This window comes from Cytobacillus sp. BC1816, assembly GCF_051353635.1.
GTDB lineage: Bacteria > Bacillota > Bacilli > Bacillales > Cytobacillaceae > Cytobacillus > Cytobacillus oceanisediminis_C.
In genome coordinates this window covers 590,309-705,651 of the sequence record NZ_CP195611.1, presented here as the reverse complement: position 1 = coordinate 705,651, position 115,343 = coordinate 590,309, and the positions used below count along the sequence as shown (strand labels likewise).

Here is a 115,343-nt window from a genome sequence, read left to right as displayed (position 1 = left end):
TTCTTGTGATTGTAAGCGTTCACCATCCTCCTTTGTTAGCTGGAAGGTTGGAACAAAGCCAGTGCTTTCTCCTAAGTAGGCTGCAATCTCGCCTTCTACGTTGTTATAGAGGATAACTGCTGCTGCCCCTGCTTTTTTAGCGTTTTGAATTTTTTCATCAAAAGCGATTTCACCACGCTGTATTAAAGCGAGCTTTCCTTTCAGGTCTTTCCCTTCAAAATCGCTGCTCTTTCCTAGTCCAACAAAAACAACCGGGAAAGATTGATCCTTTAACTCTTCTAATTTATCTGTAAAATTCTTACCTAATAATTTCATCTCTCCATATTTTTCATCACCAGCACTCGCAGTATAAGTGGCGATGGTTTGTGATACATCACTTGCACCTACCGTAATGGCGAAAGCAGATGTACCAGGAGAACCTACCGTTTTTTCATTTGGCCCAGCATTACCAGCTGCAACAACAGAAACAACTCCAGACAGCATGGCATTGTTAATGGCTACTGATGTTGGATAAAGTGCATCATTTATAGTTGCTCCCAATGATAGATTGATAACATCCATTTCATCCCCAACTGCCTTGTCAATCCCAGCAAGAACCGCATCTGTTCTCCCGCTACCATAGGGGCCTAGTACACGGTACGCATATAAGTCTGATTCAGGTGCAACCCCTTCAACTGCATGTTCAACAGCATTTTTCTTTTGTCCAGCTATCGTTCCAGAAACATGGGTACCGTGAGATGTATAAAAAGGGCTGCCATTATAGATTTCAGGATAACCTCCGGAATTTTGCCAGTCCTTGTATGTTGCTTCCATCGGATCCGAATCGTTGTCAACAAAATCATACCCACCTTTATAAGCGTCTTTTAAATCTGGGTGGTTATAATCAATCCCTGTATCAATAACTCCGACTTTTATCCCTTTTCCATTAATATTTTTTTCATGGAGCTTGTCCGCTCCAATTTGGCGATTACTATCGGCAGAACCTGTTTGTGCTGTAGATTTTAGTTCTTGTGGTTCTTTCGGGAGCTCTAATTGAATTTCTTTGTTATTCCAAACTCGTTTGACAACATCGGATTTCACTAACTCTTCAATCATATTGCCTGGAATGGAAACAGCTACACCGTTAAATGCATGTTTATATTCTCTAGTAATTTTCGAATCATCTAACTTTTGACTGCTTGCAACCTTTAACCCTGTCAGTTTATTAAATTCCTTTTTAAATTGTTGATGGGATGCCTCTACCTTATCTATTGCAGAAGACAGTGCCATCTTTTTTCCATTTGCTTCTTGTTTCATCAATTCAACTTTAGCCGGCGCTTGGGTAAATTCAATAATGACATTTACTAGTTCAGGGCTATTTACATTGATATCCGGAGAGATTACAAATCCCGGTCCCACCTCAAGCTCCTTAAGAGCTCTTCTTTGTTCATTACTTAAGTTATTCAGTATTTCATGGACATTTGCAATCTTTGATTGCCCCTGATCCTTTGCTAGTACATTCTGTGGAATTCCAGAAGATGCTACTAAACTTGCTGTTAATGCTGACCCTAACAATATACGCCCTAGCTTCTTGTTCTTCATACCCTTCCTCCTTAATTTTCTCTGTATAAGTGAAAATAATGTCTGTTATTTCTCAAGATGTCCATTCGATCATTTCAAATAGATGAAGGTGCTGAATATTCCCCATAAAATGAATTAATCGAAAATTCACTCTACAAATATCTTATAGTAAGTACTTTGTGGAGTATATTGGAGTAATTCTTTTCTCAATAATCAGGTCCTTAATACTAGTTATATGTAGTATGAATATCATGAAAATGATATTTTCAACGACTAGAATACATAGTTTCACCCAAATACCCAAGCCCTAATTACCCATTCACAATTGAATGTATTAAAAAAACACCCGAAATTACCCCAAATTAGCAAATTTATACAAATGTTAATTTGTGAATTCACGAGGAATTAGAAGAAATCGCTCTTTTTATTTAACAAAACAAAAGAAATTCGGCAAATATCATAGTTTTTAATTTAGTAGAAAAAGTTTACAATGACGGGAGAAAAAATTTAATTATAGGGAAGATTCTGAAATAATACGAAAGTTGGGGAATTGATGATGAAAATTTTATCTAAAAGCATTTCGTTTATTCTTTTTATCACTATCATCCTGGTTATAGCCTTTTTACTATATTCCACGATTCAATCAAAAAAGCACCCAGAAAAAGTACCAACTATTTATGGAATAAGCCCATTAACCGTATTAACCAATAGTATGAATCCTTTCATTAAAGCGGGTGATTTAGTTTTTATAAAAAAGGTTTCACCGACAGAAGTGAAAGTTAATGATGTGATTACATTTAAAGAGACTGAGACAAAGTTTATCACTCACCGTGTAATTGAAATTAAACAAAATCAAGGAACCGTTGGATTTGTCACAAAAGGAGACAACAACAACGTAAAAGATACTAATATGGTTACATCAAACCATTTAGTAGGCAGTCTAGCATTTAAGATTCCGAAGGCGGGATATATCGCAAAGTTTGTTAGTGGTCCTATTGGATTTATTCTATTAATTCTTATACCAGCTACTGGGTACATTTGTTTAGAAGTTTATGAAAGACTTTCGAAACCTAAGAAAAAATCATCACCTGACATCTTAAAGTAATCAAAGCTTTCCCGTTTGTTTCCCCCTTCCCTGGTACCAGAATAAAACTTCTAGGTATTCAGAATACAAATTCTCTGGAGTCAGGACTAGATTTACTTTGCCCTGGTGTAACAATGCTGGGACTGGGTATAAAAGCAATGTGAATATTTTATTTATCAAGTCAAGCAAGAATAGGGGAAATAAAAACCCCCCACATAAAATTATGATGGGGGTTAACACAACACTAGTCCAATTCATAACAGCTCTTCTCAGCCTGCAATATCTTTTTAGAGAGAGACCATGCCTTTTCGATTTGTCCTGTTTCCATATAGTACCGAAAAAGCTTGATTTCATAGTGTTGGATTAGAACCTTTTTTCCGGACTGAACTAAATATGGAAGCACTTTATTTTCAACATAGTCATAATAGGAATCTTCCTTCTCATTCAGTAATAATAGATGTAGATTAAAATATAAATATCTTTGGTCTTTCCTTTTTTTAGAAAGGCGTTGGCCTTTTTTTGCATCGGACAATAGGCTTTCTTTCGATTTTAAGTTTCCTTTATAACAAATGTTTATATATAAATCCAACATGGTTAGAAATAGGAAATCTTCTTCTTTCATTAAGGTCAATCCTTTTTCAAGATACTCTTTTGCTTCTTCATAATGTTTTCTTCTAAATAATTCTTCCCCAAGATTATAATAGAGCTTTATTAAACGATCTACAGATTGAATCTTTTTAGCAGATTGAACTAGCTTATAATAATAGTTGCGAGTCTCTTTTAGGCTATATTGTGATTGGGCGTTTAGTTGAAGGATAATAAGTGTTTCTGTATCAAGTATACGTGTGAAATTTAATGTTTCTTGAAAATAGCGCAAAGCCTTTTGAGCATAATAGTACGCTAAAGTACTGTCATACACTGCATGATAGGATATAGCCAGGTGATAGTAATATTCTTGGCTCGTGTAACTGGAATCAATTTTCTTTAGGACTTCAATAGAATCTTTGTAGCTTCCAATACTGAAGTAATAAATTCCTTGAACATGTTTATAAAGGTTACTCTCATAAGGGGATAGATTGATGGCTATTTTCTTGATCTTTTCCATCAATTTATGACACTTTTCCATTTCATAATTAACGAGATAATGACGGGCTAAAAGCAATGAGTAATGCACTTGAAAGTCAGGAATATCCTTTAATTGGTTTGAGTCAATTGCTGCTTTTTTTTCTTTCATTTTTTCGGTATCTAACATAACAATAGCATTTTTCCATTCTTCTAATGTCTCTTCAAAACCTTTGTAATTCCTTACTTCGTCTTGAATATTTATTTTCAATTGTTCAGAAAGAATAGCTGTAATTTCCCCTGAATATTCTGTTATGCCCCGCTCAATTTTACTTAAATGACTGACAGAACAAATCCCTTTTGAAAGTTGTTCTTGTGTGTATCCCTTTTTTTCTCTGTAGTATTTTAGAATCTTCCCCTCGATCATCTATGTCCCCTCCTACTGATAGTATAAATAACAAACTTGAAGTTTGGAATAGTCTGTAAGAAGATGTAGAGAATGTATAATAACGTGGACGGCTACCCCTTAAGAAATGCGGCAATCTTAAAAGATTTATTAATTAATTTTTTATTCGAACCAAGCAAATAAGCGTTAATCCTTCTTAATGCTAAATATGATCTAATTAAAAAATGTCTAATCCCTTATTACCAGGGGTTTGGACATTTTTTTAACCATGTTTATGGAAGCGTTAATTTGTATTCTACGAACATTTATTCCGTAATTTTACCTCGGTTGATCATACAGTTCTTTTCTTGCTTATTGATATAAACGAGTGTACATCTACGTTTTGTGTGGCCCGATATGTCTTAATATAACCTGGATACATGCTAACTGCATGCCCTTCGGTGCTATATGAGCAGCAAATGTAGGGCGAAATGTGAACACCTAGCTCTTACAAATGTTCTCTTCTTAAATAAAAGCACCCTATTGTTGAATAAGCAATGTTTACTTCATAATCATAAAAAGCATATCTGATAGGAATTCTTATTGTTTGTTATACCTTTCTTTCTGAGACCATATTCGACTATTAAAAGTAACTTGTAATATGCCAAGAATGTGCTCCAACAATAACTTTAAGAATCTTTGTTATAAAACATGCCGTTTTTCTTTATAGACATATTGACAGGAATTAATTTATATCATAAATTATACATATAAAAACTATGCATAGATTTACTATGCATTCGGAAGGTGGACTGTTTATGAAGATTAGCAAAGAATTGCTAAAGGGTAGTACCACTACTCTTATTTTGAGTTTGCTAAATTCTAAACCAATGTACGGCTATGAAATTATCAAAGAACTAGAATCGAAGTCTAATGGAATTTTTAGTTTTAAGGAAGGCACGATCTATCCCATCCTTCACAGCCTTGAGGAAAAAGAATTAATTGTATCTTACTGGGGCGAAGGGACCGGAAAGAGAAAAAGGAAATATTACAAGATTAATAACCAGGGCAAAGAATCTATTGTAGAAAAAAAAGAAGAATGGTCCGTTTTCAAGAATGCTGTTGACGAAGTTTTAAGTGGGGAGAAAATCGTATGGGATTAGATAATAAGTTTGAAATGTATATTAGAGATTTGTAAACGGATAAAAAATAAGGATGTACATGCCCATATAAAACTGGAAATTAACGATCACCTTCATACGCTCAAAGAGGAGGCCATGAGTACAGGACTTTCAGAAAAAGAGGCTATAGATCAAGCATTGGCACGTATGGGAGATGCAGTAGTTTTGGGAAAGCAGCTTAACAAAACACACAAAGCCCCTATGGATGTGAAAACCTTGTTGCCAGTGCTGACAGCTTCTCTATTTGGGCTACTGGTTATGTATTATTTGCAATTCCATTCGGCTTTTACAGAGCTTCAAGAACTGAAAGTTTTCAATAATAGTCTTAGCTTCTACTCGTTGGGTGTCGTGCTCATGCTAAGCCTATTTATGTTTGATTACAGAAGATTGATGAAATACTCCAAGCACTTCTATGCGGCAACAATCCTCATACTTTTATTGACAGTTCTCATTGGTGTTAGAGTCGATGATGTGCCATTTTTAAATGTAGGCTTTGCCACTATTAATTTCACCGAAATCACTCCATTCCTTTTGGTCATTGCCCTTGCTGGAATGTTTCATTCCTGGGATTGGGATGATAATCGAAAGTCTTGGTTTGGATTAGGTATTATGTCAATACCAATTTTACTAATGGCGACGACAGGAGCCTTCGCAGCTACTATTATTAGCATCATTGTATGCGCTGTAATCATGCATACGTCAAGGTCCAGCCTTAAGCAAACTATAACATTCGCAGTTGTTGCTTCTATATGGCCCATCTGGAATCTGCTGTCTCTTTCTCAAAGATACTCCATGGTAAACTCCTATACAGATCTTAAAATAGGTGAGGCTTATTTTATAGGAAGTGCCCTTCAGGTGACCCCAAGTTTCATTTCTGAGGTCCATACAGATTTTATCTTGGCGTACATCATCTATTCGTTTGGGTGGCTAGCCGCAATCACGGCTTTAGCTCTGGTTATATTTTTTATTTGTAGAATATCGATTACCGCCAAAAGTGTGAATCCCCCTTATGGAAAATTGCTAATTACAGGATTGGCAGCAGTCTTTTCAGCTCAGTTTATACTAAGCCTACTGATGAATCTCGGTTTATCTCCACTGAGTGGTGTACCCGTACCATTCATGAGTTATGGAGGTTCACATTTATTGCTGGAGATGATATCCGCAGGACTGATTCTAAGCGTATATAGAAGACGAAAAACCAAGGAGACAGTTTCCTTGACTCACGGTCCGCAAAGTAATTAAAAGCAACCCATAATGGATTCAATGCTGCAAGAAGCCATTACTAAAAATCTCAGACTATTTGCCAGTCTGAGATTTTTTAATGGATTACTTTATTAGTGATAAAAAAGTGCCAGATCCTTTATACTCAAACTGTTCTTACCGATGCGGTCTTTAATTACCTCTTCCACGAACTACTACATTTTTTAATAAATTCATTAAAAAATGCGTTTATCCTTCTTGAATTAACGCAACCGTTAGTTCAAGAAGAAATTGCTACTTTATTACTGAGTTTCTCTTCTATCCGCCGTGTAGACTAATACGAAATAAAGGATGTACATTGAAATAAAGTAAACCACCGCGGAATAGATTATATTCCATTCACCATAATGTAAAACTCTAATATAAACTGCATACAACTCAAGTAATAAAAGAATGCATGTCCATCCCAAGATATATATAAATTTCATAATCGCATTAGATTTCAAGGGAAAATAATTAAATATAATAACCAGTACAGCAATCTCACCAAGGGCTACAACTAGGTACAACCCCTCTATTTGTTCTTTATCAAAATACCAGTAAAGTTTGTACTTTAAATCAAGATACAAATCAGTTATAAAATTCATTAACAATGCAAACTGGATTGTAGCTAGTAACTCGTGCCTTGTTCTTTTTCTGGGCATTTTTAGGGCAATTAAAAGAACTAATATAACTGTCACTATAAATAGCTTCACCAAGGGGAACACCTCGTTTTTTAAAAAAACAACAATATCAACTATTATCATTTATTATTCGATGAATTATTCTTCTTAAACTAACCTGCCGCTTTTGTTAAATAAGAAAAAGCTGCCTGGTTTGGCAGCTGGTTTTTAATAATAGTACCTATTGTTATATATACTCTCCCGCTGATGTTAGTTTCAATTCCTCAAAAAGTTCCGGAATGATTAGCTGTTTGAATTTATAAAATATCCTGTATTCGCCTTAACCCACTCTTCGAAAGTAGACGGCTTATGTCCTGTAACTTCCTCAACGGTCGACAATACCTTATGAGCGGATGGAGGCGGGTTAAGGTGCCAGTTAATCACATAGTCAATGGCATCCTCCTCAACACCCATCTTCCTCATTTGCTCACGTTCTTCTTCTTCGGAACTTTCAACAAATCGGATTTCCCGTCCGATAACCTTGCTAATAATCCCAACTTTATCTTTAACTGACAAACTCTCAGGCCCTGTTAAGGTATATATTTTCCCTGCATGACTGTCCTCAGTCAGTGCGGCTGCTGCGACCCTTCCAATATCAGCTTCATGAACAGGAGCAATTGGTGATCCCCCAAACAGATCTCGAACCAGCCCCTCTGAGCGTATGGAGTTTGCCCATTTTCGTGCATTTGCCATAAATTCAAAGGCTTGAAGTTGAGTCCACTCCAGGGAACTTGCCTCAACTGCACTTTCAAATGGGCCCTTTTCGCCGTTCCATAAAACAGTAACCCTGCGTACTCCAGTTTTCTCAGCAAGCTTAATGATTTCTGGTCCCGTTTGTAACGGAGTATATTCGGCGCCAGTAGTAATCAAATGCATACCGCTTACGTCAACCAGAGCAGAACCGAGCGTACCTGGTTCACTTAAGTCCCCCGAAACAACCTCCACACCTGCAGGCAGATTGGCCTTTAGCGGATTACGTGTCAATGCCCTCACTTTTTCTCCCTTTCGAATAAGTTGATCTACGACATGCCGCCCTACGGTTCCCGTCGCTCCTGCCACTAATATGGTCATTCCTTTCCATCCTCCCATTCTTGTTTCATCCCATTAATTTTCTCAGCCAAATTTGACCTTGTTAAAGCAGCTATTTTTGTTGGTTTGGCCTTATTTATTTTCTTCTCAAATATTTTCGAGAATAAATCCCTTTAAACATTTATATAACCTTCTTTATTTATTTTTACATTAATACGAAATTATTACCTCCAGGTATAGTTTGAAATCCCCTACAACTATAGATGTAGAATTATAAGGAGCCTAACTTCCTTATTAAATAAACCTGCCCCGTTAGATAAGTAAGAAAAAAAGCCGCCATTAAGCAGCTGGATGTTAAAGTAATGCATCCTATAGTTTAAGTGCATTTCTTTACAAACTTGCTTTTTTCAACTATATTTATCCAGGAATATTTACAATAAAAAAGCGTTAAACCCGCTTGGATTAACGCTATTACTATACATTTAGTTCAAAATTTTTATTAAACCCATTCTTTCCCATATTCACGAATGAATTGAAGTTCCTTTTGATAATGTTCAAAATGTCCTTCATCGATCATTTTTTGAAACGCCATATCGCCATCTACTGCTTTCCTTTGCATGGTTTTACATAAACCTTCTACTCGGAGCAACACCATCTCTAAAAAACCATTTCCTATCCCCTTTATACCATAGGATTCGAAAAATAATTTAATCCTTTGTTTTATACTGTCGGCATCCTTTAATGGATCATAATAAACTGCCTCACCTGTTTCAGTATGATAAAGTCTACTTAAAGGAACGCAAGTGTATAGAGTATAGGCTATATCCCAAAGTCTTGGACCAGGAGCAGCAAGATCAAAATCAATAATCCCTACTGGCTTTTCATGATTAAAAATAATGTTATAGATGGCAAAATCATTGTGACATAGCACCTCTATTGGCTGAGGCGTGTTATCTATTGGCTGCCAATTCTCGTCGATTGGAAAATTACTCACTGCATCATGATAGAGACGAAGCATTTTCGCTATCTCTATTAAAGCATCATTAGACCACATATATTTCTTTAAAGGATAATTACCAGCTTCTCCTTCAATAAATGTTAATATCTCTCTATCTTTTTCATCAATACCTAAAAACTTCGGTGCATAGTCGAATCCTTCACTTTCTAAATGCTGATATAACTTATGGATTTTTACACTATTAGGTTTTAATTCTCGTCGAACAGTATCTCCCGAACGATATACTTTTGAGACATTTCCTCCTGTTAGCATTTTTTCGTTTTCGTACTGACTTTTCATTAGAATTCCCCCTATTTAGGGACGTTATGACTGTGTCAATTGAGATGTATTTTTACCCATAAATAAAAACAGATATATAAGGATATCTGCTTGGCAATGGGAATTTAATTGTCCACACCATGTATCCCTTGAATGATTTCAGATAGACAAATAAACGCATCCTTAACGATCAAGGACCGCACCCTGTCTCTATCCAATTAAATAATCATTTCAAGGTATTCCACATGTGTAATCTAGATTCCCCTTTCTTTTACATCTCTTTAAACTATACAATACCAAATATTAGTAATTCAATAAAGGTAATGTGATCTGCCCCGTTTGTTCAAAAGAAAGGCACCCTGTTGCATTAAGGAGCTACCAATTCAACTTTAATCCTATCAGGGTCTTCAAAATATACTGCGTAATGATTATATCCTCCAGCAAATGGATGTTTGTTTTTATAAAGGATATTTATCCCTTTTGATTCCAAAATTTTCGTAATTTTATTAACGTGAACGCGTGATTCAGCATAAAATGCTAAATGATTCATACCTACTCGGCATCTATGATATTGAATATCAAGGAAACGTTCCTCTGCCTGCACAAACACAATATAGGTTTCACCTAGTCTCCAGCTTTGCCCTCTATCCCATTTTTGAAAAGAACTATACCCTAATTCCTGAAGAAACCATCCCCAAAATTCTACCGATTTTTCCAAATTTGATACGTACAACTCGATATGGTGAAGCAATCCTTTTGACAAATTAATCCCTCCAATATCAATCAAAAAAATCTCACAAAAATAAGCTACCGTGTTGGCAGCTAATCAAAAAATTTAAATTAAGATACTTAACTTATATTTCAACTTCTTTTTCAAATATCCTTGTTCAACAAGCCCCTTAAATACAATAAGAGCTGCATAATAAAGGATAAGCCTTATAAGCTTATCCCTGTTACTTCCTTATCTATTAATGAAGGTAATTCTAAGATGGATTTTAAATTAGGACTTTCTTTATAAGGTAGCATATCAATGCTTCCTATTTTAGTAGCAACATCATACTCTCCAATAACAGTGTCTAATAATATAAAGGCAGCATTTTCCCATTCTTCAAAATCAGAGTCATAGCCTCTGAGAAATAGAACAATGTCTAAAGTATCACCATTTTTTCTGTAAGTGAAATAAACATCATCAGGCCCTAAACTTATATCCTCATATTCTATAGTGGATATATCATCAACAGCACTTTTTTGGCGAAAGGCAATTATTTTAAATCCTTCAATTCGGGGTGCATTTTCAACAAGGTCAATGACGTCTGGAAAGGCAGACAAGATGCCATCAGCACTTATTATAAACTCTCTCTTTCCTTCAATAAAATCTGCACTAAATTCAAATGCTAAATCTTCATTTATCTTAGATAACTGTTTGCTTAGTTTGTTGAACAATGAATTTAAATTTTCTTCTCTTAACCGATAATAGTCTTGTGAATTCTTTTCAAACCAAATCCAGAAGTCAGCAACTGTATAGTTTTTTCCAAAGAATTTTTTGAACATGGTGTCCATCCTTTATAAGTAATTTAAATAATTATACCCAAAGAAAAGTTAAATTAAAATAAAAATTTTGGAAACATAAGATAGATATTCCTTTAACTAAAAAAGACAGGATTTCTCCCGCCCACCCACTTTAAATAACCATACACTACCTTCAAACTCACAGTTTACTCATAAGAAATTTTCTGTTCCACTAAAAGAATTCCTTTTTTTCGAGACGTACCCTTTCACTAACCTCCCTCTATAAAAGAAGAAAAAGCCGCCATGTTAGGCAGTAACTAAGGAACCTGTACGCCCAGTTATGGATTTCATCTATAAAGGACAATATTGATTTACTATTTTTAAAAGACGCTCTGAGTTCTCAGACGGTACAATCTCCGACAACCTTGCCGCCGCAACAATTGGTGCCCATTGTAACACTTCATCTTTTACCAAACCACTTTTCTCACAGTAAAGCTGCAAATACATCTCAGCAAATTCATGTGAAAATTGAGAATATAAAAGATAGGTACGGTAAACGTCAGCACAAATATCCCCTGCACTGGAATCCACCCAATCAATTATAGCCACGTTGTTATCCGACATAATTAAATTAAACAAATGATAGTCTCCATGACAGAGCCTACTCTTAAATGTCATCCTATCTAACCTTTGTATTAAAGTTGACTTTTGCTTATTATCCAAAATATTAGCTGATACAATCTGACGGCTTAATTTTTCAGTCATGTTTTCAATCGAGTGAGCCTCAACCTTATGAATTTTTTGTTGAATGTCAACAGAAATATTCATGTAATATTCTGCTTGCTCCATGTTTTCGGAAAGAATATCACCTATTGATCTACCCTTGATATATTCCATTATTATAGCTTGTTTTCCATCTATTTTCGTAAGATCTATTATTTTGGGTACGGAAAGTCCACACGAATAAGCATATTTTTGCTTTTCGCATTCAATATGAGATTCCGTTTCGGACAAGTAGTCATTAAGTACTTTATAAATCCTGTTTTTATAGAGATAGATTTTTGCTGTATTTCCTTTTGCTATTGGAGTACCTAAATTCATTTGTATCTCTCCTTAAATCCCTAAATTACAACAACTGGAATATTACATTCCCTCCCCTATCTTTAGAATCCTTGTAAGCTTGGAGTTATACACAAGGGATTTTTGTGATAAATAGAGAATTACCCTTATTATAAAAGGCTATAAAGAGAAAGGTGTTTTATGGTAAAGACTTTATATATTATAATTCTTTTATTAGTTTCAATCGTTGGATGTAGTAATCAGGAAGGGGAACAAGTTAATATTGAGTTTGAAAATAAACTAATTGTCGAAAAACATACTGGAACAGAGTGTCAATATGTACAAATCAAGGAGATAACAGAAAGAGAAACAGTTGATATTGTTTATAAGATTTTCAAGAATGCAAGATGGGAAGGTGCTAGTGACAAGAGCACATATCCTGACTTTAGGATTAACGATAATTATGCAATTTGGATACTTTTACCTGATAATCGAATTAAAATGAGAATTGAAAGTTTAGATAAAAACACTTTTCTATCTGAAAAAGACTCAAAAACTTTATATAAAATTATGACAGACGAAAAGCTAGTTGATTATATTCACTGAGCTTTTTTTATATTTGATAAAATAACCTTAAAGAAAAGCTACTAATTTAGCAGCTGATCTTGAATATTAGCACCCGATAGTTTAAGATGCAATCTTTAAGTTGGAGGTCTAAATCATTTAAAGTCCCATTCAATATTTATCTGATTTTCTCGGCCAACTCTAAAATAATTCCCTCTGGACCACGAACGTAGCATAGCTTATAACTTTCTTCATATTGCTGTATCTCACTAAAGATTTCCGTGCCCTTCGTTTTCAATTTTGCAACAATAGCTTCAATATCTTCAACAGCAAAGCAAATATGTCGGATGCCCAGCGTATTTGCAAATGGCCGCTGAATACCTTTTTCATCTGACGGCGTATAAAATTTGACTAGCTCTATCCATGCCTGGCCACCTGGCATCCCCAATCCTACACAGGCTGTTTTAACATCATTAAGCCCAACTATTCTATCCAACTGTTTTCCATCCAATTCCCATTCCGCTTGCACTTCAAGTCCTAAATCAAGAAAAAACGCTTTAGCCTCTGAAAGATCATTTACGTTTATACTCACATGATCTATTCTATTGATCTTCATATCTCATACCTCCTATATTCCTGTTATTTTCAATACCTATATTCGTGTAAGGTTTGTTTCAAATTCTAATTCGCTTAAAACAGAAACCCTTCAAGCTTTTAATTTAAAGCATGTGTCAGATATAATATAATCACATTACTCAATAAGATCACTGCTACGGAAGCCACCCAAACAAATGCTGATGGCTGAGTCCAATATTTTGGATTTCATTGAAATCACATAAGCATATACTATGAAGCAACCACCAATAATAAGAACTACGTTTTTGGTTATTGTGGACTCTGGAAAGATTTTATCCATTATCGTTAGAAATACCATTCCGAGAATAAAAAAAAGGTTTATAAAAAAAAGGTTCCTTGTTTTCATACTATTTCCTCCTAATAATAATGCAAAAATAAACTGCCTTCTTTCTTCCATGGACCTAACCCTTTTTAATATTCTTCAAATTATTTCTAATTCCTTTTTTTTACTAAATTCCAGTTACTTTAAGTGGCAGTATCAGGAAAAAGGAAATACCAAAATTTAAAAGCCCAATTATTTCAAATCTAATCATTTGAAGAAATGAGATATTCCACAATCTGGCCCAATTGTTGAAAAAAGCTACTGACGATTGTTCAACTAAACTGCCCTATAGTTCAATAAAGAAAGCCACCTGGATGGCAGCTGGATCTAAAAGTAACGCACCCCTTAGTTGAAGAAGAAGTTTTATTTAATTCTCTTGTTGCATTTTCTTATAGGGGTAGCATCAGGAAAATGCGGATTTACAACGATAAGGAAATTCCAAATTAAAAGCCCAACTTCTCTGCAAAACAAAATAGAGAAAGTGAGCTTTTCAGTTACTTCATTATTTTTATTTGAACTAATATAAAACTGCTAAGTTGATTTTTTAGCTCAGCTATTTATTGAATTCATTAACTGGAAGAAGTATTCAGGTTTATGAGTCTTATTTAGGTTATACCATGAATGTAATGTGTCGGGTGCAAATACATCTAATTTTTTCAGTACTTCCATCGTAAATTCTAGAGGTGCTACTCCTGATGCTGTAATCAAATTCTCACCAGATACCGCCGGTCTCATCTCATAAAATTTTTCTCCTTTATAATTAGGACAGACCATTTTAATATACTCTAAGTCATTGCTTGTGTGTTTTCTAGAATCTAAGTATCCCACATTCGCAAGGGCCTCAGTTGCACCACAAATTGCAGCAACAATAGTGCCGAGCTTTAAGGCTTCGCCAATTTTCTTCATGATTGGTTGATGAATAACTTCTCGCCAAGTAGTTCCTCCAGGCAAAACTAAAAGATCTTCACTCTCAAGAGTACACTCATCAAGGGAAATATCTGGTTTTATGCTCAGTCCCCCCATCGTAGTAATCATTTCTTTATTAGCTCCTACTGTAACTACTTTTAAAGGTACTATATCTTTTTTGAAATATCTTCCTGTATTTAGTTCGGCAATTAAATATCCATATTCCCAGTCTGACATTGTGTTAAATACATATAGATAAACTTTTTTTGTTTGCATCCAATAACACTCCCAATCACAATTTATATAGCAATTATAAGATAACTTCCCTGACAGCTAACGTCAGGGAAGTTATCTTACTTGATGAAATTTTATTAATTCCGACAGAACTTCAATAAGTCTTTTCTTTAGACTTATTGGCTCGATAATTTGAATAGATTTACCGTACGGTAAAAGTAAATAAGGTATATATGTATGTACTATATCTTTTTCAAGAAGGAAAACTGCTTGATTTGAATTTCGTTCATGTAAATAATGTCCTAAAAACCAATGTTGGCAAACATCATTCAGCGTACTTTCATTTCCATTAATAACTAAAGAAGTAATCCCTTCCTTATCCTCTATAGTTGGAAGGAGGTTTTTCATAAAAAAGTCACGTGCTGAAAAATTTTCTGGCCGGTTAAACTTATTTTCGGTTAGCATTAGACTTTCAATTCGATCTACTCTAAAACTACGGATATCATTCCTAAGATGACAAAATCCAATCACATACCACTTATTATTCCAATAGATAATTCTGTACGGATCGACCAATCTATAATTCAATTGCTTTTCGCCACTTTTATGGTAAAGAATTTTTACTGAGTACCCGTCAGCAACGGCCTGCTCCAACTCCTTCAAAAAAGGTTCCATAGAGAGTGAACTTAATCGACTTATTACTTCAAGACTAGTTAAATGTTGATTTATCTTTGTTTCCTGCTCTTGATTTGAGTATTTACTTAGTTTTGAAATGGCCCTATTTAGTGCTTCACCTCCATAGTATCCGGCTTCTTCTGCAAAAACAGCAGCGTGAAATAGTGAAGTTTGCTCCTCAAAATCAAAAAAAAGAGGAGCCTCAATAAAGTTGTTCAATAAAGTGTATCCACCGTTATGTCCTGGTTCTGAAATTATAGGTACGCCACTTGTTGAAATTGTATCAATATAACGATACACAGTCCTTATATTCATCTCTAACTTTTCTGAAATTTGTTTTGCAGTAATTTTTTCACCTGAACGAAGCATCCATAGAATTGCTAACATATTGTCAATTTTAGGCATATAATTCCACCTCTATATGTAATTTATTTTCTAACAACTTATACAATTCCTTCATAAGGTCCTTCTACACAGTTTGCACCTATCCAGAAACGAAAAACTTCTTTAACTATCCTGCATCTTATGTTTAATAAGGATTTTCTACAAAAAGATCGTTTCCTCTTCCTGGGTCAACGAACCTTTGCTTCATGTGTATTCATTTGTTTTTTAGTTTTCTAAGAGCTTTATCCAGTATTAGACCTAATAGAAACCAAAATAATACAGTCAAAACATTAATTACACTCATTGGAATATCAGAAGGATGAGTAAAGTTTACTACAAACCAATGTGTTTCAATTAACCAAAACGGTGGGCTTGTTAAGAACATAAGCAAGTTTTTATCATCAAAGCCCAATAGGTTAAAAAGACAAATAGAAATAGACAATATCAAAAGCCAAAAACTAAAATATCTATATATCTTCATTATTCACTCCACCTTAACTTTATTAGTGTAAATTTACACTAATTATAACGCAATGGAAGAATATGAGAATAAAATTCTTACAGAAGTCTATTTTCTTATTAAACTATCCTGCATCGTTACTTGAAAAAGAAAAAGGCTTCACTCCAAAGTGAAGTAAAGCACCTCGTTACTTATAAGAAGGTAAATTATTTTATATCTCTCAATTGACCAGATGCGTAAAATGATCCGGCCATCTGCCGTCAGGTTTCTGCAAGAGAACGACTCACAAAAAATTACACTTCTCCCACTGTGTCCTTGCTCGAATTGTTCCTTCTTTACTTATTAGCGTAGTACTTGTTATACACTCTCATCTCACAATCATCGTTATCTATGCATAACCAAAGTTTTATCTTTTTTTCGTTTCCGTCACCTTCGTCAGTAGTTACCGTCTTATACTCAATCTCTTCCTCGTTTGTGTTCCCGCACTCATAACATTCTCTAGCCATTTCATTCATCCTCCTATTTTTTTACTTTAATAGTCTTTCTTTAAGAATTCGAAACTTTAACACTAATAGATAAAAGTACAACTGTTGAAACAATGTCTTTAGCAAAATACACATAATTTAGAACCCCTAAAATACCAAAATCAAAGGCAACATATTTATGAAAAACTTCATTTTATCCCCCAATATCTCTTTTTATAATAACATAATTATCCAATTCCCATTTAATCCTTCTTAAACTCCCTCAGTTTAATACGATTTACTCACGAATGCTCGCTTATTCGCAGGATTTCATCCTCCATGGATATATATTTCTAAATTGAAAAGAGTAGATTCTGGACAAATGGCTACGTGAAGACATAGTTAAATAGAGGAGTAGGATTATACTCCAAATTCTACCATATGATGTACTTCTCCACGCCAGCCCTTGGAGGCTTTCCCTCCCATGTCTCAACGGGTCAATTGCCCTCTCATTCCTTCGTCATGCCTATCCAAGGGGTGGAGGCCAGTTATGCTAACCTGATGGGTCAGTGCCCTTTTGTTGAACAAACCTGGTACTCCGTACATATTTGAAATCCTGCGAATAAGCCAACACTCGATCTTTAAAAATATAAGGGGTAAATGATTCACTTCGAGAAAAAGTGAATTGAACTACGCTGCCAACTCAGTTAACGGCTGGACCTTCTTGGCACAATAAGCTTCGTTTTTTCGCGCTATCCCTACAAAGATCCTAGCTAACTTCCCGATCAGCTTCATTATAGATTTCATTTTTTTCATTTTCTTGACCTTAACATTATTCGAGTGGAGGGCTTTAAATTCTGGGTTGTTCATTACCAGGCTCATAGTAGCTAAATAGAGGAAACGTCTTAACCTTGATCTTCCACGCTTTGAAATGATTATTTGCCCTTTCCACTTCCCTGAACTGGCTTCGGCTAGATGGAGTCCTGCATGGCGAAGTAAAGAGTTGCCGTGTGAAAAACCACTTAAATCTCCTGCTTCCCCTAAAATACCAGCTAACGAAATTTCACTAATTCCCTTAATCATAAGTAACTTATTCGCGAAAGGAATTTTAGGTAGTTCATCCTTGATTGCCAGCTCAACTCTTTCAAGTTGTTGAATCGCAAGGTCATACTCTTCGAGTAATTGTTCAAGATGAAATTTATAAGCTTCTAATGCTTGCCTTGTACCAACTGATTTCCTGGCTACATTGAGGAGTAAATAGGCTTTCTTTAATCCAGGCTGTCGCTTCATCAGTAACTTCCACCCGGCCACGATCTCTTCAGGCTTCATGGAACCCAGTTCCATCGGAGATGGGAAAAGCCGAAGTGTTGCGATGGCCCCTTTAGCAGTGATGTCTTTAAATACTTGTCTAAGCTCGGGGAAGACAATATCCACCCAGCGATTCAATTGATTAATCGAGCTTACAAGCCTCTTAACAATGACATCCCGATTCGACATGAGTACCCTGAGCTTTTCAAACGACTCAGAAGTATCCCTTACAAAGGCATAGTAACCGTTCTTCACCATATCGGCTATTACAAGAGCGTCTTTTTTATCACTCTTTGATTGGGTATTATCACGGTTTTCTTTATTTCTTTTCACCAAATGAGGGTTAACTGTCACTACCTCAATATCTTGTTTCATCAGCCATTTAGAAAGGTTAATCCAATAATGACCGGTAGGTTCCATACCAACTATGGCAGCCTCAAGTTTATGTAATCTTTTAATGCTATTAATCCAGATTAACAGGGACGAAAATCCCTCTTCGTTGTTTGGAAAAGTGATTGGATCTCCTACTACAATCCCACGGAAATTCACTGCTCTGGCTACGTGAAATTGTTGTGCAATATCCACACCAACCACAAGATGTTTATCAGTAATTCTTTCTATTAGTTGATTTTGTTTGTCCACATTTTAAACTTCATAATAAGGGTTCCTCCTAAGTTTGAGTTAGAGTCGTGTCTTACTCATATCTTACTGAGGAGCCCTATTTTTTTCAAAGCTCAAAAATAACGATCTACAGGAATGCTAACCTGCCCCGTTACTTCAATAAAAAAATAGATGCCTCAATGCTGCCTTTATTCTATACTCTTGCAAATACTACATGAAGAAATTTATTGTTCATGCAGAACAAACACTCAGCACATTTTATTCAAGTAATATTGCCTCATCCCCAACACTTACCTCACCACATTGTTCAACTTTTGCCCAAACACCAAACATCGCATCATGATTAGTTACCAAGGTTTTCAATATTCGAGCATCCTTCTGTAGTTCCTCCTGAGGATTGTTGACCATAATGCACCTTTGAAGTGGGGCAACAATTTTCAGGGTTACACTTTTTCCTACTTGAATTAGTCGATCCACCCATTCATCCTCAAGATAACCTGTTGCTTCTGTTTCGATTAACATGTTTGCTCGGAATCGGCGAGGGTCTACTATTTCTCCTAAATCCTTACTTAACATTTTTAACGCTGAGGTTGTGATGATACTTATTGGCCCTTCATCGAAATGTGATATTGACTCTTCCTTTGCCAATGTTACTGGAAACCCTAACAACTCACTTAATGCTTTGTTTACCCCTTCCTGATCACCTCTATATTCTGTTCCATCGGGCATAGTTAATAGAGGGGTGTTCCTCTCATATCTTGCTTTATAGTTAAATAAACTTTCCATCTGTTGAAAGCGTCGTGTAGTTTTACCACTGCCAAATTTTCCATTCTCATTTTTTATTGCCCACAAACGGTCTCCAAGTATGCCACGGCTATCAACTAGGGCAGAGGATAAAGACTCCCCCAAAATTGATTTCACAGGAAACCTATTGATTTCTTTGACTCTTCCTATACGATCCTTCTTTTGATTCAAAGTTTATCCCCCCGTATTTGTCCCAAACTGCAAGTTAGTACGATTTACTCTCCTGCTTTTTATTTTATATCTCTTTAAACTATTCCTTGTCCTTCACCAACTAACCTGCCCCTTTAGCGCAAAAAGAAAAAGCCGCCTTGTTTGGCAGCTGATTTTGAGCATAAGCACTTTTTTGCTTAAGTACAAGTATTCACAAAGTCGTTAAAAAGATAAAAAATGGTAGCTTCGCAGCATTACATTTTTCTATCTATATTCTCAAAAAACATTGCTGCCGTGGCCGTTCTTTCTTAATGGGTTTCCTTTGTCTTAGGAATTAGGAGAGGAGTTTTCCGCCGCTAAAGAATCTGAACTTCCACTTTTCAGAATTTCATTGATTTCGCCAGCATCGCCTTTGGCATTTATTATTTCAAATATCTGATTCAGCCCTTCGCTAGTTTCCTGCTCATTGTTTTTCATTCGAATCCCTCCTTATTGAATTCATTCATTATAGGTTTTCCAACTCTCTCTCCTATATCCAGAGCAAACACTACTTTTTAACTCACTTCACCATAAAAACCCATAATTGTTATGGAAGGTTTATATAAAGTTTTAATAACTTTATTGCTTCTTCACTGCATATATTGATTAGCTTAGTGATATCTTTTGTATCAATAATTTATGCCCATCCCCAAACAGTCTCCATTCCATTTAAAATTGCTTTTGTCCATTTACATTAATAATCCTGTGAAATATCACCCATAAACTTTGTACCACTAAACAAAAAGCAAAAGAAAAATAGATGGTATATCCATGTTGATAGTGCAAGATCCCTATGTAGTCAGAGAATCGCTCTATTCCAACACTTATTAACGCCCATATCAAAATGAATAACGGAGAAAAGTTTGGCTTTATATTAAAGAAGTCATATATATAAAAGAATAGATAGCTGAATGGTGCATACATCACATGAGATAAAAAATCCATCAATTGAAAGGAAGAATTATCATTTAAATCATAATAACTAACTGGCAGCACACTTAAAATGTGATCGAAAAAGAAACCAGTAAACACGCCACATAAGAGTATAGTAACATCCTTTAAAAGTTGGCAGATACATGTAGTATTCCCAGAACCCATAACAACATTTATAAATATAAAGAAACCGAGAAAGAAACAACTCTATTCCCTCCTTTACTAACCTGCCCCATTAGTTAGACAAGAAAAATAGCCGCCTGTTGGTAGCTTGATGTTAAAGTTAATTCCTTGTCTTGTAAGTTGTTATGATTTACGTTTGTGTTTCTCAAAAACTATTTTTTTGTTAAGTATTCTAACTTCTCCAACCATAAGCAATCTCATATCCTCTGCAATATACTTCGCTAACTCCTCATCAGTTATGTCGTCACCATCAATATCAAGACGAAAATCCTGTCCTTGTAATCCACCGCCATTAGTAAACTCGATTTCAAAGTCAAATATCACTCTTTTATCCATTTTTAATTCACCTCATATTAGTCTCGGGTCGATATTATATATATTCCTGTTTAATGAAACCATTCCCTTCTTGAACTGCCTGCTCCATTTGTACAATAAAAAAAGGCCGCCAAATGGCAGCTGAATCCCTATATATAATGGATAATATTTTTCATAGCCATATGCGCAAGCATTTTCCAGCAATCCTTTCTCTCCAAGATTCCCTATCCGCCTCGTACATATTAGGGGAACCTTTTTAACTAAACTGCATCATTTATTTTATACGAAGAAAGCCCTTCTCAGGCGAGAGTGGCATCAAAAATTGCAGTAATCAGGATGATTTCTCTCTATCAGCTGCTGTTGGAGCTTGTTCAAACCATCCTTTCTCAATCATAATTCTTGCTGCATTCTCAACAAAATATGAATTTTTCATAATTGCCTTCAAATAAACCATCCCTATATCGTGCCGGCCATTTACAGCCACAGAATTTCCGAAGGATCTAATTTTCATTGAAAACATATCCATCTTATGAAAGAGCATTAACTTATCAGAAAAAGGTGAAAAAGTGGAATTAGTTATTAAGTCATCCAGAAAAGATGGCGATGGCAAATTTTCATCATGCAGTTTTTGCATATAATCTTCAATATTATTTGTGGTCAGATCTTTTCCTCGTTCGAACAATTTGCGTATTTTTTCATCCTTTGCTACTTGTGCGAATGCCATAATGAGTGCTTTACTTGTTACATTATTTTCAATGTTATCGTAAAGATGTGTGATTTCCAGAGCATGCAATGGGCGTTTATTTCCAAGGTAGCCGTTTAAAAAATCCTTATGAACAAATTCCACTTTTTCTGGAACGGGAATTAATGGGGGTTTAATTATTAATCCTTTATACATCAATATTTTTTTAATTTGCTCCATCAAATCCATTGTGGAATCCATACAATGCCTAAAAAATTTTTTTACGTCCTCTCTATACACAAGAGGTATTGCAATACTATAAATACTCAATCCAGCTTTCGATGCATACTTCAAGTAGTGGACATAGAATTCATCCAGAAATAGTCTGGGAGCACCTAAATTTACGTCCTCTTCCGTAAAACCTTTAGGGATAGGATACCCCTCTTTCTCGAAAATACCTTTAATGGTTTTCATGAATTCTTCTGATAGTTGTAAAGCATTTTCCAATAAGGTTTTAATATATTTATCATCAACATGCTGCAGAAAGTATTTTAAAATACAGGATGCCATGCTGTTTCCCATATAAGTAGCCCAAAGCTTACCCATTTCTGCTGATGTTAGTTTCTCGGAGGCATTTGTTTTATAAGAACTTAATTTAATGGGTTTAATCTTTTTCATGTTAATACCTTCTTTTTTACTTAATATTTCCTTCCCTTAAATTCATATACTTAAAAATATCCTTCTCAAATGGCTAAAAAGGTGATTTGCAAATTCAATCAAAAATCCGGCAGCTGCACCTATCAGTCCCCAATAGGCAGGGTCTCACGCCAACTTAAACCCTATACTGGCACCGACCACTGAAAATGCAGTCGCTAGTGCTGCTCCAATATTGATCAGTGATGTCCCATCTGACCGATGGAGATTATAAAGGAGCAGTATGCTGAACAATCCATTATCCAAAACGAGCCTTATAAAAGATTAATTAAAAGAAACACAATCATAAAATTCAGGTACTATAAATACATTGCTGCTATCCTCATTCAACAATCTGGCCCTTTTCATGAAGAAAGACGCTTTCCATAAACCTGAAAAGCGCCCACCACCGAAGATCCTTGCCTTTCATTAATACCCCTTCAAAAAATCCACCCTATTAGGTAAAGCATCATTATTTTCGATTCTTTTTAATGTATCCCAAAAGCATGAGATCGCTTCTTTCAGCTCTGTCACAGCTGATATATGAGGAGTGATGATGATATCGTCTCTTCCCCATAGCTCGGAAGTCTCTCGCAGAGGTTCTGTTTCAAGAACATCTAACACAGCGTAACGGACTTTTTTGGAATTGAGCGCTTCAATAAGCGCTTCCTCGTCCACTGTATGGCCCCTGCCGACATTGATAAAGGCAGCTCCGTTTAAATGACTGAAAAATGCACGATTAAATAGCTTACTCGTTTCTTTTGTCAAAGGCAATGTGCTGATAATCCAATCTGCCTGTGCAGCCAGCGTGCTTGCAGAGCTGGTTTTCGCCACCTTTTCGAAATACTCCTTTGGTTTCCCGCTTTGCGAGATGCCATAGACGGTGGACCCAAAACTTGAAAATACTTTTGCAGCCTCCTGCCCAATCTCCCCTGTACCATAGATAACAATCGTTTGATCCTTCATCATTTGCGGAGTTTTTGGAGCCCATTTCTTCTCCCTTTGTTTTCCTTCAAAATAGTGGTGATCTTGAAGATCTCTTAATACATAGCTTAAACAATACTCACTTATTCTTTGTCCAAACGAGCAAATAGTTCTGGTTAGAAGAATCTCTTGTTCCTTCCATCCCTCAACTTCCAAATAATTGTTTACACCCGCATTAAAGGAATGTACCCATTTCAAATCGGCCAAGTGGAAGCCACGACACGGCTTGAAACCGACATAGGCATCTGCCCATGACAAATCCTCTTCTGTAATATCATCAGCCCGCTTAAAACGAAAGCTCTGAGGTGTTTTAGCTGGCAGCAGTTCCTGGAATTCCTTTTCATAGCTTCCTGCAACCAATATATTATGTATGTTCATTCGACTTCCCCCATCCTCAATGGTATGTGCTCCCTTGCAATTTTAAATCATTGACTAAAAGATATTGCAGTCAACAACATAGCGTTCGGATTATCTAAATACTCCTTTACTAGTTCTGTTGAAAGAAAAAAGAAGAAGCCTACAGGCCTAAAATGACAATCCAGTTGTACCCTTCTGTCACACCTAAAACATGGCTTGGCACTGCAGTGAACTGCTCTTGTTCTTCCGGAGCTCAAAAGAATTTTATATTTCCAAATTTTCATTCGGCTATTTTAACTCAATGTTATCAACTTTTTCATAAACATCTTGGGTTTTTTATTACATTTTAACATGTGAACTTGCCGTCGTATTTTATCTTTAGGCAAGAAATCTTAGACGACATTCCCCTGCCTAATTTAGTACTAATAGCCAGTTCTAATCATATTCTTATAAAAGAAAAAAATGAAGGGGTGCAAAGTCAGTTGATAAAAGTTAAGGTTGGTTTACGGCCCATTGCCAGTAAGATAAATTTACCTACTGTTTTGAAAACAGTTATACTTCCAGGTGATTCCAAGGAAAGACTATTTATTGCAACCCAGGTAGGAGAGATCTTTTACATAAGAAACTCAAGCTTAAGGACTTTTTTAGATATTCGCCACAGAATCCTAAAACTGGGTGCCTCTGGTGGCGGATATGATGAACGGGGATTGCTTGGACTAGCGTTTCATCCCGAATTTTATTATAACGGTCTGTTTTATCTTCATTATTCAGCTGCCGGGGCACAAGGACCAGGTGCACTTTCTGAATCGTATAATCCTGACCCGTGTGATCCTGGAACTTTAAACCTAAAATGGATGAATAGAGAAACACAATATGACCATATTGATACAATAGAAGAATGGATTTTACAATCGAGTGGCGGGCCCCAAAAACGAAGGACTTTACTTAACTTAAGAAGGCCATTTTCAAATCATAATGGGGTCAATAGTTTAAACTTTTCGCCAGAAACAGGAAAACTAGTTTTAACAACCGGAGATGGCGGATCAGGCTATGATCCATTTAATTTAAGCCAGGATGATCTGGAGATTGCCGGTAAAATAATTGAAATTGATGTAGATAAGAATACTTACATTATGAATCCCCCCATTGTCACACGGTTTAATGAACTCCCCGAAGCGATTCAGGAGACCCTCACGGTAATGGCTAAGGGGGTTCGCAATATTCCAGGCATTTCATTTCAACAGTTTTATAATCAGTATATTAAATATGCAGGGAATGTCGGCCAGGATTTGGTCGAGTCGATTTATTCATTTGTACATTATAAACCCATACCGGTTACTCAGCTTATTCAAGCATCTGTGATGAATTCTGAACCTGCCAAGGAAGGATTTATAAACTTTGGCTGGCGAGGCTGGGAAGGTGATTTTCCTGCTTCGATTATAAGAGACTGCACTAATAATCAGAATTTGGATGAGAAGACAATGGCTTATTACAATGAAGCAGCGGCACTTTCAGCGAGTCGTCTTCAGCCTTTAACTAATTATTTTCATAAAGATCACAGACCCGATAAGTTTGAAGGAACTGCACTTACAGGAGTGCAAGCCTATATGGGGAAAGGAATCCCTGCTTTAACAGGAAGCGTTGTGTTTACCGATCTTGCCCGGAAAGATTCGCAGCCTCAGGTTAGAGGGGCTTTAGCTTATACCATCATGAGACCTAATGGTAAACAAAATGATTTTAGTGTGATCCAAACCGATTATGATTTTGGGTCCCAGTCAGCCTATTATGTTAATTTGGGGACGAATCTGAAACAGACCAGATTATATTTAGGGGTTTATGGCTCTATGAAAGTGACTGATTTAAATCAAGGCACTGTCTTTGAAATAGTTCCATGAATCATAACGATAGAATTCTGCTTAATCCTGATAAATCTCTTATAAGGATTGAAAAGAAATGAAAACCATGTGATAGAGAATCACTAAATGTTCATCATTTTTAATCTTTTAATAATGATTAAAGCCATTTCAACCCATAGCCAGCTATAAAGGAAAACAAATAAAAAGATACCTCCCGCTGTAAGAAATGAAAAGGAAGCAGAGACGGCTGGACCTAAAACTGGAAAGTGAAAAATAAATAGTAACCCCATAATTCCTAGCATTAAAAGGATTGCACCAGCAGCAATGATACTTAATCTCTTCCTGAAAAAGGAAAAAGATGCCCCAATACCAAGCCCTAACAATCCTGTTGTAAAAGGAAATATAATTAGTTCAGATGGCTGCAGGATCAATAACAACATAATTGTCAGAGAGTAGGACATTACTCCAAATGGAATGGAAAAAACAGAACATAACAGAATAGGTGCAGTGGCAAGCGGACTTAACAAATATCCTATACCTGGTAAAAGGCCGCCAGCAGCCTGTAAAATAGCAGCAATACAGGTGAAAATAGACACCAAAATGAGCTTCATTGTTTTTTTATATTTACTAAATACTTTCTGAAATAGATAAACCTCTTCCGAGATAGTCTTAAAAAAATACACCTGTTCACCTCCTTCTATAATGGATATATGTTACCTTACATTATATTTACACTTTTTAGAGGCGGAACAATTTTTTATAATCCATTTGCAGAGGAAAGTTAGCTGTATGGCTCCAACTGGTAATAATAGGGGATTTTCCTTTAGCTATAAAAAACAAGGGCCTTATTGGCCCCTGTTATTATTTGACTATTACTTTTCCAACCATTCCTTCCTGGAAATGGTACCGGCATATCAGCTCATATGTACCTGGCTGTTTCGGTTTCACGGAAATATTCATTTCTTTTCCTGGCTGAATCTCAGCATCAATTCCGAGCTTTTCCACTGTAAAGGTGTGCTCTTTCTTGCCTTTATTTTTCAATATTAGCGTTGTGGATGTTCCATTCGGAATAGTGATAACCTTCGGATTAAAGTAATCATCGTTCAGCTCGACCTCAATCGATTTGACCTTAGTTGAAACACCGGATTCGGCAAATACGCCGAGTGAGCCCGGAGATGACAAAACCACAAGCATTGCAAGCACAAAGGCCAATCCAGTTACCCGCTTTTTCACAGACATTCGCAATCCCTCCTTTCCTAAACCTATTTTTATCTGATTCACAAAATTTTATCACCATAAATCATGATCCAAACTACTTTCTAAAACTTTGAATTGACAAAGATTGCTGCCCCTTGTCATTAACCGCAAGGGCTCTCTTTATGTGCTGGGTGAAGGCTGCTCAAGAATGTCCTGTGAATTTTCAATTTGAACGAACATGTTCGCGGCTGGCATTTGTACTTGATTCTTATAGAATAAAGACATTAGTTCAAATCTAACCTGCCTGGACGTTTCAAAATACTCTTCGGGCTTAACCAGGCCTACAATACAAAATTCGTACCCGACATGTTTAAGGTTTGGATTTAAGTCTGTAATCCCAATATATTGAAATGGTTCAACAGCCTCGCCCCCTAGCCTATACAGGCTATGAACTAATTTTTCATTGCAGATCACACTTGCTTTCTCTAACAATTCCTTAATTCTTGCTGGATCTTCCTGATAACTTACCGTAATCCGCTCAATAACCCGCATCCAGCCTTTATTAAAATTTTGTATCGCTCTAATCTCTCCATGCGGGATAGTAAGGAGTTTTCCCGACCATTCACGAATTTGCATAAAGCGAATACTTATCTCCTCAATGGTACCTGAACTTGTCCCGTTAAAAGTAACAAAATCACCGACACGAAACTCTTTATCCGTTAATCTTGCGAACCCCAAAATAACGTCTTTTAACATCTGCTGTGCAGCAAAACCGATGACAACACCGGCAATCCCTGCACCTGCAAGAATGCCTTTTATATCTACAAATTGACTAATTAGATAAATAACAAGGCTAATCGCAATTCCATACCTAAAAATGGATCGTGCTACACCTTGTATCGTCTTTTCTACCTCTTCATCAAAAAAATTAGACTTCCTAAAAAACCAATCAATCATACGGTTTATGACAAATGAAAAGGTGATGAGCACTAAAGCAAATAGTGTAAATCTTAAAAGTAAAAACTTCCTTATATAATCAAAAAACTCCTCAGTAAAAGTTAATAGGTCCATCCATCCACTCCTTAGAAAGGAAAATTTCAAGGATTATCTGTTACCTTCTCCTTAAATATCGTTTCCTTAACTATGTATTTTCATTATCATTCCCAGGTCATCTTCAACAAAATGGCCCAAATAAAAAAACACGTCCTGTGGAAACTTGACCGTAATGTCAATAAAACAATTAAGTAACTTACTGTTAGCACAATAGAAAATCCGCCTAAGATCCGCAGCCGGATCTGATTTTTATTGTCATTGTAAATAATGTATTAATTAATATCTGCATATAATACTGACAAAGAAAAAAGCTGCTGATCAGCAGCAGATCTTGAAATAAAAACCTGTCAGTGAAGTTTTTATTCATTAAATGATAGCCCTTCTTCTTTTAAGGAAGTTCTCATAATAGGTAAGGAAGCTGGACCAATGCCATGAATTTTTAATATTTCTTTTTCAGTGTACTTTGATAGTTTATTCAAAGTGTCTATTCCTTGGTGAACCAATGCATTCCTTGCAGGAGCACTGAGTTTCGAAAGGAAGCCACTTTCAGGCTTATTCTCTTTATCACAGGTAGGACAGCTTTTACACTCACTACTTTTGTAAAACTTATGTCCCTTTTCACAAACCCTTAAACTTTTATCTGCTGTCAAAATAATTCCTCCAAACAAATTCTGATCCAATATCATATATTATTAATTTCATATTAGTTTTATAAACTCGACAAAAACTATGTATTGTGCTTTTCAACAAACCTGCCCCTTTTGTTTAATAAGAAAAGACCACCAAAATTGGCAGCCCTATCTTAAATAAATGCACCCTTTACTTTAACTGCAATTCTTCACAAACTCAAATTTCTCCACAAAAGTGAATATGCAACAAAACCTGGAAAAGGCGATTTGTTATAAAAGTATTATACCCATTAAGTAGAAACCGTCTAAATTAATATCTCTTTAAATTATTAATTCAAATGAGAGGAAAGACCCCGACCTATAAGGTTTGCAGAAACTGGCTTTTTCCCTAATTCCCTTGCCCAAATTGATAATTGTCCTATATGATGAATTTCGTGAGCAATGGCATGTCTCATGATTTCGCCCCAAGTATCCGTCACAATTCTTCCATCTGGCAAAGTATCGTAAAATAATTGATTTTCCATGCTAGCATCCCATTTGTTCACAAAGTTTTCCACTTCTAAATGAAATTCATCGTCTAATTTTCGAACCTTGTTCAAGCTTTTATAACTATCGAAACTCTCCTGAAAGTCAGTTTTACCCTGTAAAACACGTATCCAGCTCCATTCGACATCAACAATATGGAAAAGTGTATGCAATATACTTCCCATTCCACCCGTTCGGTCCTGCAGAAGTTCTTCTTCACTTAACTCTTCACACCAACGATACCAGTCTTCTCTTACCATCCAGTTATATCTAAAAAAAGTTTGCAAAAGTGCCCCTCCCCATTTATAAAACAAATTAATATATTATAAAAGCAATACCAAACATTGTTAATATTACTATTTCTATAAACATAGGTTGAATTCCTTGTTCAACTCCCTCAGTTTAATACGATTTACTCACGAATGCTCGCTTATTCGCAGGATTTCATCCTCCATGGATATATATTTCTAAATTGAAAAGAGTAGATTCTGGACAAATGGCTACGTGAAGACATAGTTAAATAGAGGAGTAGGATTATACTCCAAATTCTACCATATGATGTACTTCTCCACGCCAGCCCTTGGAGGCTTTCCCTCCCATGTCTCAACGGGTCAATTGCCCTCTCATTCCTTCGTCATGCCTATCCAAGGGGTGGAGGCCAGTTATGCTAACCTGATGGGTCAGTGCCCTTTTGTTGAACAAACCTGGTACTCCGTACATATTTGAAATCCTGCGAATAAGCCAACACTCGATCTTTAAAAATATAAGGGGTAAATGATTCACTTCGAGAAAAAGTGAATTGAACTACGCTGCCAACTCAGTTAACGGCTGGACCTTCTTGGCACAATAAGCTTCGTTTTTTCGCGCTATCCCTACAAAGATCCTAGCTAACTTCCCGATCAGCTTCATTATAGATTTCATTTTTTTCATTTTCTTGACCTTAACATTATTCGAGTGGAGGGCTTTAAATTCTGGGTTGTTCATTACCAGGCTCATAGTAGCTAAATAGAGGAAACGTCTTAACCTTGATCTTCCACGCTTTGAAATGATTATTTGCCCTTTCCACTTCCCTGAACTGGCTTCGGCTAGATGGAGTCCTGCATGGCGAAGTAAAGAGTTGCCGTGTGAAAAACCACTTAAATCTCCTGCTTCCCCTAAAATACCAGCTAACGAAATTTCACTAATTCCCTTAATCATAAGTAACTTATTCGCGAAAGGAATTTTAGGTAGTTCATCCTTGATTGCCAGCTCAACTCTTTCAAGTTGTTGAATCGCAAGGTCATACTCTTCGAGTAATTGTTCAAGATGAAATTTATAAGCTTCTAATGCTTGCCTTGTACCAACTGATTTCCTGGCTACATTGAGGAGTAAATAGGCTTTCTTTAATCCAGGCTGTCGCTTCATCAGTAACTTCCACCCGGCCACGATCTCTTCAGGCTTCATGGAACCCAGTTCCATCGGAGATGGGAAAAGCCGAAGTGTTGCGATGGCCCCTTTAGCAGTGATGTCTTTAAATACTTGTCTAAGCTCGGGGAAGACAATATCCACCCAGCGATTCAATTGATTAATCGAGCTTACAAGCCTCTTAACAATGACATCCCGATTCGACATGAGTACCCTGAGCTTTTCAAACGACTCAGAAGTATCCCTTACAAAGGCATAGTAACCGTTCTTCACCATATCGGCTATTACAAGAGCGTCTTTTTTATCACTCTTTGATTGGGTATTATCACGGTTTTCTTTATTTCTTTTCACCAAATGAGGGTTAACTGTCACTACCTCAATATCTTGTTTCATCAGCCATTTAGAAAGGTTAATCCAATAATGACCGGTAGGTTCCATACCAACTATGGCAGCCTCAAGTTTATGTAATCTTTTAATGCTATTAATCCAGATTAACAGGGACGAAAATCCCTCTTCGTTGTTTGGAAAAGTGATTGGATCTCCTACTACAATCCCACGGAAATTCACTGCTCTGGCTACGTGAAATTGTTGTGCAATATCCACACCAACCACAAGATGTTTATCAGTAATTCTTTCTATTAGTTGATTTTGTTTGTCCTGCATTTTAAACTTCATAATAAGGGTTCCTCCTAAGTTTGAGTTAGAGTCGTGTCTTACTCATATCTTACTGAGGAGCCCTATTTTTTTCAAAGCTCAAAAATAACGATCTACAGGAATGCTATCCTGCCCCTTTTGTAGAATAAGAAAAAGCTACCTGATTCGGCAGCTGATCTTGAATATAAGCACCCTTAAGTTGAATAACCACCTTCTCCGGTAGTGCAAATTTTAATGTAAATTAAGTTATAGGTTTATGTTTTACCGGTGATGAAAGGTTAATTAATGAAGAGGGTTGTCCATAAACCATTGAATCGTCTATAAAGTCCTCAAGAGTGTGAACTGTTTCTGTTACAACCTTTACTAAATAACTAAATTGTCCAGCTAGCCTATGACACTCTATTACACTTGGATGGGCAATGCAAAAATCTCTAAACTCCCTACATTTCTTTGTGTCATATAGTATAAAAGCAGTAACATGCTTGTTTATTTTTTCCGGATTAATAATAGCTCGATACCCTTTAATAACTTCCTTTTCCTCTAATTTTTTTAACCTCTCATTTGTTGCCGGTGTTGATAGCCCAATTTTTTTCCCTAACTCTGTCACCGACATGCGCGCATTCTTTTGCAATTCAATCAAAATTCTTTTGTCAATTTCATCCATCCTAAAGCTCCCTTCATTTTTAAAGTGTAACTTTATAAAAAGATTAAATTATTAAATATATTAATAAAAATACAATAATAAATCTATGTAAAAAGTGAAAGTGAATTATTACAATTAAGTTATTAAATCTATGGGAGGTAATGACATTGATAAAGCTGCATAATAACGTCCCGTTAATTGTAATCGATGTCCAAAGCGCTTTTGATGATTCCAGTTGGGGAAAGAGAAACAATCCATGTGCTGAAAGAAATATCGAAAAGCTAATAGAGCATTGGAATTTAAATCAAAGATTAGTCATCTATGTTAAACACTTGTCAAAAAATAAAGACTCTCTTTTTTATTCTAAAAGCGAAACAAGTGAATTCAAGGAAATGATTAACCCGCTGCCAAAGGATATTATTATTACCAAAAGTGTTAATAGTGCGTTTATTGGTACTAACCTTGAAGAAATATTAAGGAAAAACAATTGCCCTAATATTGTTATAACAGGCTTGACTACTAACCACTGTGTGGAAACAACAACTCGTATGGCTGGGAATCTCGGCTTTAATCCTTTTTTAGTTTCAGATGCGACTGCAACTTTTGATAGGCAGAGTTTAAATGGGGAAACATTAAATGCCGAGAAAATACATGAGATGACTTTAGCAAATTTGCATGAAGAATTTGCGACTATTAAAAAAACAGAAGAAATATTAGCAATGTTATGAAATTAAATTGGAAAATCTTGTTGTATAGTAAGTAAAAAAGAACTTAAAAAGGAGAGATTAATAAGTGGCTTTAGAAATGAGAAAGTCTTGTGAAGCTTGTGAAAACAACATATCAATAGAAACCAATGCTTATATTTGTACTCACGAATGTACTTTTTGTGAACCTTGCACAGAAAAAATGAATTATATTTGTCCCAATTGCGGAGGGGAATTAGTTACACGCCCTAAACCTAGTGGTTCGTGTCCTATTACTACTTCAAGATAAAGCAGCTTAGGAAAATCAAATTAGCTTGTACAAATGAACACAAGCATGAATGTATTTTGGCTGCTCAGAGTTCATTAACATTATCAAAGCCTCTTGTAAGTAAAATAGTCCCAACCTGTTAATTTGGTCGGGACTATTTTTTTAAAATACTAACATAAAAGTATGTGTAATTTTTATAATTAACCCTGTCTCTTACTTCCAAACTAAATATCCTTCTTAAGTACTTGCCGTTAGCTTAAGTACATTCTTTAACAAAGTTATTTAAAAGTAATGATTCTTGTTACGCAGTAATGGTCTAATGTGATATTACAGCATAGACTCTTATTGAATAAACCTGCCCGTTTTGTTTAATAAGAAAAACAGCGATATTCTCAATTAAACGACCTTGCATCCTCACTTTTCTTTCAAGTCCCCTTATTTACTAACAGTTATTTACTTTTTAGCTTTATCCTGATTTCTATTTCCTTTTTCCTCACCTGGGTTGATTTGTCCTTGATCGACAATACTTTTATCACTCTGTTTTCCTTTGTTACTTATATTTTGCTCTTCATTTCTTCCTTTATTATCTGCTACTACAGTGAAAATAATACCATTCTCTGGAGGTGTTGAAAACGGAAGAGTGAAAATTATCACAAAAGAATAGGGGGATTATAAAGATTATTACCTAGTCCGTTTCCAGTATTCCCTGTTTAGGCTTATTAACCAAATATATACCCAATAAAATGAGACTTCCACCTAGCAAAGTCGATATATGCAGGGTTTCATTTAGTAAAAACCAGCCGAAAATCACACCAAAAAATGGTGCAAGAAATAAAAACGAGCTTACCTTCCCAGGGTCTTCCTTTTGTAAAAGAAAAAACCATATGGCAAATTGAACTATAGAAGCCATAATTGCTAACCAAAAAAGAATTACAATTGATAAAGTATTTAAACTCATTTTTACTTGCTCGAATACCAAACTAGTTAATAGTAGCAAAATGCCACCAAATAACATCTGATAAGCTGTTAAGACCCATGTATCAAAATTTGAGCCCCATTTTTTCAATAATAATGTAGCAATAGCCCAAGAGACTGAACTGAATAGCCCCAAAAAGGTTCCAAATTGTTGTACATCTAGTTTTGCGCCTAGTGTAATAAAGACACCTAAGAATCCAACGATGACTCCCATCCATTGGACAATACGATAATCTGTTCCCAAAAACAACGTACTAAAAATAACTACCAGCAAAGGATTAGTAAAAGTTAGAATGGAGGACTCGCCTGCTGTAATTGTTCTTAAACTCAAAAAGATAGCACCCATTACCCCAGTAGTTTGAAAGATTCCAACAACTATAATTTTAAGCCATTCCTTTGGTTTTTTAGGGTGGGTTCTTTTAAATAAAATTACAATTGCAGCCATCAATAAACCAGCAATCGTAAAACGCAATCCTACTAAAAATAAAGGTGAAAAATATTTTAAACCGATTTTACCAATTGCAAATGAAGATCCCATCAAACCTGTTGTAATAACCACTAAAAGAATAAACATTGCTTTATTCATAATAAATATCCCCACTCTGTACTTTTTAGTACAAATAATTTTAGCAACTTTCTTATTGTGACTTATAAACTTAAAATGTCCCACCTCATTGTGCGAAATGGGACATTTATTTTCATTAACAACGTATCTTATTCATTCTCCAATTAAAAAGGATAGTTAGTTTCTACACAAACGGAACATGCTCTATCTATAAATCTGACTTTTCTTCTTGTTTTTATATATTTTTTCTCTTTTCAAGTGCCTTCACTAATTCTTCTCCCATTAGTTCGGATGAAAACGGATCACGACTAGTAACAATTTGATCATTCGCCCAAACTGCCTGAGCTTTTTGTTTTAAATCGCCTTTATCTTATTGAGCAATTTTCGTCATTTCTTGTTCTAAACTAAACGGAAGAATATCTAATAAGCCATCAGGTTCAATTTTATCTGGGATGAACGATACTCGGGCCTACCCCAAGTCCTTTCATATTGGCTTCTCAAGAGAGTAATGAACGAGTAAACGAGATCAATCAACGATTGATGGATTTGATGTGAAACCGCCTAAAATGGGTCAATGTATTATTACTGCTTTTTATCATTTTCATAAAGTACTTCAACTTTAGTAGGTGTGTAACCTGCACTGTCCACCCATGAGACGTAGACCCGATAGTTATCGGTTTGTGCTTTATTAGTCACTGTAGCAATGACACTATTTGTACCATTGCCACCCACCCACCATAGGATCATATCATTTTTTGATAAGCCAGCCCCTTTTGAAATTGCTGCAGTCATTTCTTCCCAATCCTGTGATCCTCGATCAAAAGTCACTCTCGTATGGTTTACCTGGCTGGTAGGGACTGATGGCCAATTTTTAGTAATTACTTTATTAACATTTGACTTGTCTCTATTCTTGACGGTTTCTTCTTCTGAATCTTTATCCCCATTTTCTTTTGGTTTATCTGACTCTTCTTTTTCTTTAGTGGAATCTACTATGTTGTTAACCTCCGATTCCTTAGAGCTTTCTTCCTTTAATTCGTTTGTCTCCGTCTCTTTTAGTTTAACCGGCTCTTCTTTTTCTTTAGTGGAATCATCAGGTTTATTTTCACCCGATTCCTTGGAGCCTTTTTTCTCTAACTCGTTTGTCTCATTTCCTACTTTTAATGGCTCTTTATCAGGATTATTATTATTAAGCTCCATATGTTTTTTCAGTGTACTAGAAATTTCATGTAGTTTTTTCTTATCGGGCACATAATAGTAAGTACCCTTTATTGTTTTATCTGTTCCTTCAATTTTGTGCTGCACTATGTTTTCTCGAGCACCCTTATAATTTGATTGAATTTTTAACATCTCATTTAATTTCATGTTTGTTTTTACATTATTTTTAAGAACGTTGACGATTTCTCCAAATTTCGTGATAGAGGATAAACTTTCCCCTTTTTGCATTAAAACTTCAATTACTTGGCGTTGGCGTTTTTGCCGGCCGAAATCTCCTCTTGGATCTTCCTTTCTCATTCGGGCATATAATAAAGCTTCATTCCCATCCAATTTAAGCTGACCTTTTGGAAAGTGAACATTCCCATAGGTGAAATCTAAATCATTATATACCTCTACCCCTCCGGCTGCATCAACAATACCTTCAAAACCCTTCATATTAACTTTGACAAAGTAATCAACGGGGACATCTAAGAGGTTTTCAACAGAATTAAGGGTCATCTGTGCTCCTCCTACTTGATAAGAACTGTTGATTTTGTTTAGACCTCCTTTTATGTTTGTATATGTATCACGTGGAATACTAACCATATGCATTGATTCGGAATGAGGATTAATTGTTAATAGAACCATTGTATCGGCCCGGCCGCCTATTTCATCTGATCGAGAATCAATTCCCATTAACAGAATGGTTATTGGATCACCATCCTTAAAGTTGATACTTTCCTGACGTCCTTCAAATTTTTCATTTCTGTCGACCTCTTCGTGAATACTTGCTCGGGTAGATATAACAAACTGAAATGTAAAACTGACTACTCCTAAGATTAATACTGTAAAAGAGGTTAAAACTAATAGCAGAAATTTTTTACCCATTATCAAATCCTCCACAATAAAACCTAATCACCGTTTTTGCTGCAAATAGTTCTTAAAATTAGCCTGTTTCTATGCGGCAGGTCTAGAGCCCTCCTGGTGATAATTTCTTCCTGTCCGAGTGACTTTGTTCCATTTTTTGTTGAAAAAATAAGAAATACTTCCATACATGACAAAACAAATTGTTACAAATCGATAAATAAAAATATCAAAAAGGATGGCAGAAAATATTCGAAATCCATCTCTTTTACGAAATGTAAACCCGTAAAATTTTCCTTGGCGGATCGCTACCAAGTCGTACAATAACCCAACTAAAAAAACCCAAAACATATAGAAAAACATTAAATAGGTATTTTGAGGGTCTTTTATTATGTTTACAATCACTATCCCTGTCATTAAATATGACGCAATGGTACCTACTAGAAACGACTCAAAAATATAAAAAAAAGAAACAGGCCTAGTAAATAAAGTTTTTACAAAGAAGGACCAGAAATGAATGATGCAATCTATATATGCTTTTTGCCATCGCAAACGTTGTTTGGTTAAATCCTTCCATGTTTCAGGTAATTCTGTATAGCCCACTGCATCTGATATAAAACTAATTCTCAAATTTTTACTTTTTGCTATAAGTCTATGAATGCGCAAAGTGATATCAATATCTTCTCCTATTGTTTTGCGGTAACCGCCAACATCTAGAAGGGACTGCTTTCTGAAAATGCCAAATGCTCCTGATATGACAGCTAAAGCTTTAAAGCGTACAAGAGATAATTTTGAAATATAGAATGCTTTTAGAAAGTCCAAAACTTGAACTCGAATTAACATGTTTGTAAAACGCAGGGATAATCGATTTTTATGTTCATTTGTCCTTGTTTGCAAAACATGCACCATCCCGCCAGCAGCAACAACATTCCTATCTTTAAAGGTATCGTTAACAGCAATTAATGCATTATCTTCCAAAATAGTATCAGCATCCAGTGTGACAATAAGATCATGGTTTGAATAATCAATTCCTGCATTTAAGGCATCGGCTTTTCCGCCATTCATCTTATCTATGACATAGAAGTTAGGGTAGAGTTCAGATTGGTACAATCCCTTAACTTTTTCATAAGATAGCTTACAGTTCGGAGAGATGGAACATGCTTTCAATTGCAGCGATTTAGTCAAATAGTTCATTGTATCATCTGTAGAACCATCATTAATATAAATGACCTCTAATCTAGAATAAGGCAATAATCTCATACTCTTAATTGAAGTTTCCAGAATACCTGTTTCGTTGTAACATGGAATTATAATGCTTATTCCTTCTTCTTCATCCCTATTATCGAGTATCCTTTTTTTTAGCTTGGGATAACGATTGGACCTTTCTTCAGGTTCCCGGAACCATGGTAAACAATGGTATAAATGTAACACCGAGAACGTAACACTTAAATAGAAAAAAACTGTGATTAATATATTCAAAAAAAGACCACTCCTTTACTAAATAAAAAATCTAACCGCATTCTTTAGCACTAAAATAAATTGGCATAACGAAATTTTTAGAACGGATGCTTATAAGGAGAATATAGTGGAAAGTATGTAAGATACTAAAATATAAAACTTCTTAGGTACCAAGCTTTCGCACCTGAAAATGTTTATATTTGACCGTTGTAACACGCGGAGCTGGTGAAGTCACGAAGCCGCAAAGATAGATAATTACTTTTAACAAATTGCTTAATGTCAAGGTTGCTCCCCTCTTGTATCAGGTTAATTTTTATTCTAAGTTCGTCTTTAGCTAGAAGAGTTTAAACAGCAACAAACTCATAATCCTCTCTAAGTAAGCCGTCACTGATTGACGGAAGACCATAACTGTTTCAAACTTCTTTGCTGCATGGTAGTTATGCTATAAGCAGATTCTGGATACTAGCAATCTTTTTACAAAAAAGAAAACGCCCTCCATATACGGAGGACGAAAAATCATCGTCAATGAAATGATAGCATACCATTCAGACATAACAACACTGCCTTAATCTCTATAAAATAACTCACTTTGTTTAGGGCAAACTATTTACCTTAGGGAATACTTTTCCTTTTTTGTCTTAACTCTAGGCATTTTAAAATATCACTATTTTACCCGTAAAAATAAATAATCCTTTAGAACCTTGTAAAAATTATGCAATGTTTTTTTTCAATACAATCAATTAATAACTATAATAATGGACAGATCGCTTTTCCTGTAATACCCAAACGGAAACTGATATTAAAATATAACATTCTATCAGTTATCAAACAACAAACAATAAGAAAAAAGTGTCTCAAGTAGAGAAGCAGGGCTTAGGGCACAGCTATGAACTTTATGACAGCTAATATGAAAGTAAAGAGCTACCTTTCTTTTTTCAAGGGCATCCATTTTGGGGCGTATAGCTATAAAACGCAAAAAACTCATCAGCAATTAGCAAGTTTTTGCTTCTATTTGAAAAGGGGAACTGACACCTCATCTCAATATAAACAAGTCAGTTAAGTAGCTTGGAGTTTTAACATACAATGTCAATCGATGAGCCATTTTGGGCGGTTTCTCATTAAACCCATCATCCTTTAATCGTTGATTGATCTCGTTTACTAGTTCTTTACTCTCTTGAGAGAAACCAGTATGAAAGAACTCATTTCATTAGGACTGTGCAACCACTTTCACCGATATTAAGGTAAGTTATATAATAACTAATTTCTTTGTTGCTTTCCAACGTTTAATATTTAAATGGAACAAAATGTAAATAACAATAAGATCGTTTTCTTTTTCAACTAAACTGCCCCGTTTGTTAAATAATAAAAGCCGCCTGGCAGTGCAGCTGATTTTGGCATAAGCTCATTTAGCATAATAAGTTTAATTTCCATATTTATCATCTCTTACTGGAATACCATACTCTTCAGGGTGATTAAAGTAATCCTCATAGGTTAATGAACTAACTACTTCAAATGCTTTAGTATTTGGATTGTATTCAAACACTACAAGCTGTTCCCACCCACTGTTAAATCCAGTATCAACAACTCCAACTCTGTTAGGTGCAATTTGAACAACTTTCCCACCTTGATTATTTACGTCAACATTTGGCGTCTGTACTTGAATGTATTCATCGGTGTTCATTTTGAAAGCAATTACAATTAAACAAACTAATATACCACTTAGAATAACTTTAATAAATGTATCATTCTTCATTCTATATTCCCCCTTTTTTGTGTAATCTATTTGAACTAACTTGCCCCGGCCGATAGAGAAAAAAGAGCTGCTGATCCCCATTGGATCTTCAACTCACAATCTTCCCCGTTATTGAACAATGAGGAGGCGATGCTCTATTAAAACATCGCCTCCTCACTTTAACTATCTATTTAGAAATAAGATATTTTTCTTTGAAGATTGGACTAAGTTCACTCCATACATCAAATTTATTACCATCTATATCATAAAAAATAAAATTTCTTCCAGAGTGACCTCTGTCCTCGATCTCTCCAACTCTAATTTCACTTTGCTTAAATTCTTTATGAATTGCTTGTAAGGCATTTAACCCATTAACTTCGAATGTTAACGAAAAACGCTCATTACCGTGAATATCAAAGAAATTGGAGCTTTGATTTTCATTAGACTTCACAAGAAAAATACTTTGATTAGCAAAGTTTAAAATAGCTTTGTCTTGATCTTTGTAGCTTAACTCTGCTCCTAGTTTATTTACATACCAATCAGAAGAAAGCTCTACATTAGTTACTGGTATATATGTTGTGCCTATCCTTAATAATTTCTCACCCATTTTTTGTCCCCCCTAAAATTCCAAAATATTCTAAATTTAAATATTCAACAAAAAATCCTTACTTCCTTCATTAAAGTAAGGATTTTATATTGATTTATGAAACTGTTATTGAACAAAACTGCCCCTTTTGCTGAATTTTGAAAAAACTGCTCGTTTTTTCAACTAGCATCTCCGAAAAAGTAAAGACAATTTTATTGAGTTTCTAAAATATCTTCTCCAAAGCCGTATAATTCTTCAATATACAATCGTCTATTTAGTATATTGACAGTAGGAGGAATTTTTCATGAAACCAATTGATCACATTACCAAGGATATTGTAGATGAAACCAGGAAGGCAAGAAGTGAATTTTTTGAAATAATCTCTGACTATTCAACTGATTTATGGAATTATTGTAAATATCTCACCGGCTCCCCTTGGGATGGTGAAGATCTATATCAAGAATCGATTATAAAAGCGTTTGGCCTTCTCCCTCAACGGTGGAGTGAAATAACCGACAAAAAACACTATTTATTTAGGGTTGCAACAAACACTTGGATCGACCTATGCAGAAAGCTAAAGCGGGAAGTAGGATTATTAGATGAAGTATCTGAAGCTAACGAAGATTTCTCGAATCCTCTATTATTGGAAGAGGTCTTAATATCATTGGATGATATATTGACACCTAAACAACTTGCCGCATTTCTATTATTAAATATTTTTCAATTTAGTGCTGAAGAAGTAGCCGGTATCGTACAAAGCACTCCTGGAGGGGTCTATTCTTCAGTACAACGGGCGAAAAGAAAAATAGCTTCTTTTGATTTTACTCAAACAAAATCTGGTCTGTATAGCCAAGAAAAAAATGTAACGATTCAATCATACTTAGAAGCATTTAATAAGGGAGATTTAGACGGCATGTTAGAACTATTTAGTGTTCAAGCACAGAATGAAGCCTATTTGGGTTTCCAAGAATTTTCTAAAGATGAGATGATAAAAGGCTCTCTAAGGTTTGGTCTACCCGGTCATAGAGCTGATGAATTGATTCTATGGAATAAACCAGTTATCGTTGTGTTTGCTGATGGAGAACAAGGACCAGAAATTCACGATATTCAAGTGCAAGAGATTGAAAATGGAAAAATAGTAAACCATAAAAGTTATTTCTTTAGAAAAGAATTTATTTTGGCTGCCGCTAAAGAGCTTGGAGTAAAAGCGCAGTTAAAAAAGCCACCGGTGGATTGGATCTAAGCATTAAGGGGTGACATTTGTTATCCCTTGTTTCATCTTAAATAAATGCTTCGTTTCTATTTAGCCTTAGAATCATTAACCTTTTAATTTATAGAGCATGCTTTATTATTCAACTAATCTTCCCAGTTAGCATAAAAGAAAAAAGCTGCCTTATGACCAGTCTGCAATTATTCAACAAAGATAGCTAGATTCTCCAATGTTGATTTTAAACCGATGTCATGATCTTCTTTGCGTATTCCTTTAGGAACATTTTCACAAATAACAGTGACTCTTGTGCCTTCTGTGATGGATTCAAAAAGCCACTTCTGTGTCATTTCACCAGCGAATTCTGGAGATTCAGATTCAAATATTATTAATTGTACAATCCATTTGTCAGGAACCAACTCTAAAAACTTCCCTTGGTATACATCAGTGTTTTCCGAGGTTTTTCCAGATGATGGTTTGCCTTCTTCATAGGTAAGGGTCATTTTGTAAGTTCCACCTTCACGAGGGTCAAAATTGTCAATATGACCTGACATACCTTTAGGCGGGAGCCATGAAACTAATGATTTCGGATTTAGGAATGCCTGATAGATAGTTTTTGGTTCTGCCATAATGATTCTCGAAGCTGTATCTCTTCTATTGTCACAAGCTGCATTTTTCATAATAAAGCCAAGCCTCCTTAGACCTTTAGTTTAGACCCTTTTTCAGGTTAAACACATGTAAATAAGATTATTTCCTTTTCCTATGAAACGAGTATTACAGCTTAACTTACTTTTAAGTTAACCTGGGTTTCTACAAACACTTCCACTTGTGTTTGTATAATTCCTTCTTTCACTAATCTGCCCCTTTACAGGTATTAGGTATGGAACAGTCATTTCATTGGTCCCTCTTCCATAAGCTGCATATAAGAGTGTCACTCTGCAAATAATAGTTTTTAATTACCAATCGAAGTGGAACGTGATTGTAAACCTAATTTTTTCATTGGTAAAATCCTCTTTAGAATTAAGTTAAGGAGATCGTTATCTCATATGACTAAACTTAAACAGTTATTATGATTTGAATCGGGACACTCCTTATTCAGCCTGACGGTGGGGGAACAAATGAAAAAGCTTATCTTAATATGCCTGTCTTTGCTACTTTCAGGCTGTGTGAAAAAAGAAATAATTGATGATATTAATATTGAAGTAGGGGTCGGCTACGATGCAGCAGAGGAGGAAAAAGATAAGTATAGGGGAACAGTTTTATTTCAGGAATTTCAGCCTGATAAAAGCGTAATTAATAGGACATTTTCTGGAAATGGAAAACTTCGGCAGGACCTTATTCTAGATATATCTAAACAATCATCAGAACCAGTAGTCACTGGCGGATTAGCCCTTGCTATAATGGGAACTGAAATATCCAGAAAAGGGATTTATGATATTGTAGATTCTTTTCAGAGAGATGCAAGTATAGGGTCACGAGTATTTGTTGCTACAGCGGAGGGAACAGCAGAAGACTTGCTTAAAGGCGAATATGGAACCCTAGGAAATTCAACCTATATCCATAATCTTATACAGCATAATATTGACCATCGGGATGTGCCCAAAACCAACTTGCACATTCTTATCCGTGATTATTTTCAGAAAGGTAAGGATCCCTTTCTGCCCCGCCTAAAGAAAGTTGGGAATGATAAAGTTGGAATAAGCGGAATTAGCCTTTTCCAAAACGATAAAGAAGTAGACATCCTCCCTGTGAAAGATATGTTCTTTTTTAAATTGCTGGTAGATAAGTATAGTGAAGGAAACTTCGATGTAAAGCTAAAAAAGGGAGATAACGCTGCTGTAAAGAGCATAAGGTCAAGCCATAAAATCAGGTTGACTGATAACTACGCTTCCATATCCATTAAAATTGAAGGCATTATACGTGAGTATACGGGAGAAGATTTAGCCCCTAACGTTGGTGATATTGAAAAAAATCTGGAGAGGAAAATTGAAAAGGAATGCTTAAGGCTATTAAAACAATTTCAGGATCTCGGAATTGACCCGGTTGGGCTGGGTCAAAAGAAAAAAACCATGAATCGGAACTTTGACTTTAAAAAATGGTTAGATGAATACAAAACTTTAAGCTTTGAGGTTAAATGTGATGTAGTAATTAAAGAAACAGGAGTTATTGAATAGGAGCGGATATTAGGTCCGTCCTAGCTTTCTTTTCGAAAAACTCATCAAAGTGACTTGCTGTTGCTTTATCCGCCTCTTCCAATCCTGGCATAACATATTCATGCTAGTTGAAATATCAGCATATCCTAATCTTTCGCTAATTACTTTTGCGTGAACTCTTCTTTTATGAGTAATGTTGCTGAAGTATGCCTAAGATCATGAAAGCAAATATGTTTAAAGGCATGTTTTTTGGTAAATCTTTGCCACCATTGGCCGATACTGCCTGACGGATAGGTTTTCTGAATTCTTTTCCAAAGATAAACTCTAGTTTCTTTAACATCTCAAGTAATTCTCTCGGACACTAACTGTTCAGTCTTTCCCTATTTTGATTCCTTTTATCTGTACGCCTTTGCCTTTGATCTCTGTAATAGGTTGCTCGATTCAAATAGTTCCTTTTTCAAGGTCAACATGTTTCCACTCAAGTCCAGCAAATTCACCTTCTCTAGCTCTTGTAAAACTGCCAAGAAGATGAGTGTTTTCAAGAATAACTTATCATCAAATATCTGCATTAACTGGCCAAGTTCTTCCTTTGAATAAACTTTAATGCCTCCTGGTATTCCTTTATTACAGGAATGCTGCCCCGTTTGTTGAATAAGAAAACGATAGAAGGCAACCCTTTGCACCTGCACAGTCACTTCTTCCAGGTCCTAAGCAAGAATGGAAACCCTGTTAACAGGCAATTGACTAATTCACTGTCACGATCTTCATCACGCATCAGCTGGAATGGTTAAATAAGACGGATTTAAGCCAAGATTTACACCTGACCCAAATGCCAATTATAAACCTGAATAGCAGGATCTCATTTATATTTTTTCAGGCACTGATGAGGTTTCCTTCATCGGAAAGAAGCAGGATGTATCACCTAATGGTTCAGCAAAGTATTAAAAGATAGCCTCCTTATGTCTGTAAGGAGGCTGTTAACTAAAACACCAATTAAAGAGGAACGATTTCAAAATGTTCAACTGCAGGAAACGGATCATAAAAATGGTGCAGCTGTCTTTTCCATTCTTGATACTCTTTCGATTGTCTAAACCCAACTGTATGGGCCTCTAATGATTCCCACTTTACAAGCAATAAATATTTTCCCTTAACTTCCATACATCTCTGGAGCTCGTGAGATATGTACCCTTTCATGGAAGCAATAATTTTTGATGCTTCACAAAAGGCTTGTTCATATTCCTCCTCCATCCCTTCTTTTACTTGCAGCATGACTGCTTCTAAAATCATGTAAAATATCCCCTTTCCTAGATTGTTCATATACAAGATAGCTCCCGATTACTAATTAATGATTACAAGAAAATGTTTTGGGCAGCTGGTCTTGCAAAAAAACACCCGTAAGCATTTCCTCACAATTTAATTAATTTTCACACTTTATTTATTAAAGGAATGCCGCCCTCTAAGTATAATAAAAAGCGATTCCTCCATTATGAAAACTCACCCCTTATGTTAATAAAAATGAAAATTTCAATTTTCACTAAACCATTTGCGTAATTGATTTATATCGGCTTGATGATACCTGCTATGGTCTGCTATATGCCATATCCCACATTGGATAACCTGTCCCGGCTATTCAAAAAGGCAAGCTGCCATTTGGACGCAGATCGAAACCTTATACCATATACGGGTCCGGGATGATTCGTATTGGGACATTTTCCAGCGCAAAAACTCATTCGCTCCCTACATGATCAGAGTTTTTTTGAAGAAATTACCTTGAAGATTGATTTTGAACTTTTGCTTGGTGATTAAACTCCTTCAATAAGAGAGTTCACTGCTAACAGACCCCTTTGAGAGGCGAGTCTCAAAAGGGGCAGATTCTATATGCAGCAAAGTAAACACATCAGACCTGGTTAGATAATGTTTTTCTTTTAACTGATTGCATTTTTAATTTGCTTCGATTTCTCATCCACGCTTTACCCCTCCTTTCAAATATAATTGTCATTTCTAAAATTGCAAATTATTGATTTACTAATATAAAAAAGCAACATCCCAACCAAAGTTGAAATGTTGCCAGTTTAATAAATATTGTTTATCCGGTTTCCTGAACATCCTTTTTGCTTTGCTTTTCCTTCCGATTCCTTCTAATCTGACCTAGTCCGAGCTCTTTTGCTTCCTGTTTTAAAGATTTTAGTAAGCTGACTACCATTAACACCAAAATGACTGAAAATGGAAGAGCTGCGATGATCATGGTGTTTTGAAGAGCCTGCAGGCCACCAGAATAAAGGAGAGCAATCGCAATAATCGAGAGAAGAACTCCCCAAGTTACTTTTATCGGTGTACTTGGATTTTGCGATCCATTCGTTGTCATCATCCCTAGAACGAATGTACCAGAGTCAGCTGATGTCACAAAGAACGTAACAATGATCAAAATGGCTAACAGGGATATTGCCATGCTGAATGGAAACCCTTCTAACACGCCAAAAAGAGATTCCTCGGGAGCCAATGACGAAATTGAAAGCATCCCTGCAGATTCAGTGAAAATGGCCGTACCCCCAAAGGTTGTAAACCATATGAATCCAATTAGTGACGGAACGAGAAGAACACCTACAACAAACTCACGAATCGTTCGGCCTTTTGAGACCCTGGCAATAAACACACCAACAAAGGGAGACCAGGCAATCCACCATGCCCAATAAAAGATAGTCCACCCATTAATCCAGCTGCGTCCCTCTTCGTTCAGGGGGGCAATCCGAAAACTCATGTTAATGAAGTTTTGCATATAAGCCCCAACCGTATCGGTAAATAAGTTAAGGATAAAAAGTGTAGGTCCCAAAATAAACACAATCAGGAAAAGGAGAGCCGCAAGCCCCATATTCATATTGCTTAGCACTTTAATCCCCTTGCTTAGACCTGTTAAAGCAGAAATCATAAATAAGACTGTCACAATGAGAATAATAATGGTTTGGTTTGTCATCGTACTAGGCACATCAAAAAGGTAGGAAAGCCCCCCGTTGATTTGCATGGCACCAAATCCCAAAGAGGTAGAAACCCCTAAAACCGTTGCAATAACCGCAATGACATCAATTGCCTTTCCTACAGCCCCGTCCGAGTGTTTCCCAATCAGCGGCCTTAAGGTTCGGCTAATTAAACTCAGTTCCCCTTTTCTAAAAGTAAAATAAGCCAAGGCCATCGCAATCGAACCATAGATAGCCCATGCATGGATCCCATAGTGAAAGAAAGTAAACCTCATCGCATCCTTAATCCCCTGATCAGTACCCTCCTGGCCAGTAGGCGAACTAATCATGTAATGGCTGATAGGTTCATAGGTGCCATAAAAAATTAACCCAATTCCGATTCCTGCACTAAAAAGCATCGCAAGCCAAGTTGGACGTGAAAACTCAGGCTTATCCTCCTGCTTCCCGAGCTTTATCCGGCCAACTGGACTTACTAATAAATAAAAACAGACGAACACAAATAACGAAACAATCACAAGGTAATACCACCCAAACGATTCCGTAATCACGCCTTGTGTACTGCTCGTGATCTTTTCTAACGATGCTGGCATTGTAATGCCCATAAGAACAAGACCAGCCATTATTGCTAGTGATACATAAAAAACAGTTGAAGCATTTTTCATATTAAGTTTTAACTCCCATCATTGATTTATTCGCAGAGGGTTACTTCGATTGGTGAACAAATAAAATGCAAAACAAGTGATTCAAGTATTCTTTGTGAAGTAATACGAAAAGACCCCTTTGAAAATTGCGAAAATTCATTTATTATAAACTGATCATTCTTACTAACGTAAAATCACCATTGTCCATCTTTTGGGTATGGGAAAAGTAGATAGATAAATACGGCAGAGGTATTTTGGTTATGAATTATTTTACGGGCTTGTTGGGGAATAATTAAATTTTAACAAAATGTACTGAACCAATCACATACGAAAAAGAGGCTTAAATAGGATTCTAGTCTTTCATTCCCTGCTTAGAAAGATTCTACTAGACATATTCTTAAAATAGCTCCCGGATCCTCTAGTACAGTCAATATTACAGGTGAAAACTTGATACGCGGTATAAAATCCTAATCTCACACGCTTAATTCTCATTTTCTCTTTCAAGATTTTCAAAGGTGAGTTTATTTGGAGCTCAATAAATAATTTTGAAGTGAGTACCAATCGCTTTGTCTGATTTCAGCAGATAAGTAAATATGGATATTGGATTTCCTCTATTATTTTCAACTTCCGCTTATTAACTATGATTAAGAAACGCCCGCTTTCATTAGGAAAATGGGCTTTTCTTTTTATATCATTATTTAACAATATACTCGGCACCTTACCTCTAATGATGGCCAGGTTATTGGGTGAGGAACATTTGGTTATTCCGACATTTTCCAAAAACCTCTTTCGTAGTGTGAGTTTAGATTGACTGCTGGTTATAGAGTATTATTTCGTCTTGCAGATATTAAACTAAACCAAATTGGGGCACAACATCTTCTTTCCGTCAGACAGTCAGCATTGAATCTTTTTGTAATTCCCGGTGCAATACTTCTCCCATACGCTTAACCCCTTCAACAATTTTCTTTTTAGACATATTGGAGTAATTTAAACGCAATGTATTTGTTTGTGTTCCATTTGGAAAAAAGGGAGCGCCAGGTACACAAGCAACATTGTTATTCAGGCACTCTGTAAATATATGCGCTGAATCAATGCCCTCTGGAAGCTCAATCCAAATAAATAATCCGCCTTCCGGCTTACTGTAAGATATATTATTGGGGAAAAATTCTTCAATGCAGGATAACATTGCTGTGCACCTTTCTTTATAAACAGCTTTTATTTTATGAATGTGCTCTTCGATATCGTAAAGTTCCATATACTTTGCCGTAATTCTTTGAGCAAAGCTATCAGTGTGCAAGTCAGCTGTTTGCTTAAAAGCAACATACTTATCAATAAAAAATGGGTCTGCACAAATCCAGCCAAGCCGAAGACCGGGAGCGAAAATCTTCGAGAAAGTGCTTAAATAAATGACTCTGCCTTCTGTGTCAAAATGTTTTACTGGAGGGATTTCCTCTCCGGCAAATCTTACAGCACCGTAGGGATTATCCTCTACAATCAGCACATCATATTGATTAGCAAGCTCAATCATTCTTTTTCGCCTTTCAAGTTTTAAGGTGCGGCCAGTAGGGTTTTGGAAATCAGGGATCGTATAAATAAATTTTGCATGGGGATGCTCTTGCAGCCTTTTCTCCAGCTCTTCCATCAACATTCCATCTTCATCCATTGCTACTTCAATAAATTGGGCCTTATATGACTTGAATACATTAATGGCGGCAAGATAGGTCGGGCTTTCACAAATAATCGCATCTCCCTCATTGATAAATAATCTTCCCGTAAGGTCGATTGCCTGCTGGGATCCGGATGTAATAAGAACATTTTCAAAGCTGGAGTCAATCCCAGCCATTTTCATTCTCTGACAAATAGCTTCTCTAAAAGGAATATAGCCTTCAGTTGTACTATATTGAAGGGCAGCCACACCATCTTCATTCAATACAGCATTGCATGCATCCTTTAGAGGGTCTATAGGAAACAGCTCCGGGGCTGGCAGTCCTCCCGCAAAAGAGATTACTTCTGGTCTTTCTGTTATTTTTAATATTTCACGTGTCTCAGAAGATGTTACAAAGCGAGCTCTCTCAGCAAATTTATGTTCCATTTATAAACATTCCTTTTTAATTTTTTGGAGTTAATTATCATACAGAAAATTCAGTCACTTATGCTTATACTTTTCTCTTTTTGATGGATACCTGCCCAAAAAACGAGGGGGATCAGCAGTAATGAAAGGGCAGCACCAGAAATTGAAAGGGCTGCATAGCTGGAGTATGCTACAACTATTCCGGATACACCTCCTCCTAATGCTCCTGATAAAGCAATCCATACATCGATAGAACCCTGCGTTTTAGCCCGAGTAGAAGCGTGAGTTGAATCTACAAGAATGGCGGTGCCGCTAATTAAGCCAAAATTCCAGCCAAGCCCGAGTAAAACAAGGGCTATATTGAGTGCGGCCATTGAATCAGCAGGTCCGGCTGCAGCCAGAATGCCAGAGGCAAGCAGGGTAATAGCTGAAGCAATAACCATAACAGCACGGCCAATTTTGTCAACAAGGAAACCAGTTACTAACGAAGGCAAAAACATCGCACCTATATGAAATCCAATGACAAGCCCCACTTTATTCAAAGCATGTCCATGGTGTCCCATATGTATGGGTGTCATCGTCATAATGGCCATCATCACAAATTGAGTTAAAACCATTACGGCAGCTCCTGCAAAAATACCTCGCCTGTTTATCGATGCCAAATTCAAATTTTTCTCTAAATGGCTGGTTTTACTTTGTTCATCTGATATTGCTTTTGCCACAATAAATGGATCAGGACGAAGGAACATAAATAGAACCAATCCAGCAAGTATATACGCTGCAGCAGCTAATATAAATGGACCCGCTAAAGCAGGAATTCCTATGGATATGGCAAACTCCCCCATTACATCCACAAGATTTGGGCCGGCGACAGCACCGAACGTAGTGGAAACCATGGCCATGCTAATAGCCTTTGCCCTTTGTGCCGGGTTTGCCAGGTCTGTTCCAGCGTAGCGCGCCTGTAAGTTTGTAGCCGTTCCAGCCCCGTAGATGAGCAGTGAAATAAATAATAGCAGAATGCTGTTAGTTAAAGATGAAACCACTACTCCAATGGCACCGATGCCTCCAGCCAAAAATCCTGCCGCAAGTCCAGGACGGCGTCCAAACCGCTGGGAAAGCCGCCCCACCAGCAGCGCAGCCCCCGCTGACCCTAAAGTAAACAATGCCGTCGGAATTCCCGTAACACTATCTGTACCCAGCATATTTTGAGCTAGAAGTGCCCCTACTGTTATCCCGGCTGCAAGTCCTGCTCCGCCAAAAATCTGGGATATGACAATGACAATTAATGTTCTTTTGTATAGTTGCTGCTGTTTTTCAGAAGAATTGATGCAGCTTTGCAGCCAGGCAGAATGGGAGTCTAACACTTTTTCACTATTTTTAAACAGCAACATCTAACCTCCTTTCTAGAAAGTTCTATTTTCATAATATTCCAACTAGATTTAAATCATCTTAACACGAGCAAAAAAGCCATACAATATTATAATTGTATGGCAAACAATATTAGATAAGACTGTCTAACAGACGTTTAAGGATAATCAATCCTCTCTCAAGATCTTCAAGCGTTTCCGGGGCACAAACAGAAACTCTTACGGCCCTCTCCGGACAACTGTTTCCAACTACAAACCGTTCTGCTGCAAATACCTGTACTCCTTGCTGTTTAGCTAACGCTTCAAATTCTGCCCCTGTAATCTTGCCTGGCAATAGCAGCCAGCGAAAGATGCCTGTTTCAGCACCTAAGCACGTAAAGCCTGCCAGATATCTGTTTACGAGCTGGTTTCTGCGAATCGTCTGCTCCTGATGGCCTTCAATTAAGGCTTCAAATAGATTGGATACAATTGTACGCGCTGCCAGTTCTGCCAGTAAAGGAGAAACGGATACATTTAAATTATAAAGTGCCCTTGAAATTGGCTCCTTGAATTGACTGGGCACTGCAGCATAGGCCATCCGCAGACCCGGTGCAAACGATTTGGATAAACTTGCAATATAGATGACCTGTTCTGGTGCAAATGATGCGACTGCCGGCAGTGGTTCATTGCTGAGAAGATGGTATGACGCATCTTCGATAATGAACTGATTATACTTTTTGGCAATAGCTGCGATCATTTTTCGATTCTCAACCGACATAAAGGAAGCTGTCGGATTATGATAATCCGGAATCAAGTAAATGCCTTTAATATTTTCAGTTTTACATGCATATTCAAAAGATGCTGGACACATTTCATAGTTCTCTGTTTTTATTGGCACCAGCTGCACACTAAGCATTGCTGCAGCCGTTTTTAAGCCAGGGTATGTATGCTGGTCAACTCCAATGCGCTCTCCCGGCTTACAAAGACTTGCCAATGCAGCAGCAATAGCATTTTGACCGCCATTTGCAAATAAAATGTGATCAACGGTTGTTTCTAACCCGCCCCTGCGGATTAGCTTTACCGCTGCATCCTTTTGCCAATGGCTTTCGCCTCCCCGGCCATAACCAAACCATTTTTCATAATCTGTCTCCTGCAGCATACTTTTCAGCTGTAGCATCAGCGGCTCGAAAGAAGCATTATCCGGAAGTGTTGCCCCCATTTCAATTAAGTGCTTCGGCTTTGTATCTTCAAGTAAATACGCATTCGATAGAGCATCATAGGACACAAATGTGCCGCTTCCAACCGTTGCACTTAACAACCCCTTTAACTCACAAACTTTAAATGCTTTTGAAATGGTGCTCAAATTTAAATCTAAATAATCGGCCAATTCCCGCTGTGGAGGAAGTTTCGTTCCGGGTAATAACACTCCATTTAGAATATCCTGTTCCAATTGCCCTGCCAGTGCTTGATAAATGGGCTTTTCTGTTTTATCAATGGATGGCTTCCAGGTCATAGGATAGTTTTCAAAAGAATTAATCGGCATGATACGCACCCTTTTTATACAAGTTTTCAATGAAACTGTTTCTTTAATTATAACCCTTGTTCCACAACCTGCCCATTTCGTTGAACTAAGAAAAAATTTAGTTTTTATTCTTCAAATACTTCTCCCAATCACTTAAATACATCTTTGGTTTATCTTCAGGCTCAGATGATAATTTACAGATAAACTCCAATGAATTTCCATCTGGGTCATGAAAATAGACCATAGCATGTGTCTGGTCTGGCATTATAATGGGTTCAAGAGGTTTAAAGCCGAATTCTTCACGCATTTCGATGCCGCGCTTTTCGAGCCACGTTTTGGCATTCTTTAGATCTTCTAAATCTACTCTAAAAGCAATATGTCTGATGGACGGATGATAAGTAATATGTGCCTGGTCACATTCCCATAACCCAAGCCAGCTTTCATTCTTAACGATCCAAAAAAATGCAGTTTTTTCATAATTTATTGCTAATTCCAATCCCAAGCCCCTGTAAAACTCAATTGACCTGCTGATATTACTTACCGGCAAATGTGCTTCGTACAGTCCTTTAATCATTTTTTCACCCCTGTCCATCATGTTCTTAGCATCAATATACCAGTAACAGATCCATATTCCGTCCACAATATGGATGAAATTCTATACTGCTTTATATGTATTTGCCTTCCTCTCTTTAGGTATTCCAAAACAAAAAAAGCTGCCCCGCATGATTGTGCGGGCCAGCTCATACTTATTCGATTACTTCCACACGCACGCTTTTTCGCCCCCATTGAAGGGCATCACTGCGGTTAGGAATGAACACATCGATTGAACTTCCATTTATGCCGCCGCCTATGTCCGCTGCTATCGCAACTCCATAGCCTTCTACTTTTACAATGGAGCCAAGCGGAATGACACTGGGATCGACAGCAATCACTTTCGCATCAGGGTACTTATTTAAATCCAGACCCATCCGTGTCACACCTGAACAGCCCTCACAATCTGCCGTGTACGCTGTGCTTTCCACAGTCAATGTTTTACCGGCAGCTGAACCAGGCTTGGCCTTTCGATCCAGCTCTGCTCTTGTTCTAGGGCCGGCAATTCCGTCTGCAGTCAGTCCTTGCTGTTTTTGAAAGCTCTTGACGGCGCTCACTGTGCCATTTCCATAAATACCATCTAAATTAGATTTATAGTGACCTGTTTGTTTCAGTTGATATTGAATTTGGATGACTTGCTTCCCAATGTCTCCATATCTCAGCACTTTTAACGCATGGCCTGTTTGCTTTCCTGCAATTCCATCAACCTTCAGATTGCGCTTACGCTGAAAATCCTTGACGGCTTCCACCGTGATAGATCCATAGTATCCTGTCGACGTATGGTACGGGAAAACCCCTTTTGTCATCAGGTAATCCTGCAATTCGGCCACATCTGACCCTGATGATCCATTGGCAAGTGTCCGTTCCCCAAGCGCTGCTTCTGTATATGAAGGAGCGGCAAGCATAAGAACTCCAGCAGCAAGAACCATCAGCATGTTTCTAAATCTCTTTAACATAAAAAATCCTCCCCAATTTCTTTTTACATAAAAGAATTCGAGAGGAATTGACATTATTCGTGTATAGAAAGCAGAATCACAACGTTCGGCCCTGTATAATCCATTAATTTGAAATAATGGGTTCTATTTTGTCTGAGTATATATTACGCAGCACAATGAGAAAATAGGACCTCCATAAAGGCCCTTATTTCAGGCTAGTTCTGCACTATTTGAATAAGGTTGCCGCATGTATCATTGAATACAGCCAGTGTGACATCACCCATTACGGTCGGCTCAATAGTAAATATCACTCCATGTTTTATTAATCGGTTATATTCTTCGTGTACATCAGCAACGCCAAACATGGTTGCCGGAATTCCTTCTGCAAATATCTTCTTTTGGTATTCTTTGGCGGCCGGATGTACGTTCGGTTCCAGCAATAGCTCCGTACCGTCTTGATCTTCGGGAGAAACAAGGGCGATCCACCTGTGTTCTCCGACTGGAATGTCATGCTTTTTTGCAAACCCCAGCGTTTCTGTATAAAATTTCAATGCCTTATCTTGATCCTGGACGAAGATACTGGTGACAATTACTTTCATCATGTTTTTGCCTCCTTTGATATATATAGCGCATGATTCTGTACTAACAATCTGGGTGCCAGCAAAACCAGCCCGCATATTTGTTAGAATTCCTATTCTGCTTTTAGTAAATTACTCTAGCCATCCTTTCAGCAAATTTTTAAGTGGCTGGTTATTGAAAATAATTACACGATATTTTCCCTTTCGTTCGGATTTTATGAGCTCTGCTTCTTCCAAAACAGAAAGGTGTTTAGCTATTGCCTGCCTCGAAATGGAAAGACCGTGCTTCATAATGAGACGAGCCGTTAATTCATATAGCGTCATCTCTTTACGTTCAGACAGTTCGTCCAATATAAGCCGCCGAGTCGAATCACCAAGTGCTTTGAATATAGCGTCTTTGTCCCAATTCATATTATGATTATAAGCAACCTAATGGTTACCTGTCAACACAAGCAACTTAAATGTTGCATAATTGCAGTGCCGTATCAATGTCGACGGTAAGTACCAGAAGCTGCACAATTAATCTTAAAGGTTTAAGGCCAATGGAATGCATACCTCATGCTGTATGAGTAAAAAATACAGAAGAGGTGAGAACAATTGGAAAATGATAATTTAAAGCTTACATCTTCCGAAATAGGAACACTATGGGGGGAGTATGTAAACGGAACAATGACCGAGATCGTAAATAGGTATATGATTTCTATTATAGAAGACGAAGAAACAAAACAAGTCTTTGAAATCGCCATTAAGACAGGGGAAAAGCAAAAGAAGCAGCTTGTTTCCTTCATTGAGAGGGATGGATTTCCAGTGCCCATTGGGTTTACAGAGTCCGACCTCAATAAAAGTGCAGAGAGATTGTTTTCAGACACATTCTGCTTAAATTATTTACATATTATGACTATACATGGTTTGTTGGGTCATACTACCGCTTTAAGTGTTTCGGTCAGAAAGGATATAAGGGAGTTTTATAATTCATGTGTTGATGATGCAAAAAGCATGTACGATTTAACCATTGAGCTGCTGCTGAAAAAAGGAGTTTTTCAGAGAGATCCCTATTTTTACCCTGCCGAAAGCCCTGAACTTATTACTGCAAAAGATTTTACTGATGGATTTTTCGGAAAAGGGAGAGTTTTATCTTCTACAGAAATAATCAGTATATCTCTTAACATAAAAAAGGGGATTATGGCAAAAGCCCTTTCCATCGGATTCAGTCAAGTCACAGAATCGAAAGATATAAGGAAGTTTTTTGAGGAATTAGAAAAAGCCGCTGATGAAAATCTGCAAGCCCTTTCAAAAATTATGTATAAAGATAATTTGCCAGTCCCAATGTCGCTGGAATCGGAGATTACCACATCAAAAGACTCTCCTTTCTCAGATAAATTAATGTTGTACCATATGGGTTTTCTGGCTCAAACTGCTCAAGTATATTACGGGACAGGCCTAGCCGGATCCATGCGGACAGACCTGGCCGTTGCTTATGAAAAAGCCATTCTAAAAACATTAGGAATCACCAGGAAATGGTTCAGTATTATGGTGAAAAACAAGTGGTTTGAACAGCCGCCGCTTGCTCCCAATAGAAAAGAGCTTGCTCAAGATAAATAAGTTATCCCCCTCATTTGTGTGAGGGGTGTTCCCCCAATCAATGTTTACCGGCAGCTGAGCCGGTCTTAGCCTTTCGACCAGCTCGGCTCTCTTTTTATTAATCTCCGCCCCCGCCGCAGCTTGAACAGGAACTGCATGATGAGCAGGAACTGCAGGAGCTGCCCGATCCGCAGCTTGTACAACTTGATGAAAGCTTGCTGCTGATTTTCATGTAACTGGAAAAATCATCATAATGATAATAGGAAACAGAGATGAAAGGAACGAGCATTGCGTTATAGTTTTGCTGTTTTTTTCATGGCAGATATAAGTGAGAGCACAGTAGCCATATATTTGCTATCACTCTTAAAATAAAGCTCTACTAGTTCATTTTCCGGCAAACGTTTAAATTCATCAATTATATTTGGAGGTACAGGGAATCTGTAAAATCCCTTATAAAGATGGATATTTTCATTTCTTATGAAAAAGAGCTCACCATACACCCAATCAAAAAATCCGCGCAAATCAGGTTCAGGCGACTTTTTTAAATTCGGACTATGATGGAGAGTGCTTCCTAAGTATTCTTTTGAAAAATCATCATACTCACGGGTAAACATGAGCATCTGATGCCACAGATCATCTACTTTTCCACTGAACATCGGGGACTCTTTTAAAAGAGAAGTCAAAATAAAGTAGCTTTTTAAATCCAGCAGACGCCAGCTGTACTCATTTTCTTTTAGCTTAATTTCTTTCATTACCCTCTCTTCTACGTTTCCCATATAACTTTTACTAAGAGACCTCTCCAGGTGATCACTTAGCTTTTTTAATCCTTTAATCGGTTTTATGTCTAATGATTTTGGAGATAATCCAAATTTAAATGAGAGCTTTTTGCGCAAAAATAAAATAATCCAGATAACCACTGCAAGCAGGAGTAACCAGATCATGTAAATCCCCCTTGTACCTTTCTTTATTACTATTACGGATTTCATTGCCGGAGGTTCCATATTTTTCAATTTTTATATTCTTTAGTCCAAAAAGAAAAAGCCGCCTTGCTGGCAGCTGCTTAATATAAGTACTATTTAAGATAATATTACACCCGCAAAATTCCCTCTTAGTACTTGTTTCTCATTCTGATTCGTACAAAGGAAAGTGGCCGCAATAGCCATTCTATTACGATCTTGCTCTTCATATTTATCGATGGTTACTTCACAGCTGATAGTATCTCCTGTAAAAACAGGTCTCAAAAACTCAAAATTCATCGTACGGGCCAACACGTTTGCGTCTCCGCCCACTTTGGTTGGAAGAGTGGCCGTTAATAACCCTTGAACCACAAGCCTCCCCTGTTCATCCGGGGTTATATGATGAATTCCTTCATCACCTGATATCTCTGTAAATAATTCAACATCCCTTTTTGTAAAAGTCCGTTCAAATGTAATTATGTCCCCTACTTTTAATGGCATACCAATCTCCCTCCCGAAGGTATCAATTAACAACTGAATATTACAATGGTTATGGATAGTATTCAACTAATATCCAAAGCTGCCCCTTACATTTCAGCCTCTCAATTTAAATGTGACATATATTCAAATGCTGTAGTCCCATATACGCTTTTAAAATGCTTATTTAAGTGAGTTAAATCAACAAAACCACATTCACTAACAGCGGCATAGATGTCTTTATTTTTTTCTATTACCTGCTTGGCTCGTTCAATCTTGCAGTTGAGAAAATACTGATATGGTGAAATTCCGGTATGAGCTTTAAATAATCTGATAAACTGGTATTTTGATAGATTCAGCTCCTTACATATGTCGTCAAGTTTAAGCACATTCTCCAAGCTCCCATGAACCATATCCTTCGCTTTTCTAATTAGAGCATTATCTTTCTTATCGTATGATGAAAGTTTGGTTTGATTGAGATAATCTGTGAGGGATATTAGTAATTCACCGCAAAAAGCTTCATCTTTTTCGCTTAAAATGGCATGAGAAAGACTCAATATTTTTTGTTCAAGCCGTTCATCATACACCACGGGATTTGAAAAACGGACGATATCCTTTGTCCCGCTAACCTCTGAAATCAACTGGGGGTCAATATATAACATTACATAGTCAAGGCCAGTCTCATCATGCGCCATTCCGTCATGTGCCTGTTCCGGATTAAAGAGCATAACGCCATTTGGATAGGATAATTGCAGACCGCCATCCAGGGTATAGTGCTGAATGCCGCGCAGGGTCACACCTATTGCATATTCCGCGTGAGCATGCCTTTTATACGCAAATTCAGAAATACTTGCTGACAACGCAGTAATGCCTGCCGATTTTTTATAGATAAATTTGTCCATTGGATTCACTCCTTAACAGCATACCTACATCCAGATCATCACACCGGAATAAGCTAAAAATATGGCCATTACTATATTTACAATCCTATCATGCTTCAGTAAAAACGCCTTGAAAATGGTACCGCAAAGAACCCATGTAATGAATGCTAAAAATCCAATAAACGTAATGACGAGAACACTCATTGCCACAGCAGGCACTTCCGTATAATACGGCATGATGAAGCTGGGAATGACTGTCATTGTAAATAAAACAACCTTTGGATTTAAAAACTGCATCAGGAAGCCTGACATAAAGGTCCCATTTTGGTTTACAGCTTGCTTTGAAGTATCCGCTTTGAATATTTGATAAGCCAGATAGAATATATAAAAGCTTCCGATTAACTGCATAACCATTAAAATCTTTGGTATGACCTCCATAAGGATCGTATTCAGCATAGCTGAAATCATAAGCAGCAGACCAAATGCAATGGTAGCACCATAGGTATATTCCATCGCCTTCTTTGTCCCAATATTATGGACAGTGGATAATATGACGATATTCGTTGGACCTGGCGTAAACGTAACGATAAAACAATATAATAAAAAAGATGTAATATTCATGAATGAAACTCCTTTCAGGGTATTCTCACATAAATATACATCTTAGGATTAAGCGGCTTATAGTATATTATTGCAGAGGAAGCAGAACAAGAGCTGTATCTATGGGAGAAAGTTTTAATAACACTATAATCACTCTAAACCAGCATTAATCCTCTTCACAACTTTCGCAGGAACTCCTGCAGCAACAGTATTTTCAGGAACATCCTTAGTGACAACGGCTCCTGCTGCAACCACTGAGTTTTCACCAATCGTCACACCAGGCAGGATGGTTGCGTTTGAACCAATCCAGACGTTTTTGCCAATGATAACTGGTGACGGGTATGTTGTGTTTCTTGTTTCTAAGGATAACCCGTGATTCAGTGTAGCAATCGTGACATTCATACCGATCATGGCTCCGTCTCCGATCCGAATTCCGCCCCTGTCCTGGAAGGAACATCCTGTGTTAAAAAACACGTTCTTGCCAATCGTGATATTCTTGCCGAAGTCTGTATAAAATGGCGGAAAACACATAAAGGAAGAATCAACTTGGCTTCCTGTCAGTTCACTGAATATCTCTGCTATTTCCTCTTTTGAATGAAACGAGGTATTCAATTCCATAGTGATCCTTTGAGCTTCATAACTGCATTGAATTAGTAGCCCATGCAATTCTTTGTCCTCACCTGAAATGGGATTTCCCTTTCGGCAGAAATCTATAAAATCTTCCATGTTCATTTTTTTAACCACCTTTCTTTGTATGCCCATAAAAAATCTAAGTTAAAAATAGAATGTCCCAAAAGCCAGGCTTTCAGGACATCTTTGAACCATTTACATAGTGCTGATATCAATCACAAATCGATACTTCACATCTGATGCTAATACTCGTTCGTAAGCATCATCTATTTGATCAGCTGTAATGACTTCAATCTTTGGAATGATATTATGTTTTGCACAGAAATCCAGCATTTCCTGAGTCTCACGTATGCCTCCAATCATTGAACCCGCAAAGGAACGGCGATGGCCGATGAGTGAGAATACATTGACAGACAATGGCTCTGCAGGAGCACCCACGTTAACCAATGTTCCATCAAGCGTGAGCAGTGAGAAGTAAGCATCTATGTCGATTTTCGCACTTACCGTGTTAATAATTAAGTCAAACGTTCCGGCAAGTTTTTTGAAAGTTTCCGGGTCGCTTGTGGCAAAATAATGGTCTGCTCCGAATTGCAGGCCGTCTTCTTTTTTATTCAATGTTTGCGAAAGGACTGTCACTTCTGCACCCATGGCATGTGCAATTTTGACAGCCATATGGCCAAGGCCGCCCATACCGACAACCGCTACTTTCTTGCCCGGCCCAGCTTCCCAATGATTTAGCGGCGAATAAGTGGTAATTCCCGCACAAAGCAGCGGGGCTGCCGCGTCAAGCTCAATGCTATCAGGGATTCTGAGTACGAACTCTTCCTGTACTACAATGTGCGTAGAATAGCCGCCTTGAGTAGGCTCGCCGTATTTGTCTACACCCGCATATGTTTGGATATTTCCTTTGAGGCAGTATTGTTCTTCTCCTTTACGGCAGTTTTCACACTCACCGCAGGAGTCAACCATACATCCGACTCCTACCCGGTCTCCAGCCTTGTACTTTGTCACCTCAGCTCCTACTTCCGCAACAATTCCTGCAATCTCATGCCCGGGTACGAGCGGATAGTTCACAGGCCCCCACTCCCCATGAGCAGTATGAATGTCAGAATGGCAAATGCCGGCATATTTAATTTCAATCAGAACATCATGCAAATCCAGATCTCGCCGTTTAATTTCAGCCGCTCTAAACGGCTTGTCCGGACCGTCAACGGCCCTCGCTTTAGCAGTTATCATGAATAAAACCTCCTGAATTTTTTTAAGAGAATGATGGATTTTAAAAAAACTCATTTAAATTTTCATCATTTTCTCTTTTCACAACCATGTTAAGGCTTATAGTTAACTCTAGGTCAAGCGATAAATTCAATTTTTTTTCATGCTCAATAAAGTGACTTTGACATTTACAAAATACCATGGTAATCTCACGTCATACCTTATAGTTAACTCTAGGTCTATATCTAAGATTAGGTCTATATCTAAGATTAGGAGATAAATAATGAAGACATACACGATCAGTGAAGTGGCAAAGGAATTGAATCTGACAGTATATACCCTCCGCTACTACGATAAGGAAGGTCTGATGCCTTTTGTAGAACGGACTCCCAGGGGAAACCGCTTATTTAAAGAATCCGACCTTAGCGCTCTAAAAGTAATAGAATGCCTGAAAGCCACCGGGATGCCTATTAAGGAAATTAAAAATTTCATAGACTGGTGTTCTGAAGGGGATGCCACACTGCAGCAAAGATATGACATGTTTCTGGAGCGAAAAGCAAATGTAGAAGCACAAATGGAAGAACTAAGAAAAACAATGGAAGTCATCGAGCATAAATGCTTATACTACAAGACTGCACTGGAAGCCGGAACAGAAGATATTCATAAAGAAGATAAAATAGAGATTAATAGCTGACAGAAAGCCGCCTGTCTTAAATACAGGCGGCTTTCTTTTTAACTAAAAAAGGTCTAATAAAAATCACAGTACACAATCCAGTCGTGTTTATCTTGATTGTAGAAAAAATAGAAACTGCCGCTATCTGCAATGTTGAAATGGGCCTTTTCATCAGAACTTAATTGAAATACAAAGGGGTACTCTTCTCCAAAAGAAATTCCACCTTGAGCAAAAGAAGGATACTTTTAATCTTTCATCACTATAGAGATTGAATGAAAATTCCTGTTAGGTTAATTGGCAGCTATATTTCAGTTTTTATTAACTGATTAATTGACCTCTGCCAATCCGTTTCAAAAATTTATAGAATGTCTCCCGCTTTTTACCCATTTGTGAGTAGACAGATATAATCTTTTCTACAACAGCGTACAGTTCTTCTGGCGTAAGATTCTCCACCAACAAGGAACCAACCTCAGCGTCTTTGCCTTTTGCTTTGCCTCCAACATATAAATTGTAATGCTCTCTAATTTTCATAATACCTATATCGCTTAACAGGGGCTCACCGCAGCCAATAGGGCAGCCAGTATACGCAACCTTTAAGGTAAAGGGAACAGGCTTGCCGGCTATACGGCGATTTATCTCTTTTGCTACTGGCATTCCCTCTTCCTCTTCCCCTTTGCAAAAATTACAGGTCCTCAAGCTTTTAACAAAGGATCCAACTGGATAACATGCTAATCCGACATGCTGGAATTCCGCTATAATCTCTTCCTTTTTATTTTCTGGAATCTCTATATAGAGTTGTTGAAAAGTTGTTAACTCAAGTTCTTCATCTTCATCCATATACTTTGAAATCATCAACAGTTGTTTAGAGGAGAGTTTTGCACCAAATCCAATTCCTCCGTTTATAGCTAGTTTTATTTTTTTTGAATCATTCTCCATTTTTTTCTCCCCTTTACACTCCTTTATTTACCCTACCAATGGAGAGTATAATAAATGGTTAAAAGTATAACCTTCTCAGTATCTAGCTGCAGGAAATAGCTAATTTTATATGTTTAGTATCTTCTTTATTTCACCTATATTTTGTTCAAACCCAATAAGGACCTTAGGCTTACTCATCCATCCTAATAAGGATTTATTTTTAAACACAAAAGCTGGAACAATTCTAGTACCCGTAATTTTAATTAAATCTTCCTCTTTATGCGGTTGTTTTGTTAAATCGTATTCAATATAGGATATTTTATTTTGGGAAAGAAACTCTTTCCCCGCCTGGCAGTCTGTTCATGTAGGTCTTGTATAAAGCTCAAGCTGAACTTTTGTCATAATAATCACTTCTCCTTTTTGTTTATTTAACTTCTATAACGAATGGGTAGACATTCACTTGTCCTTCAAATTTGAATTCAGCCCAAATCTTATAAATGCCCGGCTTATCAAATTTCGTGTCAAATACTGTTTTATCATCTGCCACAGGGTGAACATGGATATATTTTTCTCCATCTTCATCCAAGACAACAACATGGCCTAAGGCGCCTAAATGAGGCTCAGGTTTTGCATCCTTCAAATCAAAATTAAGAGTTACCTCTTTGTTGATCTCAAAGGATTCAGCAGTTAATTCAACCGTTTTACCATTAATTGTCTTTGTAAAATCCGTATCGGCAGCGAGATCGTTATTACCGTGTTCATGATGCGATTCACCAGCATGGAATTCAATAGGCATTACTGAATATTGAAGACCTTTTGGTTTTAAATCAACGAAAGCTTTATATGAATTACCCTCTAAACTTACTTTCTGTTTGTAGATTCCATCTCCCATTTTCTTTGGATGTAAATGATGGTACTCTTGTAAGTCTGAACTTACGACAATAAAATGCATGTATTTTTCATGGGAAACTTCCAGTTCCGGAACATGGTTATTTTTATCTTTTAGCTCAATGGTGATTTCTCCGTTAGCGTAGGATACTTTTGGTGTAACTTCGCTAATAGCATTTGTACTATGGTCCCCGTGGTCGTGGTTCATATTTTCTCCCTCTTGATTAGTAGTTTTTTGACTAGCGTGTTCCTCAGTTTTTGGATTTATACTTGCATACACATTGTAACCTGCGATAACTGCCCCAAGGTACACGATAGCCGAAAGCGTCCAAATCAAAATACCTTTTTTCAAAATAGGTCCCTCCTTCTTAAGCTTTTAACTTAATCCTTTGAAGCCTTAGTGCGTTAAGAACAACCGATACAGAACTAAACGCCATCGCTGCCCCCGCTAACCAAGGAGCTAAGAAACCAGCTGCTGCGATTGGAATTCCTATGACGTTATAGGCAAGTGCCCAGAATAGATTTTGTTTAATATTCGTGATTGTTTTCTTACTCATGAAAATCGCATCTGCAATACTCGATAAATCGCCTCGGATGAGGGTGATGTCGGCTGCTTCCATTGCCACATCGGTACCTGTACCAATCGCCATACCGATATCAGCTGTCGCAAGTGCAGGGGCATCGTTGATTCCATCCCCAACCATGGCCACTTTTTTACCAGCTTGCTGAAGCTTTTTTACTTCTTCAGCCTTGCCTTCTGGTAAAACCTCCGCAATGACTTTTTTAATTCCAACTTGGTCCGCAATAGCTTTTGCTGTTTGGGTATTATCCCCTGTGATCATTACTACTTCTAAGCCCATTTTGTTTAAGCGGGCAATGGCTTCTTTAGATGTATCCTTAATGGTATCAGCAACGGCAACCATACCTGCATAGCTGCCATCAATTGCTACTAACATAGCTGTCTTTCCTTGCTTCTCCAAGTTTTCCATTTTGGACAATACTTCTTGAACATTGACACTATATTTAGCCATGAGTCTTCGTGTCCCGATTAATAACTGCTTACCTTTCACCGTTGACTGGATACCGAAACCAGGGATAGCTTCAAATGCCTCCGATGACCCAAGATTAATTCCTTTTTCTTTGATACCTTCCACAATGGCTTCTGCAAGTGGATGTTCAGAGTTTCTTTCCGCTGTGCCAACCAGCGTAAGAAATTCGTTTTCATCTATTCCTTCCGCTAAAATGACATCCGTTAAGGATGGCTTACCGTTTGTAACTGTCCCTGTTTTATCCAGGATAATCGTATCTAAACGATGTGTTGTTTCAAGGTGTTCCCCACCTTTAAATAAAATCCCAAATTCAGCTGCACGGCCTGAACCGGCCATAATCGAAGTCGGTGTTGCAAGACCAAGGGCACAAGGGCAAGCAATAACTAGAACCGCAATGAATTTTTCAAGAGCATCTGCAAAATCTCCGGGATTGATATAGAAAAACCACACAAGGAAAGCAATAATCGCTATACCAACTACAATCGGCACAAAAATACCTGAAATTACGTCTGCCAATCGCTGGATTGGTGCTTTAGAGCCTTGGGCTTCTTCAACTACCTTAATGATTTGAGCTAAAGTTGTATCTTTTCCAACCTTTGTTGCTTTAATTTTCAAGAATCCATTTTTATTAATTGTTGAACCAATAACGCTATCTCCAATCGTTTTATCAATTGGAATACTTTCACCCGTTAACATTGATTCATCAAGGGCTGATCTTCCTTCCACAATCTCACCATCTACCGGTACCTTTTCACCAGGTTTCACATAAACAATATCCCCTGCTAAAACTTCTTGGATTGGGATAAACATTTCTTGGCCATCACGAACCACTGTTGCATTTTTCGCCTGAAGTCCCATTAACTTCTTAATCGCCTCAGATGAGCGGCCTTTCGCCTTCGCTTCAAACAGTTTACCTAATAGAATTAAGGTAATAAGAACAGCACTCGTTTCATAATAGAGCTCAACCATGTGGCCATCGGAGCCTATCGATGCAAAGCTTAGATACAAACTATAGAAATATGCAGCTGATGTACCAAGAGCAACTAGCACATCCATATTTGCACTCTTGTTTCTTAACGCCTTATAGGCCCCAACATAAAACTGTTTACCAACCACAAATTGAACTGGTGTCGCCAGGGCTAGCTGTACCCAAGGATTCATAAACATGTCGGGCAGCCAAATGAATGACGTAAATTCAAAATGACTAACCATTGCCCACAATAGCGGGAATGATAAAATGGCAGAGAAAAGAAACTTTCCTTGCTGCTTTCCTATCTCTTTTTGTCGATGGTCAACCTGTTCCCCTGCATTTTCTTTCTTTTGTTCAAGGTTATAGCCTAACTTTTTAATTGCCTCTTTCATTTCAGGGATAGAAACTTGCTCAGGATTATATTCAACCAGAACAGTTTCTATTGCATAGTTAACCCCTGCTTTTTCAACTCCATCCAGCTTATTTAAGCGTTTTTCAATTTTATTGGCACAGGCTGCACAGGTCATTCCTGTAATATCAAACTCCACTTTCTCACTTACAACGTTATACCCTAAAGATTCGACTTTCTCCTTAAATTTTGCTGTGCCAGTTTTATCTGGATCATATTTGATGTTTGTTTTCTCAAGGGCAAAGTTCACGTTGGCGTCTTCGACTCCATCGATTTTCTTCAATCCTTTTTCAATTCTTGTTGCACAAGCAGCACAAGTCATTCCAGCAATTTGAAGGGTTGCTTCCTTCTGGCTCATATTTTTCACTCCTATCGTCCTCATACTCCAGTGGGGTATGTTTTTTTTCCGAAAACAGATCGCGCTGAAAAGGGCACGATCTGCTTCATTTTTATTTAACAACTACATAAACTTAGGCTGGTTGTTCGATATCATATCCTTGTTCTTCAATAACATCTGTAATTTCGTTCAAGCTTACTGTATTTGAATCAAATGTCACATCCACCTTACCCTCTGAAAGATGAACCTTGACAGACTCAACACCCTTTAACTTCCCTACATTACCTTCAATTGAATTGACACAATGTCCACAAGACATTCCTTGAACGTTAAGTGTTACTTGTTCCATAAAAAATTCCTCCTTAATCGTCGATATATATACTATACCTCCGCTGGGTATAAAATAAACAAAAAATTTTATTTAGTAATTTTTGAAATGGTCGTTAAAAACTCCTTCACAATGTCTGGATCTTCTTCTTCAACCTTGTAATGACACACGTGTTTATATGACTCTCTAAACGGAATCTAATGCAGCCTGAGCAGCTGTGATTTGATGCAAAATATTATCACAATAAGTTTGCTTAATCATCATATTTTTTATTCCTTTAATTTGCCCTTCTGTTCTGTTCATCCTTTTAATGAGCTTTTCCTGTAAAATATTCGGATAATTACCTGTGCCTTTTTCTTGACTTGCTACAACAGGATTCCTTAGAAAGCAAAAGTAGATATGCCAATCATTCCACCCCTTTCATTTTTTTGTTTATGTGATTAATTTTTATTACGCTTTAAACTTACCATACCCATGATGGGTATGTCAATATATAAAAAATAAAGCCAGCAATCGAGTGCTGGCTTTTGTTATTGTGACTTAGAAAATCGTTTAAATACATCCATTAATTCCTGAATCGCTTCTTCTCCATTACCATCTTTAACAGCATCTGAAACACAATGTCTTGTATGATTTTCCAGCAGATGAAGCCCAACATTATTCATGGCTGAATTAATTGCAGATATTTGAGTTAGGATATCTACACAATACCGGTCATTTTCAATCATATTTTGAATGCCGCGTACTTGCCCTTCAATCCTTTTTAATCGAGTGACTAACTTATCCTTTTCTTTTGTTGACCTATGGGTCAACTTTTCTTCTTCAGAATTATGCATAAACTCTCTCCTTCTTATACATTAAAGTATACTCGTCTGGGGTATGATATATTGTACCATATATTATTTAAAGTTCTATTTAAGAGGAATTTTAAGTCTGTGTTTTTCATTTGGAGATATCTCGACTGTCGGTGCAAAAGAATAGTACCCAGTAATGGGGAAGGGTTAACATTTTTTAAATAATTCGTTTTTGAACAAAAATTCCCAGTTAGTTGAAAAAGAAAAAAGCTGCTCGATTCGCAGCTAATTTTGTATATAAGCACCCATTAATTCAATACCTTTACCAATTCAATTTCATCTCTGATCGGAATACCATCATTTCCAATTAAGGGTATCTCGGGTTTTAACCTTCTCGCTCTTTCCACCGCATTATTAATAATTTTGGACAGGATAAATCCTCGTTTCTGATAAAACTTTAATGCTAATAAATTATCGTTTGTTGCTATGAGTTTAAGGATTTTGCAATTATTCTTTATTGCAAGATTTTCTACTTCTTGATCTAACGATGTGCCTATCCCCTTACCTTCTTCCATACTATCTAATGATATAATTTCGCATTCCTTATCTTTAATTATGTATGTGATTAAGCCAATGATATTGCCTTCTTCATTTACAACAGTAATACCATCTAATGTACTACAATCATAAATTCAACTGGATGTAACCATTTCTGGGCTTCCCCATTGCAACTTAAAAAACTCTGTTATTTTATTTCTCGGTAAATCCTCAACTGCGTAAGTGTTCATTATAAGCCACCTCAAATGTTATAAAATCTTTTTCCCCGCTTGTGTAAAATGAAAAAACACCTGGCTGGCAGCTCTTGAATCTTTCACATAAATTCATCATGTAGAGCCTGCCTATTATCTTTTAGAATAGAATATACATAGGTATCGTATGCTTCTCCATTTTGCTGCATATACTCTCTTAGAATACCCTCTTTTTGAAACCCGGCTTTAGTTAGCAATTTATTAGATGCCTCATTATCCATAAATACAACTGCCCCAATACGAGTAAGATCCAATTCTTCAAATCCATATTGAATAACTTTCGACACAGCTTCGAAAGTATACCCTTTTCTCCAATGTTCAGGATGTATTTCATATCCTATTTCTGCACGCTTATGTTTATGAGACAATGCATTGAAGCCAACAGTCCCGATTATTCCACTCTTTCCTTTTAATTCAATTCCCCAGCGCATTCCTTTTTTCTCCCTGTAGCTATTTGCAAAAAAGTCAACAAATGCTTCAGCTTGTTCCATCTTTTCTATTTTTTCCTGCCCATAGTAACGTGTCACATTGTCATTAGAAAAACAAGCGTATATACTCTCAGCATCTTCTTTTAAGATTTCTCTCAGCTTCAATCTTTTAGTCTCTAATTTCGGTATCACTTTTCTCTCCCCTTACCTTCTATAGCTATACACTATCTTGAAAATATCTGAAGAATATTCCCATCAGGATCTGTTATAAAAATGGCATGGAAACCCTTCTTCCTATTGGTCATCACCTTGAAATTTTCTGTTTGCAGCAGTCGATAATAATAAAATATCTTTAAAGGCTGCTGGTTTTTAACTGCTGATGAAAATTCATTTATTAAATTGTCATTGCATGGCTGTTTATTAGTATCTGGAGAATTATTTTTCTTTAATGAAGTTCTTGCTCGGTGAAGGGCTGTTTTAATGGATTCATTACTGACTCTCAGCATTGCGGCGATTTCTTCAGAAGTATATTGGAACACATCTTTTAACGTTATTAGCATAGCCTGACGGAGTGGAAGTGTACTATTTAAGATTTCTAATAAACTGTCCCACTCCGTAAAATCCCAACTTTTCTCAAATAACTTATGAGGATCCATCAGCATTTCACTTTTCTTGCGCTTTCCATCAATAAAAATATTTTTGGCAATGGTGTACAAAAAGGGTATGTTAATCACCCGGTCTGGCTCTTTTTCTTTTATTTTGATAAATTTAATCAGTGTTTCCTGGGTTAAATCCTCGGCCAGCCATTCTGAGGATGTTAAGGATAAACAATATTTATATAGTCTCAAAGAAATCTCCTCAATCGTTAAAGATTCTGTAATCATTATACCCTCCAGAAAATTTTCATTATTTTGTAACTTTTGTTTCATTATAATCGTTTGTATAGGAACAAAAAATAAGGAGTGTGATTTTGCATGTTTAAGGTAGGCAGTATTTTTATCCCGGTTACGGATTTGGAAAGATCTAAAAAATGGTATGAAGAGAACCTTGGTCTAACAAAGGTAGATGAGTGGCAGGAAAATGGGGCTGATCATGGTGTGGGTTATGTTTTTAAGAATGACACCACAGGTCTTGCTTTAATAAAAACAGAAAAACCCCAGCCAACAGAATTTACTGTCAAAGGAAAAAATAAAAACGTCTATTATAATTTCGAAGTAGATGACATCCAGCAAGCTTACGATCGGTTGAAGCAAAATGGAGTGGAAACAACAGACATTCATGATTATGGGATCATGAAAGGGTTTGATTTCTTTGACCCTGAGGGGAATGCCTTCAGTGCAGTAAGCGAAGAAATGAATTCGCCCTATCATAAAGATAATTTGTAAGCTTAATTAGTGGAAGCAGCAAACGATGTGCTTCCACTAACCTGACTATTAGCTTACCAGGCTGCCTCCTGCTCCATTAACCATGAATTCTTATCCCTTCAGCTTTACATCGCAATTGATAAAAAAACTGGACAATTTCTTTCTCGCAAAGAATAGATTGTTTCATTTTTTCTAAAGTCCTTTTCCCCGCCCGCCTATCTATCAAGGCAAATATTTTAATCAGCATGTTGTTGGATTCTAATGATTCTTCAATAGAATTCTGAAAATATTCCTCTACTGCATCAAAAAAGTCGTACTGGGCAAAAACCCCTTCGTCTAATACCCATTCATGTGCTTCATTCCAAACTACTGATTCCTGGCTCCAATCGGTATAAGGGATTTGTTTCTCTCTTTTTATTTCATATGTTCTTCTGTTTAGAGCGGCCTCAGAAGTAATGGTACACATATTGAGGACTTCCTTTTTATCAACCGTAATAAAAGCTCTCCCCAATTGATCGTGAGCCCTTCTGTAATTGGTTACTGTAAACTGCACTCTTTCTTTCAGAGAATCACATGTAAAACTATCTAACCTTTTCTTTACCTTGCTCCATTGCTGATTCTGCAACATTTAATCCCCCTAAATATTTCCCATTACCAAAGTCCCTTCAGATTAATTATCTTTAAAGGTCATTCACTTAACAACCTTTCTATTCCTTATCCACTAAGCAGGAAAAAAAGAATTCGCAAATCCCCTTTAGTCATCAACAAATCTAATGTTACACTAGAATTAATGGAATAATTTTGAAATGGGGTCTAGGTGATGGAGGAAGTTATATTAGAGATTAGTAATTTGAGAAAGAACTATGGTCCGAAGTCCGTGCTGAATGGTGTATCCTTTCAGGTGAAAAGCGGGGAAATCATCGGGTATATCGGCCCGAACGGCGCTGGGAAAAGCACTACTGTTAAAATCATGCTTGGCATTGAAGATGACTATTCAGGACAAGTCAAAATCTTTGGCCAGGATATTTCAGATGGAAATAATGAATATAAAAGGAAAATCGGATATGTGCCGGAAATTGCTGAAGTATATGATAATTTGACCGGCCAGGAATACTTAACCTTTGTTGGCGAATTGTATGGCCTCGATTCGGAACTCGCCAGTGATAAGGCAAAAAGCCTGATGGAACTATTCGGCATAGGAGAAGTCTACCATTCCAGGATAGCTTCTTATTCAAAAGGAATGCGTCAAAAGCTCCTCATTATCTCGAGCTTACTGCATAATCCGGAAATTCTGTTTTTTGATGAACCCATCAATGGTCTGGATGCAAATAGTGTCATGATATTCAAAGAAATCATGGCGCAGCTTGCCGAACAGGGAAAAACGATCTTCTATTCTTCTCATATTATGGATGTGGTTGAAAAAATAAGCAGCCGCATTATTCTTCTCCATGATGGCAGAATTGCTGCAGATGGCACCTTTGAAGAGTTAAGGCAGCAAAATACGGAAGGTTCACTCGAACAGATTTTCAACCAGCTTACGGGATTCAGTGAACATAAGGAACTGGGTGCCAGATTTGTTTCAGTAGTAAAGGAGATGTAGGGATGCAGGACTATCGCACTCTTAAACTATTGGATCGTTTTGAGCGGATTTTCAGAAGCTTTGGCGTAGATTACAAGATAATGAGAAGACTCCTGCAAGTAAAGCTAACGATGGATGGACGGCGTGTACCCACCATTTTCTCGCAGAATGCAAAAAAAGAAAACAAAGAAAAGAACAATCAGTACATAAAATCTTTATGGATTTACGTATTGTTTGGGCTGTTTTTGATTCCATTTGTGCTTATGGGGGACAATTACCTTTTCCAGATGAGCCTCTTTTATGGGATTTTCACCTTTTTCGTTATGACCTCCATGATTTCCGATTTCTCTTCGGTGTTACTGGATATTCGTGATCGTAACATCCTGTTCCCAAAGCCAGTCGACCGAAAAACGATCAGCACGGCAAAAATGGTGCATGTTACGATTTATCTTTCTTTCCTTACCATTGCGCTTGCGGGAATCCCCTTGATAGTAGGACTTATCAAAAATGGGCTCTTATTTTTCCTTATTGCTGCCGTAAACATCATCCTGATTGACCTATTGGTTGTTGGTTTAACCGCACTGATCTATTTATCGATTTTGCGATTTTTTGATGGGGAAAAATTAAAAGATATCATCAACTATGTCCAAATTGGGCTGTCCCTTATGATCATGGTTGGCTATCAATTGCTTATTCGCTCTTTTGAGTTAATTGACTTAACGGTCTCGCTTCAGCCAAAGTGGTGGCAGGTGTTCATCTTTCCAATGTGGTTTGGGGCAAATATCGAAATGTTGATGAAGGGCACCTTCCAGCCGTTTTATCTCATCTTTTCAGCATTAGGACTCATTGTTCCGATCCTATCCATCTGGATTTATATGAAATTTACCAGCACCTTCGAGCAAAACCTGCAAAAGCTTGCTAATCATGGAAAAGCCAAAGAAACGAAACAGAGTAAAGTGGGACAATTCCTTCTCAGTATCATTTGCCGCTCACCTGAAGAAAGAGCAGTTTTCAGATTTGCCGGCAGCATGATGAGAAATGAACGGGATTTTAAGCTGAAAGCCTATCCGTCTCTGGGTTTTTCCATCGTGATTCCGTTTATTTTTATCATGAATACTCTTCATGAAGATTTTGCACAGCTATCTGACAGCAAGTCCTATTTAACGATTTACTTTAGCTTGATCATCATTCCGACCATCATGATTCTTCTAAAGTACTCAGGGAAATATAAGGGTGCCTTTATTTACCGGGTTGCCCCCCTCAAACAGCTAAAGCCAGTGTTCAGCGGTACCATCAAGGCATTTATCTTTAAGTTATATTTGCCAGTTTTCTTGCTTCTAAGTGCACTATTTCTTTTCCTGTTCGGGGCAAAAATCCTGCCTGATCTTGTCGCTGTATTTATCAGTGCCTGTCTATATGCGGTCATTTGTTTTATGGTTCTTAAAAAAGCCCTGCCCTTTTCGGAGTCTTTTGATGAGTACAATCAAAACGGCAATAGTGCCATAATATTCGGATTGATGCTGATTGTAGCCTTATTTGCCGGCCTTCATTTCGCCAGCACATTATTGCCATATGGAATCTATCTGTATTTGGGGATTGCGATTATTTGCCTGAGTATTTTTTGGAAGCTGGCTTTCAATATTACTTGGGAACAGATTGTTGAGTAACCCGATGGGTGTTTATCAAAGGAGAGTCATTTGATATCGGGATAACCACGATTTTAATGTGCTTATGTTTTAAACTTTAGCTGCCAATATAGGCAGTTCTTTTTTTGCCTCTTTTTGTACAGTACCTGATGTTTTATGCAAATCCCAGCCTTTGCAATAAAAATAGACATCCCGCAAAAGGATGCCTGCTAATTTAAAAGAATTTTAAGATTTTATTCTCTGGACAAACTAACTTAATAAACGATATCCCAATGATGCTCGCCTCCCATAACCAGGCCATCTCCATATTGACTGAGTCAATAGCTGCATAAATAGCTGTTGGAATCTTTAGGGTTTTTCCTGGGATATTTCCGGCAAACACTAAAACTGGTGAACAACAATCAGCAGCCATTTCATTTATTTAAGGCCTTTAAACCCATACTCTTCAAAAATACTCATTGATTTTTCATTTTGAAGATAATCATAGAATAACTTGGCTTCCTTTGGATGCCTTGTACCCTTAACCACTCCTAAAGGATAAATAATGGCATCGTGAGTGTTTTCATCTGCCGTGTCCACAATATTAACTTTTTCAGATATTAACGCATCTGTTTTATAAACAATTCCAGCATCCACATTATTCGTCTCTACATATGTAAGCACTTGCCGAACATCTTTGGCATACACCACTTTTTCTTCTATGTTTTTCCAAATACCTATATTTTCTAAAGACGCCTTCGCATATTTCCCTGCAGGAACAGACTCAGGGGTTCCGATTGACAATTTATCAGCTTCAGCAAGATCATTAAATGATTTAATTCCCAGTGCCGAATCTTTCGGCACCACTAGTACAAGTTCATTCCCAACTAAATCGATCCCATTCTTTTCCTCGATAAGCCCGTCCTGTACTAATTCATCAAATTTATCCTCTGCTGCTGAAAAGAAAAGATCAGCAGGTGCTCCCTGTGAAATTTGCTGCTGAAGTGAGCCTGATGCTCCAAAGTTAAAGTTTACTAGCACTTTCGGATGTTCCTTTTCGAAGCTTGCTTCAATATCAGTTAAGGCATCCCGCAGGCTTGCTGCTGCCGAAATAGTCAATTCCACTCTCTCTTCGGTTACTTCTTTCATCTCCTCTCCTGGATTTTTAGTTTGGTCATTATTTGAACATCCAGCCAATGATAAAAAAAGGACCATTACCGAAAAAAATAACAGGTATTGCTTTTTCATTATGAATCTCCCTTCCCAATTTGTTATATCTGATTATAACTAATTATACCTGCTAACGCCCTGATTATCAGCGGTCAGGACATTGTGTCAGATACACCGGGCAAACGCATTGGATTGGATAAATTCAGCCTGCAAGGCGTTAATATCTTTTACTGGGAGCTTGAACAGCATCATTCTAAAAACAGCTGAAACAAAGCAGTTAATATCCATTATGAAAGAAATTCTACCTTCTGCAGTTTCAGTCGGAAGTAAAGTCATTAGGGGATTATGGTACATCCCAGACAGGAAAAGTAATGTATGAAACATACTAAAAGGGAAGGATCAAATGCCTTCCTTTTAATATGTTTGAACCAGCAGTGCTTGCTTAAATAAAACTGTCCTCTGCAGCTCCTATCGCCTCAGATATTTCCTTTAATGAATGATAATTATAGAATCGGAATCCAATCCCCTTTAGCTGAATAAGGAAAAGCTGCCTCTTTCAACCAAGGTATATTAAGTTCATACATAACTTAATAATTGATGGTGATAATAACAACCGAGGTGAAAATTGTGATTCATAAAATATTGCTTTCATTCATTCACATTTTTTTGCTAATGAATCTATTCATAGTAAATGCACAAAGCAGTTCGAATGTTGAACTTCTTGATATTGAAAAAAATGAGATAACAAAAACAGTCACAACCAATCCTAAGATACAATTAGAAGCTGAAATAATAATTAAAGAAATTGATAATGTTGTTAAAAAGTTAAAACCAATTCCAGACAAAGGCTATATGATTAAAATACCCTTAGAGCCGTCTCATCGAGTAGAAAACAAATGGATTTATGCTTTGATTGATGAAGTAATTATAATCATTCCCAAAAATGAAAAGCCATATTTACTCTTATTCGATGATGAAAATAAATCTTATTTTTTCACCTTCCATTCAAAAATTGACCCGTTACTTAACACTTTAGATTTTTCTCTTTAAAAAACCTCTTAAAAGAGAAAGCAGCCATATTGGCAGCTGATTTCTAGAAGAACAACTGCTCAAGAAACCCTACACATAGGACTGATATAATAAAAATAGGTATTGAAATGAATATTTTATTTTGCAATCTAATAACCTCGAATCGTCTATATATCTTACTTACAGCGATAAAAAGAATGATTAGGATAGGCACACTTATACATATGGCGATTAAATCAACACGAGTAAATGGTTTACTGATATATTTATCAAGGTTGATGTTAATAAAAAAGAATATGGAAAATAAAAAGAATTGATAAAAACAAAATCTAAAATAAATCATAGGTGATTACCTCTATTATGCAATTTTTAAACTGGATTCCTTATCTAGTTCCACAAAAATAGCGTTAAATCCCTTCCTGGATCAACGCCTCAATCAGTATGGATGCACCCCTGCACTTTTTTTTGCAACCTGATCCTAACAATCAATCTTTTTCCTTAGATATTCCCCGAATGTGATTTCCCCCATTTTTCGAGCAGGATTGGTATTTTTCCCATCAGAAAAGGATTTATATAGTTTTCCAGTTAGAGATAAGCTTAAAACTTTATTTGGCTCATTATTTAGTTTGATTTTCAGTTCAGCCATTTCACTTAATGTCATAACATCTGGTCCGCCAAAATCCTCTGCTCTTCCTTGTGGTTCTTTATCCACTAAACCTATTAGATGATCAGCAAATTCACCCGCATCTACACTTTGACACTTAAATTTTCCCGGGACAATATATCTTTTAAGAAAGGGTTTGGATAGAAATAAATTATCTATAAAATGGTGGAACTGAGTGGCGCGTACGATTGTATGAGGGATAGAGCTCTTTTTCAGCAATTCTTCTGCTTCTAATTTTAGCTTATAATAGTTAAATGGTATTTCATCAATCCCAACAATTGACGGATAAATAAAATGTTTCACGTGCTGCGCTTTTTTTAATAACTCCTTAAAGCCTGAAACCTCTACACTTTTAGAATTTTTAATTGGGCTTGTTGCTGCATGAAGGATTACATCTGCATCTTTTACTGCTTCTTCTACTCCTTCACTTGACGATAAATCGCTATAAATCCACTCGAAATGTCCTATTCCATCAGGTTTTCTCCTAGAAGTTAATTTAACTTTATAGCCAGAATCTTTTAGTTGATTAAGCAAAGCTGAACCTAGTTGGCCTGTGGAACCAGTGACCAATATTTTCAAGTACGACACTCCCATTCTTATGGGTTTCCTTTATATTGTATTATTCAGATATTTGGTGCTATATTCGACTATACTGCCCGTTTTTACAAAAAGAGCCGCCGTAATGGCAGCGAAATACAGAATATGTTCGTTAAAGTGCAGTCTTCAGGAAGTCATCTCCCTAAAATTGCTGCAATGAATCTAAACCCTCAGCGAGCCGCGGAAACCCCTTGCCCCATAATAGGAATCGGCTCCATTGTGATATATAAAAACAGTGTCGTAGCGGCGGTCACAAAAGATAGCCCCTCCAAGTTTTCTGATATTCTCAGGTGTTTGTACCCAGCTCGAGGTTTTCTTATCGACATGTTCAAGCTCCTGAAGCTCCCGGTATTCCTCTTCTGTTAAAAGTTCAATGCCCATGGCCGCTGCCATATCCATAGCGCTGTTTTCCGGCTTGTGTTTTTTCCGTGCCTCCAGCGCTGCACGGTCGTAACAAACACTTCTCCTGCCTTTAGGACTTTCAGCTGAAAAATCATAAAATATGTATTCGTCCGTCTCTTTATCATGGCGGACAACATCCGGTTCACCTTCAGTTGCTTCCATTTCACTGAGCGACCACAGTTTTTCAGGATTAGCCTCGAGCTTCGCTTGTACATCAGCCCACTCCACACCTTCATGGCGGTGCATGTTTTTCTCAAAACGTACTTTCAGAGATTCCAGCAGTTCCTCACGCTGTTCTTGTGACAGCTCCATATTTCCCATTGCCAAGTTAACTCCTCCTAGTTTTTACTCCATTATAATATAATTATGACCTTAAGGGCTATTTGATAAAAGTGGAGCAGCATTAACTATTCATAAGCCACCTTTGGACTCTCTCACGTTGGTTTCCCGCTATTCTGTCCGAACTTGCTCCACCTTCGGACTCGTTCACCTGGTTTTCCCACATTTTTCTGTCCGAACCTGCTCCATCTTCCTCTCTTTTTGGAATGGCACAAAGAAACAAAAAAAACACTAACAAATACGTTTCCATTTGTTAGTGTTTTCCAATATATTATGAAGCTTGTTCAAATCTTTCTTCTGCTGGAGGGTTAAATTGACCTTCCCACTTAGCAATAACAATAGCCGCAAGTGAGTTCCCCACCACGTTAACGGCTGTTCGGCCCATATCAAGGATACGGTCGATGCCGGCAATAAAGGCAAGGCCTTCTGCAGGCAATCCAATTGTGCTGAATGTAGCCAGCAGCACGACAAAGGATACGCCGGGCACGCCCGCCATTCCTTTCGATGTAACCATCAGAACTAACATTAATGTAACTTGCTGTCCTATGCTTAATTCTATCCCAAACATCTGTGCAATAAATAAAGAGGCAATGGCCTGATATAAAACGGATCCGTCCAGGTTAAAAGAATAGCCTGTTGGAATAACGAAGGACGAAATATGTTTCGGGCTTCCCGCTTTCTCCATTTTGTCCATGATTCTCGGAAGCACCGTTTCAGAACTTGCAGTTGAAAATGCCAAAATCAATTCTTCTTTAATCATCTTCAATAATTTAAAGATGCTGAACCCGACAACTTTGGCCATTATCCCTAACACAACAAGAACAAAGAAGATCATGGCTCCATATACAGTAAGTGCAAGCTTGCCCAAAGGAATTAATGAGGCAAAACCATACTTGGAAATCGTTACACCTATTAAGGCAAATACTCCAATTGGTGCATACTTCATAAATAGGTTTGTCACATAGAACATGGCCTTTGCCGTACCTTCGAAAAATCTCAGTACCGGTTTTCCTTTATCCCCAATTGCTGCAATTCCAAGGCCAAATACAACGGCAAAGAAGATAATTGCCAGCATATCGCCTTCAACCATGGCTTGTACAGGATTAGTAGGTACGATATGCAAAAATGTATCTGCTATCGACTTGCCTTCCTGCTCTTTATTGGTTTCGACATAGCTTGAAATGTCACTCTGCTGCAGGCTGTCCATATTCAAACCGGCACCAGGCTGAATAACATTACCTGCAATGAGGCCAACCACAATAGCAACCAAAGTCATGCCAATAAAGTAAGTCAATGATTTACCGCCAAGCTTCCCGACAGATTTCAAATCACCAACACCAGCAATAGCAACAATAATTGTTGATAGTACTATGGGAACAACAATCATTTTAATTAAGCGGATAAAAAGATCGCCAAATGGCTGCAGGACACTTTGCGCCGTTTCACTTCCATAGAAAATACCGCCAACAGCGATCCCTAAAATAAGACCGATGAAAATTTGAGTGGCTAAACTTAGTTTAATTTTTTTCATCAATTACCCTACCTTCTTGTTAGTTTGATACGTGCTGCGCAGGCAAGGGAAACAAAGATGAGATCCTGATAAAAAAGAAAATCGACAAAAATGAGGGTTTTGTCAATTCACACTATTTCATATTCTCTTATGTTTCCTTAAACGCTGACGAGGTTAGCTTTCGGGTTAGGACTGCGGAAACAGTAAGCCCTTCCATAGTAGGATTCACCCCAAGCGGAAACTCCGCTGTAAATATTGGGTCCCCCGTTCTTAAAATAAGATTAAGCATAGATCACTAGATCATTATATTATTTCGAGATAATTTTTGTAAATAGTTAAGTTTTCCCGGCAAAATTAAATGGCCTCTTTAACACGCCAAAAAGAGCTGGAATTCAATGTTTTTTCTGCTCTTGCACTTGTTATTGGAAATCAATATTAATAGCAATGATAAATATAAGCACGATCACGGATAATGCTGTATTTACTGACCACCACCTTATTTCTGCCTTTGTCAGTACACGATCAATGATGAAAAAAGAGACAGCAGAAACAAGACTAAGTTCTTTTAAAACTGAACCAAATAGACAATGGAATAAAAAAGAGGCAATTTCACGATTTGTGCTAGCATTGAAAATCTTCTTGCTCAACCAGTCACTGAATATCGAAGTAATTACTCCATAGGTAACGACAAACAAAAAATTTAAATAATATAAATTAAGAAAAGCATTCATATCAAAGCCTGTTAGCACTGAAAAAATCAGTGCAAATAACACACTGCTAAGAATGGATGTTAAAATTTTTCTCCTTAAAATATTAGACATTTCCCACTTCATCCTTTATGGAGGCTGCATAATAAAAAGTAAATTTTATAAGTTGAAAATAAGCAAAACAAAAAAGGCATTTGGCTCCGCCTGCGCCAAATACAATGATAGCCACACATGCTATCCCCGCTAAATCTAAATTAGCATTTTTGTATGAAGAATATTGAACGTGCTTGTAAACTTTTATTAAAATTCCCTGGTGATAACACTCAAGGTTAGCATCATAATTCCTCAATCAATATGCAATAAAAAATCCAACGCTCTGCTAAATGCTTCTTGTTCTGATTTTGCATCATATCTGAAAGAATACGGATCACTGAATCCATGTTTTCCTGTGAATTTATGTACTTTAATATTCTTTTTTTCTAAGTCTAATAGTAACTCATCAACATTAAAAGACTGCTCTTCTTGCGGAAAGAATAGCATTATAGGACACTGGGGCGTTAACTCTAAATAGTCCCTAATCCTTGAACCGTAGTATCCAACTATTCCATCAACACATTCTTCCTCACTGCACAGCCAGGCAACAGTTGCCCCTATACTAAAACCAATGATATATATTTTTTCGTATTCATCTTTAACTTCTAATAATAAATCTTTAATTTTTTGGGCAGCTCTGTCGAAACCTGTTTGTTCCATAAAATGGCGATAAGCAGCTTCCTCCTGAAAGTATTCAAAAGGTTTCTCCCGCTCTAATAAATGGGGGCAGGTCACATCAAAACCCTGCTTTGATAATAATTCGCAAAAACTCTTTATATGTTGATTAATTCCATAGATTTCGTGGATTACGAGGATTAAAGAATTAGAATTACTCTGTCTTTCCATGATTATGACCCTTCTTCTCCATATTTCTTCTCCCATTCATCGATCCATTTTTCAAGATCATTATCTTGCACTTCTTCTGCTGTTTTGCCATTTAATGAATAACCCCATCCGCCCATAGTATCATCTGCTGGATATGAAATGCCGCCAATTACCTGCCCATCAAAAATGAAAACCCTAAGCTCAGCCTCTATTCCGTAAATTTTGCTTAATGGGTGATTTTTTACAATAAAAATTTCCTGAATAATATCTTCCTCAATGTATGGATCTGGTTGAACAGTCTGCCTGGCCCATATAGAAACGTGAGGCATATCAGTAAGTTCCTGCCTTGAAAATGAATATATCTGGCTTCCTTCATAAGATTTTATTGAGTAACCTTTATCCAAAAGATACTGCTTTGCCAATTCACCATTCGACCCTTCTGCAAAATTAGGTTCACATCCAACCAGAATGAGTAAAATAATGCTAACGAAGATTTTATTAATGTAAATTCCCCCGTATTTAGTTTAAAAATTACACTTTTTTCCTTCAAAAAGGTATTCTATATTTAATGTTTTATTCCTTCAATATCTAAACACACCTATAAATCAGAAAAGCTGCCTATACGGCAGCTTGACTAAAAAAATGCACCATTATGAAATTAATCAAATGCTTCATATTCTGCTTTAAGGTTATTGATGATTGTCTGAACAGGCAGGATTTCTTTAATTTCATGGACTCTTGCCCCCGCAAATACGAGACCATTCTCGCAGTCCCCATCCATGGAAGTTATCAGGGAATCCATTGTACAAAAGCGGTAAGAGCAGTTTTTCAGGCAATCGATACAGTTCTTTATTTTCACCTTTTTATTGTCTGATATCTGCTCTGTAAAGTGGTTCTTAATGGCACGGCCTTCCAGCCCTACGGTGGTTTTCACCATAACGATATCTTCCTGTTTGGCATGGACATACTTATCTTTAAAGGATAATGGTGCATCACATTCGTGGCTGGCTACAAATCTTGTTCCCATCTGAACACCCGAAGCACCGATGCGAATGGCATGAGCGATATCTCTTCCTGTCATGATTCCTCCAGCAGCAATGACTGGAATCTTAACTGCTTCCACGACTTCCTGTAAAATATCGAATAGCGGTCTTTCGGTCCCTAAATGTCCTCCCGCTTCATTGCCCTCTACAACCACGGCAGAAGCACCAAGCCGTTCTGACATTTTGGCCAGCCTGGCAGATGACACAATCGAGATGACCGGTATACCAGATTCTTTACCCCAGCTGTACATATCTCTTGATATTCCAGCACCTGAAATAATAAAATCAACCTTTTCCTCAATGGCTGCTTTCATTTTTTCAGCAAAATCATTCATGGCAAAAAGAACATTCACCCCAATATAGCCCTCACCCTTGATAGATGCTTTAGCCTTTCTTATATGAAACCTTAAATCTTCGATGTTAATCCCTGTTCCAGAAATAGTCCCAATCCCCCCGGCATTCGCAACAGCTGACGACAGACCACTTAAAGAAATACCTACGCCCATACCACCTTGCATGATTGGAAATCTAGGCTTCATATGCCCAATTCTTAATTGCGGAAATCTCAAAAGAATACCCCATTTCATCGTCGAATTAATTCTTCTCCATTATTATTCGAATGGGGTTAATTGAATAGTGATAAATATAATACCTGATACTAAAATCAGGTGGTAATTTAGCGATCGTCACACAATGTTCAAGAAAAAATCAAAGATGAAGGCCTAATTCTTTTTATCGTGTCCGATATACCGGAATTCGTCACTGCTCATCCTTTTCTTTTGCAGTTACTATACTATAAGAAATATTGAGTTTATCCCAAATCCAAGCATGGAAGATTTCGTCTAATTCTTTTTCTAAGGCCTTATCATCCATATTCTCGTCAATGTCTAATTTTTCAAAAGTAAATGTCTCTGTCGCCTCAGCATCATACTTGGCACTGCTAAATGAGAAAGTAACTGTTCTGCCCATCGTTTTTCCCCCTATATTAAATCAGCAAGTATTCGTCTTATCAGGACTTACTCGCAGGAAAAGCTCTTAGCTGCCTTTTTGAAGATGCAATAGGTAAGCTAATACAAAAAAAGTAATGATGAAAAATACTTTATTTATAGAAATTTGCTCTACTAGATGGGTGTGCGTTGAACGATCCGATGAAAAGATAGACCACCAACTTGGTTCGGGAAATAGAAAAGATACTATAGCCCAGGTGCAAAAGAAAAATAAGACTAGAAACCAATGGAATTTCATAAGTTCTCCCTCTTACACAGTTAATCCAAAAACTAATTCAAAATCCTTACACCATTAGGATCCACTAATGGTTTTGATGAGAAATCCTTTATAACAGCTTCCCTGATTGTAACTGTCTCACCAATTACTGATTTAATTGAGCTAACGGGCATTCCAAACAAAATGGAAAGGTCATCTTCTAACCCGTTTTTCTTTGATTCTAATTTTAATTCTTCTATTTTTATATTATCAGTCATCGAATCTACTATATCTTTGTTTGTTTGAAGTTCTATCCTAAAAGAATAAGGGGTTGTAATAAACGTTCTTCGTTCCCCCCTATCAACATTCCAATTCATATTAACGGCATTTTGACATATAAGCTCTTGTTCTTTTTCATTTACCAAAAAGCCTATATGGTCAAATATACTCTTTTTTCCATATCCAAAAGTGACATTTATGCTCCCTTTTCTTGCTTCAATTATCCGAAAAAGGATATCTTTTTCCCTAAAGTCATCCCATACTAAGGGAGGATCAAAGCTTTGGAAATCCCCCTGGTATTTACCGATACGCTGAAAAACACGAAAGCCGTTATTTACGTAAAACCTTTCTGTTTCTTCCACATGCGGGGTCCAAAAATGATAATGAAAAAGCACAGACAACACCCTCTTTAATAAGCTCATTAAATACATATTCAATACAAAAGTAATTTCCCCTTTATAGGCAATTCCTGACTTTTTATGAGGTGCTGATACTATAAATGGATATTTTAATTCGGAAAGAACTCCCTGCAGACTACCATTCCTCGGAAGAAATGATCAAAAAAGCTTTTTTAAATGAGGAATACAGCGGCAGGACAGAACATTTCCTTGTTAAAAGAATCAGTAATTCAGACTCATTTATTCCGGAGCTTTCTTTAGTAGCGTTAACTCAGGCAAAGGGGGTTGCGGGTGTTATACTTCTATCTAAAATTATCATAGGCGATGGTGGGAAAGATGCAGATTCTCTGGCACTTGCCCCCGTTTCTGTTGCTCCCGGTTATCAAGGAAAAGGCATCTGCAATCAATTGATTCGTACTGCACTTAACAAGGCAAAAATGGCCGGATTTCAATCCGTAATCGTTCTGGGACAAACAGTTTACTATCCAAAGTTCGGCCTTAAGCCAGCCTTTGGAATATCCAGGACCCGTTTGAAGTGCCTGACGAAGTGTTCATGGCTCTGGAATTAACGGAGAATGCTCTTAAAAAATGCTGCCTGTGCTGTCCATTATTCAAAAGCTTTTCCAGAATAAGAGCTGGATAAAAAAAAGAGCTGCCGATCAGCATGCTTGATCTTCAGCTCTTTTACCTATTTGTTTACAAATTATGGACTTATTCTGTAAGTTCCCAAGCAGGATTCCAAACCACTTCCCACAGGTGCCCATCTGGATCTTGGAAGTATCCAGAATACCCACCCCAAAAGGTTTCGTGAGCTTGAACCGTAATAACTGCACCTGCACTCTCTGCCTGTTTCATTACCATATCTACCTCTGCTTTACTTCCAACATTATGCCCAATCGTAAATTCCGTTGGGCTTTTTCTTGTCTGCTTCATGCTTGTGTCATGAGCGATATCTTTGCGATTCCAAAGTGCCAGTTTTAATCCTGATTGCAGATCAAAGAACGCAACAGCACCATGCTCGAATTCTCTTCCTATTATGCCCTGTGTCGGGAGCCCAAGACCATTCTGATAAAAATGCAAGGACCTTTCCAAATCATCTACACCTAATGTGATAACTGAAATTCGCGGTTTCATATAAGACCTCCCAATAAACTCGTATAAATAAAACTTTCAAACCTTTGCGAAGAAGACCATAATAAAGCATATTCATTCATTTATATCATAAATCAATTGGTCGAATAACTCCCCATCCACATAAAGCAAAATAGCCCATTCTCCCTTTTTAGGAATTTTAACAGATGATGGTGTATGCGCATCTGCCCCGTTGTTTGGACCATAAGCACGAATGGTCCATCCCATTCCATTCGTTAAAATTTGATGGACAGTTTGCGATTCTTTATGAAATCCAACAATCGTCAGATCTGCATCTTCAACTCCCCAAAGATGCCACATCCACTTTTGGCCGTTTAGACTCGGCATGCCAGCGCCTATCACACCGGACTTGTTTTCATTTCCGATAATGCCCCTGTCACCGAACTCCACAGCTTTTCTCTCCCAATCAATAGTGTCAAAATCACTCTCCTGAACAAAATCTGGTATGTCCTCTGGCAAAGTAATAGGGGCGTCTTTTGCTTTTTCAGCCACACTGACAACTACATCCCCATAGGCTTTGCCATCCAGATACACCTCATACTTCCACAGGCCTTCGTAAGGAACTGTGAATGTGGTTGTAAAACGCTGCAAACTTGGATAGCCGGATGATGGTTCTGTTATTTCTTGATGAGGCAAAACTTGTATTCTTTCACCAGTTTCTTTATGAAGGGCAGAAATGGAAAGTTCTTTTCCTTTATAAGTGTCAAAAGGCTCTGCGAAACTAAAAATATAGCCATAAGGCGTTCCTGCTATCAGATTAGGATCAGGTAATATGCTAAATTTTATATTTTGATTCACCTTATATTCATGCCGTATTTCCCATTCATTATTCAAGCCGCCATTTATCTTTTCGGGATCGTGTCTGACAAAAATCTCAGTTGAAACGAAGAAGGCCAAGAGACAGAAGGCGAAAGTGGAAATGGCGAATATAACGAATTTATTGGGTCTGTTTGGCTTCACTTTTCTATCTGTATGGACAGCTTTTCTAATATTCATTTTTTGAAATTCCGTAAAGTGGTCACCTTTGTGAGTCGTCGAGTCCAACACCCTCCGCAGCTGCTTAAGCTTGCTCTCCATTATATCCCCGCCTCTCCATCATTTTTTTCAGCTTCATCCTGCCTCTGCTCAATCTTGTTTTAATCGTATTGTGGTTCACGCCTAATATTCCTTGGATCTCCTCAATTGAGCATTCTTCATAGTAATAAAGCGTAATGACTTCCCGGTATTTTACAGGCAAAGACAATACACAAAAGGAAAGAAATTCTTCCTCGCTGCGCTTCAGCAGATCCTTTTCCGGTGACATTTCCTTAGATGAAAAAAGAGCAAACATCCTTGAATTCATCACCACTTTTCGAAACGCATAACTCTTCAAGACATCCTTTGATTTATTAATAGCCAATCGATAAATCCATGATTTAAAGGAGATCACTTCATCGATTTTGTCATAATTTTTGTAGCACGAGATGAATACATCCTGAACAATATCTTCCGCCAGCTTCCAGTCCTTTACATAGTTATAAGCCATCTTTGTGAGCCGTTCACCATACTCATCCATAATAAACTCCAGCCAAGCATCGCGATTTGCTAATGGGCTTTCATCCCTGACCTTTCTCACACACTTCCCACCCCATTTTCACTTTAATGCTAAGACGAATGAGTTAGACATTGGTTTCATTTTTCAATGTCTTTTTAGAAAAAAGACACTTACCCTTTTTCGGATAAGTGCCGGTTCCGTCCCTGATTATAAAAACAGCTTGCCATCAGAAAAGACCTCTGCCAAAACTGCATCTTCCACAAACCTGCCACCCTTGGCACAAATCTATAGAGCCAATTCTCTATCCATTTGAAAGTAAATTGCATAAATTCTCAGGAACTAATCTTAATTTACCATCGGCAAAATCGCTAATGGGTTTCCATATCAATTTGAATGCCGCCACACTATCCTCCAGTCCAAGAAAGGAAGGTTTTTCATAAAAGGCCTGATCTACAAACTCAGCATCAAATACAAAAACGATTTCGTGTCCCAGGTCACCGTTATATGTAAAAATGTTTTCAAATGTTTCTAAGTATTTTATGTTCGTTATGCTCGCCCCTATTTCTTCAAGTACCTCTCTCTCCACGGCCTCGAAACTTTTTTCCCCATATTCAATTCCGCCGCCGATTGGACGATAAAAGTAATCCTGTTTCACCTCATCATAGCCTTCACAGACAAGGATTAAATCTTCTTTCCGAAATACGCAAATAGCAATTGCCCGAATTTGTCCCGTCCTCATCTAATACCTTCCTTTCATTCTTCAACTAACATCTCATTAAAAAGTAGCCGGTTTTTTCAATCCACCATGTTTGCCCAAGCTAATTTAAATTCTTAAATACAAGAAAAGTTCGTCATAAGATTATCAGTTCCTCCTTTAGCAGTTTTGTTCAAAAAGAAAAAGCCACCTGGATTGGCAGCTGCGCTTGTTATTCATTTTTCTTCATTGAAAACAAATAAGCAATTGCAATGAGAACTGCAATGATTGAAGTGATTACAGAATATCGGAATATAGTAAAAAAGAACTCAGGAAAAGGTGTTATAACACTTGAAGTCATACCATCGACGTCAGTTGTGCTTTCTATCCGCTTCATAAAGGCCACTAATAAGAAAAAGGGAACAATAAATGAATATATCCCTGTTTTCACTATTATTTTCTCCATTAAATCCCTCCTAATTTTCCATGACTTACTTTTCCAATTACAATTACCTGGAAGCAAGGAATCACTAGTTCATGAAATATTGAAATCCTCCTGAGTCTTTATTTTCTCCCATCAAAAAATTTGAGCTTTCTCCTGGTTTTGCATTAGGATTGGTTGGGATATGAGGATTATTATTGTTTTTCTTGCGTTTCCAATCAATAAATAAAGCAAATATTATAATTCCAGCAATAAAAATCACTAACCACCACATAGGTTCAATCCCCCTGGTTAGAAAGGCAGCCTTTATTGATAAACTCTTATTTAGTTAAGAACAGATAAAGAAGCAGCGCAGTCATACTATTTGGCAGACCAATTAAAACGGAGCCGATGCTTGTTCTTTTTCGTTTCTGTCTTTCGTCAGGAGAATCAGGTGCTTTTAAGCCTGCCCTCATCCCGTGGGGGCCAAGTATTGAACCTGACATAAGAATAGACCTGGCTATAAATAATACACCAATTGCTCCTGTCACTAAGTAAGCCTTACTTAATTCCCCAAAACCAAATGATAATAAAACACCAGTTATTGACAAAACTATTCCGATAATTAGATACTTCAACACCAAACCTCCTTTTTACTAACTATACGATTGAAGCGTTAAATTGTTTCAATTTTAATTTTATTCAGTTTTTTAAACTTATGACTTCATATACAGTTGCGAAATGATAAAACCTATGTAACAAACCAGCTTCGACTCCCTCTGAAAAAAAACTTGATCCATAATTGATCAAGTTTATGTCAAAACTCACACCTGCATGATGATGGCTCAACATTTTATTGGCTTTTTCCAGCATACTACGCGACAGTCATCTTTGCATGGTATTTTATCCTTGTGCCACACAATTTTGCGTCCATCGTTACAGCATTTTTCTTCCTTACGCCAAACTATTCGGTAGCCATTTTTACAGTGTTCATTATGCTTATGCTGGCAAATGGTTTTGCAGTGCTTCTCGAAACATTTTTTCTTTTTGCAGCCGCAATCATGATGGCAAGTATGATGTTTACACTTGTCATATCTGCATCTACAATCATGATGGCAAGCGGGATGATTGCATCTGTCCTGTTTATTTCTGCAATCATAATGGCAATCATGGGGCTTGCACTTTTCCTGTCTACATCGATCATACTGGTAACTATGATGATTGTACTGGTCCTGCATATATCCATCATGATGATAGTAGTCATTCTGATTATATCCATCATGATGATAGTAGTCATTCTGATTATATCTATAACCACTATGATAAATTGTTCTTCCTTCAGAATGCCAGGATGAACTCAACGTAATCCACTCCTTTCTTGATAGATTACTATATCTTTATTCAAATTTATTTTTGTTGCTTGTGTAATTATCTATTAAACAATTTATTATTTTTACCATCTTTACAAATCTGCCCCGTCTGCCGAGGAAGAAAAAAGAGCTGCCAGCCCTACTGATCTGCAACTCTTTCACTCGTTTAAATTAAGTACAGAGGAGATTGGAAGCAACCTGCTCGTTAGTGCCAAAAGTTACTTCATATACCTTACAACTAAGAAATAACACCTTTCTCTTGTAAGACTTGCTTGTGTAGCCACATATTCCAATGGCTCCATCGAACCGCCTTTGTATTTTAGAGAAGATTTTTTCGCAGCTTCATCTCTTTGTTGGATCCAGCTCCGCTGTTCTTCTCTTAATTGGTCCATCTGCCCCTTATCAAGCTGCACTTCCAGCAGACCATAAATTTTGTTTAACTCCTCATCCCAGGTTCTATATCTTTCCGTCTCTTGCTCCACCAATTCTGCCGTGGTTGTCTTGGCTTCTGCGTATCTGTCCGCTTCTTCCATTTTTTTTAGTTTCTTGAGATATTCATCCTTATTACTTTCATGATTTTCAATTTGATCATTAGTGGACTCAACTGACTCTCCTTCATTTGAGGCTGCAGATGAATTTTCTGTATCTTCTTGTTCATTGAGCTGTGTGTTGTCACTGCTGCCAAAAGAGTTTTCTGCCTCATTTCCCTCTGAATCTGTAGAATTCCTATCAGTTGGGCCGCCATCTTCATTTTGAGCCGAGTTGTCACTAGCTGGCTGGCTGCTCGATTCTTCAGATGAGTTTTCACAAGCAGCCAGTACACCTAATAATGCTATTGTTAGCAGTACCGCCAAAAACTTCTTGTTTTTTTCCATTTTCACACTTCCTTTTTATATTTATTAACGAAATTTACACTTTTCACTTTTTGAACAAATCCTTCAGTATTGAGTATTAAAAGATGATCTGTGTCTTCGAAAATAAATATTTCTGTGCTCATTCCTTCCAAACTTATCTTACCATTTTCCATATAGAAAATTATCCCAATTCCAAATTTTCCTGTTTTTCAGCGAAGAAAAAAAGAGCTCCTCGTGGGAACTCGAGCATATTGCTATTCCTCTACATTTAATTTCCCTCCTTTCACAAACCAGGCAAGTGCCTTCTGCTCCATTTCCTTCACAAATGTCTTTTTTGCTTGGCTATACTCACTTGTGTAATCAAACCTTTTTGCTAATTCTTCCTTGTATTTAGTGTACCTTGTTGCTTCAGCAGGATGGGACCGAAGATAATCCCTAAATATAAGGTGCCGTTCTATTTGGGGGTTATCAAATTGGTAGAAATGCAAATGATGAGATCTGTTTTCTCCGCCTTTCCGAAATACCCTTCTTCCTGTAATCCCCCATTCACCAGCAGCCTCATATCCCAGTTTTTTCATCTCTTCTTTAAATTTGTCTATCTTTTCGATATCCTTCACAATACACATCATATCGATTACAGGCTTTGCCTTCATCCCCCGAACCGCAGTACTGCCAAAATGTTCACATTTTATAATGTCATCTTTAAAGATTGTTTTGAGAAATTGTGCCTCTTGTCTATACATGAGAGCCCAATTATCGCTAAATTCCGTAAGCCGAATCTTCATTGGAGACCTCCATTATGAAACTTACATTGGGTAATTCATCCATAATTAGTTGCTGCTAGAAACCTAACGCCTCACCGATTCCTGCCCATCAAACTACTTTCTGTATCTAACTATAATTAATTGATTTACAATCCTAATATCATATGTAAATCATCCACTGTATTTGTTGCTTCCCGGCTGTTTTTTTAATTCATTCCAGGCTTTAATGGCAGCTTCTCGATTACCGCCTTTGTTTTTTGGGTCTGCAAAATAATCTCGGGTGAATTGATTATATTCGAATTGTGACCCTATTTGTTTTTTATAATTCGGATCCTTTTTTCTTTCTTCCTCTTCATACCAAGCATGAACAACATCACGATATGTTTTTCCAGCATTTTCTTTAAAATAATTTTGAATGTAAGTCGAAAAATGAAATTTAGGGATAACTGATTTGAAGAAGGCTCTTACGGTCTGGGTGCAGCGGTGATTTTCTGTGATGACAGTATTTAAATTTAATTCTGACAAAACTTCTTTAGAAGGAGATTTTTTTTCTTTGCTGGTTTGTGTATTTCTCCTGTCTGAATAAATACTGCTATTCTATCCGTAATCTCCATTTTAGAGCCAGCAGCACTCATTCCGGTCTCTCTGCAAAAAACTTGCAGCTCTTCTTTTAACCAATAATAGCTGAGGAACTCTTGTACATCCAAATCCCTTTTTAGTCCCGGCCTCAAGTATTCTACCTCCATTTTTAAGATAAAAATATTATAAAACATATGTTCGCAAATGTAAATTTTACCAGTATATCTTTGCTCTTCCAATCTTTTTAGATATTCCTATTTCTTACAGCCTATTATATTGCCACCCAAATGATTTGTGATATAACAAGATTAGAAGATTTTTAGAAAGAAGGATGTGTTACAGGTTGAACGACCGTCATCATCTAATACTTTGGATTATGATCATCCTGGTGCCGATCATTGTTTTTATGAATACGAACAATTGGGAAAATGCATTTCTGACTTTTTTGGGAGGAGTGATTTTTTATCTTGTTTACGGATTGTTTTGGTTTCGCCGGGATCAGAAAAGGCAAGTGGATTCCGAAATCTGGGTGATCAGCAAACTTGCAGATGAGCAATTAGAGGATTTCACCGTTTCTTTATTATCCAAACTTGGTTATATAGTTAAAAAACCGATTGATGAAAATCCGGATATTAGTTTTTTACTGGCTTCCCCAACTGGCAATCAAGCGATTGTAAAAATCAAAAGCCATAAAAGAGAGGTCGGAATACGCCTAGTCCAAAAAACTTTAAGACAAATGGATAATTATGACGCTGCTGAATGCTGGGTCATCACAAATGAGCGTTTCACCAGTCAAGCAATTGAATTTGCCGAAGCAAACAATATGCGCTTATATGACAGGGAACAGTTCATTAAATGGATTCTAAAAGCGAAAAAAGGGGAAAAAGTACGGGAGCAGCATTCTTGATGTTCTTGAAAATCCTTCATTCCTTTACTATCATGAGTGCCTATCTTTCACAAATTAAATATCCCAATTTCTCAGTAAGAAATTGGGATTCTATTGTTAATGAAGAATATAACTATACTACTATTTCAATTCACCTATATGAATCATGTATCGGCTGAAACAAGTCTTCCGCTGCATTTCTGACAACTGAAAAATGTTCCACATTGTAATGGCCGTGAAGAGTATCATTATGATGCTTGATAATTTGTTCTGCACTTAAGGCATCGCTGTCCGTTGTTGAATGTCCATCACCTACTAATGTGACATCCAATCCACTAATAGTTGCGGTTCTAACTGCACTGTCTATACAGTGCTGGGTTTTACACCCCATTATAACAACATGCTTGACCTTTTGGGATTTAAGTTGATCCAGCAATCCTGTTCCATGAAAGGAATTTGTTGCAGCTTTATCAAAGAACTTTGTTTCCGCAGGCACATTAATTTTTTCGTGAACCTGAAATCCTTTGCCTTTCCCTTCAGCAACATCTAAATCCCTGACAAAGACAACTGGAACATTGGATTGCTCTGCCTTTTCAATCACTAAATTGATATTCCCAATAAGCTGCTCTTTATTAAAAACTTTACTTTCTTTTATATTCCCATCAATTAACTCTTGTTGGGCATCAATAATTAATAAGGTTTGATTCAAATGATTTTCCCCTTTCAATACCTCTAAAGTTAGTTTAGATCAGTTCCCCTTAGTATTTTCACGCCAATATAATTGATTGTCATAATATCAGCCTCCTAAATTAAAAACGTTATCCAAATTTTTAGACATTTTAGATTTTAACATACTAATCAGTTTAATAAAATATGTAAAGCTCCTTATTTAAATGCTTTACTGTGAAACCTGGACGTTCATTAAATCATCTTTAAGAAAAAAGTCCGCCTGAGTGAGGCGGACCTAAAAATAAATGACCCTGAAAGATCACGTAATATTTCACATTCACAGTTTAATAAGCTCGCGCAAACCAAACCGTATGTTTCGCTTCTTTACCACAATGGATGCATGTGTGCTTAGTTGCCGGCGGATTGAACGGAATGTTCCTTGTTGTGAATTTTGTTTTTTCTTTTACACTTTCTTCACAGGCGTCTTCTCCGCACCAGCCAGCTAATATCCAGCCAGGAATCGTTTCATTTAATTCGGATTCTGCTATGTGCTGTTCTAACTGGTCCATTGTATCAATATGTGTGTGCGAATTCTCCGAGCGGAACGCTTTTGCTTTATCGAATAAACGAGTCTGCATGGTTTCAAGCTCTTTTTTAATGCTGTCAATAATGGATTCAAGCGGTACCGCAACCTTGTCCCCAAGATCACGGGCCTTCATTAAGCATTGATTTTGATCTAAATCACGTGGACCAAGTTCTATGCGGACAGGTACGCCTTTCAATTCCCACTCATTAAATTTAAAGCCTGGTGATTGATCGGAATCATCTAGACGGACGCGGATTCCTTCAGCCTTTAATGCGGCAAAGATTTCATCTAACTTCTCCATAATGGCCGGGTTCTTTTTCCATGGCCCGACTGGAATCAGCACAACTTGAGCCGGTGCTATTTTTGGAGGCAGCACAAGGCCTTGCTCATCTCCATGAACCATGATGACGGAGCCAATAAGCCGTGTAGACGTACCCCAGGATGTTGTATGGACAAAGGTGTGCTTATTTTCTTTATTCAAATATTTGATATCGAAAGCTTCCGCAAATTTTGTACCTAAGTAGTGTGAGGTTCCTGCCTGCACAGCCTTTCCATCTTTCATCATCGCTTCAATGGAGAATGTATCTACAGCGCCGGCAAAACGTTCTGATGGTGTCTTTTGGCCATCATAAACCGGAATCGCAAGTAATCCTTCTACAACTTCTTTATAAATGGCCAGCATTTGCATGGTTTCCTTACGCGCATCTTCCTCATCCACATGAGCCGTGTGGCCTTCCTGCCATAAAAATTCAGAAGTGCGGATGAATGGAAGAGTTTTCTTCTCCCAGCGGAATACATTTGCCCATTGATTTATTAATACAGGCAGATCCCGATAACTTTTAATCCAATCTGAATACAAATGTCCAATCATTGTTTCAGAAGTGGGGCGCAGTGCCAGACGTTCTTCCAATTTCTCTCCTGCCGCTTCCGTTATCCATGGAAGCTCTGGCGAGAATCCTTCAATATGATCCTTTTCCTTCTGAAAGAAGGATTCCGGAATTAACATCGGGAAATATGCATTGCGGTGACCGGTTTCTTTAAAACGCTTATCCATCTCTTCCTGAATATGTTCCCATATTTCATAGCCATCCGGCTTAAAGGCAATACAGCCGCGAACAGGTGTGTAATCAAATAAATCGGCTTTTTGTATCGTATCAAGATACCATTTTGAAAAGTTGTTTGGTTTTTGTTGAGACATCTTCTTTTCCTCCTTGGAAAATGAAATTTCTTTAAAAAATAAAAAAGCATAAAGAGTCCATCAAAAGGACGTCTTTACGCTAATAGACGTGGTACCACCTTAGTTCAACTTTAATCAAAATTAAAGTCCTCTAAACGTTTGTAACGAAACGACCCGGTTAGCTTTACTAACATCTCCGTGGCAGGGTTCAATAAGGAGGGGTGATATAGCTTTCAGCCCAGGCTATATTTTCTGTTTCACAATCCTTATCTACTTGATCACATCATTGATTCCATATATATAAGTTAATATATCAACTTGTCACAGGCAATTCAATATTTACAAAATTTTATTTTCCATTTTTAACAGCCTTACCAGAAAGGCTGTAAAGCAGTTTAGTCAAAAAACCTCAGCTGATCAATTTTAAATGTTATAATAAACAAGTATGTTAACTATATATTTTTAAGGTTAACATTTTAACGTAATCGAACAAGTTAAATTGGGGTGATCTTATGTATAAGCTGCGCGGCCATCATCTTTTTTGCCTTCTGGGATATCGGGGAATGGGCTATTCCCAGGAATACGTGGAAAATATGACACGTTTGCATCAAGCCTTAAGAGACAACCCCAGGACATGGATACAGCTTGTAAAAGGGCCGGATCAACTGTGTGAAAAGTATCCCAACTCAGGTGAATACCACTGTGAACACCACGATATTTATGAAAGAGATTCTATTATTTTAGAAAAAATAGGACTTAAAATCGGGCAAATCCTGTATTGGAAGGACATTGAAGCGAACATCCAAAAGTACGCTCTTCCCTCAGATATACATACTGTTTGCGAAACGTGTTCCTGGCGTTCATATGGCGTTTGTGAGGAAGGTATTCAAGATATTCTTGCAGGGAAGGGCCTAAAGGAAGTAAAGTAACCCTCCCCTGTTAAATGCCCATTCTTAAACATGCTTGGGAACTGTTTTATATCTGGCAACAACCTGAATTATTATCCCGTTCATACAGGTATTAGTCCAGTCCTTTCAGAATATATGTAGGTAAAACAGGTAATGGAGGAACTAACATGGCATTTGCGGCTATTTTGACTGTTGGACGGCTGAAGCACTCAGAGGAACATCCTGCCTCCCGGGAGTTTTTTGAAGCGGGAAATGAAGTCATGCGAGAGGCTGCTAAAACAGGGCACCTCATAAAAGAATTCTCACCAAATAGAGCGAAGTTCCCTGAAGAAACGATCAAAGGAGAGGGTACCCCCATTCTCACCTTAACAGTATGGAAAAACCTTCAATCTTTATATCAGTTTACCTATTCCGGCCTGCATAGGCAGGCATTGCAGGACAGGAATAAGTGGTTTGGGCCTCTTCCAGAGAGACAGCCAAATTATGTGGTGTGGTGGACGGATATGTTATCGGATGTATCCTGGAAGGAAGCTTTTAAAAGATATGATTATTATATCCAGCATGGGCCTGATTCTTTTGCATTTGACTTTAGACATGCATTTGATCAATTTGGGGATCCGATCCTGCTTAAATAGCTGGGGTTAATTCTCCTGCACTGCGTTTTTCCTATCAGCACGTTACTGCGGCCTCACCTTATACATTAAATGAATTTCATTAGCCATATAATCGGAACTAAAATGAAGTCCCTTCTTTAGCCACCACATGATGATGCCTACCAATGAGGCTGTTTTAATATCAATAGAAACATATTCGTCCGGCAATTCCTTCTGTGTATTCTTTCTTCTTATTTCTACTAACTGTTTTAATAATACGAATAGTTTTTCCTCGAATTGATTCATCTTGAATAAGATCAGCAAATACTTTCTATGGATATATAAATAATCAAGCAATTGGGTCAGCTGCTGCTTTTCTGATAGATCTTCCGATTGTATCAATGCTGCGATTTTATCTGATAGCCCGCTTAAAATTTCATTGATAATTTGCGTTAGAAAATCTTGAATATCCTGATAGTGCAAGTAAAATGTTGTCCGATTTAATCCTGCTTTGGCCGCAACTTTCTGAACGGTCAGTTTAGAAATATCGGATTCCTCTGATAGCAGAGAAAATGCTGCTGTTTTGAACATTTCCTTTGAACGGATTGCACGGGGATCTTTCTTTTTCGGCGCAGACATTCTAACCCTCCTTTATAGATTTTCATGGACTTTCTCAACAGTCCCTATTCGTCCTGTCGATTAGTGAACACACACAAGAAAACTGTTCATGGTCAAGAATAGATGCTTTTGTTACTATGAATTTTATCGACAACATGTTGAGAATACAAGTTCAGAACGAAGGAGTTTATGAATGAACAAGGAAATAACAGAAAGCAATAAAAAAATATTATTATTGGTCCTGATTTCGGGCTGTTTCTTATCAACCTTAAATCAGACTTTATTAAATGTGGCATTGAGCAGTTTCATGGAGGAATTCAACGTAAAAGCAGCAACGGTCCAATGGTTATCAACCGGATTTATGCTTGTAAATGGGGTATTAGTCCCCATCACAGCATTTCTGATGCAGCGGTTTACAACAAGGCAGCTGTTTATTAGTTCTATGTTCTTTTTGCTGATTGGGTCTGTCATCAGCGCCTTTGCGATGAACTTTGGCACACTGCTGACGGGAAGAATGATTCAGGCAATTGGCGCCGGAATCATCATGCCTTTGATGATGACCGTCATTTTATATTTATATCCCGCTGAACAGCGCGGAAGTGTGATGGGGAAAATTGGCTTTGCAGTGATCTTTGCACCCGCCATCGCTCCAACCCTGTCCGGTCTTATTATTGAATTTGTTTCTTGGAGATGGCTGTTTATTGGGTTACTCCCCTTTTTACTCATCGTCATCGCTCTAGCCTTCAAATATTTAACGAATGTCTCAGAAACAAAGAAAGCGAGATTGGAACTCCCAAGTGTTATTTTGTCCACGATTGGCTTTGGTTGCATTTTATTCGGATTTAGTACTGCGGGAAGCAAAGGGTGGCAAAATCCTATAGTCCTTACAACGATCATTGCAGGAGTATTCTTTACAGCTCTATTCTGCTTGCGGCAGATGAAATCAAAGGAGCCATTACTAAATTTATCTGTATTTAAGTATAAAATCTTCACTCTCACATCGCTTATCAATGTCCTGATTACGATGATTATGTATGCAGATTTAATCCTTTTGCCCATTTACCTGCAGGATGGCCGCGGGTTCACGGCTTTTGAAGCAGGATTGCTTTTATTGCCCGGAGCTATCATCAACGCTTTCTTATCGCCGGTTACTGGCAGAATGTATGATAAATACGGTGCTAAACCACTCTTTATTACAGGTTTAGTATTTGTCAGTATTTCCATGTGGGGAGTAATCGATTTGAACGAATCAACTACTTTTATGTATTTAATGGTCCGCACCATTATTTTGAGAATAGGACTAAGCTTTATTACTATGCCTTTAAATACAGAAGGATTGAATGCTTTGCCAAGAGAGCTGGGATCACACGGCTCAGCGGTTAACAACACCATTCGCCAATTGGCAGGAGCGATTGGAACTGCAGTTGTCATCACTTTATATACGATTCAGGCAACTTCCTATGCTTCGGAACTCTCAGAAAACATGACAGCGGACAAACTGGCAAGCTTAGCTTCTATTTTTGGTTCAAGTTCTGCCTATGTCTTTATGTTAGTCCTATCCCTTGCAACACTGATTTTAGTTTTCTTTGCGCCTAAAAAATCACCAAAAAACACCCATGATAAAGGATTGGCCCAACAAAGCCAGAGTTAATAACGCGAGCATGCCTGAGATTTCTTGGGTATGCTTTGCTATTTCCCCCTTTGAAAAAAGGGTGCTTAAACGCAGCCCCTTGAAGTTTAGTCTGTATAATTGGACCCTTCTTCCAAAAGTAAATCTGCCAGACCCTCTTCTGATACTACGTTAATGCCATTCCTTTTAAGCAAAGCCGACGTAACTCCATCTCCAGGAATTTTGTTTCCCTTGAACTCGCCGTTATAAATCATGGAACTTCCACAGGATGGACTATATTCTTTTAGCACTACTGCAGTAACTTGCAGCTCTTGGGCTTTTCTTAACGTGATATAAGCTCCTTCTATGTACAAATCTGTAACATCTCTCCCTGATTTTTCAATTACTTTAGCTTTGCCATCAAGAACAGCTGCTCCGTCACCATCTATTATCTCAGCAGGTTCTCTTGGTGTTGAAAAACCTCCGAGCAACTCAGGGCAAACAGTAATTGCCTGCTGCTGGTCCAGCATTTGACGGATCTTTTGATTTAAGCAATGAGTGCCGTTATATCTTACTTCCAACCCTGCTAAACAAGAACTGACTAATATCATTCGTGACACCTCAATCTAAAAGTTATTCTTCCAATAAAGAAGAGTCCTTGATTATCTAACTGTTTGGACTTTATTGCATTGATTGTCTTATTAACTATTCACACATCGCAAATTGCCTCCGCATATTCCCCCAAAACTGATGCTTTTTTCAATATATTTGTACACTCATAAAGACAGGGAATTACCGGTTCTTCTTAACCAAATCTATTAAATAGTAAAGCTGTGAAATTAAAAACGATAGCAGTAATATAATTATTGTTCCAAATGTATAAACTGCTTCTTCTGCCGGATTGCCTCCACCCATGAATACTGAACCAATTATAAAAAAGAGTAAGACACTTACGATGGCAATAAGAAAAACATACTAATATACTTTGACATACCATCCCCCATTACATCTATTTATATCTTAATTTCATTCGTTTTTTCTTTAATTTTTCCTTCTTTCATTGCTTTGGTATGCTTTTTATTTGTTCTTAAACAAATTTTTAATTGCCAATAAGAAAAGTTTAAGTTAAAGAAAACAGAAAAGGAACGGAAGAATCCATTCCTTCATGGTTTTTATTTAGTAAATTTCGGTTTAAAATCACCCTTATAAGGTTCATGTTCAACAAACACAGTTATATCTTTGCCATCTTTGTCTTTACCCGTTCTTTTATACGTAAATTTATTCTTATTAAGTTCAGTAAGCTCAAGCGCTGCACCATACTTATTAGCTCCAATTGAAACATGGGCTCTTATTTTATTTTCGTTCATAATATCGAAGTAGCCAAAATCACCGCGGCTTTTTCCTGTTTCAAGATTGAAAAATTCATATCTATTCGTCTTGCCATCAAATTTTGCAAGACTTATAAACATCGTATTATACTTTGTTACATCATTTCCGTCTTCATCTAATACCTTTGTTCCATTCCAGAGGGTATTGCCTAAAATTTTATCTCCATCGATGTCTTTAACAATATCACCCGTAACAGTGTCCAGCTGCTTGTTGGGATCAGTAAAAGAAAGCTCATTTTCTTTATATGGAATATGTTCAACAAATACCTCTACGTCGTTGCCTTTAGCATCTTTTCCCATTCTTTTATAAGTAAAAATATCTTTATTTATTTTTGTCATTTCGACAACAGCTTGATAATTCATTGATTCTGAAATTAATATTCTTTTCTTCCCATCATTGGTAATAAAGAAAGTTACCTTATCGCCGCGGCTTTCGCCTGTCTTCGCATCGAAAAATTCATATCTTCCTGATTTCCCTTCATATTTTGCAAGACCAATGAAATTTGCATTCTCTTTTGTTAAGTCGTTCTTATTTTTGTCATACACTCTTGTACCTTGCCAATTTGTGCTGCTGAGAATGTTACCCATTTCCTGTCCTTTGGTTAATTGATCCTTTTTAGTCTCTTTAACCGCTTGTTCTTGCTTCTGCTTACTATGATTTTCCTGGGCGTTTGCACCAGCGCTGCACCCCGTTGCTACTAATGTAAATCCAATAAGTATGGATGTTATTGCCTTTGCTTTTTTGTTCATTTTTATCGTCTCCTCATTCTCATTTTGGGTGGATCTTAATAATTACAAGCCTATTTTGCTCCTGCTGTTAACAAAATCTGTTCAATCTCTTTAAATCCTTTCTCACGGGCATGCTGCAATGGAGTAACATTATTTCTATCCGCAATATTCACATCTGCCCCGTAATCGATTAGCAATTGCACAGTTTGCTGCTGAATTACATTTCCATCATTCAAAATAATTGCTTCTAATAATGCTGTCCAGCCGAGGTCATTCACATAATTTACATCAATATCAGTCTTGGTGAGAAGTTCCTTGATGGCATCTATATGACCATGTTCTGCAGCAGGGATCAATGCAGTGCCGCCATAACGGTTAACTATCGCCGGATCTGCACCTGCTTCGATGGTAAGCTTAAGAATTTCAATGTATCCTTCTGCACCTGCATATAGGAAAGGGTTGTTGTTCATGTTATCCTGAATGTTGACGTCAGCCCCCGCTTTAATCAGGATTTTGGCGGTTTCGACATCATTATTGTAAGCTGCAATCATAGTAGCAGTTTGCCCGTCTGAGCCCTTTTTATTTAGATCAGCACCGTCCTCAATCAATCTCTTTATTGTTTTTGTATCACTGCGCTCTGCAGCTTGAAGCAATGATTCACTCATATCCATATCTTCCCTTACCTCATTTGCCCGTGTTTTTGTCTCTGCATTATTATCCGGGACACAGCCTTGAAGGAGGATCACGCCTCCAATCACTAGTGTTAACCACCCCCGCATCTGCTTCACCTGCCTATCCTCTTTAAATAAAATGACTCAGACTAGTTACTGCATCTATAATGTTAGTGCCAAAATATGAACTCCCTCTAAAAAAACTCTTAAAGAAAGATAAACTTAATCTTAAAATTTCTTCATATATATAAAAAAATAACCGTCACCTTTGTGACGGATATAATGAAACATAAATTAATTTAAACATTGAATCGATAACCTGCTCCCCAAACGGTTTCCAGGAATTTCGGCTGTGCAGGGTCTCCTTCAATTTTCCCTCGTATTTTTCTGATATGAACGGTGACTGTTGAAACATCTGCAGCTGACTCCAGCCCCCAAATCTTTTCATAAAGCTGTTCTTTGCTCAATACTTGATTTGGATGCATGACAAGAAATACTAATAAATCAAATTCCTTTGTCGTAAACGGTGTTTCTTCTTGGTCAATATAAACTTTACGTGCTGACTTATCAATTGTTATTCCATGTACGAAAATCGTATTTGTTTGAGTCTGTTTTCCTGCTAAACGTTCATATCGCTCTATATGTGCTTTTACCCTGGCTACCAGTTCACCCGGACTAAAAGGCTTGGTAATATAATCGTCTGCCCCTAAACCGAGACCACGAATTTTATCGATATCCTCCTTTTTGGCTGACACAAACAAGATAGGAATGTTTTTAACTGCGCGTATTTGTTTACATATCTCAAACCCATTTACTCCTGGAAGCATGATGTCCAAAATAATTAAATCATAGTGCCCTTGAAGAGCATGCTGGAGTCCTTCATCACCGGAATGTTGAATATCGACCCGAAACTTATTTATTTCTAAATAATCTCTTTGCAATTCTGCAATACTAATGTCATCTTCAATAAGCAATATTTTTTTCATATTGTTTCACCTTTCTTTAGGGAAAAGAATACACTTGTACCTTTACCTATCTCGCTTGAAGCCCAGATTTCCCCTCTATGCTCCAAAATTATTTGTTTCGCGATCGCAAGTCCTAAGCCGCTTCCGCCTGTCGCGGAACTTCTCGATTGTTCTGCACGGTAAAAACGTTCAAAAATATTTGGCAAGGCAGCAGGCTCTATCCCTTGCCCATTGTCTTCTACTTTAACAATTACATCGCCTAATCGTTCATGAAGTGAAATAGAAATCTTCTTCTTGTCTTTGTTCATATATTTAACACAATTGCTTATTAAATTGGACAGTACTCGTTTCAATTTCTCTCTATCGACTTTCACGTAGATCGGTTTATTCAAAAGATGAAGCTTCATATGGATTCCTTGCTGAAGTAAGTCCAAATAAAGTTCTTCTGCATAGTCTTTCATATATTCATCCAGGTCGACCGTTTCAAAATGGAACGGTTCTTTTTTCAAATCCAGCTTGGAAAATAAGAAAAGCTCATCAATTAATGAATCCATGTCTTTTGCTTTAAAATAAACAGTCGATAAATACTTTTCCATTTTCTGAGGGGTATTGGCTACACCATCTTTAATCCCCTCAATATATCCAATAATCGAAGTGATAGGTGTCTTCAAATCATGGGAAATATTGGACAGAAGCTCTTTCCGATTTTCTTCATACCTGAGCTGGAGATTTATCGATTCTTTTAGTTTTATTCTCATTTCCTCAAACGCTCTATTTAATTGTCCGATTTCATCATTTGAAATGGCCCCGATTTCAAAATTTAAATCTCCTGATTTTATTCTTTCAGCACCTTCTTTAAGAACTGAGATAGGTTTAATAATGCTTCGCGATACTAAGTAATTTAATATACCGATAATCATAATAAACAGAAACAGTAAGAGACCTGATAAAATAGGAAACAATTCTCTGATGAGCTCAGCATAGGAGCTGGCCTTTCTTAATACGAAAACACTTCCTTCACTTTTATCCGGAAAATAAAAATCAAACTTTACATAGGTAAAAAAATAGTCGTTGAGTTTAATCGTATCTCGAGTATTGATGTTTGTTTCTTCAAAACCTGGAAGGGATTTAACCAATGCCTGTTTGTTAAGAGCATGGGAAGCGTACTCAATTTTTGTGCCCTTTCTAACAACAATATCGATATCCTCTTTCTCAATCTTTTTAAGCTCCTTTTGATTTAGGAGCTGTTTCGGATTATTTTTAGCAAAAAGCTTTAAATCGAGAAATACACTTTCTTCAACTGTTGTCAAAGGTTTTTGTATATACGTTTTTTTGTAAAGATGCTCTATAGATCCTACATCACCTGTTATGGCAAAAATTATTAAAAAACCTGCTGCCAATAATAAAGTGATCGAAAAAAGAATCACTCCAATATAAGACAGCAGAAACCTCATTTTAATGGACATCTGTTTCACTCACTCTGTTATAAAATTTTCATCAGATCATACCTTATTCTTAGCATTCAAGTTAATTTTATAAACCTATTATCCAGATTAAGAAATTAAAAGAACTATATCACATAAATCTTAAAACTTTCTAAAATATGTATGAAATATTTCTAAACAGCTTAGCAAAAGTGATTAATCTCCAAAGAACTATGCCCGAAATGTTTTTCCCAGATGTTCGCCTAGTCCATAGTAGTGTCTGAAATTATAAATGAGGGGACTCCATTCATGAGGATTCACATGATGATCATCCTTAAGGATGGATGCATGCGCATGGACCTTTAATGCCGTCACTTCCACGATGGCAAAGTGAGGGTCATGTTCCGGGACTCGAATGTGCTCCACCCTGCTCTCGATCTGAAGTGGACATTCCAGGATTCTAAAGGGCTTTACAATTTCTGCTTCCTGCTTCGTAAGGGAGGCTGCTGAGAATTTATCTTTTTCAAAACGGAATGAATTGATCCGTTTATATTCCGGTAATGGGTTCTTGCCTGTCAGTGGCGCTAATGCTTCTACATTCTCCCAAAGGCCAGGGCCAGGAACGTTTACGACACATTCGGGATGATTGCGAAGATTTTCCAAAGCCTTTCCCCCTTCCCCGATGCCTAGGACAATGCATTCCCCTAATGCCCATGACGAGGATAAGGGGCTGATGTTGGATGTTCCATCTTCATTAAGTGTTGTTAACAAAATCACTGGCGTTCCATAGTATAAGATTTTAGGCTGGATTGATTTGGTGATTATTTGGTTTTCTTCCTTTTTCATTGCAGTTTCCTCCTGAACTTTTTTACAAATATCATTGTAAGGGGTAAATATTTCAATTATCATCGAAATATGGATTACATGGAGGAATAAAATATGAATATGAATTCAAATGTAGCAAAAGTCGCTTCTCTGGTCAGTGAACCAAGTCGAGCAGCCATACTGACCGCCTTATTGGATGGCCGGTATCACACTGTAAATGAATTGGCCCATATGGCACGGATTAAACCGCAAACGGCCAGCTTTCATCTCAAAAAAATGCTGGATGCTCAAGTGGTGTCAGCAGAAAAACAGGGAAGGCACCGATATTATGGCATCATGAATCAAGAAGTTGCCCAGGTGATGGAATCCATTCTGTCCATTGCACCTGCTGCAGAAATTAAATCTTTTAAACATGCCTCTGAAGATAAAGCGATCCGCCTTGCCAGGACGTGCTATGATCATCTCGCTGGAAATTTAGGAGTGCAAATAACTGAATCGCTAAAAAGAAAAGGATTTATTGCTGAAGAAAATGACACATACAGTGTTACGGAAGAAGGAATAGCATTCTTTCACTCTATACAAATTGACCTGACCTCTTTGAAAAAGAAGCGTCGTTCTTTTTCCCATAAATGTCTCGACTGGAGCGAAAGACGCCATCATCTTGCAGGTGCATTGGGGAATGCCATCCTGGAAAAATTCCTGGAGCGAAATTGGATACAGCGCATTCCCAAAACACGTGCCATCCAAATAACCCCTCAGGGAATGAAGGGCTTCAAGGAAATCTTTGCTATTGATATGGATAGGATAGGATAAATAAGAATGGTTCCCACACGTTCTAGGTGTGGAACCATTCGCAGTCCTATTATCATACTCATAATTTACAGCAGCTGCGTTTCTTTTTAGCCGGACAATGATTTAACAGCCAAGCCACTTAAGATTGTAAGCAACAATTCTTAAGATTGCCCCCACACCTGCACCAAACGCCAACCTAAACATTTCCATATTTCTTTTGTATTCACTTGATTTTTATCCTTTTCACCCAAGATCAGCACCACCAAATAAGGGCAGTAAAAAAATTATAAGCCAAGCTCCTCTTTAACAAGAAGACCTTGTTTTTAAATGGCTCTGGCTTTCATAACAAAACGATGCTGCTTCACATCAAAAAAGCCTTTAAAGAGAAGTGTTTTATGTATTTCATACAAACTCTCTTAATACTTTTCATATTAAACCCTGTTTCAACTTGCCAAGGTATCGCGTTTAGATAATATACTAATGCACCAATATCGTAAAATTGCTGAATGGAGAATTCTTCAGTGCTATTCAATACTTCAAATTGGTTCCTCCCAAGTTTCTGTACGGCTCCCGTCAGATTCCCTTTTCCAAATTCATGATATACTGCTGGTCCAATAAATTTATCTAAACCCCCTGCCAAAAATTGTCTGAACATCATTTCAATATTCTTTTTATCCAATTGGTACATCATTCTTTTTTAAATAAGCATACTTCAGCAGGAAAAATAAAGAGGGCAAGCTTTGATTAATTCTCTCAAAACTCGCCCTCTATTTATGCTACATCTCTAAATCCGTAAATGCATACGGCAATAAATCCATTAATGTCAGTTCTAATATTTCTTTTTTCTCATTTGTTAAATAAACCGGCATTCCCGGCAGACAGAACTCCGCTAAAACTTGTCTGCAGATGCTGCAAGGCGGAAGAAAATCTGCCGTATCTCCTGCTATAGCTATAGCTTGGAAATCACCTTTTTTGTAACCATTCGCAATTGCAGTGAAAATAGCTGTTCTCTCGGCACAATTCGTCGCACCAAACGATACATTTTCCACATTCACTCCATTAATGACAGTGCCGTCTTTCAGTAATAAAGCGGCTCCAACCGGAAATTTGGAATACGGAGCATAAGCTCTTTCCCTCATACTGCGTGCACTTTCCATCAATTGCTCTTTATTCATAGTTACCCATCCTTTTCAAAGAAGAATGAACTTTTCACAGTCCCCTTAGGCCAATGTAAAATTGGCAGGATTTTTATCATATATTTTTTTGAAATGTTTGTCAATATCGGCAAAGCCTTGAAGGTATTGGAGTTTTCACTAAGTAACTAGACCATAATGAATCATGTAACTTACTCAATTCCAATTTTACTATTATATATATCTTCTATTATGCCAAATTCGAGGACAGGCACTGTTATTCACTTCCTGACTTTCGACTGCACCTTAGAATAAAAGCTGTCCGAAACTGCCCTAGTTCAAACACCTTTGCTCGCTTTTCCTCCTCCTTTGTCCGAAGTTGCACCTAGTTCAGACTCTTTTGCTCACTTTTTCCATTCCTCTGTCCAAAGTTGCATCAAGTTCAGACTCTTCTGCTCGCTTTTCCTCTTCCTTTGTCCCAAGTTGCAGCTAATTCAAACACCTTTCCCATACAACCTTCTCCTCCTTTAGCCCCAAAAGTAATTGCCCACGCCCTTTGGGTTTTACACAATTTTTTTATAGGGGTAGAATTGTTGTGCACTGAGATTCTGAATATATTTAACCGATTATTCACAAAATCTTAGGAAGACGAGCAGATTGGACTGAAAAGCATGTGGAAAATTTACAAAATGGATATTAGAAGTATTTTTACTAATTGGGTTGCAGCAGTATTAATCGGAGGCTTGACGTTACTGCCTTCTTTATATGCCTGGTTTAACATCGAAGCTTCTTGGGATCCCTATAGCCAAACAGATCAGCTTCCCGTTGGGATCGTAAATGAAGATGCTGGGGCTGTGGTCCGGGATAAGGACATACATATTGGTGATGACATCGTCAAGGAATTGAAGAAGAACGATGATATGGACTGGCACTTTGATGACCGAAAAGATGCTATGGATAAGGTGGAATACGGCGACTATTTTGCCGTCATTGTGATTCCGGAAAATTTCTCTCAGAAGCTGGGAACCGTCATTGAAGATCAGCCCGAAAAAGCGAAAATTGAGTATTATGTGAATGAAAAAATTAATGCCATTGCACCTAAAATCACTGAAAAAGGTGCAGGCGGGATTGTCGATACGATTACGAGCAATTTCATCTCAACCGTGAACGGCACTATTTTTGAGAAGTTTAATGAATTGGGTCTGGAGATTGAGAAAGACCTTCCAGATATAAAGCGGTTCGAAGAGTATGTTTTTCAAATGGAGGAAAAGCTTCCTGAAATCCATTCCTTATTAAGCAGCTCCCTGTCAGATGCAGAAAATGCCCAAAAAATGATTGATAAGGCACAAGCACTCGTTCCTGATGCCAAACGCGCAACAGGCAACGGTCTGCAGACCATTAATGAAACGATGAAATTTATAAATGAGGCTGAGAATCGCCTGAATGCAATGGAGCCCCAGATTCAGGAGAATCTGGAGAAGGTCCAGAATATGGCGGTAAAGGTGAACGATTTTATCACTTCGGTTCAATCCTCTGATTTGAACCTGGACCAGGGAAAGGAAATTAGTAATCAAATCAATGGGCAGATAGCGGGTTCGCTTCAGAATATCGAAACAATCGAAACAGCACTAAAGCAGCTGCAGGAATCCAATAAGGAACAAGGCACAAGCCAGAATCAGGAACAAATCAATCAGGCTCTGGAACAATTAGCTTTATTAAAACAGGAGCTGCAGGCAATCCAGGAAAACGGACAAAAGGTCAATGCCTTTCTTTCAGACAAGCAGCAGGAAGCGGATGATTTAATCACCCGGCTTCAGGAAAATTCAGCTGCAACTGCAGGCAGGATTGACGCATTCGTTAAAGAATATAATGAAAACATCCGGCCAGCCATCAACCAGGAAGTGGCCAGCGCCAAGGAAACATTGAGCAATGCCAGGAATATCCTGACTGAAATACAATCTGCCATGCCTGAAATCGAAAAAATCCTTGCTAATACAGAGGGGAACTTAGGTGAAGGAGAAAAAACGCTTAAGCACATTATTGGAGAGTTTCCATATGTAAGCGAAAAGATTAATCAATTAGCCGATCGGATTCGGGACATTCAGGGCGAGACAGACATCAGCGAGATCATTGAGCTGCTGCAAAATGACCCCGAAGCAGAGAAGGGTTTCTTCGAGGAACCTGTTCAGCTCAATAAAAACAGCCTATTCCCAATCCAAAATTACGGAACAGGCATGACTCCTTTTTATACCGTACTTGCGATATGGGTAGGTGCCCTTCTATTAATTTCCCTTTTAGCTACAGATGTCCATCATCCTGAAGACTTTACTGGAAAACAAATTTATTACGGCAAACTGCTCACCTTCCTAAGCATTGGATTTGCTCAAACCCTTGTAGTGACAATAGGGGATATCATCATTCTGGGAGTGGATGTGGCGGCACCTATGTGGTTTATCCTGTTTGGACTGATAAGCAGTTTAGTGTTTATATTAATTGTTTATACATTAGTATCTGTATTTGGCGATGTCGGAAAGGCCATGGCGATTGTCTTGCTGGTGCTTCAGATAGCGGGTGCAGGCGGAACCTATCCGACCGCCTTGCTTCCGGAATTTTTCCAAACCATCCACCCCTTCCTGCCCTTCTCTTATGCCATTGATCTAATGAGAGAAGCTGTTGGAGGCATTGTTTGGGAGAGAGTATACAGAGACCTCCTGGTCCTGACGCTATTCGGTATCATTGCACTATTAATTGGAACCTTCCTAAAAGAGCCATTAAGCAGAAAAACAAAAGCGCTGATGAAAAAATCGAAGGAATCGGGATTGTTTCATTAGAGTCTAAAAGTTTTATTAACTCTCTTGACCTTTTCCAAATTGTGTATTAAAATCAGTAAAAATATCAATATGAGCTATGAAAAGGACACGAATCTTTCTTTGTTTTCTTTCCAGAGATCAGGGCCTCCGGCTGTAAGCCCTGAAGAATTGGGATTGGTTTACCGCCTTGGAGCTATTATGGGGAAATGATCTAATCAGAGTATCTATAATCGGGAAATCCGTTATCTTTTTGAGCATAAAGCAGTCTTTCGGCATGCTTTATGGAATTAGGGTGGCACCACGACCGCACTCGTCCCTTTTGCTGGGATGGGTGCGTTTTTTATTTATTTAAAACTATATAGTTAGCGTTGATAAGGACATGAATCTTTCTTTATTTTCTTTTCATAGATCAGGGTCACCGGCTGCAAGCCCTGAAGAAATGGAATGGTTTACCGCCTTGGAGCTATTATGGGGAAATGATCTCGATCAGAGTATCCATAATCGGAGAATCCGTTATCTTTTTGAGCATAAAGCAGTCTTTCCAAATGCTTTATGGAATTAGGGTGGAACCACGGCCGCACTCGTCCCTTTTACTGGGATGAGTGCGGCTATTTATTTTTATTAAAACTATATAGTTAGCGTTGATAAGGACATGAATCTTTCTTTATTTTCTTTCCAGAGATCAGGGTCACCGGCTGCAAGCCCTGAAGAAATGGGAATGATTTACCGCCTTGGAGCTATTATGGGGAATGATTTAGATCAGAGTATCCATAATCGGGGAATCCGTTATCTTTTTGAGCATAAAACAGTCTTTCGATTGCTTTGTGAAATTAGGGTGGCACCACGACCACACTCGTCCCTATGTTTGGGAGGAGTGTGGTCTTTTTTTATAACTAATAATCAGGAGGAATTGAAATGGAAGCAGAAAAAATAAATCATAGAAAGTTAGGTCAAGAGCTGGAACTTTTCACATCCATGGAGGAAGCCCCGGGAATGCCTTTTTTCCTGCCAAATGGAATGGTGATGCGAAATGAACTTGAAAGTTACTGGAGAAGAAAACACCACCGTGCAGGCTATCAGGAAATTAAGACACCGATTATGATGAAACAGGAACTTTGGGAACAATCCGGCCATTGGGATCATTATCATGAAAATATGTATTTCTCAAATGTGGATGAACAAAATTATGCGATAAAGCCCATGAACTGCCCGGGTGCGATATTGGTTTTCAACAGCAAACGGAGAAGCTACCGGGAATTGCCTCTCCGCTATGCGGAACTGGGATTAGTCCATAGACACGAACTCTCAGGTTCTTTAAATGGATTGTTAAGAGTTCGGTCGTTCACTCAAGATGATGCCCATTTATTTGTGAGGTCTGATCAGATTGAAGCCGAGATTGATAAAATACTTGTCCTAATTGATGAGTTCTACTCCCATTTTGGTTTTGACTATAAAGTTGAACTTTCAACACGCCCAGAGGAATACATGGGATCACAGGAAATGTGGGAACGTGCTGAAGGGGCCTTGGAATCTGTTTTGAAAAACCAAGGAGTTAACTACCAGATTAATCCTGGTGATGGGGCGTTTTACGGGCCGAAAATTGATTTTCATATATTGGATTCTCTCGGCAGAAGCTGGCAATGCGGTACTGTCCAGCTGGATTTTCAAATGCCGCAAAAGTTTAATTGTGCTTATGTTGGTGAAGATAACAAACTTCATCTTCCCATTATGATTCATAGGGCCATCTTTGGTTCCGTTGAACGATTCATGGCCATTCTAATTGAGCACTTCGCAGGGGATTTTCCAGTGTGGCTGTCACCGGTTCAAGCAAAAATCATTCCCATCTCAGATGCCCATGCAGAATATGCAGAATATGTGAAATCACAATTGGAAGAAGCAGGAATCCGTGCGGAAGCCGACTTCAGAACAGAGAAAATGGGACTCAAGATCAGGGAAGCCGAAAAACAGAGAGTTCCCTGCATGCTGGTGATTGGTGATAAAGAAATGGAGCAGCAATCCCTGTCACTGAGAAAACGTAAAGTGGGAAATATCGATGTGATGAGCATTGAGGAAGTAATTGAGCATTTTATTAATGAAATAAACGGCGGCAGGTAAATCTTTCAAGCTCAGAAGGAATCTATTCCTTTTGGGCTTTCTTATTCTTTTACAAAATCTCTCCGAATTTTCTCCTATTAATCATATCCTAATTTTCAAAATAATTTTACTATTTAAATGTAATAATTTTACACTTGGGAGAGGATTTTTTTGAAAACCACGGCAAATGAGAAAGCCATTATTAATGAGACAACAATCAATTCACCACTGAATCTGGTATGGCTCGCTTAGACAATCTCAGATAGGGTATCTGAATGGTTTGCACCTGAAGCGAAAATAGAAGCTAAGGAAGGCGGAGCTTATGAGCTTTATTTTATTCCCGGCAATAGTACGGGCATGAGCACGAAGGGCTGCAAAATCAATAAGCTTATTACTGAAAATGGGCTTGAGTTCACCTGGAAAGGCCCAGACCAATTTGAGGATTTAATGAATAACGAGGATGAATTAACAACTGTACATGTAAGTTTCCAGGCAATCAATGAAGATTCAGCAAAAGTGGTCGTTGAACATAGGGGATTTAAGGATCATGATGATTGGATTGAAGCGATTAACTGGCATCAAATGGCTTGGTCAGGTGTACTGGACAGTTTAAAATCAGCTCTTGAAAAGGGCGAAGGAAATCTCTGCTGCCATCCTTAAAAGCAATTACCTGCTGACACTATCTTTTAAAACAGATAGGTGATGTTCGGTTTCTTCCAAATAATCCCTCTTTGGTATCTTTGCTTACATATATATGTTACAATGAAACATGAACCAAATCCTTAGGGTCAACTTGACTATTCTTAGTCACCCCTTCGAAAGGGGGATAAAAATTGGAGAAAATAAGCGTATTCCTGGATGATTATCGGAAAGCGCCTGATGGTCATGTATTAGTTGAGACCATCGATGAGTGTATCCATTTGCTTCAGACCTTTGAAATTGACCACTTGTCTTTAGACCATGATTTAGTTAGCAAATCGAGAAATGGTCTTATGCTTGTTCATATAATGGTTCAAAAACAGTTATTTGCGAATCGCATAACTGTTCACTCTGCCAATTCAACAGGCGGGAAAGCTATGTATCATTATTTAAAACAAGCACAGCAGGATTTTGAAATGCCCACTGACATAAAAGTCATCTTAAGACCACTGCCCCTAAGCTTCATTCCGCCAAATCAACTGCAAAAGCAGTAGAATTCATTGACCATTACCTATTCCCCTTGATCACAGGAAATTTAAATATCACCAGTGTATGGGGAGCAGAGCTTTTTAACTGCTTCCTTTTTTCATGTCCTTAAAAATTATAAGAAGAATTGGAACTAGGCAAAAATAACTCCGCTCCTCCATATAGAGGAGCGGAGTTAGCTTTAAAATCTTACTTCTATTCGTTCAAATATGCCCAGGCATATTGTGCATATAGCTCTGCGCCTGTCGATAAGGCGTCTTCGTCAATATTGAATTTGCCGTGGTGATGAGCCCATTCGGTGTCTTTCTCTGGATTGCCGCTGCCGACGAGGGCGAAGCTGCCAGGCGCTTTGTCCAGGTAAAAACTGAAATCCTCCGCACCCATTGTTGGTTTTTCATTGTATAGGAGATCTTCCCCGAAAGCTTCAGAAGCAACTTTTTGTACAAGGTTTGCACTGTATTCCTCATTAATTACCGCTTGGGAACCCCGGATGTATTCCACTTTTGCACTAGCACCATAGATCGATGCCGTCTTCTCAGCATAATTCTCAAGCTGTTTTTCAATATGATCCCTAGTTTCTGGATCGAAGCAGCGGACTGTTCCCTCGATGACTGCATTTTCAGCGATAATGTTGAACCTTGTGCCCACCGTCATTTTTCCAATGGTGAGTACGGCAGGAAGCTGGGCATCAATGGTTCTGGACACAACACTCTGCACATTCATCACAAAGGAAGATGCCACTATAGCGGCATCAATGCAATCATGCGGCATCGCCCCATGCCCGCCTTTCCCTTTGAATGTCACCTTGAATATATCAGCTGATGCGAAGGATGGGCCGGGTGTACAGGACACTTTATGTGTCGGCATTTGCGACCAGATGTGAATGCCAAAGACATTGTCCACACCTTCCATCGCTCCCTGTTCCACCATCATCTTCGCACCTTCCGCTACTTCTTCCGCTGGCTGGAACAGAAGACGGACATTCCCCGGCAATTCTTCTTTTATCTCATTTAATGCCTTGGAGGCAATCAGCAGCATTGCGGTATGGGCATCATGTCCGCATGCATGCATTTTGCCATTTTCCAGAGATGCATAAGGCAGATCCTTATTCAATTCCTCCACCTGCAGCGCATCCATGTCTCCCCTTAAAGCTACGGTCTTTCCAGGCTTCCCGCCTGCTATTTCAGCAATGACACCAGTTGGTTCCGTTCTTTTATAGGGGATGCCCAGACCATCGAGATACTCACAGATATATTGGGTGGTTTTAAATTCCTCCCATGACACCTCTGGTTCACGGTGCAATCTTCTGCGCAGTTCTGTTAATTCATTACTATATGCCCCAATCAATTCCTTTAGTTGGTTATGAATCATCTCTTACTCCCGCCTCCGTTAGCTCTATTGCTGCCTCAAACAGGATTTGGACAGCTTCGGCAATATGCCGGGAATCAGACCATTCTTCCGGACAATGGCTCAGACCGTTTTTACTTGGAATAAACAGCATTCCAGTACGTGTGTAATCAGCGAAAACCATTGCATCGTGTCCGGCGCCGCTATTCATGGGGCATGAAGCGTAACCCAGTTCACTGCTTTTCTCCTTTAACAGACTGACAATCTCTTTATTCATCTCTTTTGGCTGAATATATAAAAGCTGTTCAACGGTTATTTCTACTCCGCTATCACGATATGAATCTGCTAATTCTTTCACTTTTTTAATAATATTCTGGACATGTTCTTCCTTGCCGGAGCGAATATCTACAGAAAAGACCGTTTGGTCCGGAATTACATTGGCTCCATTTGGATATACCTGCAATTGCCCGGTTGTCACTACCGTCCCTTCTCCTTCAGCCGCAGCCAGCCCGGGAAATTGGGCTATCATCCTGGCGGCCGCAACCAGCGCGTCAGAGCGCCTGTCCATTGGAGTGGTCCCGGCATGCCCGGCCTGTCCTTTTACGGTTACCTCCAATTGCGTTAAGCCGACAATCGCTTCGACTACCCCAATTGGGATATTCTTTTCTTCTAAAATAGGTCCCTGTTCAATGTGCAATTCCAGATAAGCCTTTACTGACTGCTGGTCTCTTTCTCTCGGAAGAGATGGATCGAGCCCGATTTTCTCCATGGCTTCAACGGTCGTAATGCCATCTTTATCCCTCAATGATTTAAATTCTTCCTCAGCCAGCAAACCGACCATACCGCGTGAACCCATTAAGCCGCCGCCAAATCTGGAGCCTTCCTCTTCGATAAGGGCGATAACTTCCAAAGGATATTTTGGTGTTAATCCGTTCTCAGTGAAAAGTGCAGCGACTTCAAGTCCTGCTACAACTCCGGCAGGCCCATCATAGGATCCCCCATTCGGGACGGAATCAAAGTGAGAGCCGATCAGAACACTCGGTGCATCTTTTAGGGTCCCTTCAAGCTTTCCAAAGATATTGCCCAATCCATCTTCATGGACAGTCAAGCCCGCTTCCTTCATTTTCCCCTTAATATACTGCCGTGCAAGCAGATCCTCCTGACTATACGTCAGCCTGGTTGTTCCTTTGCCTGGAGTCGCTGTATAAGTGCTTAAGGTGTCAATATGGTTTTCAATTCGTACCTGTACTTTTTCCAGATTCACATTTTTCCCTGTTTGAACTTCACTCATTTCGATCCAATTCCTTCCTTATAAAAGTCCGACAAAAGTTCCGGCCAATACGACCGACACAATGGTCACGGTAATGAATCCCCCGACAAGCATAGGCGGAAGCATGTTGCTGGTCAGCATTTCCCTCTCTTTTTCATCTTCTGTCAATGACTTAATGACTTCATTTGTAATAATGTAGTCGGCCGGGAACCCATATAGTGCCGTCAGCGAAACTGCGAAGGCCATTTCCTTGCTCACTTTTAAAATTTTCCCTGCGACAAATGAGAAGATATACATTCCCATTACGCCTAGAATAATGCTTCCTGCAAGCGGATAAATAATCTCAAGCATCATCCCAGGTGTTGCCTGCTTTAAGCCGTCAAAAATAAAGAGCATCAGGGCCATGATCGCAAAGCCAAAACCGTTTGCTTTCTGCAGTACCTGCTTTTCAAGAAAGCCAAGACTTGTGGCAATAACCCCGAACAAGAGGCAAAGTACAAATGGACTGACACTCGCAACTGGAGCCAGCAGTGTCGATGTCAGATAAGCAAGGTAGGATACTGTTGCCAATCTTAAAAATTTAAAGAAATCTGTATTATATTTCTCCGGCATATTTCTAAAAAGCTTAAGCTCAGGTTTTGGAGCTGCTGCTGCTGCCGTCTCTTCAGCTGCCTGTCCCTGTGCCTTATAAGCAAGCTGTCCGCTCCGGTACTGCTGTAAAAGCCGCTTTCCTTCTTTTTTCAGGACAATCGATGTGAGCGGATATCCCGCAAACCCCTGCATAACATAAATCACGATTGCAAAGACAGATAAAGAAGCCAGACCCGCTTCTTTTGCTCCTTCCGACATGATCAGGGCAGATACTACCCCTCCAACCAATGGAGGAATGGCGACAACTACCGTTTTGAATCCAAAGATAAAGGTACCGATTCCAAGTAATATCGCGATAATTCCCAAAATCCCTGACAAAGCAATCACAATCGTCTTCCACTGATTTTTCAATTCCTGGATTGATAGCAATGTTCCCATATTGGTAATCAATAAGTACATCATCATCGTAGCCACAACCGGCGGAACTCCTGCCAATGCTACGATGTCCTGCGGAAAAAATGTCCAATAGCCGGCAAGGAACAGTACGGCACAGACGAAAATGGACGGCACCCATGCCTTTGTGCGAACCGCAACCAAATCTCCAATGAATAAAATAAGCAAAAGAATTACTAACGCTAACAGCTGTGACATAAACCCTTCCCCCTCTAGTTGAATACCTATTCATTCGTGTTGCGAAGAACATATATTGTTAGAATAATAATACAATTATACTTTTCAGTCAATTTAAATTATTAAAAATTTTATGTAAGCGATGTCGTTCCAGTTTTTGTTTGGAGCTTGTCTCTTTATTTAGTTTGGTAATATAATATTATTATT

115 protein-coding genes, 8 pseudogenes, 1 riboswitch and 3 other annotated features (1 of these 127 cut by a window edge) are annotated in these 115,343 nt (G+C 37.7%); of the genes and pseudogenes, 26 read left to right on the top strand and 97 right to left on the bottom strand.

Annotation, left to right across the window (positions count from 1 at the left end):
- Positions 1-1,581: the 5' portion of a S8 family serine peptidase gene (locus ACR42H_RS03840; protein WP_436374773.1), read on the bottom strand. The gene continues 2,583 nt to the left of window position 1, outside the view; the window shows 1,581 of its 4,164 coding nt (coding positions 1-1,581); it begins with the start codon at positions 1,579-1,581; the stop codon falls past the left edge of the window.
- A gap of 532 nt (positions 1,582-2,113) precedes the next feature.
- On the opposite strand from ACR42H_RS03840, the gene ACR42H_RS03835 reads away from it, so the two are divergent.
- A complete protein-coding gene (locus ACR42H_RS03835) occupies positions 2,114-2,665 on the top strand; it encodes a signal peptidase I (protein ID WP_436374772.1) in 552 nt (183 codons plus the stop codon).
- A gap of 223 nt (positions 2,666-2,888) precedes the next feature.
- On the opposite strand, the gene ACR42H_RS03830 is transcribed toward ACR42H_RS03835, so the two are convergent.
- Positions 2,889-4,133, bottom strand: a complete 1,245-nt coding sequence (locus ACR42H_RS03830) for a helix-turn-helix domain-containing protein (RefSeq protein ID WP_436374771.1) — start codon at positions 4,131-4,133, stop codon at positions 2,889-2,891.
- A gap of 776 nt (positions 4,134-4,909) precedes the next feature.
- On the opposite strand from ACR42H_RS03830, the gene ACR42H_RS03825 reads away from it, so the two are divergent.
- Positions 4,910-5,254 carry a PadR family transcriptional regulator gene (locus ACR42H_RS03825; RefSeq protein ID WP_436374770.1) on the top strand — a complete coding sequence of 115 codons (345 nt, stop codon included), beginning with the start codon at positions 4,910-4,912 and terminating at the stop codon, positions 5,252-5,254.
- Between the two features lie 9 nt (positions 5,255-5,263).
- Positions 5,264-6,514 (top strand): FtsW/RodA/SpoVE family cell cycle protein, encoded by a 1,251-nt coding sequence (locus ACR42H_RS03820; RefSeq protein WP_436374769.1) that lies wholly within the window; start codon positions 5,264-5,266, stop codon positions 6,512-6,514.
- 260 nt (positions 6,515-6,774) lie between these two features.
- Here ACR42H_RS03820 and ACR42H_RS03815 read toward each other — a convergent pair whose 3' ends face one another.
- From ACR42H_RS03815 to ACR42H_RS03790, 6 genes are all read right to left on the bottom strand, one after another.
- On the bottom strand, positions 6,775-7,278 hold the full coding sequence (locus tag ACR42H_RS03815) for a CBO0543 family protein (RefSeq protein ID WP_436374768.1): 504 nt from the start codon (positions 7,276-7,278) through the stop codon (positions 6,775-6,777).
- Between the two features lie 159 nt (positions 7,279-7,437).
- A complete protein-coding gene (locus ACR42H_RS03810) occupies positions 7,438-8,283 on the bottom strand; it encodes an NmrA family NAD(P)-binding protein (RefSeq protein WP_436374767.1) in 846 nt (281 codons plus the stop codon).
- A 439-nt stretch (positions 8,284-8,722) separates the two neighbouring features.
- Positions 8,723-9,520, bottom strand: coding sequence for a phosphotransferase (locus tag ACR42H_RS03805; protein ID WP_436374766.1), 798 nt, complete (start codon positions 9,518-9,520; stop codon positions 8,723-8,725).
- 346 nt (positions 9,521-9,866) lie between these two features.
- Complete coding sequence (locus ACR42H_RS03800) at positions 9,867-10,262, bottom strand: VOC family protein (protein ID WP_436374765.1); 396 nt, start codon at positions 10,260-10,262, stop codon at positions 9,867-9,869.
- 173 nt (positions 10,263-10,435) lie between these two features.
- Positions 10,436-11,050 (bottom strand): hypothetical protein, encoded by a 615-nt coding sequence (locus ACR42H_RS03795; RefSeq protein WP_436374764.1) that lies wholly within the window; start codon positions 11,048-11,050, stop codon positions 10,436-10,438.
- A 309-nt stretch (positions 11,051-11,359) separates the two neighbouring features.
- Entirely contained in the window at positions 11,360-12,109 is a 750-nt protein-coding gene (locus ACR42H_RS03790; RefSeq protein ID WP_436374763.1) for a phosphotransferase family protein, read from the bottom strand.
- A 159-nt stretch (positions 12,110-12,268) separates the two neighbouring features.
- Here ACR42H_RS03790 and ACR42H_RS03785 point away from each other — a divergent pair, with 159 nt between their 5' ends.
- Positions 12,269-12,673: a hypothetical protein gene (locus tag ACR42H_RS03785; RefSeq protein WP_436374762.1), complete on the top strand. Its 405-nt coding sequence runs from the start codon at positions 12,269-12,271 to the stop codon at positions 12,671-12,673.
- Positions 12,674-12,809: 136 nt separating this feature from the next.
- On the opposite strand, the gene ACR42H_RS03780 is transcribed toward ACR42H_RS03785, so the two are convergent.
- The 11 genes and pseudogenes from ACR42H_RS03780 to ACR42H_RS03730 form a co-directional block, all read right to left on the bottom strand.
- Positions 12,810-13,247: a VOC family protein gene (locus ACR42H_RS03780; RefSeq protein ID WP_113884108.1), complete on the bottom strand. Its 438-nt coding sequence runs from the start codon at positions 13,245-13,247 to the stop codon at positions 12,810-12,812.
- 891 nt (positions 13,248-14,138) lie between these two features.
- Positions 14,139-14,771: a type 1 glutamine amidotransferase family protein gene (locus ACR42H_RS03775; RefSeq protein ID WP_436374761.1), complete on the bottom strand. Its 633-nt coding sequence runs from the start codon at positions 14,769-14,771 to the stop codon at positions 14,139-14,141.
- 72 nt (positions 14,772-14,843) lie between these two features.
- Positions 14,844-15,809 (bottom strand): helix-turn-helix transcriptional regulator, encoded by a 966-nt coding sequence (locus ACR42H_RS03770; protein ID WP_436374760.1) that lies wholly within the window; start codon positions 15,807-15,809, stop codon positions 14,844-14,846.
- Positions 15,810-16,002: 193 nt separating this feature from the next.
- Entirely contained in the window at positions 16,003-16,269 is a 267-nt protein-coding gene (locus tag ACR42H_RS03765) for a hypothetical protein (protein WP_436374759.1), read from the bottom strand.
- A gap of 314 nt (positions 16,270-16,583) precedes the next feature.
- Positions 16,584-16,754, bottom strand: coding sequence for a hypothetical protein (locus ACR42H_RS03760; RefSeq protein WP_197028398.1), 171 nt, complete (start codon positions 16,752-16,754; stop codon positions 16,584-16,586).
- Positions 16,755-17,402: 648 nt separating this feature from the next.
- Positions 17,403-18,676, bottom strand: a pseudogene (locus ACR42H_RS03755) (IS110 family transposase).
- 223 nt (positions 18,677-18,899) lie between these two features.
- Positions 18,900-19,616 (bottom strand): MOSC domain-containing protein, encoded by a 717-nt coding sequence (locus ACR42H_RS03750; RefSeq protein WP_436374758.1) that lies wholly within the window; start codon positions 19,614-19,616, stop codon positions 18,900-18,902.
- 306 nt (positions 19,617-19,922) lie between these two features.
- A complete protein-coding gene (locus tag ACR42H_RS03745) occupies positions 19,923-20,072 on the bottom strand; it encodes a hypothetical protein (RefSeq protein WP_436374757.1) in 150 nt (49 codons plus the stop codon).
- An 801-nt stretch (positions 20,073-20,873) separates the two neighbouring features.
- Positions 20,874-21,086, bottom strand: a complete 213-nt coding sequence (locus ACR42H_RS03740) for a cyclase (protein WP_113884116.1) — start codon at positions 21,084-21,086, stop codon at positions 20,874-20,876.
- Between the two features lie 310 nt (positions 21,087-21,396).
- Entirely contained in the window at positions 21,397-22,425 is a 1,029-nt protein-coding gene (locus ACR42H_RS03735; RefSeq protein ID WP_436374756.1) for a DUF3231 family protein, read from the bottom strand.
- Between the two features lie 444 nt (positions 22,426-22,869).
- On the bottom strand, positions 22,870-23,802 hold the full coding sequence (locus ACR42H_RS03730) for a D-2-hydroxyacid dehydrogenase (protein WP_436374755.1): 933 nt from the start codon (positions 23,800-23,802) through the stop codon (positions 22,870-22,872).
- 461 nt (positions 23,803-24,263) lie between these two features.
- On the opposite strand from ACR42H_RS03730, the gene ACR42H_RS03725 reads away from it, so the two are divergent.
- A complete protein-coding gene (locus tag ACR42H_RS03725) occupies positions 24,264-25,676 on the top strand; it encodes a PQQ-dependent sugar dehydrogenase (RefSeq protein ID WP_436374754.1) in 1,413 nt (470 codons plus the stop codon).
- An 83-nt stretch (positions 25,677-25,759) separates the two neighbouring features.
- Here ACR42H_RS03725 and ACR42H_RS03720 read toward each other — a convergent pair whose 3' ends face one another.
- The 7 genes from ACR42H_RS03720 to ACR42H_RS03690 all read right to left on the bottom strand — a co-directional run bounded on the left by ACR42H_RS03720 (position 25,760) and on the right by ACR42H_RS03690 (position 31,763).
- On the bottom strand, positions 25,760-26,320 hold the full coding sequence (locus tag ACR42H_RS03720; protein WP_113884120.1) for a hypothetical protein: 561 nt from the start codon (positions 26,318-26,320) through the stop codon (positions 25,760-25,762).
- A 178-nt stretch (positions 26,321-26,498) separates the two neighbouring features.
- Positions 26,499-26,876 carry a cupredoxin domain-containing protein gene (locus ACR42H_RS03715; protein WP_113884121.1) on the bottom strand — a complete coding sequence of 126 codons (378 nt, stop codon included), beginning with the start codon at positions 26,874-26,876 and terminating at the stop codon, positions 26,499-26,501.
- 138 nt (positions 26,877-27,014) lie between these two features.
- Positions 27,015-27,905, bottom strand: coding sequence for a mechanosensitive ion channel family protein (locus tag ACR42H_RS03710; protein ID WP_113884122.1), 891 nt, complete (start codon positions 27,903-27,905; stop codon positions 27,015-27,017).
- Between the two features lie 341 nt (positions 27,906-28,246).
- Positions 28,247-28,573 carry an RNA polymerase alpha subunit C-terminal domain-containing protein gene (locus ACR42H_RS03705; protein WP_395858195.1) on the bottom strand — a complete coding sequence of 109 codons (327 nt, stop codon included), beginning with the start codon at positions 28,571-28,573 and terminating at the stop codon, positions 28,247-28,249.
- A gap of 272 nt (positions 28,574-28,845) precedes the next feature.
- Positions 28,846-29,328: a DinB family protein gene (locus ACR42H_RS03700; protein WP_436374753.1), complete on the bottom strand. Its 483-nt coding sequence runs from the start codon at positions 29,326-29,328 to the stop codon at positions 28,846-28,848.
- Positions 29,329-29,845: 517 nt separating this feature from the next.
- Positions 29,846-31,120 (bottom strand): IS110 family transposase, encoded by a 1,275-nt coding sequence (locus ACR42H_RS03695; protein WP_436371579.1) that lies wholly within the window; start codon positions 31,118-31,120, stop codon positions 29,846-29,848.
- A 220-nt stretch (positions 31,121-31,340) separates the two neighbouring features.
- A complete protein-coding gene (locus tag ACR42H_RS03690) occupies positions 31,341-31,763 on the bottom strand; it encodes an Lrp/AsnC family transcriptional regulator (RefSeq protein ID WP_113884125.1) in 423 nt (140 codons plus the stop codon).
- 155 nt (positions 31,764-31,918) lie between these two features.
- On the opposite strand from ACR42H_RS03690, the gene ACR42H_RS03685 reads away from it, so the two are divergent.
- Both ACR42H_RS03685 and ACR42H_RS03680 read left to right on the top strand, forming a co-directional pair.
- Positions 31,919-32,470, top strand: a complete 552-nt coding sequence (locus ACR42H_RS03685; protein WP_436376826.1) for a cysteine hydrolase family protein — start codon at positions 31,919-31,921, stop codon at positions 32,468-32,470.
- A 64-nt stretch (positions 32,471-32,534) separates the two neighbouring features.
- Positions 32,535-32,735: a DUF1272 domain-containing protein gene (locus ACR42H_RS03680; RefSeq protein ID WP_436374752.1), complete on the top strand. Its 201-nt coding sequence runs from the start codon at positions 32,535-32,537 to the stop codon at positions 32,733-32,735.
- 432 nt (positions 32,736-33,167) lie between these two features.
- Here the strand turns inward: ACR42H_RS03680 and ACR42H_RS03675 are convergent, their stop codons facing one another.
- The 6 genes from ACR42H_RS03675 to ACR42H_RS03650 all read right to left on the bottom strand — a co-directional run bounded on the left by ACR42H_RS03675 (position 33,168) and on the right by ACR42H_RS03650 (position 40,109).
- A complete protein-coding gene (locus tag ACR42H_RS03675; RefSeq protein ID WP_436374751.1) occupies positions 33,168-33,368 on the bottom strand; it encodes a hypothetical protein in 201 nt (66 codons plus the stop codon).
- 31 nt (positions 33,369-33,399) lie between these two features.
- Entirely contained in the window at positions 33,400-34,275 is an 876-nt protein-coding gene (locus ACR42H_RS03670) for a DMT family transporter (RefSeq protein ID WP_436374750.1), read from the bottom strand.
- A gap of 561 nt (positions 34,276-34,836) precedes the next feature.
- Entirely contained in the window at positions 34,837-36,336 is a 1,500-nt protein-coding gene (locus ACR42H_RS03665; protein ID WP_436374749.1) for a DUF1510 family protein, read from the bottom strand.
- A gap of 69 nt (positions 36,337-36,405) precedes the next feature.
- Positions 36,406-37,791, bottom strand: a complete 1,386-nt coding sequence (locus ACR42H_RS03660) for a glycosyltransferase family 2 protein (protein ID WP_436374748.1) — start codon at positions 37,789-37,791, stop codon at positions 36,406-36,408.
- A 1,399-nt stretch (positions 37,792-39,190) separates the two neighbouring features.
- Positions 39,191-39,523: a hypothetical protein gene (locus tag ACR42H_RS03655; RefSeq protein WP_436374747.1), complete on the bottom strand. Its 333-nt coding sequence runs from the start codon at positions 39,521-39,523 to the stop codon at positions 39,191-39,193.
- Between the two features lie 166 nt (positions 39,524-39,689).
- Positions 39,690-40,109, bottom strand: coding sequence for a VOC family protein (locus ACR42H_RS03650; protein WP_113884127.1), 420 nt, complete (start codon positions 40,107-40,109; stop codon positions 39,690-39,692).
- 283 nt (positions 40,110-40,392) lie between these two features.
- Here ACR42H_RS03650 and ACR42H_RS03645 point away from each other — a divergent pair, with 283 nt between their 5' ends.
- On the top strand, positions 40,393-41,331 hold the full coding sequence (locus ACR42H_RS03645; protein ID WP_113884130.1) for an RNA polymerase sigma factor: 939 nt from the start codon (positions 40,393-40,395) through the stop codon (positions 41,329-41,331).
- A 167-nt stretch (positions 41,332-41,498) separates the two neighbouring features.
- On the opposite strand, the gene ACR42H_RS03640 is transcribed toward ACR42H_RS03645, so the two are convergent.
- On the bottom strand, positions 41,499-41,975 hold the full coding sequence (locus ACR42H_RS03640; protein WP_113884131.1) for an SRPBCC domain-containing protein: 477 nt from the start codon (positions 41,973-41,975) through the stop codon (positions 41,499-41,501).
- Positions 41,976-42,413: 438 nt separating this feature from the next.
- Here ACR42H_RS03640 and ACR42H_RS03635 point away from each other — a divergent pair, with 438 nt between their 5' ends.
- Positions 42,414-43,469, top strand: coding sequence for a Ger(x)C family spore germination protein (locus tag ACR42H_RS03635; RefSeq protein ID WP_113884132.1), 1,056 nt, complete (start codon positions 42,414-42,416; stop codon positions 43,467-43,469).
- Between the two features lie 163 nt (positions 43,470-43,632).
- Here ACR42H_RS03635 and ACR42H_RS03630 read toward each other — a convergent pair whose 3' ends face one another.
- Positions 43,633-43,788, bottom strand: a complete 156-nt coding sequence (locus ACR42H_RS03630; RefSeq protein ID WP_436374746.1) for a hypothetical protein — start codon at positions 43,786-43,788, stop codon at positions 43,633-43,635.
- Between the two features lie 301 nt (positions 43,789-44,089).
- On the opposite strand from ACR42H_RS03630, the pseudogene ACR42H_RS03625 reads away from it, so the two are divergent.
- Positions 44,090-44,243: pseudogene (locus ACR42H_RS03625) on the top strand (multicopper oxidase family protein); the annotation flags it as partial.
- A 198-nt stretch (positions 44,244-44,441) separates the two neighbouring features.
- Here the strand turns inward: ACR42H_RS03625 and ACR42H_RS03620 are convergent.
- The 9 genes from ACR42H_RS03620 to ACR42H_RS03580 all read right to left on the bottom strand — a co-directional run bounded on the left by ACR42H_RS03620 (position 44,442) and on the right by ACR42H_RS03580 (position 54,515).
- Positions 44,442-44,735, bottom strand: a complete 294-nt coding sequence (locus ACR42H_RS03620; protein WP_113884133.1) for an antibiotic biosynthesis monooxygenase family protein — start codon at positions 44,733-44,735, stop codon at positions 44,442-44,444.
- 799 nt (positions 44,736-45,534) lie between these two features.
- Positions 45,535-47,082: a glycine betaine uptake BCCT transporter gene (locus ACR42H_RS03615; protein WP_436374745.1), complete on the bottom strand. Its 1,548-nt coding sequence runs from the start codon at positions 47,080-47,082 to the stop codon at positions 45,535-45,537.
- An 865-nt stretch (positions 47,083-47,947) separates the two neighbouring features.
- Positions 47,948-49,153, bottom strand: a complete 1,206-nt coding sequence (locus ACR42H_RS03610) for a PLP-dependent aminotransferase family protein (RefSeq protein ID WP_436374744.1) — start codon at positions 49,151-49,153, stop codon at positions 47,948-47,950.
- Positions 49,154-49,203: 50 nt separating this feature from the next.
- Positions 49,204-50,523 (bottom strand): MFS transporter, encoded by a 1,320-nt coding sequence (locus ACR42H_RS03605; protein ID WP_395858196.1) that lies wholly within the window; start codon positions 50,521-50,523, stop codon positions 49,204-49,206.
- A 109-nt stretch (positions 50,524-50,632) separates the two neighbouring features.
- Positions 50,633-52,021, bottom strand: coding sequence for a PLP-dependent aminotransferase family protein (locus ACR42H_RS03600; protein ID WP_436374743.1), 1,389 nt, complete (start codon positions 52,019-52,021; stop codon positions 50,633-50,635).
- Positions 52,022-52,118: 97 nt separating this feature from the next.
- Positions 52,119-52,574, bottom strand: coding sequence for a VOC family protein (locus ACR42H_RS03595; protein ID WP_436374742.1), 456 nt, complete (start codon positions 52,572-52,574; stop codon positions 52,119-52,121).
- Between the two features lie 172 nt (positions 52,575-52,746).
- Positions 52,747-53,547 carry a peptidoglycan-binding protein gene (locus tag ACR42H_RS03590; protein ID WP_113884138.1) on the bottom strand — a complete coding sequence of 267 codons (801 nt, stop codon included), beginning with the start codon at positions 53,545-53,547 and terminating at the stop codon, positions 52,747-52,749.
- A gap of 194 nt (positions 53,548-53,741) precedes the next feature.
- The gene (locus ACR42H_RS03585; protein ID WP_113884305.1) at positions 53,742-54,125 is read right to left on the bottom strand and encodes a VOC family protein; all 384 of its coding nucleotides are present in this window, start codon (positions 54,123-54,125) and stop codon (positions 53,742-53,744) included.
- Positions 54,126-54,236: 111 nt separating this feature from the next.
- The gene (locus ACR42H_RS03580; RefSeq protein ID WP_113884306.1) at positions 54,237-54,515 is read right to left on the bottom strand and encodes an ArsR/SmtB family transcription factor; all 279 of its coding nucleotides are present in this window, start codon (positions 54,513-54,515) and stop codon (positions 54,237-54,239) included.
- A gap of 186 nt (positions 54,516-54,701) precedes the next feature.
- Between ACR42H_RS03580 and ACR42H_RS03575 the strand changes: the two genes are divergently transcribed.
- Entirely contained in the window at positions 54,702-55,706 is a 1,005-nt protein-coding gene (locus tag ACR42H_RS03575; RefSeq protein WP_436374741.1) for a DUF3231 family protein, read from the top strand.
- 272 nt (positions 55,707-55,978) lie between these two features.
- On the opposite strand, the gene ACR42H_RS03570 is transcribed toward ACR42H_RS03575, so the two are convergent.
- The 6 genes from ACR42H_RS03570 to ACR42H_RS03545 form a co-directional block, all read right to left on the bottom strand.
- Complete coding sequence (locus ACR42H_RS03570; protein WP_436374740.1) at positions 55,979-56,695, bottom strand: hypothetical protein; 717 nt, start codon at positions 56,693-56,695, stop codon at positions 55,979-55,981.
- Positions 56,696-56,761: 66 nt separating this feature from the next.
- Positions 56,762-57,142, bottom strand: coding sequence for an FAS1-like dehydratase domain-containing protein (locus tag ACR42H_RS03565; protein ID WP_113884141.1), 381 nt, complete (start codon positions 57,140-57,142; stop codon positions 56,762-56,764).
- Positions 57,143-57,243: 101 nt separating this feature from the next.
- Positions 57,244-58,020: an AraC family transcriptional regulator gene (locus ACR42H_RS03560; protein WP_436374739.1), complete on the bottom strand. Its 777-nt coding sequence runs from the start codon at positions 58,018-58,020 to the stop codon at positions 57,244-57,246.
- A gap of 24 nt (positions 58,021-58,044) precedes the next feature.
- Positions 58,045-58,620 carry a LysE family translocator gene (locus ACR42H_RS03555; RefSeq protein WP_436374738.1) on the bottom strand — a complete coding sequence of 192 codons (576 nt, stop codon included), beginning with the start codon at positions 58,618-58,620 and terminating at the stop codon, positions 58,045-58,047.
- 129 nt (positions 58,621-58,749) lie between these two features.
- Positions 58,750-59,331, bottom strand: coding sequence for a sugar O-acetyltransferase (locus tag ACR42H_RS03550; protein ID WP_113884144.1), 582 nt, complete (start codon positions 59,329-59,331; stop codon positions 58,750-58,752).
- 93 nt (positions 59,332-59,424) lie between these two features.
- Entirely contained in the window at positions 59,425-60,465 is a 1,041-nt protein-coding gene (locus ACR42H_RS03545; protein WP_436374737.1) for an NAD(P)-dependent alcohol dehydrogenase, read from the bottom strand.
- Positions 60,466-60,724: 259 nt separating this feature from the next.
- On the opposite strand from ACR42H_RS03545, the gene ACR42H_RS03540 reads away from it, so the two are divergent.
- Positions 60,725-61,135, top strand: a complete 411-nt coding sequence (locus tag ACR42H_RS03540; RefSeq protein WP_436374736.1) for a MerR family transcriptional regulator — start codon at positions 60,725-60,727, stop codon at positions 61,133-61,135.
- A gap of 297 nt (positions 61,136-61,432) precedes the next feature.
- On the opposite strand, the gene ACR42H_RS03535 is transcribed toward ACR42H_RS03540, so the two are convergent.
- The 10 genes and pseudogenes from ACR42H_RS03535 to ACR42H_RS03490 all read right to left on the bottom strand — a co-directional run bounded on the left by ACR42H_RS03535 (position 61,433) and on the right by ACR42H_RS03490 (position 68,925).
- Positions 61,433-62,050, bottom strand: a complete 618-nt coding sequence (locus tag ACR42H_RS03535) for a nitrite and sulphite reductase 4Fe-4S domain-containing protein (protein WP_009335320.1) — start codon at positions 62,048-62,050, stop codon at positions 61,433-61,435.
- A 105-nt stretch (positions 62,051-62,155) separates the two neighbouring features.
- Positions 62,156-62,374 (bottom strand): annotated as a pseudogene (locus ACR42H_RS03530) (glutaredoxin family protein); the annotation flags it as partial.
- Between the two features lie 79 nt (positions 62,375-62,453).
- The gene (locus ACR42H_RS03525) at positions 62,454-63,269 is read right to left on the bottom strand and encodes a hypothetical protein (protein WP_436374735.1); all 816 of its coding nucleotides are present in this window, start codon (positions 63,267-63,269) and stop codon (positions 62,454-62,456) included.
- Between the two features lie 16 nt (positions 63,270-63,285).
- A complete protein-coding gene (locus ACR42H_RS03520) occupies positions 63,286-65,703 on the bottom strand; it encodes a heavy metal translocating P-type ATPase (protein ID WP_436374734.1) in 2,418 nt (805 codons plus the stop codon).
- A gap of 112 nt (positions 65,704-65,815) precedes the next feature.
- Complete coding sequence (copZ, locus tag ACR42H_RS03515; protein ID WP_071157425.1) at positions 65,816-66,031, bottom strand: copper chaperone CopZ; 216 nt, start codon at positions 66,029-66,031, stop codon at positions 65,816-65,818.
- A gap of 165 nt (positions 66,032-66,196) precedes the next feature.
- On the bottom strand, positions 66,197-66,313 hold the full coding sequence (locus ACR42H_RS03510; RefSeq protein WP_436374733.1) for a metal-sensing transcriptional repressor: 117 nt from the start codon (positions 66,311-66,313) through the stop codon (positions 66,197-66,199).
- A gap of 227 nt (positions 66,314-66,540) precedes the next feature.
- Complete coding sequence (locus ACR42H_RS03505; protein WP_217034665.1) at positions 66,541-66,846, bottom strand: metal-sensing transcriptional repressor; 306 nt, start codon at positions 66,844-66,846, stop codon at positions 66,541-66,543.
- 266 nt (positions 66,847-67,112) lie between these two features.
- Positions 67,113-67,592: pseudogene (locus ACR42H_RS03500) on the bottom strand (GNAT family N-acetyltransferase).
- Between the two features lie 83 nt (positions 67,593-67,675).
- Positions 67,676-68,233, bottom strand: a complete 558-nt coding sequence (locus ACR42H_RS03495; RefSeq protein WP_436374732.1) for a GNAT family N-acetyltransferase — start codon at positions 68,231-68,233, stop codon at positions 67,676-67,678.
- Between the two features lie 32 nt (positions 68,234-68,265).
- Complete coding sequence (locus ACR42H_RS03490) at positions 68,266-68,925, bottom strand: RNA polymerase sigma factor (protein WP_113884148.1); 660 nt, start codon at positions 68,923-68,925, stop codon at positions 68,266-68,268.
- 90 nt (positions 68,926-69,015) lie between these two features.
- On the opposite strand from ACR42H_RS03490, the gene ACR42H_RS03485 reads away from it, so the two are divergent.
- Positions 69,016-69,426 carry a VOC family protein gene (locus ACR42H_RS03485; protein ID WP_113884149.1) on the top strand — a complete coding sequence of 137 codons (411 nt, stop codon included), beginning with the start codon at positions 69,016-69,018 and terminating at the stop codon, positions 69,424-69,426.
- A gap of 76 nt (positions 69,427-69,502) precedes the next feature.
- Here ACR42H_RS03485 and ACR42H_RS03480 read toward each other — a convergent pair whose 3' ends face one another.
- On the bottom strand, positions 69,503-70,033 hold the full coding sequence (locus ACR42H_RS03480) for an SF0329 family protein (protein ID WP_436374731.1): 531 nt from the start codon (positions 70,031-70,033) through the stop codon (positions 69,503-69,505).
- A 192-nt stretch (positions 70,034-70,225) separates the two neighbouring features.
- On the opposite strand from ACR42H_RS03480, the gene ACR42H_RS03475 reads away from it, so the two are divergent.
- Entirely contained in the window at positions 70,226-71,005 is a 780-nt protein-coding gene (locus tag ACR42H_RS03475) for an ABC transporter ATP-binding protein (RefSeq protein ID WP_436374730.1), read from the top strand.
- 2 nt (positions 71,006-71,007) lie between these two features.
- A complete protein-coding gene (locus ACR42H_RS03470) occupies positions 71,008-72,651 on the top strand; it encodes a hypothetical protein (protein WP_436374729.1) in 1,644 nt (547 codons plus the stop codon).
- 193 nt (positions 72,652-72,844) lie between these two features.
- Here the strand turns inward: ACR42H_RS03470 and ACR42H_RS03465 are convergent.
- Together ACR42H_RS03465 and modA are read right to left on the bottom strand one after the other, a co-directional pair.
- A pseudogene (locus ACR42H_RS03465) lies at positions 72,845-73,015 on the bottom strand (molybdate ABC transporter permease subunit); the annotation flags it as partial.
- A gap of 32 nt (positions 73,016-73,047) precedes the next feature.
- Complete coding sequence (gene modA / locus ACR42H_RS03460) at positions 73,048-73,857, bottom strand: molybdate ABC transporter substrate-binding protein (RefSeq protein ID WP_436374728.1); 810 nt, start codon at positions 73,855-73,857, stop codon at positions 73,048-73,050.
- Between the two features lie 594 nt (positions 73,858-74,451).
- On the opposite strand from modA, the gene ACR42H_RS03455 reads away from it, so the two are divergent.
- Entirely contained in the window at positions 74,452-74,829 is a 378-nt protein-coding gene (locus tag ACR42H_RS03455; RefSeq protein ID WP_436374727.1) for a hypothetical protein, read from the top strand.
- Between the two features lie 457 nt (positions 74,830-75,286).
- On the opposite strand, the gene ACR42H_RS03450 is transcribed toward ACR42H_RS03455, so the two are convergent.
- The 10 genes from ACR42H_RS03450 to ACR42H_RS03405 form a co-directional block, all read right to left on the bottom strand.
- Positions 75,287-76,051 carry an SDR family oxidoreductase gene (locus ACR42H_RS03450; protein WP_436374726.1) on the bottom strand — a complete coding sequence of 255 codons (765 nt, stop codon included), beginning with the start codon at positions 76,049-76,051 and terminating at the stop codon, positions 75,287-75,289.
- Between the two features lie 180 nt (positions 76,052-76,231).
- Positions 76,232-76,792 carry a DUF4256 domain-containing protein gene (locus tag ACR42H_RS03445; protein WP_113884307.1) on the bottom strand — a complete coding sequence of 187 codons (561 nt, stop codon included), beginning with the start codon at positions 76,790-76,792 and terminating at the stop codon, positions 76,232-76,234.
- 289 nt (positions 76,793-77,081) lie between these two features.
- The gene (locus tag ACR42H_RS03440) at positions 77,082-78,341 is read right to left on the bottom strand and encodes a cation:dicarboxylate symporter family transporter (RefSeq protein ID WP_113884308.1); all 1,260 of its coding nucleotides are present in this window, start codon (positions 78,339-78,341) and stop codon (positions 77,082-77,084) included.
- A 127-nt stretch (positions 78,342-78,468) separates the two neighbouring features.
- Positions 78,469-78,618: riboswitch (cyclic di-AMP (ydaO/yuaA leader) on the bottom strand.
- Between the two features lie 121 nt (positions 78,619-78,739).
- The gene (locus tag ACR42H_RS03435; RefSeq protein WP_436374725.1) at positions 78,740-79,141 is read right to left on the bottom strand and encodes a hypothetical protein; all 402 of its coding nucleotides are present in this window, start codon (positions 79,139-79,141) and stop codon (positions 78,740-78,742) included.
- Entirely contained in the window at positions 79,134-79,376 is a 243-nt protein-coding gene (locus tag ACR42H_RS03430) for a hypothetical protein (protein ID WP_436374724.1), read from the bottom strand. Before ACR42H_RS03430 ends, ACR42H_RS03435 begins: the two co-directional genes overlap by 8 nt.
- Positions 79,373-79,969, bottom strand: a complete 597-nt coding sequence (locus ACR42H_RS03425) for a dienelactone hydrolase family protein (protein WP_436376824.1) — start codon at positions 79,967-79,969, stop codon at positions 79,373-79,375. Before ACR42H_RS03425 ends, ACR42H_RS03430 begins: the two co-directional genes overlap by 4 nt.
- Positions 79,969-80,367, bottom strand: coding sequence for a hypothetical protein (locus ACR42H_RS03420; protein WP_113884159.1), 399 nt, complete (start codon positions 80,365-80,367; stop codon positions 79,969-79,971). Before ACR42H_RS03420 ends, ACR42H_RS03425 begins: the two co-directional genes overlap by 1 nt.
- A 236-nt stretch (positions 80,368-80,603) precedes the next feature.
- Positions 80,604-81,575 (bottom strand): NAD(P)H-dependent flavin oxidoreductase, encoded by a 972-nt coding sequence (locus ACR42H_RS03415; RefSeq protein ID WP_181782371.1) that lies wholly within the window; start codon positions 81,573-81,575, stop codon positions 80,604-80,606.
- Between the two features lie 172 nt (positions 81,576-81,747).
- Positions 81,748-81,957 carry a hypothetical protein gene (locus ACR42H_RS03410; RefSeq protein ID WP_113884160.1) on the bottom strand — a complete coding sequence of 70 codons (210 nt, stop codon included), beginning with the start codon at positions 81,955-81,957 and terminating at the stop codon, positions 81,748-81,750.
- Positions 81,958-82,265: 308 nt separating this feature from the next.
- Entirely contained in the window at positions 82,266-82,865 is a 600-nt protein-coding gene (locus ACR42H_RS03405; protein WP_436376822.1) for a hypothetical protein, read from the bottom strand.
- Between the two features lie 104 nt (positions 82,866-82,969).
- Between ACR42H_RS03405 and ACR42H_RS03400 the strand changes: the two are divergent.
- Positions 82,970-83,500 (top strand): annotated as a pseudogene (locus ACR42H_RS03400) (GNAT family N-acetyltransferase).
- Positions 83,501-83,579: 79 nt separating this feature from the next.
- Here ACR42H_RS03400 and ACR42H_RS03395 read toward each other — a convergent pair.
- From ACR42H_RS03395 to ACR42H_RS03345, 11 genes and pseudogenes are all read right to left on the bottom strand, one after another.
- Complete coding sequence (locus ACR42H_RS03395) at positions 83,580-84,002, bottom strand: VOC family protein (RefSeq protein ID WP_436374723.1); 423 nt, start codon at positions 84,000-84,002, stop codon at positions 83,580-83,582.
- A gap of 72 nt (positions 84,003-84,074) precedes the next feature.
- On the bottom strand, positions 84,075-85,097 hold the full coding sequence (locus ACR42H_RS03390) for a hypothetical protein (protein ID WP_436374722.1): 1,023 nt from the start codon (positions 85,095-85,097) through the stop codon (positions 84,075-84,077).
- Positions 85,081-85,635 (bottom strand): sigma-70 family RNA polymerase sigma factor, encoded by a 555-nt coding sequence (locus ACR42H_RS03385; RefSeq protein ID WP_436374721.1) that lies wholly within the window; start codon positions 85,633-85,635, stop codon positions 85,081-85,083. The genes ACR42H_RS03390 and ACR42H_RS03385 overlap by 17 nt, the downstream gene beginning before the upstream one ends.
- A 220-nt stretch (positions 85,636-85,855) precedes the next feature.
- Complete coding sequence (locus ACR42H_RS03380; protein WP_436374720.1) at positions 85,856-86,293, bottom strand: NUDIX hydrolase; 438 nt, start codon at positions 86,291-86,293, stop codon at positions 85,856-85,858.
- Between the two features lie 187 nt (positions 86,294-86,480).
- On the bottom strand, positions 86,481-86,714 hold the full coding sequence (locus tag ACR42H_RS03375; RefSeq protein WP_113884167.1) for a hypothetical protein: 234 nt from the start codon (positions 86,712-86,714) through the stop codon (positions 86,481-86,483).
- A gap of 64 nt (positions 86,715-86,778) precedes the next feature.
- Entirely contained in the window at positions 86,779-86,964 is a 186-nt protein-coding gene (locus ACR42H_RS03370) for a hypothetical protein (RefSeq protein ID WP_436374719.1), read from the bottom strand.
- 46 nt (positions 86,965-87,010) lie between these two features.
- Positions 87,011-87,310 (bottom strand): DUF5316 family protein, encoded by a 300-nt coding sequence (locus tag ACR42H_RS03365; RefSeq protein ID WP_436374718.1) that lies wholly within the window; start codon positions 87,308-87,310, stop codon positions 87,011-87,013.
- 323 nt (positions 87,311-87,633) lie between these two features.
- On the bottom strand, positions 87,634-87,966 hold the full coding sequence (locus tag ACR42H_RS03360; RefSeq protein WP_436374717.1) for a hypothetical protein: 333 nt from the start codon (positions 87,964-87,966) through the stop codon (positions 87,634-87,636).
- A 291-nt stretch (positions 87,967-88,257) separates the two neighbouring features.
- A complete protein-coding gene (locus ACR42H_RS03355; protein ID WP_436374716.1) occupies positions 88,258-88,914 on the bottom strand; it encodes a lysozyme inhibitor LprI family protein in 657 nt (218 codons plus the stop codon).
- Between the two features lie 233 nt (positions 88,915-89,147).
- Positions 89,148-89,678 carry a GrpB family protein gene (locus tag ACR42H_RS03350; RefSeq protein ID WP_436374715.1) on the bottom strand — a complete coding sequence of 177 codons (531 nt, stop codon included), beginning with the start codon at positions 89,676-89,678 and terminating at the stop codon, positions 89,148-89,150.
- Between the two features lie 150 nt (positions 89,679-89,828).
- A pseudogene (locus tag ACR42H_RS03345) lies at positions 89,829-90,388 on the bottom strand (DUF6434 domain-containing protein).
- Between the two features lie 191 nt (positions 90,389-90,579).
- On the opposite strand from ACR42H_RS03345, the gene ACR42H_RS03340 reads away from it, so the two are divergent.
- A complete protein-coding gene (locus ACR42H_RS03340) occupies positions 90,580-91,143 on the top strand; it encodes a restriction endonuclease (protein ID WP_436374714.1) in 564 nt (187 codons plus the stop codon).
- A gap of 130 nt (positions 91,144-91,273) precedes the next feature.
- Here the strand turns inward: ACR42H_RS03340 and ACR42H_RS03335 are convergent, their stop codons facing one another.
- Together ACR42H_RS03335 and proS are read right to left on the bottom strand one after the other, a co-directional pair.
- On the bottom strand, positions 91,274-91,831 hold the full coding sequence (locus ACR42H_RS03335; RefSeq protein WP_436376820.1) for a cysteine hydrolase family protein: 558 nt from the start codon (positions 91,829-91,831) through the stop codon (positions 91,274-91,276).
- A 304-nt stretch (positions 91,832-92,135) separates the two neighbouring features.
- Positions 92,136-93,575 (bottom strand): proline--tRNA ligase, encoded by a 1,440-nt coding sequence (gene proS, locus ACR42H_RS03330; RefSeq protein WP_113884173.1) that lies wholly within the window; start codon positions 93,573-93,575, stop codon positions 92,136-92,138.
- A gap of 61 nt (positions 93,576-93,636) precedes the next feature.
- Positions 93,637-93,850 (bottom strand) — a binding site (T-box leader).
- A 216-nt stretch (positions 93,851-94,066) separates the two neighbouring features.
- Here proS and ACR42H_RS03325 point away from each other — a divergent pair.
- Both ACR42H_RS03325 and ACR42H_RS03320 read left to right on the top strand, forming a co-directional pair.
- On the top strand, positions 94,067-94,483 hold the full coding sequence (locus tag ACR42H_RS03325) for a DUF1284 domain-containing protein (RefSeq protein ID WP_436374713.1): 417 nt from the start codon (positions 94,067-94,069) through the stop codon (positions 94,481-94,483).
- 146 nt (positions 94,484-94,629) lie between these two features.
- Positions 94,630-95,097, top strand: coding sequence for a DUF3291 domain-containing protein (locus tag ACR42H_RS03320; protein ID WP_436374712.1), 468 nt, complete (start codon positions 94,630-94,632; stop codon positions 95,095-95,097).
- A gap of 42 nt (positions 95,098-95,139) precedes the next feature.
- Here ACR42H_RS03320 and ACR42H_RS03315 read toward each other — a convergent pair whose 3' ends face one another.
- A complete protein-coding gene (locus ACR42H_RS03315) occupies positions 95,140-95,694 on the bottom strand; it encodes a TetR/AcrR family transcriptional regulator (RefSeq protein WP_113884176.1) in 555 nt (184 codons plus the stop codon).
- Positions 95,695-95,866: 172 nt separating this feature from the next.
- On the opposite strand from ACR42H_RS03315, the gene ACR42H_RS03310 reads away from it, so the two are divergent.
- Positions 95,867-97,324: a DHA2 family efflux MFS transporter permease subunit gene (locus ACR42H_RS03310; RefSeq protein ID WP_436374711.1), complete on the top strand. Its 1,458-nt coding sequence runs from the start codon at positions 95,867-95,869 to the stop codon at positions 97,322-97,324.
- 86 nt (positions 97,325-97,410) lie between these two features.
- On the opposite strand, the gene ACR42H_RS03305 is transcribed toward ACR42H_RS03310, so the two are convergent.
- The 6 genes from ACR42H_RS03305 to ACR42H_RS03280 form a co-directional block, all read right to left on the bottom strand.
- On the bottom strand, positions 97,411-97,893 hold the full coding sequence (locus ACR42H_RS03305; RefSeq protein WP_113884178.1) for a DUF523 domain-containing protein: 483 nt from the start codon (positions 97,891-97,893) through the stop codon (positions 97,411-97,413).
- A 561-nt stretch (positions 97,894-98,454) separates the two neighbouring features.
- Positions 98,455-99,420 carry a DUF4822 domain-containing protein gene (locus tag ACR42H_RS03300; protein WP_436374710.1) on the bottom strand — a complete coding sequence of 322 codons (966 nt, stop codon included), beginning with the start codon at positions 99,418-99,420 and terminating at the stop codon, positions 98,455-98,457.
- Between the two features lie 50 nt (positions 99,421-99,470).
- The gene (locus ACR42H_RS03295) at positions 99,471-100,178 is read right to left on the bottom strand and encodes an ankyrin repeat domain-containing protein (RefSeq protein ID WP_436376819.1); all 708 of its coding nucleotides are present in this window, start codon (positions 100,176-100,178) and stop codon (positions 99,471-99,473) included.
- 191 nt (positions 100,179-100,369) lie between these two features.
- The gene (locus tag ACR42H_RS03290) at positions 100,370-101,056 is read right to left on the bottom strand and encodes a response regulator transcription factor (protein WP_436374709.1); all 687 of its coding nucleotides are present in this window, start codon (positions 101,054-101,056) and stop codon (positions 100,370-100,372) included.
- The gene (locus tag ACR42H_RS03285) at positions 101,053-102,501 is read right to left on the bottom strand and encodes an ATP-binding protein (protein WP_436374708.1); all 1,449 of its coding nucleotides are present in this window, start codon (positions 102,499-102,501) and stop codon (positions 101,053-101,055) included. Before ACR42H_RS03285 ends, ACR42H_RS03290 begins: the two co-directional genes overlap by 4 nt.
- 189 nt (positions 102,502-102,690) lie before the next feature.
- Positions 102,691-103,305, bottom strand: a complete 615-nt coding sequence (locus ACR42H_RS03280; protein WP_436374707.1) for a flavin reductase family protein — start codon at positions 103,303-103,305, stop codon at positions 102,691-102,693.
- A 93-nt stretch (positions 103,306-103,398) separates the two neighbouring features.
- On the opposite strand from ACR42H_RS03280, the gene ACR42H_RS03275 reads away from it, so the two are divergent.
- A complete protein-coding gene (locus ACR42H_RS03275; protein ID WP_436374706.1) occupies positions 103,399-104,097 on the top strand; it encodes an ArsR/SmtB family transcription factor in 699 nt (232 codons plus the stop codon).
- A 340-nt stretch (positions 104,098-104,437) separates the two neighbouring features.
- Here ACR42H_RS03275 and ACR42H_RS03270 read toward each other — a convergent pair whose 3' ends face one another.
- Together ACR42H_RS03270 and ACR42H_RS03265 are read right to left on the bottom strand one after the other, a co-directional pair.
- A complete protein-coding gene (locus ACR42H_RS03270) occupies positions 104,438-104,755 on the bottom strand; it encodes a hypothetical protein (protein ID WP_436374705.1) in 318 nt (105 codons plus the stop codon).
- 97 nt (positions 104,756-104,852) lie between these two features.
- Complete coding sequence (locus tag ACR42H_RS03265; RefSeq protein WP_113884185.1) at positions 104,853-105,251, bottom strand: cytidine deaminase; 399 nt, start codon at positions 105,249-105,251, stop codon at positions 104,853-104,855.
- A 629-nt stretch (positions 105,252-105,880) separates the two neighbouring features.
- On the opposite strand from ACR42H_RS03265, the gene ACR42H_RS03260 reads away from it, so the two are divergent.
- From ACR42H_RS03260 to ACR42H_RS03245, 4 genes and pseudogenes are all read left to right on the top strand, one after another.
- Positions 105,881-108,040, top strand: a complete 2,160-nt coding sequence (locus ACR42H_RS03260) for a YhgE/Pip family protein (RefSeq protein ID WP_436374704.1) — start codon at positions 105,881-105,883, stop codon at positions 108,038-108,040.
- Between the two features lie 67 nt (positions 108,041-108,107).
- Positions 108,108-108,340 (top strand) — a binding site (T-box leader).
- Between the two features lie 311 nt (positions 108,341-108,651).
- Positions 108,652-108,883 (top strand) — a binding site (T-box leader).
- Positions 108,884-108,934: 51 nt separating this feature from the next.
- Complete coding sequence (thrS, locus tag ACR42H_RS03255; protein WP_436374703.1) at positions 108,935-110,134, top strand: threonine--tRNA ligase; 1,200 nt, start codon at positions 108,935-108,937, stop codon at positions 110,132-110,134.
- 150 nt (positions 110,135-110,284) lie between these two features.
- A pseudogene (locus ACR42H_RS03250) lies at positions 110,285-110,773 on the top strand (SRPBCC family protein).
- A 173-nt stretch (positions 110,774-110,946) separates the two neighbouring features.
- Positions 110,947-111,306: a cyclic-phosphate processing receiver domain-containing protein gene (locus tag ACR42H_RS03245; protein ID WP_436374702.1), complete on the top strand. Its 360-nt coding sequence runs from the start codon at positions 110,947-110,949 to the stop codon at positions 111,304-111,306.
- 187 nt (positions 111,307-111,493) lie between these two features.
- Here ACR42H_RS03245 and ACR42H_RS03240 read toward each other — a convergent pair whose 3' ends face one another.
- Genes ACR42H_RS03240 through ACR42H_RS03230 form a run of 3 tightly spaced genes read right to left on the bottom strand, consistent with a single transcriptional unit; the run spans position 111,494 to position 115,157 of the window.
- Positions 111,494-112,669, bottom strand: coding sequence for a M20 family metallopeptidase (locus tag ACR42H_RS03240; protein WP_113884189.1), 1,176 nt, complete (start codon positions 112,667-112,669; stop codon positions 111,494-111,496).
- Complete coding sequence (locus tag ACR42H_RS03235; protein ID WP_436374701.1) at positions 112,659-113,936, bottom strand: Zn-dependent hydrolase; 1,278 nt, start codon at positions 113,934-113,936, stop codon at positions 112,659-112,661. The genes ACR42H_RS03240 and ACR42H_RS03235 overlap by 11 nt, the downstream gene beginning before the upstream one ends.
- A gap of 18 nt (positions 113,937-113,954) precedes the next feature.
- Complete coding sequence (locus ACR42H_RS03230; protein ID WP_436374700.1) at positions 113,955-115,157, bottom strand: hypothetical protein; 1,203 nt, start codon at positions 115,155-115,157, stop codon at positions 113,955-113,957.
- Between the last annotated feature and the right edge of the window lie 186 nt (positions 115,158-115,343).

Excerpts from the sequence above, each read along its gene's own strand:
- ACR42H_RS03835 (WP_436374772.1), top strand. The coding sequence starts at position 2,114 with ATGATGAAAATTTTATCTAAAAGCATTTCGTTTATTCTTTTTATCACT.
- ACR42H_RS03830 (WP_436374771.1), bottom strand. The coding sequence starts at position 4,133 with ATGATCGAGGGGAAGATTCTAAAATACTACAGAGAAAAAAAGGGATAC.
- ACR42H_RS03825 (WP_436374770.1), top strand. The coding sequence starts at position 4,910 with ATGAAGATTAGCAAAGAATTGCTAAAGGGTAGTACCACTACTCTTATT.
- ACR42H_RS03815 (WP_436374768.1), bottom strand. The coding sequence starts at position 7,278 with ATGATAATAGTTGATATTGTTGTTTTTTTAAAAAACGAGGTGTTCCCC.
- ACR42H_RS03810 (WP_436374767.1), bottom strand. The coding sequence starts at position 8,283 with ATGGGAGGATGGAAAGGAATGACCATATTAGTGGCAGGAGCGACGGGA.
- ACR42H_RS03805 (WP_436374766.1), bottom strand. The coding sequence starts at position 9,520 with ATGAAAAGTCAGTACGAAAACGAAAAAATGCTAACAGGAGGAAATGTC.
- ACR42H_RS03795 (WP_436374764.1), bottom strand. The coding sequence starts at position 11,050 with ATGTTCAAAAAATTCTTTGGAAAAAACTATACAGTTGCTGACTTCTGG.
- ACR42H_RS03790 (WP_436374763.1), bottom strand. The coding sequence starts at position 12,109 with ATGAATTTAGGTACTCCAATAGCAAAAGGAAATACAGCAAAAATCTAT.
- ACR42H_RS03785 (WP_436374762.1), top strand. The coding sequence starts at position 12,269 with ATGGTAAAGACTTTATATATTATAATTCTTTTATTAGTTTCAATCGTT.
- ACR42H_RS03780 (WP_113884108.1), bottom strand. The coding sequence starts at position 13,247 with ATGAAGATCAATAGAATAGATCATGTGAGTATAAACGTAAATGATCTT.
- ACR42H_RS03775 (WP_436374761.1), bottom strand. The coding sequence starts at position 14,771 with ATGCAAACAAAAAAAGTTTATCTATATGTATTTAACACAATGTCAGAC.
- ACR42H_RS03770 (WP_436374760.1), bottom strand. The coding sequence starts at position 15,809 with ATGCCTAAAATTGACAATATGTTAGCAATTCTATGGATGCTTCGTTCA.
- ACR42H_RS03765 (WP_436374759.1), bottom strand. The coding sequence starts at position 16,269 with ATGAAGATATATAGATATTTTAGTTTTTGGCTTTTGATATTGTCTATT.
- ACR42H_RS03760 (WP_197028398.1), bottom strand. The coding sequence starts at position 16,754 with ATGGCTAGAGAATGTTATGAGTGCGGGAACACAAACGAGGAAGAGATT.
- ACR42H_RS03745 (WP_436374757.1), bottom strand. The coding sequence starts at position 20,072 with ATGAAAAACAATGAGCAGGAAACTAGCGAAGGGCTGAATCAGATATTT.
- ACR42H_RS03740 (WP_113884116.1), bottom strand. The coding sequence starts at position 21,086 with ATGGATAAAAGAGTGATATTTGACTTTGAAATCGAGTTTACTAATGGC.
- ACR42H_RS03735 (WP_436374756.1), bottom strand. The coding sequence starts at position 22,425 with ATGAAAAAGATTAAACCCATTAAATTAAGTTCTTATAAAACAAATGCC.
- ACR42H_RS03730 (WP_436374755.1), bottom strand. The coding sequence starts at position 23,802 with ATGAACATACATAATATATTGGTTGCAGGAAGCTATGAAAAGGAATTC.
- ACR42H_RS03715 (WP_113884121.1), bottom strand. The coding sequence starts at position 26,876 with ATGTCTGTGAAAAAGCGGGTAACTGGATTGGCCTTTGTGCTTGCAATG.
- ACR42H_RS03710 (WP_113884122.1), bottom strand. The coding sequence starts at position 27,905 with ATGGACCTATTAACTTTTACTGAGGAGTTTTTTGATTATATAAGGAAG.
- ACR42H_RS03705 (WP_395858195.1), bottom strand. The coding sequence starts at position 28,573 with ATGATATTGGATCAGAATTTGTTTGGAGGAATTATTTTGACAGCAGAT.
- ACR42H_RS03695 (WP_436371579.1), bottom strand. The coding sequence starts at position 31,120 with ATGAAGTTTAAAATGCAGGACAAACAAAATCAACTAATAGAAAGAATT.
- ACR42H_RS03690 (WP_113884125.1), bottom strand. The coding sequence starts at position 31,763 with ATGGATGAAATTGACAAAAGAATTTTGATTGAATTGCAAAAGAATGCG.
- ACR42H_RS03670 (WP_436374750.1), bottom strand. The coding sequence starts at position 34,275 with ATGAATAAAGCAATGTTTATTCTTTTAGTGGTTATTACAACAGGTTTG.
- ACR42H_RS03665 (WP_436374749.1), bottom strand. The coding sequence starts at position 36,336 with ATGGGTAAAAAATTTCTGCTATTAGTTTTAACCTCTTTTACAGTATTA.
- ACR42H_RS03655 (WP_436374747.1), bottom strand. The coding sequence starts at position 39,523 with ATGAAGAATGATACATTTATTAAAGTTATTCTAAGTGGTATATTAGTT.
- ACR42H_RS03650 (WP_113884127.1), bottom strand. The coding sequence starts at position 40,109 with ATGGGTGAGAAATTATTAAGGATAGGCACAACATATATACCAGTAACT.
- ACR42H_RS03645 (WP_113884130.1), top strand. The coding sequence starts at position 40,393 with ATGAAACCAATTGATCACATTACCAAGGATATTGTAGATGAAACCAGG.
- ACR42H_RS03640 (WP_113884131.1), bottom strand. The coding sequence starts at position 41,975 with ATGAAAAATGCAGCTTGTGACAATAGAAGAGATACAGCTTCGAGAATC.
- ACR42H_RS03635 (WP_113884132.1), top strand. The coding sequence starts at position 42,414 with ATGAAAAAGCTTATCTTAATATGCCTGTCTTTGCTACTTTCAGGCTGT.
- ACR42H_RS03630 (WP_436374746.1), bottom strand. The coding sequence starts at position 43,788 with ATGTTAAAGAAACTAGAGTTTATCTTTGGAAAAGAATTCAGAAAACCT.
- ACR42H_RS03620 (WP_113884133.1), bottom strand. The coding sequence starts at position 44,735 with ATGATTTTAGAAGCAGTCATGCTGCAAGTAAAAGAAGGGATGGAGGAG.
- ACR42H_RS03615 (WP_436374745.1), bottom strand. The coding sequence starts at position 47,082 with ATGAAAAATGCTTCAACTGTTTTTTATGTATCACTAGCAATAATGGCT.
- ACR42H_RS03610 (WP_436374744.1), bottom strand. The coding sequence starts at position 49,153 with ATGGAACATAAATTTGCTGAGAGAGCTCGCTTTGTAACATCTTCTGAG.
- ACR42H_RS03605 (WP_395858196.1), bottom strand. The coding sequence starts at position 50,523 with ATGTTGCTGTTTAAAAATAGTGAAAAAGTGTTAGACTCCCATTCTGCC.
- ACR42H_RS03600 (WP_436374743.1), bottom strand. The coding sequence starts at position 52,021 with ATGCCGATTAATTCTTTTGAAAACTATCCTATGACCTGGAAGCCATCC.
- ACR42H_RS03595 (WP_436374742.1), bottom strand. The coding sequence starts at position 52,574 with ATGATTAAAGGACTGTACGAAGCACATTTGCCGGTAAGTAATATCAGC.
- ACR42H_RS03590 (WP_113884138.1), bottom strand. The coding sequence starts at position 53,547 with ATGTTAAAGAGATTTAGAAACATGCTGATGGTTCTTGCTGCTGGAGTT.
- ACR42H_RS03585 (WP_113884305.1), bottom strand. The coding sequence starts at position 54,125 with ATGAAAGTAATTGTCACCAGTATCTTCGTCCAGGATCAAGATAAGGCA.
- ACR42H_RS03580 (WP_113884306.1), bottom strand. The coding sequence starts at position 54,515 with ATGAATTGGGACAAAGACGCTATATTCAAAGCACTTGGTGATTCGACT.
- ACR42H_RS03565 (WP_113884141.1), bottom strand. The coding sequence starts at position 57,142 with ATGCCATTAAAAGTAGGGGACATAATTACATTTGAACGGACTTTTACA.
- ACR42H_RS03560 (WP_436374739.1), bottom strand. The coding sequence starts at position 58,020 with ATGGACAAATTTATCTATAAAAAATCGGCAGGCATTACTGCGTTGTCA.
- ACR42H_RS03555 (WP_436374738.1), bottom strand. The coding sequence starts at position 58,620 with ATGAATATTACATCTTTTTTATTATATTGTTTTATCGTTACGTTTACG.
- ACR42H_RS03550 (WP_113884144.1), bottom strand. The coding sequence starts at position 59,331 with ATGAACATGGAAGATTTTATAGATTTCTGCCGAAAGGGAAATCCCATT.
- ACR42H_RS03545 (WP_436374737.1), bottom strand. The coding sequence starts at position 60,465 with ATGATAACTGCTAAAGCGAGGGCCGTTGACGGTCCGGACAAGCCGTTT.
- ACR42H_RS03540 (WP_436374736.1), top strand. The coding sequence starts at position 60,725 with ATGAAGACATACACGATCAGTGAAGTGGCAAAGGAATTGAATCTGACA.
- ACR42H_RS03535 (WP_009335320.1), bottom strand. The coding sequence starts at position 62,050 with ATGGAGAATGATTCAAAAAAAATAAAACTAGCTATAAACGGAGGAATT.
- ACR42H_RS03520 (WP_436374734.1), bottom strand. The coding sequence starts at position 65,703 with ATGAGCCAGAAGGAAGCAACCCTTCAAATTGCTGGAATGACTTGTGCT.
- copZ (WP_071157425.1), bottom strand. The coding sequence starts at position 66,031 with ATGGAACAAGTAACACTTAACGTTCAAGGAATGTCTTGTGGACATTGT.
- ACR42H_RS03510 (WP_436374733.1), bottom strand. The coding sequence starts at position 66,313 with ATGAACAGAACAGAAGGGCAAATTAAAGGAATAAAAAATATGATGATT.
- ACR42H_RS03505 (WP_217034665.1), bottom strand. The coding sequence starts at position 66,846 with ATGCATAATTCTGAAGAAGAAAAGTTGACCCATAGGTCAACAAAAGAA.
- ACR42H_RS03490 (WP_113884148.1), bottom strand. The coding sequence starts at position 68,925 with ATGATTACAGAATCTTTAACGATTGAGGAGATTTCTTTGAGACTATAT.
- ACR42H_RS03485 (WP_113884149.1), top strand. The coding sequence starts at position 69,016 with ATGTTTAAGGTAGGCAGTATTTTTATCCCGGTTACGGATTTGGAAAGA.
- ACR42H_RS03480 (WP_436374731.1), bottom strand. The coding sequence starts at position 70,033 with ATGTTGCAGAATCAGCAATGGAGCAAGGTAAAGAAAAGGTTAGATAGT.
- ACR42H_RS03475 (WP_436374730.1), top strand. The coding sequence starts at position 70,226 with ATGGAGGAAGTTATATTAGAGATTAGTAATTTGAGAAAGAACTATGGT.
- ACR42H_RS03470 (WP_436374729.1), top strand. The coding sequence starts at position 71,008 with ATGCAGGACTATCGCACTCTTAAACTATTGGATCGTTTTGAGCGGATT.
- modA (WP_436374728.1), bottom strand. The coding sequence starts at position 73,857 with ATGAAAAAGCAATACCTGTTATTTTTTTCGGTAATGGTCCTTTTTTTA.
- ACR42H_RS03455 (WP_436374727.1), top strand. The coding sequence starts at position 74,452 with ATGAATCTATTCATAGTAAATGCACAAAGCAGTTCGAATGTTGAACTT.
- ACR42H_RS03445 (WP_113884307.1), bottom strand. The coding sequence starts at position 76,792 with ATGGGAAATATGGAGCTGTCACAAGAACAGCGTGAGGAACTGCTGGAA.
- ACR42H_RS03440 (WP_113884308.1), bottom strand. The coding sequence starts at position 78,341 with ATGAAAAAAATTAAACTAAGTTTAGCCACTCAAATTTTCATCGGTCTT.
- ACR42H_RS03435 (WP_436374725.1), bottom strand. The coding sequence starts at position 79,141 with ATGTCTAATATTTTAAGGAGAAAAATTTTAACATCCATTCTTAGCAGT.
- ACR42H_RS03415 (WP_181782371.1), bottom strand. The coding sequence starts at position 81,575 with ATGAAATGGGGTATTCTTTTGAGATTTCCGCAATTAAGAATTGGGCAT.
- ACR42H_RS03410 (WP_113884160.1), bottom strand. The coding sequence starts at position 81,957 with ATGGGCAGAACAGTTACTTTCTCATTTAGCAGTGCCAAGTATGATGCT.
- ACR42H_RS03395 (WP_436374723.1), bottom strand. The coding sequence starts at position 84,002 with ATGAAACCGCGAATTTCAGTTATCACATTAGGTGTAGATGATTTGGAA.
- ACR42H_RS03390 (WP_436374722.1), bottom strand. The coding sequence starts at position 85,097 with ATGGAGAGCAAGCTTAAGCAGCTGCGGAGGGTGTTGGACTCGACGACT.
- ACR42H_RS03380 (WP_436374720.1), bottom strand. The coding sequence starts at position 86,293 with ATGAGGACGGGACAAATTCGGGCAATTGCTATTTGCGTATTTCGGAAA.
- ACR42H_RS03375 (WP_113884167.1), bottom strand. The coding sequence starts at position 86,714 with ATGGAGAAAATAATAGTGAAAACAGGGATATATTCATTTATTGTTCCC.
- ACR42H_RS03370 (WP_436374719.1), bottom strand. The coding sequence starts at position 86,964 with ATGTGGTGGTTAGTGATTTTTATTGCTGGAATTATAATATTTGCTTTA.
- ACR42H_RS03360 (WP_436374717.1), bottom strand. The coding sequence starts at position 87,966 with ATGACTACTATCATCATGATGGATATAATCAGAATGACTACTATCATC.
- ACR42H_RS03355 (WP_436374716.1), bottom strand. The coding sequence starts at position 88,914 with ATGGAAAAAAACAAGAAGTTTTTGGCGGTACTGCTAACAATAGCATTA.
- ACR42H_RS03350 (WP_436374715.1), bottom strand. The coding sequence starts at position 89,678 with ATGAAGATTCGGCTTACGGAATTTAGCGATAATTGGGCTCTCATGTAT.
- proS (WP_113884173.1), bottom strand. The coding sequence starts at position 93,575 with ATGTCTCAACAAAAACCAAACAACTTTTCAAAATGGTATCTTGATACG.
- ACR42H_RS03325 (WP_436374713.1), top strand. The coding sequence starts at position 94,067 with ATGTATAAGCTGCGCGGCCATCATCTTTTTTGCCTTCTGGGATATCGG.
- ACR42H_RS03320 (WP_436374712.1), top strand. The coding sequence starts at position 94,630 with ATGGCATTTGCGGCTATTTTGACTGTTGGACGGCTGAAGCACTCAGAG.
- ACR42H_RS03315 (WP_113884176.1), bottom strand. The coding sequence starts at position 95,694 with ATGTCTGCGCCGAAAAAGAAAGATCCCCGTGCAATCCGTTCAAAGGAA.
- ACR42H_RS03310 (WP_436374711.1), top strand. The coding sequence starts at position 95,867 with ATGAACAAGGAAATAACAGAAAGCAATAAAAAAATATTATTATTGGTC.
- ACR42H_RS03305 (WP_113884178.1), bottom strand. The coding sequence starts at position 97,893 with ATGATATTAGTCAGTTCTTGTTTAGCAGGGTTGGAAGTAAGATATAAC.
- ACR42H_RS03300 (WP_436374710.1), bottom strand. The coding sequence starts at position 99,420 with ATGAACAAAAAAGCAAAGGCAATAACATCCATACTTATTGGATTTACA.
- ACR42H_RS03295 (WP_436376819.1), bottom strand. The coding sequence starts at position 100,178 with ATGCGGGGGTGGTTAACACTAGTGATTGGAGGCGTGATCCTCCTTCAA.
- ACR42H_RS03290 (WP_436374709.1), bottom strand. The coding sequence starts at position 101,056 with ATGAAAAAAATATTGCTTATTGAAGATGACATTAGTATTGCAGAATTG.
- ACR42H_RS03285 (WP_436374708.1), bottom strand. The coding sequence starts at position 102,501 with ATGTCCATTAAAATGAGGTTTCTGCTGTCTTATATTGGAGTGATTCTT.
- ACR42H_RS03280 (WP_436374707.1), bottom strand. The coding sequence starts at position 103,305 with ATGAAAAAGGAAGAAAACCAAATAATCACCAAATCAATCCAGCCTAAA.
- ACR42H_RS03275 (WP_436374706.1), top strand. The coding sequence starts at position 103,399 with ATGAATATGAATTCAAATGTAGCAAAAGTCGCTTCTCTGGTCAGTGAA.
- ACR42H_RS03265 (WP_113884185.1), bottom strand. The coding sequence starts at position 105,251 with ATGAATAAAGAGCAATTGATGGAAAGTGCACGCAGTATGAGGGAAAGA.
- ACR42H_RS03260 (WP_436374704.1), top strand. The coding sequence starts at position 105,881 with ATGTGGAAAATTTACAAAATGGATATTAGAAGTATTTTTACTAATTGG.
- thrS (WP_436374703.1), top strand. The coding sequence starts at position 108,935 with ATGGAAGCAGAAAAAATAAATCATAGAAAGTTAGGTCAAGAGCTGGAA.
- ACR42H_RS03240 (WP_113884189.1), bottom strand. The coding sequence starts at position 112,669 with ATGATTCATAACCAACTAAAGGAATTGATTGGGGCATATAGTAATGAA.
- ACR42H_RS03235 (WP_436374701.1), bottom strand. The coding sequence starts at position 113,936 with ATGAGTGAAGTTCAAACAGGGAAAAATGTGAATCTGGAAAAAGTACAG.
- ACR42H_RS03230 (WP_436374700.1), bottom strand. The coding sequence starts at position 115,157 with ATGTCACAGCTGTTAGCGTTAGTAATTCTTTTGCTTATTTTATTCATT.